This is a genomic window from Pseudidiomarina taiwanensis (assembly GCF_003987435.1).
Taxonomy (GTDB): domain Bacteria; phylum Pseudomonadota; class Gammaproteobacteria; order Enterobacterales; family Alteromonadaceae; genus Pseudidiomarina; species Pseudidiomarina taiwanensis.
On sequence record NZ_PIQG01000001.1, the window covers coordinates 57,672 to 173,014 of the forward strand.

104 protein-coding genes and 6 tRNA genes (2 of these 110 cut by a window edge) are annotated in these 115,343 nt (G+C 48.9%); 85 read left to right on the top strand and 25 right to left on the bottom strand.

Annotated elements, in window-relative coordinates:
- The 3 genes in view from CWI83_RS00255 to pepA are tightly spaced (at most 17 nt apart) and all read right to left on the bottom strand, a layout consistent with a single transcriptional unit that may run on beyond the window.
- Positions 1 to 2,675, bottom strand: partial view of a valine--tRNA ligase gene (locus tag CWI83_RS00255; RefSeq protein WP_126824140.1) — the 5' portion only. 178 nt of this gene lie to the left of the window's left edge; 2,675 of the gene's 2,853 nt are visible here — the first part of the coding sequence; it begins with the start codon at positions 2,673 to 2,675; the stop codon falls past the left edge of the window.
- Between the two features lie 17 nt (positions 2,676 to 2,692).
- Positions 2,693 to 3,145 carry a DNA polymerase III subunit chi gene (locus tag CWI83_RS00260; protein WP_126824143.1) on the bottom strand — a complete coding sequence of 151 codons (453 nt, stop codon included), beginning with the start codon at positions 3,143 to 3,145 and terminating at the stop codon, positions 2,693 to 2,695.
- Positions 3,146 to 4,654 (bottom strand): leucyl aminopeptidase, encoded by a 1,509-nt coding sequence (gene pepA / locus CWI83_RS00265; RefSeq protein ID WP_126824145.1) that lies wholly within the window; start codon positions 4,652 to 4,654, stop codon positions 3,146 to 3,148. It lies immediately after the preceding gene.
- Positions 4,655 to 4,777: 123 nt separating this feature from the next.
- Between pepA and lptF the strand changes: the two genes are divergently transcribed.
- Both lptF and lptG read left to right on the top strand, forming a co-directional pair.
- Positions 4,778 to 5,887 carry an LPS export ABC transporter permease LptF gene (lptF, locus tag CWI83_RS00270; RefSeq protein ID WP_206750104.1) on the top strand — a complete coding sequence of 370 codons (1,110 nt, stop codon included), beginning with the start codon at positions 4,778 to 4,780 and terminating at the stop codon, positions 5,885 to 5,887.
- On the top strand, positions 5,884 to 6,951 hold the full coding sequence (lptG, locus tag CWI83_RS00275; protein WP_126824148.1) for an LPS export ABC transporter permease LptG: 1,068 nt from the start codon (positions 5,884 to 5,886) through the stop codon (positions 6,949 to 6,951). The genes lptF and lptG overlap by 4 nt, the downstream gene beginning before the upstream one ends.
- 8 nt (positions 6,952 to 6,959) lie before the next feature.
- Here the strand turns inward: lptG and CWI83_RS00280 are convergent, their stop codons facing one another.
- On the bottom strand, positions 6,960 to 7,502 hold the full coding sequence (locus CWI83_RS00280; protein WP_126824151.1) for an RDD family protein: 543 nt from the start codon (positions 7,500 to 7,502) through the stop codon (positions 6,960 to 6,962).
- A 170-nt stretch (positions 7,503 to 7,672) separates the two neighbouring features.
- On the opposite strand from CWI83_RS00280, the gene CWI83_RS00285 reads away from it, so the two are divergent.
- The 10 genes from CWI83_RS00285 (at position 7,673) to dnaB (ending at position 15,698) form a co-directional block, all read left to right on the top strand.
- Positions 7,673 to 7,759, top strand: a tRNA-Leu gene (locus CWI83_RS00285).
- A gap of 171 nt (positions 7,760 to 7,930) precedes the next feature.
- Positions 7,931 to 10,273 (top strand): ribonuclease R, encoded by a 2,343-nt coding sequence (rnr, locus tag CWI83_RS00290; RefSeq protein ID WP_126824153.1) that lies wholly within the window; start codon positions 7,931 to 7,933, stop codon positions 10,271 to 10,273.
- A complete protein-coding gene (gene rlmB / locus CWI83_RS00295) occupies positions 10,270 to 11,031 on the top strand; it encodes a 23S rRNA (guanosine(2251)-2'-O)-methyltransferase RlmB (RefSeq protein WP_126824156.1) in 762 nt (253 codons plus the stop codon). The genes rnr and rlmB overlap by 4 nt, the downstream gene beginning before the upstream one ends.
- A 5-nt stretch (positions 11,032 to 11,036) precedes the next feature.
- Positions 11,037 to 11,489, top strand: a complete 453-nt coding sequence (locus tag CWI83_RS00300) for a hypothetical protein (protein WP_126824159.1) — start codon at positions 11,037 to 11,039, stop codon at positions 11,487 to 11,489.
- A gap of 138 nt (positions 11,490 to 11,627) precedes the next feature.
- Positions 11,628 to 12,002, top strand: a complete 375-nt coding sequence (rpsF, locus tag CWI83_RS00305) for a 30S ribosomal protein S6 (RefSeq protein WP_126824162.1) — start codon at positions 11,628 to 11,630, stop codon at positions 12,000 to 12,002.
- 5 nt (positions 12,003 to 12,007) lie between these two features.
- On the top strand, positions 12,008 to 12,340 hold the full coding sequence (gene priB, locus CWI83_RS00310; RefSeq protein WP_126824165.1) for a primosomal replication protein N: 333 nt from the start codon (positions 12,008 to 12,010) through the stop codon (positions 12,338 to 12,340).
- 10 nt (positions 12,341 to 12,350) lie between these two features.
- The gene (gene rpsR, locus CWI83_RS00315) at positions 12,351 to 12,578 is read left to right on the top strand and encodes a 30S ribosomal protein S18 (protein ID WP_006956988.1); all 228 of its coding nucleotides are present in this window, start codon (positions 12,351 to 12,353) and stop codon (positions 12,576 to 12,578) included.
- Between the two features lie 43 nt (positions 12,579 to 12,621).
- Positions 12,622 to 13,074: a 50S ribosomal protein L9 gene (rplI, locus tag CWI83_RS00320; RefSeq protein ID WP_126824168.1), complete on the top strand. Its 453-nt coding sequence runs from the start codon at positions 12,622 to 12,624 to the stop codon at positions 13,072 to 13,074.
- A gap of 132 nt (positions 13,075 to 13,206) precedes the next feature.
- Positions 13,207 to 14,193 carry a DUF4097 family beta strand repeat-containing protein gene (locus CWI83_RS00325; RefSeq protein WP_126824170.1) on the top strand — a complete coding sequence of 329 codons (987 nt, stop codon included), beginning with the start codon at positions 13,207 to 13,209 and terminating at the stop codon, positions 14,191 to 14,193.
- A gap of 71 nt (positions 14,194 to 14,264) precedes the next feature.
- A complete protein-coding gene (gene dnaB, locus CWI83_RS00330; protein ID WP_126824173.1) occupies positions 14,265 to 15,698 on the top strand; it encodes a replicative DNA helicase in 1,434 nt (477 codons plus the stop codon).
- An 18-nt stretch (positions 15,699 to 15,716) separates the two neighbouring features.
- Here the strand turns inward: dnaB and zur are convergent, their stop codons facing one another.
- Positions 15,717 to 16,160: a zinc uptake transcriptional repressor Zur gene (gene zur, locus CWI83_RS00335; RefSeq protein ID WP_126824174.1), complete on the bottom strand. Its 444-nt coding sequence runs from the start codon at positions 16,158 to 16,160 to the stop codon at positions 15,717 to 15,719.
- Between the two features lie 72 nt (positions 16,161 to 16,232).
- On the opposite strand from zur, the gene CWI83_RS00340 reads away from it, so the two are divergent.
- The 23 genes from CWI83_RS00340 to CWI83_RS00450 all read left to right on the top strand — a co-directional run bounded on the left by CWI83_RS00340 (position 16,233) and on the right by CWI83_RS00450 (position 34,906).
- Positions 16,233 to 17,789, top strand: coding sequence for an amidase (locus CWI83_RS00340; protein ID WP_126824177.1), 1,557 nt, complete (start codon positions 16,233 to 16,235; stop codon positions 17,787 to 17,789).
- Positions 17,790 to 17,876: 87 nt separating this feature from the next.
- A complete protein-coding gene (gene dusA, locus CWI83_RS00345; RefSeq protein WP_126824179.1) occupies positions 17,877 to 18,911 on the top strand; it encodes a tRNA dihydrouridine(20/20a) synthase DusA in 1,035 nt (344 codons plus the stop codon).
- A 147-nt stretch (positions 18,912 to 19,058) separates the two neighbouring features.
- Positions 19,059 to 19,325, top strand: coding sequence for a hypothetical protein (locus CWI83_RS00350; RefSeq protein WP_126824182.1), 267 nt, complete (start codon positions 19,059 to 19,061; stop codon positions 19,323 to 19,325).
- Positions 19,326 to 19,519: 194 nt separating this feature from the next.
- Positions 19,520 to 20,722, top strand: coding sequence for a dipeptidase (locus tag CWI83_RS00355; RefSeq protein WP_198677223.1), 1,203 nt, complete (start codon positions 19,520 to 19,522; stop codon positions 20,720 to 20,722).
- A 194-nt stretch (positions 20,723 to 20,916) separates the two neighbouring features.
- Complete coding sequence (gene rpsJ / locus CWI83_RS00360) at positions 20,917 to 21,228, top strand: 30S ribosomal protein S10 (RefSeq protein ID WP_008488677.1); 312 nt, start codon at positions 20,917 to 20,919, stop codon at positions 21,226 to 21,228.
- A gap of 38 nt (positions 21,229 to 21,266) precedes the next feature.
- Complete coding sequence (gene rplC, locus CWI83_RS00365) at positions 21,267 to 21,911, top strand: 50S ribosomal protein L3 (RefSeq protein WP_126824185.1); 645 nt, start codon at positions 21,267 to 21,269, stop codon at positions 21,909 to 21,911.
- An 18-nt stretch (positions 21,912 to 21,929) separates the two neighbouring features.
- A complete protein-coding gene (rplD, locus tag CWI83_RS00370) occupies positions 21,930 to 22,535 on the top strand; it encodes a 50S ribosomal protein L4 (protein WP_126824188.1) in 606 nt (201 codons plus the stop codon).
- Positions 22,532 to 22,834 (top strand): 50S ribosomal protein L23, encoded by a 303-nt coding sequence (gene rplW / locus CWI83_RS00375; RefSeq protein WP_126824191.1) that lies wholly within the window; start codon positions 22,532 to 22,534, stop codon positions 22,832 to 22,834. Before rplD ends, rplW begins: the two co-directional genes overlap by 4 nt.
- Positions 22,835 to 22,848: 14 nt before the next feature.
- Positions 22,849 to 23,673 (top strand): 50S ribosomal protein L2, encoded by an 825-nt coding sequence (gene rplB, locus CWI83_RS00380; protein ID WP_126824195.1) that lies wholly within the window; start codon positions 22,849 to 22,851, stop codon positions 23,671 to 23,673.
- A 16-nt stretch (positions 23,674 to 23,689) separates the two neighbouring features.
- Complete coding sequence (gene rpsS, locus CWI83_RS00385) at positions 23,690 to 23,968, top strand: 30S ribosomal protein S19 (protein WP_126824200.1); 279 nt, start codon at positions 23,690 to 23,692, stop codon at positions 23,966 to 23,968.
- Between the two features lie 11 nt (positions 23,969 to 23,979).
- Positions 23,980 to 24,312, top strand: coding sequence for a 50S ribosomal protein L22 (gene rplV / locus CWI83_RS00390; RefSeq protein ID WP_126824203.1), 333 nt, complete (start codon positions 23,980 to 23,982; stop codon positions 24,310 to 24,312).
- Positions 24,313 to 24,322: 10 nt separating this feature from the next.
- Positions 24,323 to 25,012 (top strand): 30S ribosomal protein S3, encoded by a 690-nt coding sequence (gene rpsC, locus CWI83_RS00395; RefSeq protein WP_126824207.1) that lies wholly within the window; start codon positions 24,323 to 24,325, stop codon positions 25,010 to 25,012.
- 11 nt (positions 25,013 to 25,023) lie between these two features.
- Positions 25,024 to 25,437, top strand: coding sequence for a 50S ribosomal protein L16 (gene rplP / locus CWI83_RS00400; RefSeq protein WP_126824210.1), 414 nt, complete (start codon positions 25,024 to 25,026; stop codon positions 25,435 to 25,437).
- The gene (rpmC, locus tag CWI83_RS00405; protein WP_126824213.1) at positions 25,437 to 25,628 is read left to right on the top strand and encodes a 50S ribosomal protein L29; all 192 of its coding nucleotides are present in this window, start codon (positions 25,437 to 25,439) and stop codon (positions 25,626 to 25,628) included. The genes rplP and rpmC overlap by 1 nt, the downstream gene beginning before the upstream one ends.
- Positions 25,628 to 25,891 (top strand): 30S ribosomal protein S17, encoded by a 264-nt coding sequence (gene rpsQ, locus CWI83_RS00410; RefSeq protein ID WP_126824216.1) that lies wholly within the window; start codon positions 25,628 to 25,630, stop codon positions 25,889 to 25,891. Before rpmC ends, rpsQ begins: the two co-directional genes overlap by 1 nt.
- Positions 25,892 to 26,020: 129 nt before the next feature.
- Entirely contained in the window at positions 26,021 to 27,991 is a 1,971-nt protein-coding gene (locus CWI83_RS00415; RefSeq protein WP_126824220.1) for a BCCT family transporter, read from the top strand.
- Positions 27,992 to 28,087: 96 nt separating this feature from the next.
- Positions 28,088 to 30,109, top strand: coding sequence for an NADPH-dependent 2,4-dienoyl-CoA reductase (locus tag CWI83_RS00420; RefSeq protein WP_126824223.1), 2,022 nt, complete (start codon positions 28,088 to 28,090; stop codon positions 30,107 to 30,109).
- Positions 30,093 to 30,935, top strand: a complete 843-nt coding sequence (locus CWI83_RS00425; RefSeq protein WP_126824226.1) for a PHP domain-containing protein — start codon at positions 30,093 to 30,095, stop codon at positions 30,933 to 30,935. Before CWI83_RS00420 ends, CWI83_RS00425 begins: the two co-directional genes overlap by 17 nt.
- A 30-nt stretch (positions 30,936 to 30,965) precedes the next feature.
- Positions 30,966 to 31,589: an L-threonylcarbamoyladenylate synthase gene (locus tag CWI83_RS00430; RefSeq protein WP_126824229.1), complete on the top strand. Its 624-nt coding sequence runs from the start codon at positions 30,966 to 30,968 to the stop codon at positions 31,587 to 31,589.
- Positions 31,567 to 32,418, top strand: coding sequence for a segregation and condensation protein A (locus CWI83_RS00435; RefSeq protein ID WP_126824232.1), 852 nt, complete (start codon positions 31,567 to 31,569; stop codon positions 32,416 to 32,418). Before CWI83_RS00430 ends, CWI83_RS00435 begins: the two co-directional genes overlap by 23 nt.
- Positions 32,399 to 32,995 carry an SMC-Scp complex subunit ScpB gene (gene scpB, locus CWI83_RS00440; RefSeq protein WP_126824235.1) on the top strand — a complete coding sequence of 199 codons (597 nt, stop codon included), beginning with the start codon at positions 32,399 to 32,401 and terminating at the stop codon, positions 32,993 to 32,995. Before CWI83_RS00435 ends, scpB begins: the two co-directional genes overlap by 20 nt.
- Entirely contained in the window at positions 32,988 to 33,869 is an 882-nt protein-coding gene (rluB, locus tag CWI83_RS00445) for a 23S rRNA pseudouridine(2605) synthase RluB (protein WP_126824238.1), read from the top strand. The genes scpB and rluB overlap by 8 nt, the downstream gene beginning before the upstream one ends.
- A 2-nt stretch (positions 33,870 to 33,871) precedes the next feature.
- Positions 33,872 to 34,906 (top strand): agmatine deiminase family protein, encoded by a 1,035-nt coding sequence (locus tag CWI83_RS00450; protein ID WP_126824241.1) that lies wholly within the window; start codon positions 33,872 to 33,874, stop codon positions 34,904 to 34,906.
- On the opposite strand, the gene CWI83_RS00455 is transcribed toward CWI83_RS00450, so the two are convergent.
- Positions 34,881 to 35,627 (bottom strand): SIMPL domain-containing protein, encoded by a 747-nt coding sequence (locus CWI83_RS00455; protein ID WP_157980344.1) that lies wholly within the window; start codon positions 35,625 to 35,627, stop codon positions 34,881 to 34,883. The genes CWI83_RS00450 and CWI83_RS00455 overlap by 26 nt on opposite strands.
- A gap of 84 nt (positions 35,628 to 35,711) precedes the next feature.
- On the opposite strand from CWI83_RS00455, the gene CWI83_RS00460 reads away from it, so the two are divergent.
- The 9 genes from CWI83_RS00460 (at position 35,712) to CWI83_RS00500 (ending at position 42,959) form a co-directional block, all read left to right on the top strand.
- Positions 35,712 to 36,179 (top strand): regulatory protein RecX, encoded by a 468-nt coding sequence (locus CWI83_RS00460; protein WP_126824247.1) that lies wholly within the window; start codon positions 35,712 to 35,714, stop codon positions 36,177 to 36,179.
- A gap of 79 nt (positions 36,180 to 36,258) precedes the next feature.
- A complete protein-coding gene (alaS, locus tag CWI83_RS00465; protein WP_126824249.1) occupies positions 36,259 to 38,856 on the top strand; it encodes an alanine--tRNA ligase in 2,598 nt (865 codons plus the stop codon).
- A gap of 157 nt (positions 38,857 to 39,013) precedes the next feature.
- Positions 39,014 to 39,205 carry a carbon storage regulator CsrA gene (gene csrA, locus CWI83_RS00470; RefSeq protein WP_126824252.1) on the top strand — a complete coding sequence of 64 codons (192 nt, stop codon included), beginning with the start codon at positions 39,014 to 39,016 and terminating at the stop codon, positions 39,203 to 39,205.
- Positions 39,206 to 39,391: 186 nt separating this feature from the next.
- Positions 39,392 to 39,484 (top strand) — tRNA-Ser (locus CWI83_RS00475).
- Between the two features lie 23 nt (positions 39,485 to 39,507).
- Positions 39,508 to 39,584: transfer RNA gene (locus tag CWI83_RS00480), tRNA-Arg, on the top strand.
- A 22-nt stretch (positions 39,585 to 39,606) separates the two neighbouring features.
- Positions 39,607 to 39,683 (top strand) — tRNA-Arg (locus tag CWI83_RS00485).
- Between the two features lie 108 nt (positions 39,684 to 39,791).
- Positions 39,792 to 40,034 (top strand): OadG family transporter subunit, encoded by a 243-nt coding sequence (locus CWI83_RS00490; RefSeq protein WP_126824255.1) that lies wholly within the window; start codon positions 39,792 to 39,794, stop codon positions 40,032 to 40,034.
- A gap of 12 nt (positions 40,035 to 40,046) precedes the next feature.
- Positions 40,047 to 41,825 carry a sodium-extruding oxaloacetate decarboxylase subunit alpha gene (gene oadA, locus CWI83_RS00495; RefSeq protein ID WP_126824258.1) on the top strand — a complete coding sequence of 593 codons (1,779 nt, stop codon included), beginning with the start codon at positions 40,047 to 40,049 and terminating at the stop codon, positions 41,823 to 41,825.
- The gene (locus tag CWI83_RS00500; RefSeq protein WP_126824261.1) at positions 41,826 to 42,959 is read left to right on the top strand and encodes a sodium ion-translocating decarboxylase subunit beta; all 1,134 of its coding nucleotides are present in this window, start codon (positions 41,826 to 41,828) and stop codon (positions 42,957 to 42,959) included.
- A gap of 6 nt (positions 42,960 to 42,965) precedes the next feature.
- Here CWI83_RS00500 and CWI83_RS10580 read toward each other — a convergent pair whose 3' ends face one another.
- Together CWI83_RS10580 and CWI83_RS00505 are read right to left on the bottom strand one after the other, a co-directional pair.
- On the bottom strand, positions 42,966 to 43,139 hold the full coding sequence (locus tag CWI83_RS10580) for a hypothetical protein (RefSeq protein ID WP_198677224.1): 174 nt from the start codon (positions 43,137 to 43,139) through the stop codon (positions 42,966 to 42,968).
- A gap of 13 nt (positions 43,140 to 43,152) precedes the next feature.
- Entirely contained in the window at positions 43,153 to 45,162 is a 2,010-nt protein-coding gene (locus CWI83_RS00505; protein WP_126824264.1) for a response regulator, read from the bottom strand.
- A 181-nt stretch (positions 45,163 to 45,343) separates the two neighbouring features.
- Between CWI83_RS00505 and gshA the strand changes: the two genes are divergently transcribed.
- Both gshA and CWI83_RS00515 read left to right on the top strand, forming a co-directional pair.
- On the top strand, positions 45,344 to 46,945 hold the full coding sequence (gene gshA / locus CWI83_RS00510; RefSeq protein WP_126824267.1) for a glutamate--cysteine ligase: 1,602 nt from the start codon (positions 45,344 to 45,346) through the stop codon (positions 46,943 to 46,945).
- Entirely contained in the window at positions 46,932 to 47,573 is a 642-nt protein-coding gene (locus CWI83_RS00515) for a transglycosylase SLT domain-containing protein (RefSeq protein WP_126824270.1), read from the top strand. Before gshA ends, CWI83_RS00515 begins: the two co-directional genes overlap by 14 nt.
- A 1-nt stretch (position 47,574) precedes the next feature.
- Here the strand turns inward: CWI83_RS00515 and CWI83_RS00520 are convergent, their stop codons facing one another.
- Positions 47,575 to 48,867 (bottom strand): HlyC/CorC family transporter, encoded by a 1,293-nt coding sequence (locus CWI83_RS00520; RefSeq protein ID WP_126824273.1) that lies wholly within the window; start codon positions 48,865 to 48,867, stop codon positions 47,575 to 47,577.
- A gap of 56 nt (positions 48,868 to 48,923) precedes the next feature.
- Positions 48,924 to 49,721, bottom strand: a complete 798-nt coding sequence (locus tag CWI83_RS00525) for a cytochrome C assembly family protein (RefSeq protein WP_126824276.1) — start codon at positions 49,719 to 49,721, stop codon at positions 48,924 to 48,926.
- 160 nt (positions 49,722 to 49,881) lie between these two features.
- On the opposite strand from CWI83_RS00525, the gene ffh reads away from it, so the two are divergent.
- From ffh to tyrA, 6 genes are all read left to right on the top strand, one after another.
- Entirely contained in the window at positions 49,882 to 51,255 is a 1,374-nt protein-coding gene (ffh, locus tag CWI83_RS00530; protein WP_126824279.1) for a signal recognition particle protein, read from the top strand.
- A gap of 107 nt (positions 51,256 to 51,362) precedes the next feature.
- Positions 51,363 to 51,611: a 30S ribosomal protein S16 gene (gene rpsP, locus CWI83_RS00535; protein ID WP_126824282.1), complete on the top strand. Its 249-nt coding sequence runs from the start codon at positions 51,363 to 51,365 to the stop codon at positions 51,609 to 51,611.
- A gap of 26 nt (positions 51,612 to 51,637) precedes the next feature.
- Positions 51,638 to 52,168, top strand: coding sequence for a ribosome maturation factor RimM (rimM, locus tag CWI83_RS00540; RefSeq protein WP_126824285.1), 531 nt, complete (start codon positions 51,638 to 51,640; stop codon positions 52,166 to 52,168).
- Complete coding sequence (trmD, locus tag CWI83_RS00545; protein ID WP_126824288.1) at positions 52,168 to 52,938, top strand: tRNA (guanosine(37)-N1)-methyltransferase TrmD; 771 nt, start codon at positions 52,168 to 52,170, stop codon at positions 52,936 to 52,938. Before rimM ends, trmD begins: the two co-directional genes overlap by 1 nt.
- Before the next feature lie 20 nt (positions 52,939 to 52,958).
- Complete coding sequence (gene rplS, locus CWI83_RS00550; protein WP_126824291.1) at positions 52,959 to 53,318, top strand: 50S ribosomal protein L19; 360 nt, start codon at positions 52,959 to 52,961, stop codon at positions 53,316 to 53,318.
- 101 nt (positions 53,319 to 53,419) lie between these two features.
- Positions 53,420 to 54,538 carry a bifunctional chorismate mutase/prephenate dehydrogenase gene (gene tyrA / locus CWI83_RS00555; protein ID WP_126824294.1) on the top strand — a complete coding sequence of 373 codons (1,119 nt, stop codon included), beginning with the start codon at positions 53,420 to 53,422 and terminating at the stop codon, positions 54,536 to 54,538.
- Here tyrA and CWI83_RS00560 read toward each other — a convergent pair.
- Positions 54,500 to 54,862: a response regulator gene (locus tag CWI83_RS00560; protein ID WP_126824297.1), complete on the bottom strand. Its 363-nt coding sequence runs from the start codon at positions 54,860 to 54,862 to the stop codon at positions 54,500 to 54,502. The two genes, tyrA and CWI83_RS00560, sit on opposite strands and share 39 nt — an antisense overlap.
- A 112-nt stretch (positions 54,863 to 54,974) precedes the next feature.
- Here CWI83_RS00560 and CWI83_RS00565 point away from each other — a divergent pair, with 112 nt between their 5' ends.
- Positions 54,975 to 55,619: a cytochrome b/b6 domain-containing protein gene (locus CWI83_RS00565; RefSeq protein WP_126824300.1), complete on the top strand. Its 645-nt coding sequence runs from the start codon at positions 54,975 to 54,977 to the stop codon at positions 55,617 to 55,619.
- Here the strand turns inward: CWI83_RS00565 and CWI83_RS00570 are convergent.
- Positions 55,616 to 56,083, bottom strand: coding sequence for a c-type cytochrome (locus CWI83_RS00570; protein WP_126824303.1), 468 nt, complete (start codon positions 56,081 to 56,083; stop codon positions 55,616 to 55,618). The genes CWI83_RS00565 and CWI83_RS00570 overlap by 4 nt on opposite strands.
- 125 nt (positions 56,084 to 56,208) lie before the next feature.
- Here CWI83_RS00570 and CWI83_RS00575 point away from each other — a divergent pair, with 125 nt between their 5' ends.
- The 4 genes from CWI83_RS00575 (at position 56,209) to CWI83_RS00590 (ending at position 62,737) form a co-directional block, all read left to right on the top strand.
- The gene (locus tag CWI83_RS00575) at positions 56,209 to 59,286 is read left to right on the top strand and encodes an amidohydrolase family protein (RefSeq protein WP_126824306.1); all 3,078 of its coding nucleotides are present in this window, start codon (positions 56,209 to 56,211) and stop codon (positions 59,284 to 59,286) included.
- A gap of 14 nt (positions 59,287 to 59,300) precedes the next feature.
- Positions 59,301 to 60,593: an amidohydrolase family protein gene (locus CWI83_RS00580; RefSeq protein WP_126824309.1), complete on the top strand. Its 1,293-nt coding sequence runs from the start codon at positions 59,301 to 59,303 to the stop codon at positions 60,591 to 60,593.
- Positions 60,594 to 60,747: 154 nt separating this feature from the next.
- The gene (locus CWI83_RS00585; protein ID WP_126824312.1) at positions 60,748 to 61,053 is read left to right on the top strand and encodes an STAS domain-containing protein; all 306 of its coding nucleotides are present in this window, start codon (positions 60,748 to 60,750) and stop codon (positions 61,051 to 61,053) included.
- A 28-nt stretch (positions 61,054 to 61,081) separates the two neighbouring features.
- Positions 61,082 to 62,737 (top strand): ATP-binding SpoIIE family protein phosphatase, encoded by a 1,656-nt coding sequence (locus tag CWI83_RS00590; protein ID WP_126824314.1) that lies wholly within the window; start codon positions 61,082 to 61,084, stop codon positions 62,735 to 62,737.
- Here the strand turns inward: CWI83_RS00590 and CWI83_RS00595 are convergent.
- Complete coding sequence (locus CWI83_RS00595) at positions 62,734 to 63,072, bottom strand: translation initiation factor (protein WP_126824317.1); 339 nt, start codon at positions 63,070 to 63,072, stop codon at positions 62,734 to 62,736. The genes CWI83_RS00590 and CWI83_RS00595 overlap by 4 nt on opposite strands.
- Positions 63,073 to 63,149: 77 nt before the next feature.
- Between CWI83_RS00595 and cysB the strand changes: the two genes are divergently transcribed.
- Positions 63,150 to 64,124 (top strand): HTH-type transcriptional regulator CysB, encoded by a 975-nt coding sequence (cysB, locus tag CWI83_RS00600; protein ID WP_126824319.1) that lies wholly within the window; start codon positions 63,150 to 63,152, stop codon positions 64,122 to 64,124.
- Positions 64,125 to 64,136: 12 nt separating this feature from the next.
- On the opposite strand, the gene CWI83_RS00605 is transcribed toward cysB, so the two are convergent.
- Genes CWI83_RS00605 through pabB form a run of 3 tightly spaced genes read right to left on the bottom strand, consistent with a single transcriptional unit; the run spans position 64,137 to position 67,418 of the window.
- Entirely contained in the window at positions 64,137 to 65,510 is a 1,374-nt protein-coding gene (locus CWI83_RS00605; RefSeq protein ID WP_126824322.1) for an L-serine ammonia-lyase, read from the bottom strand.
- Positions 65,507 to 66,100 carry a CoA pyrophosphatase gene (locus CWI83_RS00610; protein ID WP_126824325.1) on the bottom strand — a complete coding sequence of 198 codons (594 nt, stop codon included), beginning with the start codon at positions 66,098 to 66,100 and terminating at the stop codon, positions 65,507 to 65,509. The genes CWI83_RS00605 and CWI83_RS00610 overlap by 4 nt, the downstream gene beginning before the upstream one ends.
- Complete coding sequence (pabB, locus tag CWI83_RS00615; protein WP_241969842.1) at positions 66,093 to 67,418, bottom strand: aminodeoxychorismate synthase component I; 1,326 nt, start codon at positions 67,416 to 67,418, stop codon at positions 66,093 to 66,095. The genes CWI83_RS00610 and pabB overlap by 8 nt, the downstream gene beginning before the upstream one ends.
- 128 nt (positions 67,419 to 67,546) lie before the next feature.
- Here pabB and CWI83_RS00620 point away from each other — a divergent pair, with 128 nt between their 5' ends.
- Both CWI83_RS00620 and rmuC read left to right on the top strand, forming a co-directional pair.
- Positions 67,547 to 69,058, top strand: coding sequence for a fumarate hydratase (locus CWI83_RS00620; protein ID WP_126824328.1), 1,512 nt, complete (start codon positions 67,547 to 67,549; stop codon positions 69,056 to 69,058).
- A complete protein-coding gene (gene rmuC, locus CWI83_RS00625; protein WP_126824331.1) occupies positions 69,051 to 70,397 on the top strand; it encodes a DNA recombination protein RmuC in 1,347 nt (448 codons plus the stop codon). Before CWI83_RS00620 ends, rmuC begins: the two co-directional genes overlap by 8 nt.
- On the opposite strand, the gene rimO is transcribed toward rmuC, so the two are convergent.
- From rimO to cysZ, 3 genes are all read right to left on the bottom strand, one after another.
- On the bottom strand, positions 70,394 to 71,743 hold the full coding sequence (rimO, locus tag CWI83_RS00630) for a 30S ribosomal protein S12 methylthiotransferase RimO (RefSeq protein ID WP_126824334.1): 1,350 nt from the start codon (positions 71,741 to 71,743) through the stop codon (positions 70,394 to 70,396). The genes rmuC and rimO overlap by 4 nt on opposite strands.
- A 31-nt stretch (positions 71,744 to 71,774) precedes the next feature.
- Positions 71,775 to 72,620, bottom strand: coding sequence for a hypothetical protein (locus tag CWI83_RS00635; RefSeq protein ID WP_126824337.1), 846 nt, complete (start codon positions 72,618 to 72,620; stop codon positions 71,775 to 71,777).
- A gap of 109 nt (positions 72,621 to 72,729) precedes the next feature.
- Positions 72,730 to 73,464, bottom strand: coding sequence for a sulfate transporter CysZ (cysZ, locus tag CWI83_RS00640; RefSeq protein ID WP_126824340.1), 735 nt, complete (start codon positions 73,462 to 73,464; stop codon positions 72,730 to 72,732).
- 189 nt (positions 73,465 to 73,653) lie between these two features.
- Here cysZ and smc point away from each other — a divergent pair, with 189 nt between their 5' ends.
- The 3 genes from smc to ligA are packed head-to-tail and all read left to right on the top strand — an operon-like array spanning position 73,654 to position 80,091.
- Positions 73,654 to 77,118, top strand: coding sequence for a chromosome segregation protein SMC (gene smc / locus CWI83_RS00645; RefSeq protein ID WP_126824343.1), 3,465 nt, complete (start codon positions 73,654 to 73,656; stop codon positions 77,116 to 77,118).
- Positions 77,119 to 77,134: 16 nt separating this feature from the next.
- Positions 77,135 to 78,046, top strand: coding sequence for a cell division protein ZipA (zipA, locus tag CWI83_RS00650; protein WP_157980345.1), 912 nt, complete (start codon positions 77,135 to 77,137; stop codon positions 78,044 to 78,046).
- 20 nt (positions 78,047 to 78,066) lie between these two features.
- Positions 78,067 to 80,091: an NAD-dependent DNA ligase LigA gene (gene ligA / locus CWI83_RS00655; RefSeq protein WP_126824349.1), complete on the top strand. Its 2,025-nt coding sequence runs from the start codon at positions 78,067 to 78,069 to the stop codon at positions 80,089 to 80,091.
- Here the strand turns inward: ligA and CWI83_RS00660 are convergent.
- Together CWI83_RS00660 and gloB are read right to left on the bottom strand one after the other, a co-directional pair.
- Positions 80,068 to 81,669 carry a LysM peptidoglycan-binding domain-containing protein gene (locus CWI83_RS00660; RefSeq protein WP_126824351.1) on the bottom strand — a complete coding sequence of 534 codons (1,602 nt, stop codon included), beginning with the start codon at positions 81,667 to 81,669 and terminating at the stop codon, positions 80,068 to 80,070. The genes ligA and CWI83_RS00660 overlap by 24 nt on opposite strands.
- A gap of 14 nt (positions 81,670 to 81,683) precedes the next feature.
- Positions 81,684 to 82,397, bottom strand: coding sequence for a hydroxyacylglutathione hydrolase (gloB, locus tag CWI83_RS00665; protein WP_126824354.1), 714 nt, complete (start codon positions 82,395 to 82,397; stop codon positions 81,684 to 81,686).
- A gap of 66 nt (positions 82,398 to 82,463) precedes the next feature.
- On the opposite strand from gloB, the gene CWI83_RS00670 reads away from it, so the two are divergent.
- The 3 genes from CWI83_RS00670 to CWI83_RS00680 are packed head-to-tail and all read left to right on the top strand — an operon-like array spanning position 82,464 to position 84,345.
- Entirely contained in the window at positions 82,464 to 83,189 is a 726-nt protein-coding gene (locus CWI83_RS00670) for a class I SAM-dependent methyltransferase (RefSeq protein WP_126824357.1), read from the top strand.
- A 1-nt stretch (position 83,190) separates the two neighbouring features.
- Positions 83,191 to 83,940, top strand: coding sequence for a sulfite exporter TauE/SafE family protein (locus CWI83_RS00675; RefSeq protein WP_126824360.1), 750 nt, complete (start codon positions 83,191 to 83,193; stop codon positions 83,938 to 83,940).
- 9 nt (positions 83,941 to 83,949) lie between these two features.
- Positions 83,950 to 84,345 (top strand): rhodanese-like domain-containing protein, encoded by a 396-nt coding sequence (locus tag CWI83_RS00680; RefSeq protein WP_126824362.1) that lies wholly within the window; start codon positions 83,950 to 83,952, stop codon positions 84,343 to 84,345.
- Here CWI83_RS00680 and rnhA read toward each other — a convergent pair.
- On the bottom strand, positions 84,342 to 84,821 hold the full coding sequence (gene rnhA, locus CWI83_RS00685) for a ribonuclease HI (RefSeq protein WP_198677238.1): 480 nt from the start codon (positions 84,819 to 84,821) through the stop codon (positions 84,342 to 84,344). The two genes, CWI83_RS00680 and rnhA, sit on opposite strands and share 4 nt — an antisense overlap.
- Positions 84,822 to 84,913: 92 nt before the next feature.
- Here rnhA and dnaQ point away from each other — a divergent pair, with 92 nt between their 5' ends.
- The 16 genes from dnaQ to CWI83_RS00765 all read left to right on the top strand — a co-directional run bounded on the left by dnaQ (position 84,914) and on the right by CWI83_RS00765 (position 108,522).
- Positions 84,914 to 85,597 carry a DNA polymerase III subunit epsilon gene (dnaQ, locus tag CWI83_RS00690; RefSeq protein ID WP_126824367.1) on the top strand — a complete coding sequence of 228 codons (684 nt, stop codon included), beginning with the start codon at positions 84,914 to 84,916 and terminating at the stop codon, positions 85,595 to 85,597.
- Between the two features lie 116 nt (positions 85,598 to 85,713).
- Positions 85,714 to 85,790, top strand: a tRNA-Asp gene (locus tag CWI83_RS00695).
- 23 nt (positions 85,791 to 85,813) lie between these two features.
- Positions 85,814 to 85,890, top strand: a tRNA-Asp gene (locus CWI83_RS00700).
- A gap of 197 nt (positions 85,891 to 86,087) precedes the next feature.
- Positions 86,088 to 88,262 carry a M3 family metallopeptidase gene (locus CWI83_RS00705; RefSeq protein WP_126824370.1) on the top strand — a complete coding sequence of 725 codons (2,175 nt, stop codon included), beginning with the start codon at positions 86,088 to 86,090 and terminating at the stop codon, positions 88,260 to 88,262.
- A 142-nt stretch (positions 88,263 to 88,404) separates the two neighbouring features.
- A complete protein-coding gene (locus tag CWI83_RS00710; protein WP_126824373.1) occupies positions 88,405 to 90,633 on the top strand; it encodes an NADP-dependent isocitrate dehydrogenase in 2,229 nt (742 codons plus the stop codon).
- A 123-nt stretch (positions 90,634 to 90,756) separates the two neighbouring features.
- The gene (dnaE, locus tag CWI83_RS00715; RefSeq protein WP_126824376.1) at positions 90,757 to 94,263 is read left to right on the top strand and encodes a DNA polymerase III subunit alpha; all 3,507 of its coding nucleotides are present in this window, start codon (positions 90,757 to 90,759) and stop codon (positions 94,261 to 94,263) included.
- Positions 94,264 to 95,220 (top strand): acetyl-CoA carboxylase carboxyl transferase subunit alpha, encoded by a 957-nt coding sequence (gene accA, locus CWI83_RS00720; protein WP_126824378.1) that lies wholly within the window; start codon positions 94,264 to 94,266, stop codon positions 95,218 to 95,220.
- A gap of 10 nt (positions 95,221 to 95,230) precedes the next feature.
- Positions 95,231 to 96,298, top strand: coding sequence for a tRNA lysidine(34) synthetase TilS (gene tilS, locus CWI83_RS00725; RefSeq protein WP_126824381.1), 1,068 nt, complete (start codon positions 95,231 to 95,233; stop codon positions 96,296 to 96,298).
- 9 nt (positions 96,299 to 96,307) lie between these two features.
- Positions 96,308 to 98,269, top strand: a complete 1,962-nt coding sequence (locus CWI83_RS00730) for a monovalent cation:proton antiporter family protein (protein ID WP_126824384.1) — start codon at positions 96,308 to 96,310, stop codon at positions 98,267 to 98,269.
- Between the two features lie 146 nt (positions 98,270 to 98,415).
- Positions 98,416 to 99,615: an efflux RND transporter periplasmic adaptor subunit gene (locus CWI83_RS00735; RefSeq protein WP_126824387.1), complete on the top strand. Its 1,200-nt coding sequence runs from the start codon at positions 98,416 to 98,418 to the stop codon at positions 99,613 to 99,615.
- An 11-nt stretch (positions 99,616 to 99,626) separates the two neighbouring features.
- Positions 99,627 to 102,788 carry an efflux RND transporter permease subunit gene (locus CWI83_RS00740; protein ID WP_126824390.1) on the top strand — a complete coding sequence of 1,054 codons (3,162 nt, stop codon included), beginning with the start codon at positions 99,627 to 99,629 and terminating at the stop codon, positions 102,786 to 102,788.
- A gap of 80 nt (positions 102,789 to 102,868) precedes the next feature.
- The gene (locus CWI83_RS00745; RefSeq protein ID WP_241969843.1) at positions 102,869 to 103,651 is read left to right on the top strand and encodes a DUF599 domain-containing protein; all 783 of its coding nucleotides are present in this window, start codon (positions 102,869 to 102,871) and stop codon (positions 103,649 to 103,651) included.
- A complete protein-coding gene (astE, locus tag CWI83_RS00750) occupies positions 103,644 to 104,666 on the top strand; it encodes a succinylglutamate desuccinylase (RefSeq protein WP_126824393.1) in 1,023 nt (340 codons plus the stop codon). Before CWI83_RS00745 ends, astE begins: the two co-directional genes overlap by 8 nt.
- A gap of 114 nt (positions 104,667 to 104,780) precedes the next feature.
- A complete protein-coding gene (locus tag CWI83_RS00755) occupies positions 104,781 to 105,980 on the top strand; it encodes a thiamine pyrophosphate-dependent dehydrogenase E1 component subunit alpha (RefSeq protein WP_126824396.1) in 1,200 nt (399 codons plus the stop codon).
- Complete coding sequence (locus CWI83_RS00760; RefSeq protein WP_126824398.1) at positions 105,980 to 106,957, top strand: alpha-ketoacid dehydrogenase subunit beta; 978 nt, start codon at positions 105,980 to 105,982, stop codon at positions 106,955 to 106,957. The genes CWI83_RS00755 and CWI83_RS00760 overlap by 1 nt, the downstream gene beginning before the upstream one ends.
- A gap of 11 nt (positions 106,958 to 106,968) precedes the next feature.
- Entirely contained in the window at positions 106,969 to 108,522 is a 1,554-nt protein-coding gene (locus tag CWI83_RS00765) for a dihydrolipoyllysine-residue acetyltransferase (RefSeq protein WP_126824401.1), read from the top strand.
- Between the two features lie 62 nt (positions 108,523 to 108,584).
- Here CWI83_RS00765 and CWI83_RS00770 read toward each other — a convergent pair whose 3' ends face one another.
- Positions 108,585 to 109,388 (bottom strand): SDR family oxidoreductase, encoded by an 804-nt coding sequence (locus CWI83_RS00770; protein ID WP_126824403.1) that lies wholly within the window; start codon positions 109,386 to 109,388, stop codon positions 108,585 to 108,587.
- 28 nt (positions 109,389 to 109,416) lie between these two features.
- Complete coding sequence (locus CWI83_RS00775; RefSeq protein ID WP_126824406.1) at positions 109,417 to 110,964, bottom strand: AbgT family transporter; 1,548 nt, start codon at positions 110,962 to 110,964, stop codon at positions 109,417 to 109,419.
- Positions 110,965 to 111,058: 94 nt separating this feature from the next.
- Between CWI83_RS00775 and rnhB the strand changes: the two genes are divergently transcribed.
- Positions 111,059 to 111,643: a ribonuclease HII gene (rnhB, locus tag CWI83_RS00780; protein ID WP_126824408.1), complete on the top strand. Its 585-nt coding sequence runs from the start codon at positions 111,059 to 111,061 to the stop codon at positions 111,641 to 111,643.
- On the opposite strand, the gene argE is transcribed toward rnhB, so the two are convergent.
- Entirely contained in the window at positions 111,597 to 112,769 is a 1,173-nt protein-coding gene (argE, locus tag CWI83_RS00785) for an acetylornithine deacetylase (RefSeq protein WP_126824411.1), read from the bottom strand. The two genes, rnhB and argE, sit on opposite strands and share 47 nt — an antisense overlap.
- A gap of 149 nt (positions 112,770 to 112,918) precedes the next feature.
- Between argE and CWI83_RS00790 the strand changes: the two genes are divergently transcribed.
- Together CWI83_RS00790 and CWI83_RS00795 are read left to right on the top strand one after the other, a co-directional pair.
- On the top strand, positions 112,919 to 113,851 hold the full coding sequence (locus tag CWI83_RS00790) for an isopenicillin N synthase family dioxygenase (protein ID WP_126824414.1): 933 nt from the start codon (positions 112,919 to 112,921) through the stop codon (positions 113,849 to 113,851).
- On the top strand, positions 113,851 to 115,343 hold the 5' portion of the coding sequence (locus CWI83_RS00795; protein WP_126824417.1) for a bifunctional metallophosphatase/5'-nucleotidase. Its footprint extends 244 nt past the window's final position; 1,493 of the gene's 1,737 nt are visible here — the first part of the coding sequence; its start codon is at positions 113,851 to 113,853; its stop codon lies off the right edge, out of view. The genes CWI83_RS00790 and CWI83_RS00795 overlap by 1 nt, the downstream gene beginning before the upstream one ends.

Consider the following 115,343-nt stretch of genomic DNA (forward strand, 5'->3'; position numbering starts at 1 on the left):
TGTAAGCGCGCTAACTCAGCATCTTTATCAATCAAACCAGCCATTGGAATGTGCAGTTCTACTCGACCGACCAATGCGGTGGCACTGGCTGGTGGCTCATCTTGCAGGCTAATAAAGTCGACGGATTCGAGCTTCGCTAAGGCCGTTAGTAACGATTGATGTTGGGTCAAACGCTGCTGCGCTAGCTCATCTGCATTGCGAATGATCAGTGGCAATGGCTTGCTCGGAGAAATATTCATTTCACCGCGAATATTACGAATAGCGACGATGACTTGTTTTAACCATTCCATATCATCGCGAGCATGACTGAACTGCGCCGCCTTAGCTTGTGGGTAAGGCTGCAGCATAATGGTTTGACCCGAAACATCTGCAAGCGGGGCAACACGCTGCCAAATTTCCTCAGTGATAAACGGCATCAGAGGGTGCAATAATCGTAACAGTTGCTCAAGAATCTGTACTAGAGTTTTTCGAGTCCCACGTTTTTGCTCATCTGTCCCATTAAAGAGAACCGGCTTGGTCAGTTCTAAATACCAGTCACAGAATTGATTCCAGGTGAACTCATAGGCAATCGTCGCGGCTTGATCAAAACGATAGTGATCAAGCGCATGACGGAAATCAGCCACGGTTGTATTGAATTGCTCAATAATCCATTGGTCTGCCAAAGATAGTTCAATTACTGCGCCGGTTTGACCACAATCTTCATTTTCCGTGTTCATTAACACGTAGCGACTCGCGTTCCAGAGCTTATTGCAGAAATTTCGATAGCCTTCAAGGCGCTTCATATCCCAATTAATATCGCGGCCCGTTGATGCGAGTGCGGCGAGGGTGAACCGCAAAGCATCGGTACCATGACTGGCGATACCTTCTGGGAATTGCTGCTGGGTTCGCTTAGCTATTTTTGCCTCAAGTTGCGGCTGCATCATATTGGCAGTGCGCTTTTCAATCAGGTTTTGTAGTTCAATACCATCGATCATATCGAGTGGATCGAGCACGTTACCTTTTGATTTGGACATTTTTTGGCCTTCCTCGTCACGAATTAGGCCAGTCACGTATACGGTTTTAAACGGCACCTGAGGTTTACCGTTTTCATCTTTAAGGAAGTGCATGGTCATCATGATCATGCGTGCGACCCAGAAGAAAATAATGTCAAAACCGGTGACGAGTACATCGGTCGGATGAAAAGTTTTTAAATCGTCAGTTGATTCTGGCCAACCCAAGGTCGAGAAGGTCCAGAGTGCAGATGAAAACCAAGTGTCGAGGACATCATCGTCTTGACTGAGTGCAATACTAGAATCCAATTGATACTGCTGACGGACTTCATCTTCGTCACGGCCAACGTACACATTACCTTGCTCATCATACCAAGCAGGGATCCGATGTCCCCACCAAAGCTGTCTGGAGATACACCAGTCTTGGATATCACGCATCCAAGCGAAATACATGTTTTCGTATTGCTTAGGAACGAATTCAATTTCACCATCTTCAACTGCTTTAGTTGCGACCTCTGCAAGCGGAGCGACACGGACATACCATTGATCAGTTAGGTGTGGCTCGATTGGCACCCCACCGCGATCACCGTAAGGTACTTTGTTCGTGTGTTTTTCAACTTTATCCAGTAGTCCAAGCGCTTCGAAATCAGCGACAATTTGCTTGCGCGCAGCAAAGCGCTCGAGCCCCGCGTACTGATCCGGAAGCTTGCCATCAAACCCATCGATGTCGTCGCGGGCTTCACCGGTTGTGGTATACAGCCCGGCGCGAGCGCGGACATGTGCATCGTCATCCAGTACAGCAATCATCGGCAAGTGATGACGACGCCCAATGTCGTAGTCGTTGAAGTCGTGCGCAGGGGTGATTTTTACGCAACCGGTTCCAAATTCTTGGTCAACATAATGGTCAGCAATAATTGGAATGCGGCGGTTTACTAAAGGTAATTCAATGAACTTACCCACTAAATGAGTATAGCGCTCATCATCTGGATGAACCGCAACACACACATCACCCAGCATAGTTTCTGGTCGGGTGGTCGCAACCACTAAGTAATCTTTACCGTCAGCGGTCTTAATACCATCAGCAAGCGGGTAGCGCAGGTGCCAAATAGAACCTTGTTGTTCCTTATTCTCGACTTCGAGATCAGAAATTGCGGTTTTTAATTTAGGATCCCAATTGACCAAGCGTTTACCGCGATAAATAAGGTCTTCTTGATACAGCCGGACGAACACTTCTTTCACTGCAGCCGAGAGGCCCTCGTCCATTGTGAAGCGCTCTCTATCCCAGTCGACAGAATCCCCTAAGCGGCGCATTTGCGAAGTGATCGTACCGCCTGAATGGGCTTTCCAGTCCCAAACCTTTTCGATAAATGCATCACGCCCAAGCTCTTGTCGAGTTTTTCCCTGTGCCGCGAGTTGGCGTTCAACGACCATTTGCGTCGCGATACCGGCATGGTCAGAGCCGACTTGCCAGAGCGTATTAAAACCATCCATCCGCTTGTAGCGGGTTAGGGTATCCATGATGGTATGCTGAAAAGCATGCCCCATATGTAAGCTACCGGTGACATTCGGCGGCGGAATCATAATGCAATAACTGTCGCCAGAACCACTTGGTTTAAAGTAGCCTGCCTGTTCCCAATGCTCGTACCAACTTTGTTCAATGGCTTGGGGAGAGTAGGTTTTATCCATAGATAGAATCACCCATACTAATCTGATAAATCATTAATCGACGCAGCTTGTTTGGTTTCTAATTGCACCCCTTCACTGCGATACACTTTATATCTTTGGCGCGCTAGTTCACGTCCAGCCTCATCACTCGGAACCCAGTCGATGAGTTTCTTGAGTCCCCGCGTCGCAATTGCTTCGCGTTGCAGATTTACCGCTGCGGCAGGGCGTCGTTTAGGGGCTTGGCAGTTCGGCCAGCACAACTCGACCGGAGCTCCATGTGGTGGACCCTCACCACTCAAATTATGCGGAACAAAAGCCTCGGTAGGCTGTTGCCAGAGCGCTTCATCGAGTTGCTCAGCTTGGCTTTGATCGACACAGTACACTCTGACGCTACGAAACTCGCGCCAGAGTTCGGTAATCTGCTGACAGATAAGTCGCTGCAATTGCTCAGCATCGACGTTATCAGTGACGATAAAAAGCCCCTGGGTCATTTAGTTTTGTCCGCTAGTGGTCTGAATTTTATTGAGTAAAAATTGACTCAAGAGCGGTACGGGGCGACCTGTTGAACCTTTTTTGCTGCCACCACGCCAGGCGGTGCCGGCAATATCCAAATGCGCCCAATTATATTTTTTGGTAAACCGCGCAAGGAAGCACGCTGCGGTAATGGTGCCTGCTTCGCGTCCGCCAAGGTTCGAGAAATCCGCAAATGGGCTCTCTAATTGTTCTTGATACTCATCCCACAAAGGCAGTCGCCATGCTTTATCACCGCTTTGCTCCGAGGCATTGAGGAGTTCGTGGGCAAGTGGGTTGTGGCTACTCATGAGACCACTCGCGTGCGCTCCAAGAGCAATAACACAAGCCCCAGTTAAAGTGGCAACATCGATGACTGTGTCAGGCTCGAAACGCTCGACATAGGTGAGGGTATCGCACAACACGAGACGTCCTTCTGCATCAGTATTCAACACTTCAACAGTTTGGCCGCTCATGGTTGTTAGGATATCTCCAGGGCGGTAGGCATTGCCTCCTGGCATATTCTCACAGCCAGCAATAGCGCCGATCACATTGATGGGTAGATCAAGTTCAGCCAATGTTTGCATTGCGCCGAGGACCGAGGCGGCTCCGCCCATGTCATATTTCATTTCATCCATATTGGCGGATGGCTTGATTGAAATACCACCACTATCGAAGGTGAGCCCCTTGCCGACCAAAACGATAGGAGCTTGGTCAGGCTCGCCGCCTTGATAGTTCATCAGAGTAAGGATGGATTCGTGCGCAGAGCCACGGCCCACTGCTAAGTAGGCATTCATACCAAGCTCAGCCATATCAGCTTCACCCACGGTTGAAACCGTTAGCTTGTCATACTCGTTTGCTATTTCGCGAGCTTGCTGAGCTAAGTAGCTGGGAGTACAAATGTTCGGTGGCATATTGGCGACGTCGCGACAAACTTTCACCCCCTTGGCAACCGCCAGGCCGTGTGTAATCGCCGTCTCGCCTATAGATAATTCACGTCGCGTTTGCACATTGAAAACCAGTTTGCGTAACGGGCGGCGCGGCTCTTCTTTGCGCGACTTTAATTGGTTGAAAGTATATAAACCACCTTGTGCAGCCTCGACTGCCATGCGGATCTTCCAGTAGGTATCACGACCTTTCACATGAAGTTCGCTGAGAAAACAGACCGCTTCCATCGAGCCAGTTTCGTTGAGCGTATGGATGGTTTTTTCGATAATTTGTTTGTATTGGCGCTCGTCAAGCTCACGCTCTTTACCGCAACCAACTAACAGGACCCGCTCACTGAGCACATTTGGGACGTGATGAAGGAGTAGAGTTTGTCCAGCTTTACCTTCTAAATCACCGCGTCGTAACAGGCTGCTTAAATATCCTTCGCTTACTTTGTCGAGTTGCTCAGCGACCCCAGATAAGCGGCGAGGTTCAAAAACGCCAACAACGATACATGCCGAACGTTGCTTTTCTGGGCTTCCACTTTTGACATTAAACTCCATAAGTGCTCCTGTAGTTGGCGGTTGACTTAAGTTAGCCACCGTAGAATAATTCTTGTGAAAACGCCAAGTTTACTTAAAAACGCGCGTTTTTCCAGTAAAAATCAAGGTTAAGAGTGGCATCCTGTGCGTATATTCCGCTATTTAATGCGAGAAACATTTAAATCTCAAGTCGCTATATTAGCGGTATTGATGACTATTTTTGTCAGTCAGAAGTTTGTTCGAGTACTGGCAGACGCATCAGTGGGTGAAATTCCAAGTGAAGTGGTATTACAACTACTCAGTTTAAACCTTCCCTCGTTGCTCACTTTAATCCTTCCGTTAAGCTTATTTCTCGGTATTTTGCTCGCTCATGGTCGAATTTATGCCGATAACGAAATGACAGTGTTGCAAGCCTGTGGCGTCAGCGAGTGGTATGTTACTCGAGTCACCTTGGTACTGGCCGCGGTGCTCGCACTTCTCACCGCATTTATGACAACCACTCTAGTGCCATGGTCACTCGAACAAGAACAACAAGTTGAAGAGCGGGCACGGAGTGAATCTGGATTGAGTGTCATTATGCCTGGTCGCTTTCAACAGGCCGCCAACCAAAAGGCCGTGATTTTCGTGCAGGGCTTAACCGATGCGGGTGAACTTGATGAGGTATTTGTTGCTCAGTCGATTCGCGATGAGGCAAATCGATTAGTCGGTGGTGCGGTCGTGATGGCTGATATCGGCGCGGTTGAAGCGACCGAATCTGGTGCGCAAACCCTCGTGTTGAAAAATGGCATGCGTTACACCAACAATATTTCTGCCGCTGAGTATCAGGTGATGCAGTTTGACCAGTACCAACTGCAAATCAGAGAACAAGAGGCCGCCGTTGATGCGCGTAAACTCGAAGCCTTTAGTATGGCAGAGTTGTGGCAACTTGGGACACCGGACGCCAGTGCCGAGTGGCAATGGCGAATCGCGATCCCGCTGTCGATTCCGTTACTCACCTTAATCGCTGTGCCACTTAGTCGGGTCAATCCACGCCAAGGGAAATTCGCCCGCATGGCACCGGCTTTACTGATATATTTGGCGTACTTCTTAATTTTGATGGCGGCCAGGTCTGCCGTTGCAGATGGTGCGATACCGGCTGTTATTGGTTTATGGTGGATCCATCTATTGCTGCTCGTGTTCGGCGTTGCCTTGATCGCTAAAGGGCGTTCGTCAGGTTTAAAAGCCCTCGCACATTTGAAAGGGTTACGGCGATGATATCTATTCTTGATCGGTATATAGCCAAGACAGTTCTGCTTACTTCCGCGTTAAGTCTGACTATCCTTACCGGCTTGTCTAGCCTTATCCGATTTGTCGAGCAACTGCGCAGCGTAGGGCGTGGCAACTACGAAATTGCTGATGCGGGCTTGTTTGTTCTGTTTAGTATTCCTCGAGACATTGAAGTGTTTTTCCCGATGTCAGCACTACTCGGTGGCTTAATTGGAATGGGCATGCTAGCCAGTAACTCAGAATTGGTGGTGATGTTAGCGGCAGGACGCTCACGGCTTAATATCATTGGTTCAGTGATGAAAGCAGCGATTGTGATGATGCTAGCGGTGATGGCCTTAGGTGAGTTTGTGACGCCGCAACTCGAAGCTGAGGCAAGGGAGTTGCGGGCAAGGGCGATTTCTGGTGGCAGCCTAATATCAGCTCAGCAAGGGATTTGGGCTAAAGACGGCAGCCATTTTGTTAATATTGGTGAAGTTGAGAGTACCGGGCGATTACGAGATATCACGATATATGCTTTTGACGGGGAACGTAATTTAGAGCGTGTCATAGCAGGACGTAACGCAGTGTATCAAGATCAGACTTGGAAGATGAATCAAGTCGAGATCACAACCCATGGCTTGGAACGTATTGAACGCCTGCAGCAAGATTATTACCTGTGGCAGTCGTCTTTGACGCCCGACAAACTCGGCGTGGTCACGGTCAAACCTGAGTCACTGTCCTTGCGTGGTTTGACTGAATACTTAGATTACCTTAGTGCGAACAAGCAGGATGCGGCGCGCTACCAGTTGGCGTTTTGGCGGAAATTGCTCGCTCCAGTAACCGTCGCTGTGATGCTTCTGGTTGCGCTATCGTTTATTTTCGGTCCGTTGCGCTCAACCACCATGGGAGCGCGGATTTTGCTTGGTGTCATGACTGGTTTCGGCTTTCATGTGAGTAATGAAATTTTTGGCCCGTTGGCGCAGGTATACCAACTTCCTGCATTTTTTGGTGCGGTCTTACCTAGCTTGATATTCGCCGTTGCAGCGATTTGGGTTCTGCAGAAGCATCGCTAGTTGTTGCTTTAGAGTTCCCGCCAATAATAAAGTTGGTTGGCCTCTTTCGAGAGCACAACTAACTCGGTACCTGCGGCATAATCGTGCCAGGCGCGACGATGTTTAAAATCAACTAAGACCCAAAGGTTACCAAGGCCAAAACAGCATGTCAGCAAACGAATAATGACTTGCTTTTTGGTGAGCCGGCGACCATCACGCTGTTGAACTTTTAAACGCCAGGCTCGCATGCCAACTGTTTGGCCACTGCGCCACCAGAACCACCCGAAAAACAAGCCCAATACCGCGATAAGATAGATCCCGTACCATGGTCCCTGACTTAGCCAAGCTGCATGATCTTGGTTAGGTGCCAGTTGAATTATTCCTAAACTTGAGAGTGCAGCAGCAAACCCCAGTGCAACCCCTGCGGCCAACATGATAATAGCGACGGCAACTAAAAGGTCATAAATCATTGCGCCGAGACGCCGTAAGAACCCTGCACTCGGTGAGTTCGCATGGAGTTCTTGACTGGTTAAAGTCGGCTTTTCGCTGGTCGCTGAGGAAATTTCTGGCATATCTTTAATCCGAGCACAAAAGAGAAAAGCGAATAGTACAGGATTTAAATTATCGCCGCATCTGCATCGCTGTTTATTAAATCAGCAAACAAAACCCGAGACTGATAAATTTGCTTGCGTGAAGTCTTAGCTTGAGTATAATGCGCCGCACACCAAGAATTTCTGTACTTGCCGAAGTGGCGGAATTGGTAGACGCAGCGGATTCAAAATCCGCCGCTGGTAACAGCGTGGGGGTTCAAGTCCCCCCTTCGGCACCATCTAAAGTAATAAATAAACGACTTCCCCAAGTAATGCATTGCAATCTTCAAATGATACATCTCGCCCCTTGAAGTTGTTTGCGACCCAGCTCGGGTTTGTATTTATAGGTTCGAAAGTTTGCTAAACTGAGGGTAAGTTTGTAATCGGGCGTATTGCCCAAACGGAGATTTATGCAAAAAAATTCAACCTCTCAGGAACAGAACCCTGAGTACGAAGTTGAAATCCCCTCACGTGACGAATTACTTGATGCGGTAAAAAACCGACTCAAACCACTTTCTTTCGAAGAGATTATTCAATTTTTCAAATTAACTGATGTGCGTCAGCACGTTGGTGTTAAGCGACGCTTACGGGCGATGGAGCGCGATGGCCAGCTCATATACACCAAAGCGAATGCTTACGGCCTGCCAGAGCGGATGAGCCTAATCAAGGGACGCGTCATTGGGCACAAAGATGGTTTTGGGTTTTGCCGGCCAGAAGCAGGTGGTGATGACCTCTATCTTTCCCAGCAGCAAATGTATAGCGTTTTGCATGGTGACCGCGTTTTAGTGCAGGAATTAAAACGCGATAGTAAGGGGCGCCGAGAAGGGCGGATCGTTCGGGTGATTGAAGAGCGAGCGAGTGCCATCGTCGGACGGTTCTTTGTTGAACATAATATGGGCGTGGTGGTACCGGATGATCATAGAATCCAGCAAGACATTCTGATTCCGGATGAACACCGTAACGGTGCCCGCCAAGGACAAATTGTGGTTGTCGAACTCATTCATCGTCCTAATCGCCGCACTAGCCCGATTGGTCGGGTGGCTGAGATTTTGGGTGAGCATATGGCGCCCGGCATGGAGATCGAGATTGCAATTCGCGAGCACGATATTCCAACAGACTGGGATAATGAGACCACTCGCTACGTTGAAGCGCTCGCTGAAGAAGTGCCAACTGAGGCTTACGAGGGGCGAGTCGATCTCAGGCAGCTTAACCTCGTTACTATCGACGGCGAGGACTCCCGTGATTTTGATGATGCGGTCTATGCTGAAAGCAATGACTCCGGTTGGACCTTGTGGGTCGCGATAGCGGACGTGAGTTATTATGTTCGCCCGAATACGAGTCTGGATAAAGATGCGCTCGCCCGCGGTAATTCGGTTTACTTTCCAAATTATGTTGTACCTATGCTTCCTGAGAAGCTCTCCAATGGGCTTTGCTCACTCAACCCAAACGTCGATCGTTTGTGCATGGTGGCGCAAATGGAAATCGACCAAGGTGGTAAGCTAATCGGTAGCAAATTCTATCCTGCCGTCATGTGCTCCAAAGCTCGCTTAACGTATGCTCAGGTGGCGAAATTTCTAGATGGAGATGTGAAGACTCGGCAACAGCTCGAGGGTGTCAGCTCTAATTTATTGACCTTACAACAGCTATACAAAGCACTCAAAAAGTCTCGCCAGCAGCGTCATGCGATTGAGTTTGAAACGACTGAGACACGCTTTGTTTTCAATGCGCAACGTAAAATTGAACAAATCGAACCTGTCTACCGCAATCAAGCGCACATGATCATTGAAGAATGTATGATCATGGCTAACGTCGCGACGGCAAAACTCATCGAGCAAGATGAGCAGTGGGGTGCATTGTTTCGCATACATGAAGCGCCAAGCGAAGAGCGCCTACAAGGGTTTCGAACTTTCCTGAAGGACTTCGGGTTAACGCTGGCTGGAGCCGATGCTCCAAGTCCTGCAGATTATTCCGCGGTATTGCAGCAAATTGCAGGTCGCGACGATGCAGAGTTAATTCAAACAATGCTCCTACGCTCAATGCAACAGGCCGTTTATAGCCCTGATAACCAGGGACATTTTGGCCTTGCTCTTGAGAGTTATGCGCACTTTACTTCGCCGATCAGACGTTATCCTGACTTAATTTTGCATCGCGCCATCAAAGCCATCTTAAAGCAACAAGAGGGGGTATCCCCAGCCTTAGAGGGTGCTTGGATGTATCCTCATGAGCAACTCGAGCAACTCGGTGAACATTGCTCCATGACTGAGCGTCGAGCTGATGATGCGACTCGACAGGTGGACGAGTGGCTTAAATGCGAATATATGCAAGACCATGTGGGGAGTGAATTTTCGGGAGTCATTTCAGCGGTGACGAGTTTTGGTCTATTCGTCCGTATCGATGGTATGCAAATTGATGGACTGGTGCACATTAGTCGATTGGATAATGACTATTATCAATACGATAACGAACGCCATATGTTGCGCGGTGAATCAACAGGGCGGGTTTATCGACTTGGCGATAAGGCGATGATTCGCGTCTGCGGGGTCAATTTAGATGAGCGTAAAATCGACCTAGAACTCTTATCAGCAGAATCGCCAAGTGGTGAAAAGCGACTTGCGGAGCGCGGTGCCAATAAGAGCGATCCAAGTAAAAGAAAAAATAGCAAAGCAAAGAAAGGGAAAGGGAAAGGGAAAGCAAAATCGGGTAAAATAAAGTCCAAACAAACCAAGTCAAAGCAGCGAAGTAAACGCGGATGAGTAAAAAAGTAGCACTCTATGGTCTGCATGCAGTCCAAACCATCATTGGCCGGAATCCTGAGCGTATTGTTGAGGTTTTTGTCGCCCGTGAGCGCCAAGATAAAGTTTTGACGGAGTTAGTGCAAAACTTGCAAAGGCTTGGAGTAAGGCCTCAATTTGTTCCTAAGGCCAGTCTCGATAAACGCGCTGAAGGCGGCAATCACCAGGGGATCATCATGATCGTTAATGATATTCCCCAGCAACACGAGGACGATCTTTACAAGTTACTTGATAATGCGACTAAGCCGCTATTACTGCTAATTTTGGATGGTGTCACCGACCCTCATAATCTCGGGGCGTGTTTGCGCACCGCTGATGCTGCTGGAGTAGCTGCGGTGATTGTGCCAAAAGATAAATCGGCCTCGCTGAATCCTACAGTTCGCAAAGTAGCTTGTGGTGCCGCAGAGACAGTACCATTGGTGCAAGTCACAAACCTCGCCAGAACCATGCGCGAAATGCAACAACGTCAAGTTTGGATTGTGGGCACTGCGGGTGAAGCAGAGCAGAGCTTGTATGATTTCAAAGTTGATGGTCATTTAGCGCTGGTGATGGGTGCTGAGGGGTCAGGTATGCGTCGTCTTACGCGTGAAACCTGCGATGAACTGGTGAAAATCCCTATGGCAGGCTCCGTGAGTAGTTTAAATGTGTCCGTTGCGACCGGTGTATGCCTGTTCGAAGTGGTCCGCCAACGCTATCAAAGCGTACAGACTAAAGGATAATCTTTATGCAATGGTCGCAGCTTTCGTTTAAGCCATTAGTGCTTATCGCTTTGGCATTATTGATGCTAGCGTTAGCTTGGTTACCAACAGGCAGCTATAGTCCTGCTGAACGAAATGACAAACCAAAACTTTATTTCACCATAGCCAGTGCGAGTCATGTTGCAGAGCTCTTGCCTGAAGCTTCGCAAGCATATGACAACTTAGCGTTCGACTTGCGTGACAGAATTACTGCCCGACACGAATGGAAAGTAGTCGAACATCCTGAGTCTTATGCGTGGCGATTGGATATCCAGATAGACACCGCTGCGGATCTTTATCTGGTTGCGGTTGCACTTACTCCGCCGCAATTACAAGCGGCTGAAGCTCGGTTGTTTCGCTTTGAAGCTGAAAAATCCGCTGCTGCGGTCATTCCTACTCAACTGATGAAAGTTATCATCGCCAAAGTGGAAACCCAATAAAGCTTGTCTCATGGGCTAAGTTTGGGTAGAATTCGCCCCCTTAAATCAGTCAGTTTTAATTTTAATTGTTACTACAGCGTTCCTTGCTGCTGCGGGTGTGACTGAGCCAGCAGAAGCTATGAACCATAAGGAGCAGAAATGCGTCATTATGAAATCGTATTCATGGTCCATCCAGACCAGAGCGAGCAAGTACCTGGTATGATCGAGCGTTACAGCGAGACCATCAAAGCAGGTAACGGTACGATCCATCGTCTAGAAGACTGGGGTCGTCGCCAATTAGCATACCCGATCAACAAGCTGCACAAAGCCCATTACGTGTTGATGAATATTGAAGCAAGCGCCGAGACTGTGGAAGAGTTGGAAACAGCATTCCGCTACAACGATGCGGTATTGCGCAATATGATCATGCGTAAAAAAGAAGCGGTAACTGAAGTATCTCCGCTGGCTGCGAAGAAAGAAGATCGTAAAGCTGAAAGCCGCCAAGAAGAGCAAAGCGACACCGAAGCGGCGTAAGCCTGATGTCGAGTTCGCAAGCAAGCTTGGCCGGGCAGTGGAATCAATTGAGGTTGTCTGGGATCATTATCAAACCACCTCGACTATTTCGAAGCCCAAGTGGAGTGAGCCATTTAAAATTTGTTTTGGAACATAAATCAGAACAAGTTGAGGCGAATCTTCCACGTCGCAGTTACGTAAGAATAAATATCGTATTCAGCGGCCAGCAAGCTGACTTCTGGAGTGAAAAGTTAAAACAGAGTGATGCAGTAACCGTAGAAGGTTTCTTGAACCGCGAGGAAGATTCTTCCGGACAAGGCAAATTAGTTCTGCACGCTCAGCAACTTGTTAAGATTTGAGGAGAGCAAAATGGCTCGTTTTTTCCGTCGCCGTAAATTCTGCCGTTTTAAGGCTGAAGGCGTAAAAGAAATTGATTACAAAGATATCGCAACTCTTAAAAATTACATCACTGAGAGTGGCAAAATTGTTCCTAGCCGCATCACCGGTACTTCTGCGAAGTATCAGCGTCAGTTGGCTCGTGCAATTAAGCGCGCTCGTTATTTGTCATTGCTGCCATATACTGATTCACATCAGTAAGCTGGTTTGGCGAACGACCTGAAATTTTTAGAGGTAGCGAATCATGGAAATCATCTTATTAGATAAAGTAGCCAACCTTGGCGGCTTGGGTGACCAAGTGACTGTTAAGTCTGGTTACGCACGTAACTTCCTTTTCCCACAGGGTAAGGCAGTTCCGGCAACAGCTGCAAACGTTGAGATTTTTGAACAACGTCGCGCTGAACTCGAAGCAAAAATTGCTGCAAATTTAGCCGCTGCTGAAGAGCGCGCGAGCAAACTGAATGAATTAGACGCAATCGTTATCACCTCAAAAGCGGGTGATGAAGGGAAGTTGTTTGGTTCAATCGGAACTCGCGACATCGCTGATGCAGTGACTGCTGCGGGCGTCGAGCTACAGAAAAGCGAAGTATTATTACCAAACGGCACCTTGCGTGATGTAGGTGAGTATCAAATCGAACTGCAATTACATGCAGACGTATTTGCGACCATCACATTACAAGTCGTTGCTGCTGAGTAATTGTTCTGATGCTGAAGAAAAGCTACCCACTTGGGTAGCTTTTTTTTTTGACATAAACCTGTACTGGCATTAGTTTAGAAAATTCAAAATTAATCACTCCTTATAATGCATGGATTAGCGAGGACGTACTGATTGCAATTTCCTAAATCTGCCTATCTTTTGCTATTTCTTATCTGCTTATTGCTTAAGCCCTCTCTGACATACAGCGGGCAAGTTTTTTCGCGTACCTATGAGAGTGAACCTACACAATCAGTACAGTTGAACTTGGCTATTTTGGTCGGAACCATAACGATAAAAGAGTGGAGTTCAGATTATGTAAAGATAAATTCGGTCATACCACGAGAATTGAATGGAGAGACGTTTACGCAGCGCGGAAATCTAATATCTTTTGCTGATGCGCGCCTCACTCCGAAAATTAAACGTGAGTTTTATCCCATAAAATTAGAGGTTTTTGTTCCCTCCGGAACCAACTTAATCATTTCTGGCTACGATATTGATCTGCATATCACTGGCGGTGTCGATACATTAATTGCTGATGTCTTGGATTTGAATTTATCTGCTGATGGTGGATTAACCTCCATAGACATTGATACAACAACTTTTGCAGGACACGTGAAAGGTGCGACAGGAGTATTAGGATTAAAATCTGAAACCCTAAGTATCATGATTTCTAATTCGACATTTAAAGATATCTCATTGAGGGCTGACTCAGTCGAGGTAGATGTAGATTCTATTTCAGCTAATAAGTTTTTGCTAAAAGCAGGTACGGGAAGGGCGAAGATGTTATTCGACGACATTGATTCGGCATTTGTCGATATCGATCGAGGTACCATAGCAGTCACTTTAACTGACAGTTTGGTGGAGAATTTTAGAATAGAATCTAAGCTAGCCAATATTTATGTTTCTCTTACAGAACATATATTTGAGTCAATAGAACTATCGGCAGAATCGTTCAATATCATTAATATATTGGGCGATGCTGAGCTGCTTGAGTTGATTGATTTCAATAGAGATCGGAGTCATGCATTTAAAGAGTCTCCCGGTCTGAATAGCCCCAAGATTAACGCTCAAACGGTCAAAGGTCGCATTGATCTCCAATTAACAAAACAAGCTGACTAAAATCCCACTTCCATAACGTAGTGGCTTTTTGTATAGTCTAAAGCCTTCCACAGAATTCCAGTTGAGAGCAAATGACCAGCACTAATTCGAGCACAGCATCCCGCCGTAAAGCAGAAAATAAGACTTCTGATGCTAAACTCGACTCAATCAAACAGCCCCCTCATTCAATCGAGGCCGAGCAATCGGTTCTGGGCGGGCTCATGCTGGATAATGAAGCGTGGGATAGTATTGCCGGTGAAATCATTGCTGACGATTTTTATCATCGCTCTCATCGACTCATATTCTTGGCGATGCATCGGGTTGCAGAACGTGGACACCCGATCGATCCCGTCACTGTAGCTGAGGCTCTTGAGCGAACACAGGAGCTCGAGCAGGTCGGAGGATTCGCCTATATCGGGCAAATTGCAAACGACACGCCAAGCGCTGCAAATATTCGTGTGTACGCACAGATCGTCCGCGAGCGTGCTGTTCTTCGGGAGATGATTGCAGCGGCAAACGAGATCGCAGAGTCGGGTTTCGATACCCAAAATCGCAGCAGTAGCGAGCTACTGGATCTTGCCGAGAGCAAGGTTTTCCAAATTGCTCAGAAACGTATTCAAGCATCGGAAGGTCCGCAAGCAATTGCACCTATTTTGCAACGAACCGTTGATCGCATCGACCAATTAAGCCGCTTAAAGAACCATAATGGTGTCACCGGGGCATCGACTGGTTTTTATGACTTAGATACCATGACCGCCGGTTTACAACCCTCTGACTTGATTATTGTCGCAGCGCGTCCGTCTATGGGTAAAACCACCTTTGCGATGAACCTGTGCGAAAATATTGCGATGCGCAGTGATAAGCCGGTTTTAGTGTTTAGTTTGGAAATGCCAGCTGAGCAAATCATGATGCGGATGCTAGCGTCATTGAGCCATGTTGATCAAACTCGGATCCGTACCGGTCGCTTGCAAGATGAAGAGTGGTCTCGTATTGCTTCAACCATCAATATCCTCAAAGAGAAAAATAATATTTTTATTGATGATGCATCTGGATTGACGCCAACAGAAGTTCGCTCGCGAGCGCGTCGTGTTTATCGAGAGTCAGGCGGTTTATCGATGATCATGGTGGATTATCTGCAACTTATGACTGTGCCTGGAATGGCAGACAATCGGACCCTCGAGATCGCTGAAATTTCACGTTCCTTGAAAGCACTTGCGAAAGAGCTCGAGGTTCCAGTTGTTGCCTTGTCTCAGTTGAACCGGTCGTTGGAGCAACGAGCAGACAAACGACCTGTTAACTCTGACTTGCGTGAATCTGGCTCAATTGAGCAGGATGCTGATGTCATCATGTTTATTTATCGTGACGAGGTCTATCATCCAGAAACGGAGCAGAAAGGAATTGCGGAAGTCATTATCGGGAAACAGCGGAATGGTCCAATCGGCCGCATCAACTTGAAATTCCAAGGCCATCTATCGCGGTTTGATAATTTGGCGAAAAGCGAGCCAGGAGATGGGCCTGATTACTAAAGCAGGCGGACTAAGGCTCTAGCTCGCGCAGTTCTTGCATAGGCCATGGGCTTCGATGGTCTGCGACTCAACGATGAAGCCTTGTGCTTCAGCTTGCTTCTTCAGCGCCTCATAAACCCCATCTGACTGAATCTCTTGGACGTCACCACATTGCTGACAAATCAACATCTGCACCGGGTGTTGGTGATCAAAATGACTACAAAGAACATAACTATTCGAAGAGGTTATTTTGTGGACAAACCCCTGCTCCTGCAGAAAGTCGAGAGCACGGTAAATAGTCGGTGGTTTTGCATTAGGGACCGCACCTTTCAGCTTATCAAGCAATTCATACGCACCGATTGCGCCTGTTTCTGAAGCGAGTAACTCGAATACCTCGCGCCGTGCAGGGGTCATTCGTGCTCCCCGCTTGGCACAAAGTTGCTCGGCTTTATGAATTAATCGATTAATTTCTTTTGTCGTCATGAGGCAAAGTTTAGCATGTGCTGAATGAATGGGATAGAGTACATAAAGTGTCTTATTTTGAGGTGAAATACAATGAAACATTACATCGCAATGGTGATATTTGTCTTGCTCATCATGCCCGTTAGAGCTTCGGCACAAACACCGCCTGACCTGACCGAGGTAAGTATGACCGAAATGCGAGAAATGATGTCGACCGGGTCGCTTACCAGCTTGGAGGTTGTAAATTATTACCTGGGTAGAATTCATATGCATAACCAACAGGGAGCAGATTTACGCGCGGTCATTTCACTGCTTGATATTGATCAAGCTCGCGCGCTCGCGGTTGAGTTGGATAAAGAGCGGGCCGCAGGCATCAGTCGTGGTCCTTTGCATGGGATCCCAGTTCTCATTAAGGACAATATTGATACTGCTGACGGACTTGCTAATACTGCGGGTTCGTGGTTGTTACGTGACAACTACCCGAGTGATGATGCTTTTATCATCAAACAATTGCGTGCGGCTGGTGCGATTATTCTTGGCAAAGCTAATTTAAGTGAGTGGGCAAACTTTCGCTCAACGGAATCATCCTCGGGCTGGAGTAGCATGGGTGGACAAACCAAGAACCCTTATGACACGACTCGCAGTCCGTGTGGCTCAAGTTCAGGGTCGGCGGTCGCAGTCAGTGCGAACTTTATTGCCGGAGCGGTAGGAACTGAAACTGATGGCTCACTTATTTGTCCTGCGCATATTAATGGCATCGTTTCAATCAAGCCAACTGTAGGTCTGCTCAGTCGCGACGGCATTATTCCGATCTCACATAGCCAAGATACCGCAGGGCCGATGACGCGAACGGTAGCCGATGCAGCGTTAATGCTTACTGTGATGGCAGGTTATGACGAGCGTGACGAGCAGAGCTTCGCCAGCTCAATTGATTATACTCAGGCTCTTAAAGAGGACAGCCTTAAAGGCAAAAGGTTAGGTGTGGTGCGTGACTTGAGCGGCTACCATAGTGGCGTTGATGAACTATTCAATACGCGCTTGGAGCAGCTCCGGGCAGCAGGCGCCATCATAGTTGATGATTTAACCTGGCCCAATGGACGTCATTGGGATAATGCCGAATTCGAGGTGTTATTGCATGAATTCAAATTTGGACTTGCTGACTATCTTGCTACAACTGATCTGCCGTATCGATCTCTTGCTGATTTAATTAGCACCAATCAAACCTATCAAAGTCGAGTTATGCCATGGTTTGGCCAAGAATTATTCCAAATGTCTGAGCAACGTACTGAAGCAAATGTTGAGCAGTATCTAGCGGCTAAAGAACGTGCGGCAACTGAGGCGGGTGAGAAAAGTATCGATGCACTGCTTGCTGAACATAATTTAGATGCGATTGTGGCGCCAAGCGGAGGTCCGGCTTGGAAAATTGACCCTATTACCGGCGATCATTTTCTCGGCTCGTCGAGTGGGGCGCCTGCTGTTGCGGGTTATCCGCATATAACTGTACCTATGGGGCTAGTCCAGCACTTGCCTGTTGGAATGAGCTTTTTTGCCAGTGCCAAGCAAGAAGCTTTATTGTTCGAGATTGCCTATGGCTTTGAGCAACTAACTCAGGCTCGAACAGTGCCCAGCCTGCAACCATTTGGACATTAAATCGGCAAAGATCAACTTGCAAAGTAGCGGCTAGTCGTTAGACTAGCCGACCTCTAATAACCGCAAGTGGCCAAAACGAGGAACGCTATGCAGGGCGCATCGCCATATCAGAATAAGCCGTATCTGGCAGTGGCTCCAATGCTCGATTGGACGGACCGCCATTGTCGGTATTTCCATCGCTGCTTTACCAAGCAAACGGTGCTTTATACTGAAATGGTCACGACCGGCGCTATTCTATTCGGCAAGCAGGACTTCCTCGAGTACAACCCTGAAGAGCAGCCAGTGATATTGCAGTTAGGTGGCTCGGATCCGGGGGCTATGGCTGAATGCACCGCAATTGCCGCTGAACGCGGTTACAACGAAGTCAATATCAATGTCGGTTGTCCCTCTGATCGGGTTCAAAATGGCTCGTTCGGTGCTTGCTTGATGGCCGAACCAGAGACCGTTGCAGCCTGCGTGAAGGCAATGCGCGCAGCGGCCGATATTCGGGTGTCTGTGAAGACGCGGCTGGGCATTGACGAGCATGACTCAGATGAATTTTTGCAAGCGTTTATTGAGCCTGTCATGGCTGCTGGGTGCGAGTATTTCACTTTGCACGCCAGAACAGCTTGGCTTAAAGGGCTGAGCCCAAAACAGAACCGTGAAGTCCCACCGCTACAGTATGATCGCGTCTACCGCATGAAGGAACGCTATCCTAACCTGCATATCACCATCAATGGTGGGATCAAGACTATGGCTGACATTGAGCATCACCTGCAGTTTGTTGATGGCGTGATGATTGGGCGAGAGGCTTATCAAAATCCTGAGTTACTCGGCCAGTTTGATGGCCTGTTTGATCCCAATCATCAGCCTGTTGCATCTGAGCAAGTTATCGCTCAGATGATTCCCTATATCGAACAGCACATCAAGAAAGGTGGTAGGGCATGGCATGTGCTGCGGCATATGTTGGGCTTGTTTAACGGGCAGCCGGGCGCGAAACGTTGGCGACAAATATTGAGTCAACGTGGTCCTCAGGCAGTTTCTGTTAATGATTTATTCGCCGAGGCGCTTGCGGAAGTCCAAGTTGCGCGTGATAAATTTCACCAATTTATGCGTGAACAGACGACTTACGGCGCTGAATAACTCTCTCACGAAAACTTCAGCTAAATAATAAACATCATTTAAATCAGTGTTTTATATTTATTTTTAAAAGTTGGCACAACCTTTGCTTATTTCATAACGACTCCAGCAAGCAGTACGGAGTAAACAATCGTAAATAGGAGATTCGTTATGAAAGCGTCAATTGTTATCGTTACTGCATTCGTTGCCTCGGTTGCCTCTGCACCAAGTTTAGCGAGCAAAGCAGATATTGAAAAAACTATGAGTTCAGCCATTGCTGCGCAAGTTCAAGTTATTCAGACTGAAATTGTTGCAGCGACCAAAAATGCTTTGGATGAGACGGTTGAGTCTTGGAAGCAAGCATTTGTGGATACAGATGAAGACATGATCGAGGTCGCAGCAGTAGCTGAAGCTAATGCAAATGCCGATATCGATTAAGTGGGGGCTGCACAAATGTTCTCGATGTTTCCACTAATATTAATGGTCATTGCACCTGTGGTAGGAATTGCAGTCGCAGGTGCTTTTTTTGCGCTTCCGCTAATGTTTGGAAGTAACAATAGCTGATGCCTGAAGCGAGACGCTGTGATACGCTATGAGTTCAAGAATAACAACTCAAGTTAGCGAGGAGCAGTTTGGTGAAAAAGCAATTTTTAATCGGTCTCGTGAGTGCACTCTGTGTGACTCAGACTATCGCAAACGAGCCGTATCAGGCGAGTGAGAGAGCGATCCGTATCGCCCAAGAAAACCTGCTAATTGATACCCATATTGATGTCCCTTATCGACTCAACGACGACTGGGAAGATGTCACGGTTGCAACCGAGCGTGGCGATTTTGATTACCCAAGAGCCGTTGCCGGTGGTCTTAATGTCCCCTTTATGTCGATTTATATTCCTGCGCAATTAGAGCAAACTCCGGGAGCGAGTAAGCAACTTGCGCATCAATTGATTGATGGCATGGAAGCACTTGCCTATCGTGCTCCGCATAAATTTGCGCTAGCGGCAAGTCCAGATCAGGTTGTGCAGCAACAACAGCGTGGAGTGATCTCGATTGCTCTGGGGATGGAAAATGGCTCACCTATTGAGGGTGATCTCAATAACCTTTACACCTTCTATAATCGTGGTATCCGGTATATTACCCTCGCGCACTCCCTATCAAACCATATTTCAGATTCATCTTACGATATTCGTAAGCAATGGGGTGGGCTAAGCCCATTTGGTAAAACCCTCGTTGCTGAAATGAATAAGCTTGGCGTGATGGTTGATATTTCCCATGTTTCTGATGATGCGTTTTGGCAAGTTCTCGAAATCTCAAAAGTTCCAGTGATTGCTTCGCATTCATCTTTACGCCGATATACCCCAGGCTTTGAGCGCAACATGAGCGATGAGATGATCAAAGGGCTAGCCGACAATGGCGGTATCATCATGATTAACTTTGGGTCATCGTTCGTCACTCAGCAAGCCAATCGCTACCGCGCGATGCTTAAGCGTAAAGCGGATGCCATTATTGAACAATATGGTGAAGAGTCTGCCGAAGCGAAGCAGGCCCTAGCTGAAATGGAAGCGAAAAACCCATACCCATTCGCGACCCTAGATCAAGTCCTCGATCATATTGACCATGTTGTTGACTTGGTCGGTATCGACTATGTTGGGATTGGCTCTGACTATGATGGTGTAGGTGATTCACTACCCGTTGGCTTGAAAGATGTATCGACCTATCCCAATTTGGTAGAAGGTTTACTGCAGCGAAATTATTCAGAAGCCGATATTAAAAAGATCTTAGGTCAAAACTTTATGCGAGTGTGGCGAGAAGTTGAAGAGTACGCAGCAAAGCACTAAGGCTGTTGCTTTTCTTCAATTTCCGTGTATAATTCGCGGCCACGATTGGGTTAATGCAATCGTGATTAGGTAACCACAGCAGTCCCGATAGGGGATTGAATGGATTTCGTTGAAAAAACCTCGCCCGGTATGTGCCAGGGTGACGGTTTTTTTCTGTGCTCTTTTTTAAATGCTCTTTAATTGAGGCTATGTATATGGCTAATCAAAGAATTCGGATTCGCTTGAAAGCGTTCGATCACCGTCTGATTGACCAGTCGACTGCAGAAATCGTAGAAACTGCAAAGCGTACTGGTGCTCAGGTACGTGGTCCAATCCCACTGCCTACGCGCAAAGAACGTTTCACCGTGTTGATTTCTCCACACGTGAACAAAGATGCGCGTGACCAGTACGAGATTCGTACTCACAAGCGTTTGATTGACATCATGGACCCAACTGACAAAACCGTTGACGCATTGATGCGTTTGGATTTGGCTGCGGGTGTAGATGTACAAATCAGCCTAGGTTAAGCGGGCAGTAATAGGATTACACACGAGAGGTTTTAACAATGGCTATTGGTCTAGTCGGTCGTAAAGTAGGAATGACGCGTGTCTTCCAAGAAGACGGCGCTTCTGTACCTGTTACTGTGATCGAAGTGACAGCAAACCGTGTGACTCAGGTAAAAACTGAGGACACCGACGGCTATCGTGCGCTTCAAGTAACAACAGGTGAGAAGAAAGCGAACCGTGTAACAAAACCACTTGCTGGTCACTTTGCGAAAGCAGGTGTTGAAGCAGGTCGTGGTCTCTGGGAATTCCGCCTAGAAGACGGCGAAGGTGAAGAGTTTACAGTTGGTTCTGAAATCACTGTCGATATTTTCGCAGACACCAAGAAAGTAGACGTTACTGGCACTTCGAAAGGTAAAGGTTTCCAAGGTGCTGTTAAGCGTTGGAATTTCCGCACCCAAGACGCAACCCATGGTAACTCGTTGTCGCATCGTGCGCCGGGTTCTATCGGTCAGAACCAGTCTCCGGGTCGGGTATTCAAAGGCAAGAAAATGGCAGGCCAGATGGGTAACAAACAAGTCACAGTGCAAACACTTGACATCGTTCGCGTTGACGCAGAGCGCGGTTTGTTGCTAGTTCGCGGCGCTGTCCCTGGTGCTACTGGTGGCGATGTAATCGTCAAGCCAGCAGTCAAGGCTAAGGCGTAACGTCCGAGGAGAATGGTGATGGAATTAACATTAAAAGACGCAAAAGGCGCTCTTGAAGTTTCCGAAGCTACTTTTGGACGTGAGTTCAACGAAGCTTTGGTTCATCAGGTCGTCGTTGCTTATGCAGCGGGCGCACGTCAGGGCACCAAAGCGCAGAAGACGCGCTCAGAAGTGTCAGGTGGTGGTAAGAAGCCATGGCGTCAAAAAGGTACAGGTCGCGCGCGTGCGGGTACAATTCGTAGCCCAATCTGGCGTAGCGGTGGTACCACTTTCGCAGCGAAGCCGCGTAGCTTCGAGCAGAAAGTAAACAAAAAAATGTATCGTGGCGCACTCAAGAGCATTCTCTCTGAGTTAGTTCGCCAAGATCGCCTCGTAGTTGTTGAAAAGTTTGCGGTTGAATCACCAAAAACTAAACAACTTGCTGCGAAGCTCAAAGAAATGGAGTTGAACGATGTTTTGATCGTCACTTCAGAAGTGGATGAGAACTTGTTCTTAGCGGCTCGCAACTTGCACAAAGTTGACGTTCGTGACGTGCAAGGTATCGACCCTGTGAGCCTCGTTGCATTCGAGAAGGTGTTGATGACTGCTGATGCAGTTAAGCAGCTTGAGGAGAAATTATCATGATGCGCGAAGAACGTTTGCTGCAAGTAATCTTGGCTCCTCACGTTTCTGAAAAGTCGACTATGACTGCAGAAACGTCAAACACGATTGTCTTCAAAGTTGCAAAAGACGCAGCTAAAGCTGAAATCAAAGCAGCAGTTGAAAAACTGTTCGAAGTTGAAGTTGAAGCTGTGCGCACGGTTAACGTGAAAGGCAAAACGAAACGTACTGGTCTGCGCTTTGGTAAGCGTAGTGACTGGAAGAAAGCGTATGTCACCCTTAAAGAAGGTGCTGACATCGACTTCGTCGGCGGCGCTGAGTAATAGGAGGAATTCACATGGCATTAGTTAAGTGTAAGCCTACATCTCCAGGTCGTCGCCACGTCGTTAAAGTGGTTAACGAAGACCTGTACAAAGGCAAGCCTTACGCCCCGTTGTTGGATAAAAACAACAAGAAAGGTGGCCGTAATAACAATGGTCGCATTACAGTTCGTCATATCGGTGGTGGGCATAAGCATCACTACCGTATCGTCGACTTTAAGCGCGATAAAGATGGTATCCCTGCAAAGGTTGAGCGTTTGGAATATGATCCAAACCGTTCGGCGAACATCGCTCTTGTGCTTTATGCCGATGGTGAGCGTCGTTACATCCTTGCTCCGAAAGGTTTGAAAGTAGGTGATCCAATTCAATCAGGTTCAGATGCACCGATCAAAGCAGGTAATACCTTGCCATTGCGCAATATTCCTGTTGGTTCTGTGGTTCACGCGATTGAAATGAAGCCGGGTAAAGGCGCACAGCTAGCACGTTCAGCTGGTGCTTATGTCCAGCTATTGGCTCGCGATGGCGCGTACGCAACAGTCCGTCTACGTTCTGGCGAAGTTCGTCGGATCTTAGCTGATTGTCGTGCAACTATCGGTGAAGTCGGTAACGCTGAGCACATGCTCCGTCAATTGGGTAAAGCTGGTGCAACGCGCTGGCGTGGTGTTCGCCCGACCGTTCGCGGTGTGGCAATGAACCCAGTTGATCACCCGCATGGTGGTGGTGAAGGCCGTACCTCTGGTGGTCGTCATCCGGTTACTCCATGGGGTACACCGACTAAGGGTTATAAGACCCGTAAAAACAAGCGTACTGATAAGTTCATCGTACGTCGTCGCAACAAATAAGAGTTGAGGATTTAACATGCCACGTTCTCTTAAAAAAGGTCCATTTATCGACCTTCACCTATTGAATAAGGTGGAGAAAGCGTTGGAAGCCGGGGACAAGAAGCCTATTAAAACTTGGTCTCGTCGTTCAATGATTATCCCTGATATGATCGGCTTAACTATCGCTGTTCATAACGGTCGCCAGCACGTACCAGTTTTCGTTACTGACGAAATGATTGGTCACAAGCTTGGTGAATTCGCACCAACCCGTACTTATCGCGGCCACGCTGCTGATAAGAAAGCTAAGAAGCGCTAAGGAGAGTTAAGATGGAAGCTATTGCTATTCACAAGTTTGCTCGTCTTTCTGCGCAAAAAGGCCGGTTGGTTGCGGATCAGATTCGCGGTCTTCCAGTAGCGAAAGCATTGGATATTTTGGCTTACAGCCCGAAAGATGCAGCAGTGCTGTTGAAGAAGGTGCTTGAGTCAGCTATCGCGAATGCTGAACACAACGAAGGTGCCGACATCGACGAACTTAAAGTCGCTAAAGTCATGGTAGACGAAGGTCCAACCATGAAGCGTATTAAGCCTCGTGCGAAAGGTCGTGCTGATCGTATCTTTAAGCGTACCAGCCACATTACTGTGGTTGTTTCAGATAGCTAGGAGATAAGTTATGGGTCAGAAAGTACATCCTAATGGTATTCGCCTAGGTATCACCAAACCATGGAATGCAACCTGGTTCGCGAATACAAAAGATTTCGCTGATAACCTACACAGTGATCACGAAGTACGTAAGATGTTGACGAAAGAATTGGCCAATGCGTCAGTTTCTCGCATCGTCATCGAGCGTCCTGCAAAAAGTATCCGGGTTACCATTCACACTGCTCGTCCAGGTGTTGTGATTGGTCGCAAAGGTGAAGATGTTGAGAAACTCCGTAAGGCTGTTTCTAAATTGACTGGCGTACCAGCTCAAATCAACATCTCAGAAGTGCGTAAGCCAGAACTTGATGCACAATTGGTTGCTGAGAACATCACTGGTCAGCTAGAGCGTCGTGTTATGTTCCGTCGTGCGATGAAGCGCGCAGTTCAAAACGCTATGCGTCTTGGTGCTAAAGGTATCAAAGTTGAAGTCAGTGGTCGTTTAGGTGGAGCTGAAATTGCTCGTACAGAATGGTATCGCGAAGGTCGTGTACCACTTCACACATTGCGTGCTGATATCGATTACGCAACTGCTGAAGCAAGTACAACCTACGGTATCATCGGTGTTAAAGTTTGGATCTTCAAAGGTGAAGTACTCGGCGGCATGCCAGTAGAGGAAAAACCTGCAGCAGCTCCAGCGAAACGCCCTAAAGGCCGTAAGTAAGGAGAGACTAAATGTTACAACCTAAGCGTACGAAATTCCGTAAGGTGCACAAGGGCCGCAACCGCGGTGCAGCGCAGTCTGGTAACAAGGTCAGCTTCGGTACTTTCGGTTTGAAAGCGGTTGACCGTGGTCGTATGACTGCACGTCAAATCGAAGCGGCTCGTCGTGCTATGACGCGTCACGTGAAGCGTCAGGGTAAAATTTGGATCCGCGTATTCCCTGATAAGCCAATTACTCAGAAGCCTCTTGAAGTGCGGATGGGTAAAGGTAAAGGTAGCGTGGAATACTGGGTAGCTCAAATCCAGCCAGGTCGTGTGTTATACGAAATGGATGGTGTATCAGAAGAGTTGGCGCGTGAAGCCTTTACTCTTGCTGCACGTAAGCTGCCATTCAAAACCATCTTTGTAACTCGGACGGTGATGTAATGAAAGCAAGCGAACTGAATGATAAAACCGTTGAGCAGCTGCAAGAAGAATTGCTAGGTTTGCGTCGCGAGCAGTTTAATCTGCGCATGCAAGCAGCGACTGGTCAGCTGAATCAAACCCACATGTTGAAGCAAGTGCGTCGTGATATCGCACGTGTGAAAACAATTTTGAATCAGAAGGCAGGTGCGTAATGGCTGAAGAAAAACGTGTTCGTACTGTGCAAGGCCGTGTAACTAGCGACAAGATGGACAAGTCTATCACTGTTGCTATCACTCGCCGGGTGAAACACCCTGTGTATGGTAAGTACATTACTCGTACCACCAAGTTACACGCACACGACGAAAACAACGAGTGTAAAGCTGGCGATACCGTGATTATTCGCGAAACTCGTCCAGTATCTAAGACGAAGTCTTGGGCTCTTGTTGAAATCGTAGAGCGCGCAGAAGTCATTTAATTTGTTTTAAATGAATCGCTAACGAAAAAGCCACCTCCGGGTGGCTTTTTTATTGGAACATTGGTTGGGTGGTAATTTTTATCTGACTCGGTACACTAACAACTCACATTTGTTAAAGGAGTTGTTCGCATGCCCTCTGTTGAGAGAGCTCGATTAAATCCCCCCGTTTTTTTCTCGGCCGCCGGCCTGATTCTCTTCATTCTTATCGCGACTGCGATATTTCCGGAACGCGCTGATACCGTCTTTACTCAGCTGCAAGCGAAAATCATCGAGACCACGAGTTGGTTCTACGTGACTGCAGTGGCAATAATTTTAGTGAGTGTATTGTATCTGGGGCTGTCCCAATACGGCACCATTAAGTTAGGTCCGGATCATTCTCAGCCCGATTACAGTAGGCTGACCTGGTTCTCAATGCTGTTCTCAGCGGGGATGGGGATTGGTCTCATGTTTTTTGGTGTCGCTGAGCCAGTGATGCATTTTTTGGCGCCTCCAGTTGCCGAGGCAGGCTCAGTTGAGGCCGCTCGCGAAGCGATGAAGTTGACCTTCTTCCATTGGGGGTTGCACGCGTGGGCGATATACGCGATTGTCGCGCTTATTTTGGGCTTTTTTGCCTATCGTCACGGTTTGCCATTAACGCTCCGGTCAGCACTCTACCCACTTATTGGTGAACGAATTTATGGACCGATAGGGCATGCTGTCGATGCATTCGCTGTCATTGGTACTGTCTTCGGTGTGGCGACATCACTTGGGTTTGGGGTGACTCAGATTAACTCAGGGATTCATTATTTATTTGACGTCCCGGTCAGTACCCAAGTGCAAATCAGCCTAATTATCGGGGTCACCCTGCTTGCTGTGATCTCGGTCAGTACAGGCTTAGATAAGGGAATTCGACGACTCTCAGAGCTTAATATGAGCTTAGCCGTATTGCTGCTAGGCTTTGTCCTAATCGTTGGGCCGACGATCTTTTTATTACAGGCTTTTGTGCAAAACACTGGGGCTTATTTAGCTGATATCGTTGGCAATACCTTTAACTTGTTTGCCTATGAAAAAACCGACTGGATTGGTGGTTGGACGGTGTTCTATTGGGGCTGGTGGTTAAGTTGGGCACCATTCGTTGGGCTCTTTATCGCGCGTGTTTCTCGCGGGCGGACAATACGAGAATTTGTGCTTGGTGTGTTATTTGTTCCAGCTGGTTTTACCCTGATGTGGATGACCTTCTTTGGTAATTCAGCGATTGACCTGATTCTTAATCAGGGGATCACCAAATTAGCCACCATGGTAGAGGCAGATGTTTCGGTTGCCTTATTCGGCTTTCTTGAGCAGTTTCCATTCAGTCGCATACTCTCCATTATTGCAACTGTGATGGTGGTGGTCTTTTTTGTCACGTCTTGTGATTCGGGTGCCATGGTGGTCGATATGCTGTGCTCAAACGGCCAAGATAACACCCCACTGTGGCAACGTGTTTTTTGGGCGAGTAGTGAAGGGGTTGTTGCAACCGTCTTAATCGTTGCGGGTGGTATGGGTGCGTTGCAAACAATGACGATCGCCTCAGCACTCCCTTTTACGATTATTTTATTGCTGACTATCTATGGACTGTTTAAAGCACTTAGAATTGATGTACAAAAACGTGCGGCGTTACAAAACAATTATGTGACCGCCTCAGCTGTGGGGACCGAGGATTGGCGCGAGCGATTGGCGAATATTGTTGATTTACCCAGCCATGATTCTGCTCGAGGTTACTTACAAAAGGTTGTCACTCCAGCTTTGCAGGATGTTGCTGAAGAGTTCCGCAAACGTAATCTAGAATGCCAAGTCGAAGCGCAGTCAGAGGAGCTATCGGTAGCGTTATCAGTGATGCATGGCGACGAGATCGACTTTTTGTATAAAGTCATTTTGGTGGAGCATACTGCCCCGTCGTTTGTGAATGGCGAAGCGCAAACGTCGGAACCAGAAGCGTCGGAGCAATACTTTCGAGCTGAAGTCCATTTGCGCGAAGGTGGGCAGGATTACGACATTCTTGGCTGGTCGCGAAAGGCTGTGATCACAGATGTGCTTGATCATTATCAAAAGCACCTTCATTTCTTACATGTGTTGCGCTGATTGAAGGGCTCTCCCGTGGTCGGGAGAGCTTGCTGTCTCCCCCTGAAATGAGTAAAGTGAAGGCATATTCAAACGACTGTTTAAGTTGAGGTGACCGTGTCTTCACTTTATCCACATTTATTACAACCTCTCGATTTGGGTTTTACTCAGATCAAAAACCGCGTTCTTATGGGCTCCATGCATACAGGCTTAGAGGAGGAGCGAGGTGGTTTTGCAAAGTTGGCTGCGTTTTATGAAGCTCGCGCAAAAGGGGGAGTTGGACTAATTGTCACGGGTGGTATTAGCCCCAACTTTCGTGGTCGAGTCGCACCGTTTGGCAGTGAGCTGAGTAAGCCTTGGCATGTCGGGAAGCACCGCCAAGTCACCGAAGCTGTGCACCGTCATGGCAGTAAGATTTGTCTGCAAATCCTGCACACAGGTCGCTACGCTTACCATCCTTTTAATGTCGCCCCAAGCGCAATTAAGGCACCGATTAACCCATTTAAACCAAGCGCCATGTCTGAGCGCCAGATTCTGAAGACGATCAAGCAGTTCGCAACCACCGCGAAACTGGCACAAAAAGCCGGCTATGACGGGGTTGAAGTGATGGGTTCTGAGGGCTATTTAATCAATCAGTTCCTATGTCCACGCACGAACAAACGCACCGACCGATGGGGTGGTTCGTTTGAGAATCGTGCGCGACTTGCCATTGAAGTTGTGAGTGCCGTTCGCAAAGCGGTTGGTCCTGAATTTATTCTTATTTATCGGTTATCCATGCTTGATTTAGTCCCGGAAGGGAACAATTTTGAAGAAGTTATTGAGCTTGGTAAGGCTATTGAAAAAGCCGGAGCGACGATTATTAATAGTGGGATTGGTTGGCATGAAGCAAGAGTTCCAACGATTGTCACTTCTGTACCACGCGCCGCATTCAGCTGGATTACCCAGCGGGTTCGTGAGCAATTATCGATCCCTGTGGTGGCGGTCAACCGAATCAACACGCCCGAAGTGGGAGAGAAAATACTCGCCGATGGTGAGGCGGATATGGTGTCCATGGCACGTCCATTGCTAGCGGATGCTGATTTTGTCAATAAAGCTGCAGCGGGGGCTGCAGACCGGATTAATACCTGTATCGCTTGTAACCAGGCTTGTCTTGACCATGTTTTCGAGAATAAACGGGCAAGTTGCTTGGTGAACCCGCAAGCATGCTATGAAACTGAATTGACTTTTACTCCAACAACGCAAGCGAAGAAGCTCGCCGTTGTGGGTGCTGGTCCAGCGGGCCTTGCGTTTGCATGTAATGCTGCAGAGCGGGGGCATGAGGTGCATTTGTTCGATGCGGCGAGCGAAATCGGTGGGCAATTCAATTATGCCAAGCAAATCCCGGGCAAAGAGGAATTTCATGAGACCATTCGATATTTTAGCAATCGTCTCAAAGACGCTGGGGTGCATGTGCATCTGGGCGAACGTCAGGATGCCGACTCACTTCGCAAACACGAGTTTGATGAAATTGTACTGGCAACGGGGATCTTACCTCGTGAGGTCAACTTCGAAGGCACCGATTCGACTAAGGTATTGAGCTATCTAGATGTACTCCGTGACAAAAAAGAAGTTGGACAACGCGTCGCCATTATTGGTGCAGGCGGGATTGGTTTCGATGTCGCTGAGTATTTAACTACAGAATCGTCACCGAGCTTATCGGTTGATGAATGGTCAGCTGTTTGGGGCGTCGATAAGGACTATCAAGAGCGGGGTGCACTGAAACCAGCACAAGCTGAGCACAGCCCAAGAGAAGTCTTTTTGCTGCAGCGGAAAACCAGTAAGGTTGGTGCCGGCCTCGGTAAAACATCGGGTTGGGTCCATCGAGCGACCCTAGCCAAGAAAGGGGTCAAGATGTTGCCAGGCTGTAGTTATAAGGCAGTGACTGACAGCGGCTTACTGATCGAGCGAGATGGGCAAGAGCAGTTGCTAGAAGTGGATCACATTATTGTGTGTGCGGGTCAAGTTCCGTTCCGCTCCTTGTATGATGAGCTGCAAGCACAAGGTGTCAAAGTTCATCTTATAGGTGGTGCTGATGTGGCGGCGGAACTAGACGCGAAACGCGCAATTCGACAAGGAGCTGAGCTTGCCGCGGCAATCTGAGCACCAAGGCTATGATTTACATTGTCACTCGGTGTATTCTGATGGTGTGTTGACACCGCAGCAACTGGTTTATCGTGCGGTGGAGCGTGAGCTTAATTATTTGGCAATTACCGACCACGACAGCATTGCGGGAGTCGCCGAGGCTGAGCAGGTGATTCGCTCAGAACAACCTCAGCTAACGCTAATCACCGGAGTCGAATTAACCTGCCAATGGCAGGGATTCGAAATTCATCTGGTAGGTCTAAACTTCGATCCGTCGAGTCTCGAGCTGCAGCAACTCCTTGCACTACAGCAGCAGCGTCGACGCGAACGGTTTGCCGCGATGCTAGCGAAACTAAAACACATAGGTTTTGTGCTCGAGCTTGACGCTATGCTTGAGTCCGCCACTATGCCAACTCGTAAACATATTGCCGATGCTTTGGTTGAATCCGGTCAAGTGAGCAGCTTTGATGGGGTTTTCCGGCGCTACCTTGGCAAGGGACAGCAAGCCTACATCAAACCAGAGTGGTGTGATTTAGAGACCGCTATCAGCGCCGTACAGCGAGCAGGTGGCAAGACTGCGATTGCTCATCCGCATGCATATAAATTCAGTAACAAATGGCTGCGTCGGCTTTTTAGTGAAGCCAAGGAGTTTGGCTTAGACGCAATTGAAGTGGCCTTAAGTCAACAGGCGCCCGGGCAGCGCGATGCGCTGGCAGGGTTTGCTAAAGACTTAGAGTTAGCGTGTTCGGTTGGTTCTGATTTTCATGCGCCACGGCCATGGCGCGATCTGGGTAAAAACCTTTGTCTACCTGCAGGCTGTATGCCAATATGGGATCTGTTTTAAGACATCAATAATAAGTAATTAACGAGTAGCATGAGCCAATACTTTGCGGTCCATCCAGAAAATCCCCAAGCGCGGCTAATACAACAGGCCGTGCAGATTCTTCGTCAAGGCGGAGTCATGGTTTATCCAACCGACTCTGGCTATGCGCTCGCCTGTCGTATTGGTGATAAAAATGCGATGGAGCGTATTTGCCAAATTCGTGAAGTCGATAAAGACCACCATTTTACCTTGATGTGCCGAGACTTATCTGAGCTTGCTACTTATGCACGCGTGAATAATCAAGCATTTCGCTTACTCAAAAACAATACCCCAGGTCACTACACTTTTATCTTAGTTGCGACCAAAGAAGTGCCTAAACGTCTGCTTAATGCGCGGCGCAAAACGATCGGGATCCGCGTATCTGACGATCCGATCACGATGGCATTGACTGAGAGCCTTGGGGAGCCATTGATGTCGACTAGTTTAGTTATGAAAGGTGAAGAGTTTGCGGAGTCGGATCCATACGAAATTCGTTGGCGTCTCGAACATGCTGTTGATGTCATCATTGACGGCGGACACCGTGGTGAGGAACCGACAACAGTCGTAGATATGTCCGGTGACGAGATAGAAATCCTCCGCGCAGGAGCAGGTGATGTCGGACCCTTCGCAGGCTGAACCACAGCAACAATCCTTGCCCCTTGGCTTTGTCCGCGGCGAACCCTTGCTGGACAAACCTGAAGATCTTTATATTCCGCCTGATGCGTTGGAATTGATTCTCGAGAGTTTCTCGGGACCGATGGACTTATTACTCTATCTTATTCGTCGGCAAAAGCTTGATATCGTTGAACTACCTATTCTTCCGATCACGACGCAGTACATGGAGTACGTCGAGATGATGAAGGAGTTAAAACTCGAGTTAGCGGCAGATTACCTGGTTATGGCTGCGATGCTTGCGGAAATAAAAAGTCGCATGTTATTGCCTAAGCCCAAAACTGAGGAGGACGAAGAAGTCGATCCGCGCGCGGAATTAATTCGGCGCTTACAGGAGTATGAGGCGATCCGCCTTGGTGCCCAGCATATTGATGAGCGTCCACAAATGGGGCGTGATCAATTCGAGGTAAGTGTTGAGACGAACGCACATGAGCGGATTGAACAGTTGTTACCTGAGGTAACGGCACATGAGCTTGCGCTCGCCTTTGCCGCAGCGTTACAGCAGGCCGACCTTAAACTTCATCATCATATTCATCGAGAGCGTTTATCAACGCGCGAGCGCATGAGTCAAATTTTAGATGTATTGCAGCGCCAAACTAGGGTGAGTTTATCTGAGCTTTTTCGTCCAGAGGAAGGCCGTGCGGGCGTCGTCGTAAGCTTTTTAGCAATTCTCGAACTGGTCAAAGAAACCTTGATTGAAATAACCCAAATTGATCCGTTTAGTGAAATTCATGTGGTTGCCAAAGCTCAATCGCAGAACGAGGGTGAAGTGTATGCAAACGCATCAACTTAAACAAACTATTGAGGCCTTGCTATTTGCCGCGGGCACCCCGCTTAACTTGAATCAACTGATGGAAGTTTTAGAGCCTGAGCAAATCAGTCGACAGCAACTGAAGCAAGTTCTCAGTGAGTTACAGCAAGATTACGCCGAGCGTGGCATAACTTTAGTTGAGGTTGCATCGGGTTATAGATTTCAGACACGAGCCGAATTGGGTGATATAATCGCGCGCCTGTGGCAGGAGAAGCCGCCGAAGTACTCACAAGCACTATTGGAGACTTTGGCATTAATTGCTTATCGACAACCGATCACCCGCGGTGATATTGAAGAAGTTCGTGGTGTAAGTGTCAGTTCACAGATTATGAAAACCCTTCAAGAGCGTGGTTGGATCAAAGTCGTCGGGCATCGCGAAGTGCCTGGACGACCGCAATTATATGCGACCACAGCGACGTTTCTTGATGATTTAAGTTTGCAGGATTTATCTGAGTTGCCTGAAATTCCCGCGGTTGCAACAGCCGCTGACGATTCAGCTCAATCGGCTCACGTAACCGCTGCGACAGCGACAACAGAAGAGTCTCAAGTACATGAGTGAAAAATTACAGAAAGTTCTAGCCCGCTCAGGGCATGGTTCTAGACGCGAACTCGAGGCGAAAATTGCAGCCGGACGGGTCAGCGTCGACGGTAAAGTTGCAGCCCTTGGCGACCGTATTGATGGCAACGAGAAGGTCCGTATTGATGGACACGAGGTCTCGATTAAGCCTGCGGCGGATATGATTTGTCGGGTATTGATGTATCACAAGCCCGAAGGTGAGCTTTGTACTCGCAGTGACCCTGAAGGGCGGCCAACCGTTTATGACAACTTACCTCGTATCCAAGGAGCACGATGGGTTGCGGTTGGGCGCTTGGATATCAACACCTCCGGCTTGCTGTTATTTACCACCGATGGCGAACTTGCCAATCGTCTTATGCATCCTGCCAATCAGATTGAGCGCGAATATGCAGTGCGTGTTTTTGGCGAAGTCGATGATGCGATGCTCAAGCGACTGCAAAGTGGTGTGCAACTCGAAGATGGTCCTGCTGCCTTCAAACAAATTAGACGTGGAGGCGGTGAGGGCATCAATCAATGGTTCAATGTGATGTTAACTGAGGGCCGCAACCGTGAAGTACGTCGACTGTGGGAATCTCAGGGAGTTCAGGTTAGTCGCTTGATTCGTGTCCGGTATGGCAATATCAAGCTAGAGCAGGGCTTACCACAAAGTGGCTGGGGGGAATTAGACTTAGAGCAAATTAACTATTTGCGTAGTCTTGTTCAACTTCCGCCTGAGCAACAAAGTTTTACCAATCCGCGCCAAAAAGACAATCGCCAAAAGCGCTACGCTCGAGCTCGAAGAACCCAAAACCAGCGTCTCCAGCAAGCGCGTAAAATCTCATCGCGTGAGCCACAAAAGGCCGCGAAGAAGCGCTAGAGATGCTTCTCGCGGACTGGCAACTAGAGGGGCCACTATTAGCACTGTGGCCCTGTCGACGTGATGTCTGGCGCGGGGTTGATCGACAACCTGAATTCGCTCCAGCGCAACAGCAGCTGCTGCAATTATTGCGTGCAGTGCAGCACTATCATCCCGTTTATCTTGCAGTGCATCCGCTTTGGTATGGACGAGTTGCGCGGACCGTTTCAGACCTTCCATTAATTCCATTGAGTTATGATGATGCTTGGGCTCGAGATATTGCGCCTTTGTGGATGAGCAAGCACAACCAGTTGCGCGCCCGTGCGTTTCGGTTTGATGCATGGCACGGCTTATATCCAGAAGTATCTCGCGACAATGCCTTTGCCCTAAGACTTGCTTTGCAGCTTGGCCTGCGTTGTGACTCTGATGGGTTAGTCATTGAGGGCGGAATGATCGTAACCAATGGCCGTGGACTTGGCTTGATTCATCGCCGCAGCTTATTGCGCAATAATCCAAAGCTGAGTTGGGGGCAACTAAGTGTGCGCCTCAAGCGGCAGTTGGGGTTGCATACTCTGATTGGATTAGATTGGGCGCATTGGGCTGACGAAACCGGCGGGCATATGGATAATTATGCTCAGTTTATCGACTCCAACACCCTCGCTTATGTGCAAGATTTGGCTGAGCAAGAGCTCGGTGTGATTTTCTTGGCCGCAATACAACAGGCCTTTCAAGCGCAGCAGCAACCACTTAACTTAGTTAAACTGCCGAAGCTAGAACTGCTGTCCGCTGCCAGCTATCCACTTGTTGATGTGCAGCGTCGCAAGGGCGTATTAGCGCGGCAGCACAAAGCGATTCTGGCCAGTTATGCTAATTTTATTCGTTATAAAGATTTACTGGTGGTGCCGCAATTTGGTCTACCAGCTGATGCCACCGCATCTTCATGTTTTTTGCAAAGTAATGCAGAATTGTTGCAATTAACCACCCCTGCTCGCGAATTTATCGCAGCAGGCGGTGGTCCTCACTGCCTCACCGTTAATCTCCCGCAGCAGCCTCTGTAAGACGATAGGTTGCCGTTACTTGTGCATTAATTTCCTGTTCTCCCGGCTGGGTCGGACTCGCATCAGCTGCGCGCATGCGCATCGCCTCGATGGGATACGGTTGACCAGCACTTACTTCGTCAAGGCGAATAAGTTCCCCTAACTGTGCCTGGTTGTGCACAGCTAATAACTTGGCTCGGTGTTGGGCAACCGAAGTCGCACGTCGTAACGCTTCGTTGTAGAGAGCTTCTTGTTCAGTGACTTGAAATTGAATCGAACTAATCTGTTCAACCCCAGCTTGCACGAGTTGTTCAACAAGTTGGTCAACCTGCTCGATTTGGGCTAACTGCAAAGTGACTTGTCGAGTGACGTTATAACCTTTAAAGACGCGTTCCTCGTCGACCCAACGGTATTCTGGATAAATCGAAAATTGCGGAGTAATGACTTGTTCTGGCGGCAAACCAAAGGCAACAGCGACTTCTTGAATTTGCCGTGTTTGCTGGTCAACTTGAGCCTTTAATAGGTTAAGATCTTGGCCCATTCGGCGAATGAGCATATGTACCTGCGCTTGATCAGGCGTTGCGCGCACGCTAGCAGCGCCTTGAACAGTAATCGTTCTGCTCTCATTGGCCGTGTCATTGATCCGATAGACCTTTGAATTATCGATAGATTGAGGTTGGCACCCAGTTAAAAATAATAGCCCTAAAATCGCTGTGCTGAGCGAAATGGCATGTGCTTTCATGAGCCGCTCCATTTTGAGTTTTCCCGGTGTTAATGTAATCATGATACCTATGCTATAGACGCCAACTTGGGCAATTAATTCAATATGAGTGACACAACCGAACAACAAGCGCGTGAGACCGTGCTGCGTTTGCTGGCAAGACGCGAGCATTCACAACTGGAATTGCGCCAAAAATTGCGCCAGCGTGGATTCACTCAGACTCAGATCGAAGCGGCATTAAATTATGTTGGCGAGCGAGGCTATCAAAGCGATCGCCGTTTTGCCGAGAGTTGGTTACGGCAATCAATCGCTAAGGGCGATGGACCGACTAAAATTGCTGCCGCAGCCCAACATAAAGGTATTCGCAGTGAATTACTGAACGAACTGCTAGATGAGCTTGAGCCTGATTGGTTTCAGCTATGTGCGGAACGACTCTTTCGTAAATTTGGTGAACAGCCTCCCACTGACCGCAAGCAACGGGATAAAATAATCCGCCATTTGCTGCAACGCGGGTTTAGGTATGAACAAGTGCAACACGCACTCCAATTGCAATCAGAGTGTTCAACAGACTAGGCTTGCAACCTGTTTCATGCTAGGCTTTGCGGCTAAAATTTAGTCCTTTAATTGACCCAGATTTTGTAGGAAAAATTTCATGAGTATGACCAGTGCTGAAATCCGCGAGGCGTTTCTCTCATTTTTTGAAGAACGTGGTCATCAGCGCGTTGCATCCGCTTCGCTTATTCCAAGTAATGACCCCACGCTGTTATTCACAAATGCCGGTATGGTGCCGTTTAAAGATGTATTTCTTGGCGATGAAAAGCGTGATTATGTCCGAGCGACGTCATCACAGCGCTGCTTGCGCGCGGGTGGTAAGCACAATGACTTGGAAAATGTGGGGTATACCGCACGGCATCATACCTTTTTCGAAATGCTCGGTAACTTTAGCTTCGGTGATTATTTCAAGCGCGAAGCGATTCAATATGCGTGGGAGTTTCTCACCGAAGTACTGAGAATTCCTGCCGATAAACTGTGGGTCACAGTATTTACTGAGGATGATGAAGCATACGATATTTGGGCCAGAGAAATAGGCGTGCCGGAAGCGCGTATAGCTCGCATCGGCGCTAAAGATAATTTTTGGTCTATGGGGGATACTGGACCTTGTGGCCCATGCTCTGAGATCTTCTACGATCATGGCGATGAGGTATGGGGTGGTCCTCCTGGCTCAGCGGAAGAAGATGGTGATCGTTATATCGAAATCTGGAACCTCGTATTCATGCAATTTAACCGTCAAGCTGACGGAACTATGGAGCCGTTACCCAAACCTTCGGTCGATACGGGGATGGGGCTGGAGCGAATTGCGGCGGTACTCCAGCATGTTCATAGCAACTACGAAATCGATTTGTTCACTGCGCTCATCAAGGCTGCCGCCGAGTGTGTTGGCACCACTGACCTTGATAATAAATCACTACGCGTTATTGCCGATCATATCCGCTCATGTAGCTTCCTTATCGCTGACGGTGTGCAACCATCAAACGAAGGCAGAGGCTATGTGATGAGACGGATCATCCGGCGCGCTATTCGGCACGGGAACATGCTCGGTGCGCAAACTGGCTTCTTCCATAAATTAGTGAAGGCGCTCGTCGTGCAGATGGGCGCAGCTTACCCTGAGCTGGTTGAAAAGCAGCAAGTGATTACTGATGCGCTGGCGCGTGAAGAAGATCAGTTCGGCAAAACCCTCGAGCGAGGATTAGCAATTCTGCAGGATTCACTCAATCAGTTAGAGGGTGATGTGATTCCGGGTGAAGTCGTCTTTAAGCTTTATGACACTTATGGCTTCCCGATGGATTTAACCGCTGATATCGCGCGTGAGAAGCAACTTCGCATTGACGAAGAAGGTTTCCATGCCGCAATGGCTCAGCAGCGTCAGCGTGCGCAAGAGGCATCCCAGTTCGGGGTCGATTACAACCAACGGCTGAAGTCCGACGTTAAAACTCAGTTTGTTGGCTATACCGAGGTGAAAGACACGGCTGACATCGTTGAAATCTTTGTCGAGGGTGAATCGGTACAGCAACTAGAGGCTGGTCAGCAAGGGATTATCGTACTTGCGAAAACGCCATTTTATGCAGAGAGCGGTGGTCAAATTGGTGATACCGGGAAATTAGTCGCAAATGGCGGCTGTTTTACTGTTGCAGATACCCAATATATTGGTAAAGCAATCGGCCATCATGGTGTAGCAGAGAGCACTTTAAAGATTGGTGATAGTGTATACGCTGAAATTGATGCTGAGCGACGCGCCCAAATAAAGCGTAATCACTCGGCGACTCATTTACTTCACGCCGCACTCCGCAACTTGCTTGGCGAGCATGTGACGCAAAAAGGCTCGCTCGTCACTGCAGATCGACTCCGTTTTGACTTTTCTCACTATGAAGCAGTGAGTGCGGAGCAGCTTGATCAAATCGAGTTGCAAGTGAACCGTGAAATCATGGCAAACCATGAACTCACCGCGCAACACATGGCAATTGACGAGGCTAAAAAAGCGGGTGCAATGGCGCTGTTTGGCGAAAAGTACGATGACCAAGTGCGAGTCGTCAGCATGGGTGATTTCTCGATGGAGCTCTGCGGCGGAACTCACGTAGCCCGCACGGGCGATATTGCCGGCTTTAGAATTGTCAGCGAGTCAGGAATTGCCTCAGGGGTGCGCCGGCTTGAAGCAGTCACCGGACATCATGCCGCTAGCTTTACTTTGCGTCAGCAAAATGAATTGCGCACAGCCGCTAATCTATTAAAAGCTGAGCCTTTGGCATTGAGTCAACGTTTACAGGCTCAACTTGACCGGAGCCGCAATCTGGAAAAGCAAATTGATCAACTACAGCAACAGCTTGCAAGTGCAGCTGGTGGTGATTTAGTTGCTCAAGCAGAGGATATTAATGGTCGCAAAGTGATCATTGCACAGTTACAAAACGTAGAATCTAAGGCACTTCGTGAAATGGTCGATGACCTGAAGAATCAACTGCAGTCAGGGATCATCATGCTGGCGGTGGAAAGCAAAGGAAAAGTTGCTTTAATCGCTGGTGTAACGAAAGACCTAACAAGCCAAGTGAAAGCGGGTGATATTGTCAATACGGCTGCAGTTGAAGTGGGTGGCAAAGGCGGAGGGCGCCCAGACCTTGCTCAAGCAGGTGGTTCTGATCCAAGTAAAATCGAGGATGCATTGTCTGCCGTGCGTGCTATGCTTAAGCAGGTCTTATAAATCTTTGCGATTAATTGTTTTCAGGGTTGTATAAGCCTAAAATTAGGGCTAATATAACAATCGTAATAAATTGGATGTCGCGCGTTAGCATGGTCTGATAGCGCACAAGCAAAGAGTTTTTGGCGTTCTGGGATGCTGTAGGGAAAGGAGCTTAATTATGTTGATCTTAACCCGCCGAGTCGGTGAGACCCTAATGATTGGTGACGAGGTAACAGTCACTGTCTTGGGTGTAAAAGGAAACCAAGTTCGCATTGGTGTTAATGCTCCAAAAGATGTGTCAGTGCATCGCGAGGAGATATACATGCGCATCCAAGCGGAACAAGATAATAAAGAAAACTCTGGCGAGTAATTATCAGAGTTGCAGAGAAAGCTGCTCCGCTTTGGTGGGACAGCTTTTTTATTTTGGCTTTAGCGGCTAGCAAGAATGGTTGAATTTCAAACCAAGTGTTCAAAATTCCCACAAACGCACAGCGAACTGGAAAAAATCAATTGACTTTACAGTCAGTGCCGCTAGAATTCATCGCCACAAGATTACGGAGAGGTGGGTGAGTGGCTGAAACCAGTCCCCTGCTAAGGGACCATACAGTTTGTAGCTGTATCGAGGGTTCGAATCCCTCCCTCTCCGCCATCTTCTGTAGATAAGATAACAACGCACTCGTAGCTCAACTGGATAGAGTACCTGGCTACGAACCAGGCGGTTGGAGGTTCGAGTCCTCCCGAGTGCGCCATCTTATCGACACCCCAAATTGCGCACTCGTAGCTCAACTGGATAGAGTACCTGGCTACGAACCAGGCGGTTGGAGGTTCGAGTCCTCCCGAGTGCGCCATTTCTTTAATGAATCTCCCTTATTTTTGCTCACTACTTAAACCCGTCCGGGTTTGTGATATGGTGTTAATATTCTATTACAGCCGATAACTTGGTTGGGGTATTGAGCGTGAATCAGTTATTCAACGATGCACTCATTATTATGGTGACCGGCATGACCGTCGTGTTCGCCTTTTTGTCGATCGTGATCGTAGCGATGCGCCTGTTGCGGCTCTGCTTCGCTGAGCAATCGACGAGTCCAGTTGAGCCTGCGCAGCAGAGCGCTGGGTCAGTTGCCTCACAGCAACAGGTGGCTATCGCAGCCGCATTGCATCATTATCGCCAACGCCACCGTCGCCACGATTCGAAATAGGGAGATCTAAAGATGGGCAAGCCGCTCCTTTTAACTGAACTCGCACTCCGCGATGCACATCAATCACTACTCGCCACGCGGATGCGTCTTGATGATATGCTGCCAATCGCTGAGAAACTTGACCAAGTGGGCTACTGGTCGATGGAGTCATGGGGCGGTGCAACCTTTGATGCATGCATCCGTTACTTGGGTGAAGACCCTTGGGAGCGGATTCGCGAGTTGAAACGGGCGATGCCGAACACTCCGCAACAGATGCTGTTGCGCGGGCAAAACTTACTTGGCTATCGGCATTATGCAGATGATGTGGTGAAGCGGTTCGTTGAGCGATCACGGGAAAATGGAGTGGATGTCTTTCGTATCTTTGATGCGATGAACGATGTTCGCAATTTAACGGCTGCAATTGCTGCAACCAAAGCGGTCGATGGACATGCACAAGGGACGTTATCGTATACGGTAAGTCCGGTTCATAGCTTGGAAAAATGGGTGCAAATGGCAGAAGAACTCGCCGACCTTGGGTGTGATAGTCTCTGTATTAAAGATATGGCTGGCTTACTTCGACCAGCTGCCGCATTCGAGTTGATTAGTGCGTTAAAACAAGCCGTAGATATTCCCATCGCGATGCAATGTCATGCGACCACCGGACTGAGTACTGCAACCTATCAGAAAGCCATAGATGCGGGTATTGATATGCTTGATACCGCCATCTCACCTTTGAGTATGACCTATGGTCACTCCGCAACCGAAACCTTGGTGGCGATGACAGAAGGCACCGATCGAGATACTGGAATTGAATTAGAGCAATTCACACCGATTGCAGATTATTTTCGTGAGGTACGAAAAAAATACGCACAATTTGAGGGTTCGCTGAAAGGCGTGGATGCGCGCATCCTAACCGCACAGGTCCCAGGTGGGATGCTCACCAATATGGAGAACCAGCTGCGCGAGCAAGGAGCGAGTGACAAATTTGATGCCGTTTTAGCAGAAATTCCAAAGGTGCGAGAAGATCTCGGTTTTATTCCTTTGGTGACACCGACTTCACAAATTGTCGGAACGCAAGCCGTGTTGAATGTTTTAACAGGTGAGCGTTACAAATCGATTTCCAAAGAAACTCGAGGCGTGCTCAGAGGTGAATATGGCGCGACTGCCGCTCCGGTTAATGCGGAGTTACAACAACGCGTACTCGAGGGGGATGAGCCCATAACAGTTCGTCCTGCAGATTTACTCAGCGATGAATTTGAGCGACTCCAACAAGAGTTACGTGAGCACGCGCAAAAGGATGCTATCTGCCTCGCAGAGTGTGAGGACGATGATGTGTTGACCTATGCCTTATTTCCGCAAATCGGCTTGAAATTCCTCCGTAACCGAGACAATCCAGACGCTTTTGAACCTCAACCGACAGCCGCACCAGCCACGGAAGCAGAAGCGGTCAAACCTACTACTACGGTTGCCGATGTGGAAACCTATGATGTGGTAGTCGAAGGGAAGTGCTTTACCGTGACCGTTGGACCGAGCGGCGCGGCGAAACTAGAACAACCGCAAGTCGCTTCGACTGAGGCAAAACCAGCACCGACGGCAGAGGCGCAAAAAATTTCAGCACCACTGGCGGGCAATGTCTTCAAGATCTTGGTGAAACCAGGGGATAAGGTCGCTGTTGGGGATGTTGTGATGATCCTAGAAGCGATGAAAATGGAAACCGATATTACCGCTGACTGCGCAGGGACCGTCACTGAGATAGCGGTGAAGGAAGGCGATAGCGTAACGGTTGGCGCAACTTTGATCGGGATGAACTAAATGTTTGAACGATTTCTAACATTATGGCAAAGCACCGCACTTTCTGCCTTTACTTGGGGGCAGGCAGTGATGATGCTTGTCGGTGCTGGCCTGCTATATCTCGCCATTGCGAAAAAGTTTGAGCCACTGTTGCTGCTGCCGATAGGTTTCGGGGCTGTTCTTGCAAATATTCCTCTAGCCGGTTTTACTGAACCGGGCGGATTACTTTACCTGATATATGAAGTGGGCATCGCCTCGGGAGTTTTCCCGTTGCTGATTTTTATGGGCGTTGGCGCCATGACCGACTTCGGTCCGCTCCTTGCAAACCCCCGAACCTTACTGTTAGGCGCGGCTGCCCAATTTGGTATTTTTGCAACGCTGCTCGGTGCCATCGCTTTGAATATGATTCCCGGCTTTGATTTTACGCTCGCTGATGCTGCTGCAATTGCGATAATCGGCGGAGCCGACGGTCCGACTGCTATCTTTTTGGCGTCACGGCTTGCTCCCGAGCTGTTGGGAGCGATTGCGGTTGCCGCATATTCCTATATGGCGTTGGTACCCATTATCCAACCCCCCATTATGCGAGCTTTGACCACTGCCAAGGAACGTTCGATTCAAATGCGGCAACTACGTGAAGTCAGTCGCCGAGAAAAAATTCTCTTTCCCCTTGCCGTGCTGTTGTTGACCTTACTTGTATTGCCAACCGCAACACCTTTGGTGGGAATGTTTTGCCTTGGCAACCTAATGCGCGAGGCGGGTGTTGTCGAGCGCTTAAGTAAGACGGCACAAAATGAATTAATTAATATCGTGACCATCTTTCTTGGTCTGGGAGTGGGCTCAAAATTATCTGCAGATCAGTTTTTAGCCGTGGAAACGCTCGGTATTTTGGCACTTGGAGCGGTTGCGTTTGGTTTAGGAACCGCCGCAGGTGTGTTGATGGCGAAACTGCTCGCTAAATTCAGTAAAGAGCCACTCAACCCCTTGATTGGCGCTGCCGGAGTCTCAGCGGTGCCAATGGCTGCTCGAGTGGTGAATAAGGTTGGCCTTGAAGCGAATCCTCAGAATTTCTTGTTGATGCATGCGATGGGGCCGAATGTCGCCGGGGTACTTGGCTCTGCGGTCGCAGCCGGTATTTTACTTGCGCTTGTTGGGTGAGTTTAGCTAGCGGCCGGTAAGAAAAAGCAGCAGACTGTATGCAACGGCAACCACGACACTAAAGACAATGATGTAAACAAACCCTTGTTTACCTTGCTTGAGGCTCCAGCCGTTCATACGCAAATATAAAAACCAGATCACTGAGAGCACTACCGGCACGAGAAATAAAAAACGCGTCATATCGATATTTCTCCTATAGCTGACGTTGTTGTTTTAAGTTGAGGTCACTCGCCACTTGTTGCGCTTGGCTTAGTAAGGGGGCAAGCAGGACGATATCATCTGCGACTTTATCAAGCTCGCCATTTTGCATGTTTGTTTCCAAGCTTCCTGCGACTTCATGTAAGCGGAGTAAGCCAAGGTTTATCGCAGCCCCTTTCAATGAGTGAAAAAACCGCTGAGCTTCGCGATGCTGACCTTTTGCGATGAGGTCGACGACGCGCTCTGGCGCATGGTCATAGTCTTGCCGTAAGCGTTCGATAAGTTGCTGGTACAGTTCTGTATTATGTTGTAAACGACCCAGCGCCGCGGGCAGATCAATACCGCGGTAGGTTGGGTAATCCGGAGCCCTTGTAGGGGCGGCATCAGTATCGGCTGCTTCGGTCTTGACCTGTGCTGGAGTGTCACTCCGGCACCATTTGTTGATGGCCGCAATTAGTTTAGCTTCATCGATTGGCTTGGTTAAGTGATCCTGCATTCCGGCGCGGCGTGAGTTCTCAACATCTTCATCGGATGCATTGGCGGTCATGGCAACAATCGGGAGTTCCGCCGCAGAATAACGCGTTCGTAATTGCTGAGCGGCCGCAAGACCATCCATTTCTGGCATCTGCACATCCATCAAGATCAGGCCGTAGCGGTTTTGTTCGACTTTATCGAGCGCGATCCGCCCATTGCTAGCGGAATCTGTTTGTACACCCGCGTGTTCAAGCATTTCTTTTGCAATATGGCGGTTGATATCATTGTCCTCGACAATCAGTACCCGCGCCCCTAGCAGTTGCTCAGCAAGTTGAAAACCAGGAAGTTCGGTGGTGGCGCCCGGTAAGGTCAGGGCCGAGCAGAGCGCTCGGATGAGACTGCGGCTGGTATAAGGTTTCACCACAAAAGCATCGACGCCATGTTGCTTTGCCGTTGCCTGTAGTTCAGTTGCAAAGTAACTGGTTGTCATAATCAGTGCCGGGGTTTCTGCATGGTGCTGTAACCTTTGGCAGAATTCCAAGCCACTTAACCCGGGCAATTGCCAATCAACGATGGCGACATCAAATTTTTGTTCTAACGCAAGTGGCAAGGCTTCTTCAGCGGTGCGGCAGCTCACCACCTTAGCTTGGTAGCTACGCAATAGTTCGGTCACCATGTCACGGGTCGTGAGGTTATCTTCAACCACCAAAATAGAGCGCTCGGAAAGACGCTCGCGCAACATTTCCTCCGCACTATTATCAATATCTTGTTGCAGTGGGAAGCGTAATTCGAGGAAAAAAGTTGAGCCTTGCCCCAAACTACTCGTGACCCCTAAACCGTGATCGTTCATTAATTTAACGATCCGTTGTGAAATAGCGAGCCCTAAACCGGTCCCGCCATATTTCCGCGTGGTTGAGCTATCCGCTTGGGTAAATGACTGGAATAAGCGCGCGCGTTGATGTTCATCCATTCCGATACCGGTATCAGTAACAGATAAACGTAAATGAACATCTTCAGTGGATTGGTCTAACAGTGTTACCGCAACCACGATTTCACCGGCATCGGTGAATTTAATGGCGTTGCTGACAAGGTTGACCAAAACCTGATTCAGTCTCAGCGGATCGCCAATGAGTTGAGTTGGAATGTTGCCGGGGAGCTTGATAACGAATTCCAAATTTTTATCGTAGGCACGGTAGGCAAACATATCCGCCAAACTTTCAAGCACTTCAGCTAAGTCGAAAGGAATCGCTTCAATAATTAATTTGTCGGCGTCGAGCTTAGCGAGGTCGAGAATATCGTTGATAATAGCTAGCAATACTTTCGATGAGTTCTCAATCGATTTTAAATAGTTACGCTGCTCGTCATCGAGTTCCGTTTTGAGGCACAGCTGAGTCATCCCCAAAATGGCGTTAATCGGCGTGCGGATCTCGTGACTGATATTTGCGAGAAAGTCACTCTTTGCTTTAATCGCTGCTTCAGCGGCTTCAATTGTCGCTTGCAACTCTTTTAGATTTGCTTTCCCGTCACTCAAAATTACGACCTTGGTTGCTCTCGAATCACTTCATCATGATGCCACGCAGTGGCCGTTGCGCCAAGTCTGTTGTGTTGATATTCAAGCCCAGTTGACGGTGGTTAGCATAGACTCTAGTGCGATTACCTATTAAGCTTGTAGGATAATTCGAACAGCTCCCTGAGCTGAATGAGGAGACCCTGTGCAAAAATCTTTTCAGCAGTTGCTTGTGCATCTTGAGAGCAAATTAGCACAAGTTGGATTACGCCAGTTTCAACGTGGTGTAGAGCGTGAATGTTTACGTATCGATGGAACCGGGAAGTTAGCTCTTACACCCCATCCACCGGCACTTGGTTCAGCGCTTAAACATGACTACATCACGACTGATTACTCCGAGTCATTACTCGAGTTTATTACGCCCGTAGCGCGTGATATCGATACCACTATGATGCAGTTGAGCGATATCCATAAATTTACTTATGCCCATATTGGGGAGGAATATTTGTGGCCGATGAGTATGCCATGCTTTATTGCATCGCCTGAACATATCCCAATTGCAAACTATGGTGCATCTCATGTTGGGCGGATGAAGAGCTTATATCGCACCGGTCTGACTTGGCGCTACGGTGCGGAGATGCAAATCATTGCCGGAGTTCATTATAATTTCTCATTAGCAGATGAAATGTGGCAGGTCTTAGCTGATGCGGATGGGGTCAAATTAACCCAAAACTACATTTCAAAACGCTACTTTGATTTGATCCGCAATTACAAACGTATCAGTTGGGTCATTCCTTATTTATTTGGCGCATCTCCCGCTATTTGTAAATCGTTTTTACGCCCTGACCGAGCAGCAGAGCTTGAGTTTGAACAAATGGGCAAAGGTACCATCTATCGGCCCTTTGGAACGGCCCTGAGAATGAGCGATTTGGGGTATACCAGCAAGGAGCAAGCAAGTTTAGGAATCAGCTATAACTCCCTTGATGAGTATGTTTCAGGATTGCGCCGAGCGATTTCTCAACCCTCTGCAGAGTTTGCCAAGCTTGGGGTCAAAGTTGCAGGCGAATATCGCCAGTTAAATGACAATATTCTGCAAATCGAAAATGAATTTTATGCTTCGATTCGGCCGAAACGTGTTGCTCGTTCTGGTGAGACGCCAACCCAAGCGCTCGAACGCGGGGGAGTGCAATATATTGAGGTGCGCGCTTTAGATGTGAATCCATTTAGTGCAGTGGGCATAACAGCTGACCAAATGCGTATGCTCGACACCTTATTACTGGCCTGTTTATTGTCGCCAAGTGCCCCCCTTGATGCCGCTGAACAAAAGGCTTGTGACGATAATTTTAATCGCGTTGTACTCGATGGCCGGAATCCTCGCTTAACACTGATTGATAAAGGCCATGAACGGCCGATAGCAGACTGGCTTGAAGACTTATTTAGTGACTTTTACAGCGTTGCACAACGCATCGACCAAGCGCATAGTTGCCGTAGTTACGAAGATACGGTGACTGAGCAATATAAGGCTGTATTGAACCCTGAGCTGACCCTGTCTGGCCAAATGCTGGCCATTATGAAGGCACAGAACCTTGATAACAGCGAGCTTGGGATGCGTCTCGCAAAACACTATCGCAAAGAAATGCAAAGCCCAATGCAGTATTACTCAGAACAACAATTTGAACGTTGGGCTGAGCAGTCTCTTGCTGCGCAGAAGGCTGCTGAAGAGCAGGACGCGGGGCAATCATTTGACCAATTTTTAGAAACTTATTTTGCGCACGCAGCCACCTCTGCGCGCTATGAGGGAGAATAAAACGTTGAAGGTGAGAGGGCTTACTGCAAGTTTAACAGGTGTAATCCTACTGAGCTTAGCCGGTTGCGCCACGGCGCCGCCGCGAGAGCCTGAAAACCTTTGTGAAATCTTCCGAGAGAAAGATGATTGGTACGACGCTGCGGCTGATATGCGGGAAAAATGGGGCGTGCCGATTCAAGTGCCGATGGCGATAATGTACCAAGAAAGCTCCTTTAAACATGACGCCAAGCCACCTAAGGACTACATTCTTTGGGTGATTCCTTGGGGCCGTGTTAGCTCGGCTTATGGCTACTCCCAAGCAAAGACACTGACCTGGGAAGATTATCAACGTGAGACCGGAAACTCATGGGCATCGCGCGATGATTTTGAAGATGCGATTGATTTTATGGGCTGGTTCATAAGCAAAACCCATCAAGTTAACGGTGTGTCAAAGTGGGATGCTTATGCCCAGTACTTAAATTACCATGAAGGTTGGGGCGGTTATCGGCGTCAAACCTATCGTGACAAGCAGTGGCTAATGACCACTGCGGGGCGAGTGAAGGAGCGCGCCAGTCGCTATGGTAGTCAATTGCGCAGCTGTGAAGAAGAACTCCAGCGTGGCTGGCTGTCGCGCTTATTGTTTGGTTAATTTAGCGCGACTTGTTTTTGCGCTTTTTCGGTGCTGGAACAAAACGAACGGTTTTGATGAGGTTATCCGCAACTTCAATGATCTCCATTGCGTAACCGCTTATACGCAGGCACAGTGGGGTATCTGGGATATCACCCAAGGCCTCAATAATCAGGCCACTCACAGTTTTAGGGCCGTCAGTCGGTAAACTCCAATTCAGCTCTTTGTTCAATTCGCGTAAATTAGCGATCCCTTCAACGATGACACTACCATCGGCTTGAATTTGGATGCTTTCACTGGTTTGTGGAGCGATATTAGTGGTGAAGTCACCGACAATTTCTTCGAGAATATCTTCAAGTGTGACTAAGCCTTGAATGTCGCCATATTCATCAACCACGAGCCCAATACGTTCTTTGTTGCGCTGAAATTTTAATAGCTGTACGTTCAACGGAGTCCCTTCTGGGATATAGTATATTTCGCGCGCGGCGCGGACGATCTCGGCTTTGTCGATATCTTGCTGGTTCTTTGCAACCATTTGCATGATGTCGCGTGCATGCAAAAAGCCAATCGCATCATCCACATCATTTCGATACAGTAAAATTCGCGTGAACTGAGCTTGTGAAAGCTGACGGATAATAGAGCGGACGTCAGCTTGAACATCAATACCAGAGATATCCGAGCGTGGGATCATAACGTCTTCTACGGTGACTTTTTCTAAGTCAAGAATACTCAGCAGCATCTCTTGGTGGCGGCTAGGAATCATATTTGCCGCTTCATTCACCACAGTCCGAAGTTCCTCTGAACTGAGTGCATCAGCGCCGACCTTCGCTTTCGGATTCACTCCGAGTAAGCGCATGAAACCGTTGGTAATAAAATTAAGACCTGCCACCACAGGGTATAACACCATCAGCATCGGTTTTAGCAGCATCGAGCTTGGAAAAGCGATACGTTCGGGATAAAGCGCCGCGATTGTTTTTGGTGTCACTTCGGAGAAAATAAGCATGATAAAGGTCAATGCGAAGGTGGCGACAAGTACACCAGCATCTCCGAACCAGCGAATACAAATAATGGTTGCCACAGCAGAGGCCGCGATATTGACCAGATTATTCCCGATTAAAATCAGGCCGATTAACCGATCGGGGCGGTCGAGCAAATATTGGACGCGTTTCGCACCGCTATGCTTTTCTTGCGCAAGGTGACGCAGTCGGTATCGATTCACCGACATCATGCCCGTTTCAGAACCTGAGAAATATGCAGAACAAATCAGTAGGATGCCAAGCGTTATCAGCAGGGCGGAGGTGGATATGTCGTCCAAAAAGGTTACCTATGGTTACAATCGAACTTCATAATTTAATCTGCTCGAGGATGAAGTCAAGCACCGAGCAAAATATCTTTTACAAAGCGGCTGCCGAAATAGGCCAATGTAAGAATAACACTGGCAATTACAGAGGCGATAACAAGCCCCTTACCACGCGCTCTAGCGACGCCGTGGAAAAGACTTATCGCGATATACATAACTGCAGCAACACTACTTAAGATGGTTTTATGTGCTTGTCCCTGAGCGAACATATCCTCGAGAAACAAAAAACCGGTTAATAGCGCGAGGACCAACAGTGCCGCGCCACTCGTGACTAGGCGGAAGAAGTATTGCTCGATGGTTAATAAGGGCGGCAAATGGCGACTGACGGCTGCAGATTTGTGATGTTTGAGTAGATGCGATAGGTACAAAAGCTGAACTGCGTATAAGGTCGCAAGCATTAATACCGCGTAGGCTAGCAGCGAAATGACAACGTGTGCGACAAGCGCTGCTCTCGCATCGATTGCGGCGCCCCAATCGGTCGGGCTGGCAACCATTAAGGTGACGGCGACAGCAGCAAAAACCATGATCACTGGACGTAACAATAAACCGGTTTTGCGCTTCGCAGCGACAACCACGAGTGCTGCCAAAAAGACTGCAACAGAACTCAAACTGGTGGTGATGGTAATATGTTCAAAATGATCGAGCGCTAAGTGTTGCCAGATCAGATAAATATTGCCAATGATAGCTACGACGGCAAGCGCTACATTGCCTTTGACTTGATTTGAGGTGTGCGTTAATGCTCGCCACATTAAACCTGCAGCTAAAAGATAAGCAAAAACTGTCAGACTAAAAGGAATCACTGTCGCCATCGGCTGTCATCCTAGCTCCATATCGACTGGTCATTAAAGTATATGCATAGTTGTCACTAAACCCAAGTAAATAAGCAACGCCAAGCAAGAATAATCACTTGAATTCGGGTATACTCGGCCTCATTGCTTGGGGTAATGCTAAGAATTATGGATCTAACCTATGTTCGAAAATTTAAGTGAACGACTGTCCCAGTCGCTAAAGTCAATTACAGGGCGTGGTCGACTAACTGAAGACAATATTAAAGATACTCTGCGCGAAGTTCGGATGGCCCTGCTTGAAGCTGATGTCGCCTTACCAGTGGTGCGCGAATTCGTCGCAGCGGTTAAAGCGGATGCCGTTGGTGCTGAGGTCAATAAAAGCCTCACCCCTGGACAAGAGTTTCTCAAAATCGTTCAGCGTCAACTTGAAGCTGCCATGGGGGAAGGGAATGTCCCACTGAATCTCGCAACTCAACCTCCGGCAGTGCTGTTGATGGCAGGTCTGCAAGGGGCGGGTAAAACCACCAGCGTCGCTAAACTTGCGAAATACTTAAAAGATCGCGAGAAGAAAAAAGTTTTGGTGGTGAGCGCGGACGTATATCGTCCTGCGGCGATTAAACAGTTAGAAACGCTTGCGGCTGAAGTCGATGTAGAGTTTTTCCCCTCCAGCACAGATCAGAGTCCAGTGGCCATCGCTGAAGGTGCGATTCAACATGCGAAAAAGAAATTTATTGATGTAGTCATTGTCGATACGGCAGGACGCACCGCCATTGATGACGAGATGATGGCAGAAATTAAAGCGCTGCATGGTGCAATTAAGCCTATTGAGACTTTGTTTGTGGTTGACTCGATGACAGGTCAAGATGCAGCAAATACTGCTCAAGCTTTCAATGAGGCGTTGCCACTAACGGGTGTGATCCTGACTAAAACAGACGGTGATGCGCGAGGTGGTGCTGCGCTGTCAATTCGTCATATTACCGGTAAGCCAATCAAATTCCTTGGGGTAGGCGAAAAGACCAGTGCCCTTGAGCCATTTCATCCTGAGCGAGTCGCATCTAGAATTCTAGGAATGGGCGATGTCCTCTCGCTTATTGATGAACTCGAACAAAAAGTTGATAAAGAAAAAGCCGCTAAAGTTGCTCAAAAAGTAATGAAAGAAGGAAAGTTTTCATTAGAAGACTTTCGTGAACAACTGGTTCAAATGCGCAGTATGGGCGGCATGATGGGCTTGATGGACAAGCTTCCGGGGATGGGCAAAGTCAGTGCTCAAGTGAAAGATCAAATGGATGATAAGGTGACCCTTAGAATGGAAGCGATTATCAATTCCATGACCCCCAAAGAACGCCAGTATCCAGACTTAATTAAAGGCTCGCGCAAGCGCCGCATCGCAGCGGGTTCAGGGACTCAGGTACAAGATGTAAACCGCCTGCTGAAACAATTCATGCAAATGCAGAAGATGATGAAAAAGATGAAAGGCGGTGGCATGGCGAAAATGCTCAGAGGAATGGGCGGAATGGGCGGTAAGCTACCACCGGGCATGTTCCCGAAACGCTAGAGAATACTTGCATTGCAAGAAAAAATCGGTAGAATTAGCGCGCTCTTCGACCCAGGTCGGAGGCGTACGCATTTATTTAACATTAGAAAACTGTATCGAGGAACGTAATGGTAACCATTCGTTTAGCACGTCACGGCGCTAAAAAGCGCCCATTCTACCAAATGGTAGTGACCGACAGTCGTAATGCTCGCGACGGTCGTTTTATTGAAAATGTTGGTTTCTTCAACCCGCTTGCGCGTGGTCAAGAAGAAACATTGCGCGTTGACTTAGATCGTATTGACCACTGGGTTGGTCATGGTGCGACCTTGTCTGAGCGTGTTGCAAAATTGGTGAAAGACGCGCGTCGCGCAGCTTAAGCCGAACACAGTAGCTGCGGGTAGCAATGAACGAAAACACTCAACAAGTTGTTGTTGGTCGCCTTGGCGCCGTTTACGGGGTCAAAGGATGGCTTAAAGTTCAAAGTTACACCGATGATGCTGAAGCCATTTTTGAATATAGCCCTTGGGCAATTATTCACGGGAAACAAGCGCAACAGGTAGAGGTCGCGGAATGGCGGCGACACAATAAAGGCCTGATTGTGAAATTGAGTGGAATAGATGATCGCGACGCGGCACACAGTTTAACTGGTGCGGAAATCGTGATTGATGCCGCCCAATTACCTGAGTTACCCGAAGATGAGTTTTATTGGCGAGACCTAATTGGTATGGCTGTGGTAAATACCGATGGTTATAACATGGGTGTCGTCGAGCAGATAATGGCCACCGCATCAAATGATGTGATGGTCGTGAAAGCAAACCATAACGATGCGTTTGGACGGTCGGAACGATTGATTCCATTCATTCAGAGTCAGTATGTGAATGAAGTCGATCGTGACCAGAAGAAAATAGTTGTGGATTGGCCTGCGGATTTTTGATGTCAGCAAAGTTAAAGGTCAACGTCATTACGTTGTTCCCTGAAATGTTGCAGGCTATCACCGAAGTGGGCGTTACCGGTCGAGCGGTGCGGGACGGGTTAATCGAGATTGATGCGATCAATCCTCGCGACTTCACTCACGACAAACACCGAACAGTGGACGATCGTCCATATGGAGGTGGGCCGGGAATGCTGATGATGGTGCAGCCATTGACGGATGCGATTGCAGCGGCCAAGCAGCAGCTTGGACCACAGGCCAAGGTGATATATATGTCACCGCAAGGGCGTAAATTGGATCAGCAAGGTGTCGCGGAGCTTGCGCAAAGCGAAAACTTGATTATCCTCGCCGGTCGTTACGAAGGTATCGATGAACGGGTGATTAATGCCCATGTCGATGCAGAGTGGTCGATTGGTGATTATGTTCTGAGTGGGGGAGAGCTCCCTGCCATGGTATTACTCGATGCGGTTGCACGGTTAATACCTGGGGTGCTTGGTCATAGTGAATCTGCAGCAGAAGACTCTTTTGCGAACGGATTACTTGATTGCCCGCACTATACACGACCAGAAGTGCTTGATGGTGAGGTGGTGCCGGCTGTTTTACTCAGCGGCAATCATGCAAAAATTAAACGTTGGCGGATGAAGCAAGCGCTCGGAAGAACCTGGCTTCGCCGACCAGATATGTTAAATAATCTAGCTCTGACTGACGAGCAGCAGCAGTTACTCGATGAATATATAAACGAGTATCAGCAAGCACAAAGCTCGGGTAGTTAATCTAGGTAAGTGAGGCAAGTATGGCTAAAGTAAATCAAAATTTGATCAAAGCGATCGAAGATGAGCAAATGAAAAGCGACCTTCCGGATTATGCGCCGGGCGATACAGTGGTCGTTAATGTTAAAGTAAAAGAAGGCAACCGTGAGCGGATCCAGGCATTCGAAGGGGTTGTCATCGCGAAGCGTAACCGTGGTTTGCACTCAGCATTTACCGTGCGTAAGATTTCAAACGGTGAAGGTGTTGAGCGTACTTTCCAAGTCCACAGCCCGCTTATCGATAGCATCGTAGTTAAGCGTAAAGGTGCGGTTCGTCGTGCTAAGCTGTACTACTTGCGTGAGCGTTCAGGTAAGTCTGCACGTATTCGCGAGAAGTTGTCTTAAGTATTCTGAGCACATCAGAATCTCAAAAAACCCGCTTTATGCGGGTTTTTTTGTGGCCAAAATAAGGCACAATAAAAAAGGCTAAGAAAAAGGGGACTCGGGTGGAAGAACAAGAGTTAGCGCGTCTGCGTGCAGAGATTGATGCAACGGATCACCAATTACTGAAAACCTTAAAGCGGCGACAAGAACTCGCAGCTGAAATCGGTCGGGTGAAGCGTAAGCTCGGACAGCCCCTTTATGTGCCCGCTCGGGAACGTCAACTGATTGCAGCTCGACGCCAAGAAGCTCGGGCTCAAGGGCTCTCTGAGCAACTGATTGAAGACGTGCTTCGTCGTGCAATGCGCGAGAGTTATCAGCAGCAACAAGCCAGTGATGAGCACTTAAGTGGTCGAGTGATCGCTATTATTGGCGGTGCTGGCGCGCTTGGGTCGCTGTTTCATCGGCTGTTCACTGGTGCTGGCGCACGCGTCATGATTATTGAGAAAGATGACTGGGCTCAACTCAGTGAAGCTGAACAACTTGATCTCGTTCTCTTTGCCACGCCGATCGCGCAGACCCCTGAGCTCATCACGCAGTTACCTGAGCTTCCCGACTCCTGTGTGCTCGCTGATTTAACCAGTATCAAAGAGCAGCCATTGCAACAGATGCTCGCTCAGCATCAAGGTCCGGTGGTGGGTTTACATCCGATGTTTGGACCACAACTGAACCATTTAGCCAAACAGCTTATAGTGGTCTGTCATGGTCGTCAGCAACCGGCCTATCAGTGGTTACTCGACGCTTTTCAGCGCTGGGGAGCACATTTGCAAGAGGTCTCCGCGAAGCAACATGATGCGGCAATGGCTTTTGTGCAAATGCTTCGGCACTTATCAACCTTCGTTTACGGACGTCATCTGGCTCAGGAGCAAGTTGATATCGCACAGCTTATTGCCTTGAGTTCGCCGATCTATCGTTTAGAAATGATGATGGTTGGGCGCTTATTTGCGCAAAACCCAGAGCTGTATGCAGATATTATTCTTGCTAATAAATCACACTTCGTGATGATTAAGCGCTATCTCGAAACCTTTACAGAAGTGCTCGACCAGCTTGAACGCGGCGAACGCTCAGACTTTATCGAAGCGTTCGAGCAAGTACATCAATTCTTTGGGGATTATGCTGAACAGTTTTTAGCAGAGAGTCAGCATTTACTCGATGCCGCCGGTGATGCCCATCAGGTCGGCTAGTTGCTTCGGATTTACGGGTTTGGTGAGACAATGGCTGATGCCAACTTGCTGACAGCGTTCAATAAGTTCACTCGCGTCCGTGCTGCTCACCATTGCAAAGCTGCAGCGCTCTGCACAATAAGGTGCGAGCGCCTCTTTCAATTCGGTTCCAATGGCATCGGGTAATTCTTGATCGAGGAAAATGTAATCATATCGGTGCACCTGCACTAAGCGAAAAGCCTCAGCAGCCGAGTCAGCAGTGTGTACCTCAACTTTGAGTTGCGCTAGCATACTCTTCATAATTTCTTTTGAGATAAAATCATCATCGACAATTAAAGCACGCATACCTTTCTCGCCATTGAACAATAGGATTAAGCCAAAAGAATGAATCTCGATATCGAGACATCTTAGCAAAAGGAAAGGGTGAGTGCGATAGCATCACGATAGGAGAGTCTCGATGTCAGGGGCACAGCAAAAAGTTAAAGTGTGGGATGGGTTTGTTCGTATTTTTCACTGGTTGCTCGTACTTTTGTTTGCCGGACTTTGGTGGACAGCAGAAAACCATGAAATGGAGCGCCATGGCCAGCTTGGTTATATTTTAGTGGGGCTGCTTGTCGCGCGCATTTTATGGGGGCTATGGGGCAGTGAAACCGCGCGCTTTAGTCAGTTCGTCCGCTCCCCTAAGGCAGTGATAGGTTATCTTAAAGACACTGAAGCAAAGCCGTCAGTTGGTCATAATCCTCTCGGTGGTTGGTCAGTCATCGTTTTACTGTTGTTGCTGCTAGCGCAAGTTGTTACTGGACTCTTTAATAGCGATGATATTTTGTTTAGTGGTCCACTAGCTCATTTGGTCAAGGGCGATCTAGCCGAAGCGATCGGCGAAATACACGAAATTGTGTTCGAGGTTTTGCTGGTGCTTATCGCAGTCCATATCATTGCGATTGTGGTGTATCGTTTACGCGGTAAGAATCTACTGATAGCGATGCTGACTGGATGGCAAAGAGCGGATGCAAAAATCACAGCGCCGCGGATTCGTTCTGGGCTTTGGGGGATGGTGCTAGCGGCAGTATGTATTGCCGCTAGCTGGTGGTATTTCGCTTAGTCTTTATATTGGTCGTGGCAAGCTTTACAGTTTTTTGCTGCGGCCATAAAGGCTGATTTGGATGCCCCCATGTCGCCTCCAGCGGCTGCTTCTGCAAGCGCTGCTGCATCACTTTGGAATTGAGTTGCCCGCGCTTGGAAGTCGTCCCAGTTATCCCAAATCTCTGGAAGCGCATCAGAACCCGCTCCCGGCTGAGCACCTTGGGTATTGAATGCTGGCCATGGAATAGTTGCGAGTTTAGCGAAGTCAGCGGCCCGCTCAGCGAATAGCTGCTGGTCCCACGCCACATCACCTTTGACCATATCACCTAAATAGGCGAAGTTTTGGCGCATAATTGAGAACGCTTTCTGGCGATATTCGACGGCTTTTTCAGCATCACCGAAGGCAGTTTGAGCGGTTGTTACTGCGGATAGTGTAACGGCGGCGAGTGCGGCACTAATAAGACCTAATTTGCGTGAAATCATGAATCTCTCCTCAATAATTGTCGTTTTAACGACTTCAATACGCTATTCGTCCATATTTAGATTGCGCTGAGGCGCAGTTGGCATTTACTGTAAGCCAATACCATAACACGAACAAGGGGAAGTGAATGTCTAGCAAATACCACTTGAGTGGAATTGCAGCTGCTTTGTTGGCGACCATGTCAGGCGCTGTTGGTGCGTCCCAGACCACCACAGTCCAGGGGCTGCATGACAATAGTTCGCAATTCTTCGCATTACAAAACGCAACTATTGTGACCGAGCCGGGGCAACGCATCGAAAATGCTACCTTGGTGATCCGCAACGGCAAAATAGAGCGGATTAATCGGAACAACCAAGCACCCGCTGGGGCGCGCGTACTTGATCTCACGGGGCATATCATTTATCCCGGCTTTATTGACCCATATAGCAACTACGGCGTTGCTGAACCGGGTGAGCGGCAACGGGGCGGTTGGCGCAGCCAACCACCGGTTTACAATAATAAACGTGAGGGGGGGAATGCGGGTAATGATGCGATTCACTCTCAATATGATTGGGTTGATTCGGTCAAAACCGATGCTAAAGCGGCACGAGCCTATGTAGAGCAGGGCTTTACCGCAGTACAAAGTGCTCGCCTTGATGGTATTTTCCAGGGCCAAGCTGTGACCCTGTCACTGGCAGATAAAATTCCCAACAATATTATCTACAACCCGTACGGGCGTCATTTTGGCTCGTTTGATAAAGGCAGTTCAGAGCAGCAATATCCATCGAGCTTGATGGGATCGATTGCTCTTGTTCGGCAAACTTTGTCAGATGCGAACTGGTATGAACAAGCATTTGGTAAGCAAGCTCATAATGGTCCAGTTGAGTACAATGCTGCGCTACAAGAGCTGATTGAGATTGAGCGCGAAGGCTTGGTGTTTAAAGTCAGCGATGACAAATCACTCTTGCGCGCTCATGATGTTCTTTCACGTTTCAATGTTCCGGCTACCTATGTGGGCTCGAACTTCGAATATGCGCGAGTCGATGCGATTAAGTCGACTAACTCTACTTTGATTTTACCACTGAACTTCCCTGCGGCACCTGAAGTTAATGGCGTCAATGATCATCTCGACGTATCGTTGGCAGATTTACGCCATTGGGAGCGAGCACCGAGTAATGCAGCCGTGATGGCTCAGGCAGGAATTGATTTTGCTTTCACTTTAAGTGACCTGCAAAAGCAATCTGATTTCTGGCCAAATCTTCGTAAGGCTGTCGCCCATGGGTTAAGTCAGGAAGATGCGTTAGCCGCCCTAACAACAATTCCGGCGCGAATTGCGGGCGTTGCGGATAAAGCGGGTAAATTGGCGCCAGGCTATATGGCTGACTTCGTCGTCGCCGATGGCGATTTATTCCAGCAAGGTGAAATTCAATCGGTCTGGTTGCAGGGGCAACAGGTCGAAATGAAGCCCTTACGCCAGGCAGTCCTTGCAGGTGATTTCTCAGTTGAGCTTGCAAATCAAACTCTGCCACTGACTATTAAGGCCGGTAAACGCATGAGTGGTGAGTTAACCCTTGCGGGTGAGACGATTGCGCTGCGTAACCTTGAGCGTGATGATGCGCAAGTCCAATTTGTCTTTGATGCGGAGTTAGCCGGAATGAATGGCGCTTGGCGAGTGCGGATGGGACAAACCTCAGCAACGGGGTATAGCGGTATTGCGGTCTCACCAAGCGGACGCGAACTGCCACTTCGAGCAGAGCGCGTTGCAGATGCAGCGTCAGCTCCTGAGAAAACCGAAACCTCCGTAAATTATGCCAGTCGGGTGACCTTCCCAAATGTCGCGTTTGGACTTGATGGGCTGCCGCCACGACAGAATTTGCATATCAAAAACGCAACCGTATGGACTGCGGATGAGCAGGGCGTGTTGGAGAATGCGGATATTCTCATCCGTGACGGTAAGTTTGAGCGCATTGGCACAGATTTGCGGACTCCGCGCGGCTTCACTGTGATTGATGCAGAAGGGAAACATGTCACTCCGGGTATCATCGATGAACACTCGCATATCGCCATTGATCGTGGAGTGAATGAGGGCTCAGAGGCGATCACTGCGGAAGTGCGAATTGGTGATGTGGTTAACCCTGATGACATTCATATTTATCGCTCACTTGCCGGTGGTACCACTATGGCTCAGCTGTTACACGGTTCAGCCAACCCAATCGGTGGTCAGGCGCAAGTGATTAAGCTGCGTTGGGGTGGCACTGCTGAGCAACTTAAATTCGACGCTGCGCCGCCGAGTATTAAATTCGCCCTCGGTGAAAATGTTAAACAGAGCAACTGGGGCAGTAATTATACCGTGCGTTATCCGCAAACGCGGATGGGTGTCGAGACCATCATGCGTGATGGCTTCACAGCTGCGCTCGAATATCGTCAGCGCTTGCGCGAGTACGACAAATTGAGTCGGCGCGAAAAAGAGCAAACCGCACCGCCAAGACCGGACTATCGTTTAAATACCTTGTTGGAGATCTTGGATAGCGAGCGATTTGTTCACGCCCACTCATACGTGCAGTCAGAAATTTTAATGTTGATTCGACTGGCTGAGGAGTTTGACTTCACCCTGACCACCTTCACGCATATTCTTGAGGGCTATAAAGTCGCTAGCGAAATGGCGAAGCACGGAGCTGGCGGCTCAACCTTTGCTGATTGGTGGGCCTACAAGTTCGAAGTGTATGATGCGATTCCGCAAAATGCCTGTTTAATGCAAGATAAAGGCGTTTTAACCAGCGTCAATTCAGATAGTAACGATCTGCAGCGTCGACTGAACACTGAGGCAGCCAAGTCAGTGACTTACTGTGGAATGTCAGAACATGAAGCACTGCAATTGGTGACTTTAAATCCAGCGAAGCAATTGAAGGTTGATGAGTACGTGGGCAGTATTACCGAAGGTAAACACGCCGATTTTGTGATTTGGAACGACCATCCGTTGTCTGCGTATGCAAGCCCTGATTCAACTTGGATCAATGCTCGTAAATTCTTTGACCGTGACGCCGACCTAGCCATGCGTGACGCAGTTGCTGCAGAAAAACAAGCTTTGATTCAAAAGCTTCTTGCAAGCCCAGCTGCCGCTCGTCAAGGCGATAACGGTGGGTATAAAAAACCACAACCGACGTGGGAATGTAACACCGAACATGACGTATGGTTGGATGCATTTACCGTTCATAGCCACGATTAAGGGAGGCAACACTGATGAAAGCATTTGTAAAAGCGGTGTTGGCCGCCACATTATTCACCACCACTACAGCAGCGACAGCGCATGATATGGTGCCTGCGGGGCCACAAACTGAGCCTGTTCTGCTGCAAAATGGGACTGTGTACACCATTACCAATGGCGTCCTTGAGAACGCCGACGTCTTGTTTGACGACGGTAAGATTGTTGCAGTTGGCACTAACCTTGAGGTACCGGCGCAAGCACAGGTTATCGATATCACGGGTAAGCACGTTTATCCGGGTTTGATTGCGCTTGATACCACCCTCGGCTTGGTCGAAATCGGTGCAGTGAGAGCCAGTGATGACCAAAATGAAGTCGGAGCGATTACCCCAGAGGTAAGCGGACACATTGCCTATAATCCAGACTCTGAGATTATTCCAACGGTGCGTTACAACGGTGTAACCCATGCTGAAGTGGTACCGCAAGGTGAATTAATCATGGGGCGCTCGAGCCTGCTGAAAACCGATGGCTGGACCTACGAGGATTCGGCTGAGTCACTGAATGTCGCCTTACATGTGAACTGGCCACGGGCAGGTCTAAATACCGCTTGGTGGGAACGTCGTTCGCCAGCGGAGCAGCGTAAAGCCAATGCTGAAGCGCTCCAACGGTTGAAAGATGCCTTTACCGAAGCACGCGCGTACTATGATGCCAAATTAGCTGGCGAAACCAATGGTACCGATTTGCGCTGGGAAGCCATGAGCGATCTCTTTACTGGAACCATTCAGCTCTTTGTGCACGCTGATGACAAACGTCAGATCGAACAAGCGGTTGAATTTAGTAAAGAGTATGGTTTTGACTTGGTCATCGTTGGTGGCCGTGACGCTTGGCGCGTCACGGAGTTACTCGCGACCGAGCAAGTCCCGGTTATTTATGGTGCGATGTATGGCCTACCGACGCGTGATGATGAGCCATATGATCAGGCCTATCGTACACCTGCACTGCTAGCCCAAGCAGGAGTTGATTTTGCACTGGCTTATCCAGGTTATTGGGATGTTCGTAATCTTGCCTTTGGTGCCGGTAATAGTGTTGCTTACGGCCTTGATCGAGAAGCTGCACTTGCCGCCATCACTTTGAAGCCAGCGCAGCTAATGGGTGTTGATGCTGAGCTGGGCTCAATTGAGGTAGGTAAGAATGCAAGCTTAATCGTGTCTGATGGCGATATTCTTGATCATCGCGAGCATGGGGTAGAGCTTATGTTTATCGACGGTGGTCGGGTTGATCTCAACAATCGACACTTGCAGCTGTATAACAAATACAAGCAAAAGCCCTAAGGTTTTGCGAAGTTGGTCAAAAGCCGAGCATATTGCTCGGCTTTTTGTTAACAAGTGTGAATCAGACGCGGAAAAGCTTGTCATCTGACCTCGCAATTGGCAGTATCCTTGTTAGGACATCGGATAACGATTTGTTGAATTAGGATCAACCGCTATGGCATTACATCGTCAGTTTTCCAATGATGGGAAAGAGCTTATCATCGCGATAAAAGGGAAGTTTGATTTCAACTTGGTGCAAGAGTTTCGCCAAGCATATAGTGACGTTGGCGATCAAAGACCCACAGTGTTCATCGATTTGCGTGAAACCGAGTACCTTGACAGTTCGGCGCTTGGAATGCTGTTGAACATGCGCAAGTCTTTGGGGAAATCAGTCCGCGCCATCCACATTATTAACTGTCGTCCAGAAGTGCGCAGTATTCTTGATATTTCTCGATTCGATAAACTGTTTACGATTGAGTAATGGCCGCTTATCGAGAGTGTAGTCAACCATGCTAGCGGTTCATGATAACTCGCCTCTAGCGCAAACAGTGCTTGCGCAACTCAAGCTCGACTACCCCTCGCTTAAAATCGTCAATTTTTCTCCGCAAGATGTCAATCAGTTGCTCTCCGAGGGAAATGTCTTACTGGTTATATTGGAGTATCAAAGTACTCAGTATGAGCAGTTCAAGATGCTCGTAAAACAGCATCGCAAGGCCGTCGAAACGGACTATCCGAGCGATGTGCTGTTAATCACAGATACTGAAGCGGGGTTTGTCGGACTGCTTGATGAATCTGAAAAGCTGTTCGTCGATGGTTTGATTTGGCCAGAGCCGAGCGGACTTCTTAAGACTCGCCTTGCAATGTTGAGTCAGTTACAACTCCTCCGTATCGAGCTGGCTCAGACACGCCACTCGTTGGCTTGGCACGCGACTCGAATCGACCGCGAGCACCAACTCGTTGAGCACATTTTTCGCAATGCTTTAAGCCGTAACTTTCTAGATTATAACCACATTCGCACTTATCTTACCCCAGTCTCGAAGTTTAACGGCGATTTGTGTTTGGTTGCGCCAGGTCCGATTGGAAACGTCTACGTATTCATGGCTGACTTTACGGGTCATGGGCTAGCTCCGGCAACAGGAGCCTTACCCTTATCACAGGCTTTTTTCGCCATGGCCGACCGCGGTGTATCAGTTGCTGAGATGGTGACTGAGTTCAATTTTCGTCTCAATCGACTGTTACCTGATGACATGTTCTGTGCCGGATTCTTACTCGAGATTTCGGCGAACGGCGAGCGCGTTACCTATTGGAATGGTGGGATGCCGCCTGCCATCTTATTTAATGATAAAGGTGAGGTTATCGAGCGACTTTCAGCTCAGCATATGGCTCTGGGCGTGTTAGACGAAGATGATTTTGATAGCCGAGTCACCACTTTTCGCGCTAGCCATGATCAACACATCGCCTTATACACCGATGGTGTGATCGAGTTACTGGGACATCAACTCGAATTCCTCGGCATCGATTCGCTTGAACAACTGCTGCGACGCTTTCCAAAATCAGACGACTTTCAGCGCCTCGTTGCCGAGCTGGAGCATTTTCGGGGAACGCAGCCATTACATGACGATTTGTCGCTGGCAATTTTAGCCTGTCAACCCACTGGGCTTGATGACATTCCGGTGCCGACTGAAGACGGCGCAATGCCATTTCAACTGTTAGTTGACCTAGAGGTGGAGCATATTCGCGAGCTTGATCCAGTCAATCATGTTTTGACTGCGATTGGTTCATTACCGGGCCTAAGGCGTCACCGAACAACACTCTATTTGTTGCTCGCTGAAGCCTATAATAATGCCTTAGAACACGGTTTACTGGCGCTCGATTCGAGTCTAAAAGATAGCTCGGATGGTTTTGCCGAGTATTACCAACAACGCTCTTTACGCTTACGCGAATTAAGTAAGGGTAAGATTTCAATCGCAGTTCGTTTTGACGCGACGTCTCGACAACTTGAGTTTACCGTGACGGATAGCGGCAAAGGTTGGGCGGCAGAAGATTATGAGCAGCGTTCGAACAAGGCGAGTCACGGTCGAGGCCTTGATTTGCTGCGCCAATTAACGACCCAATTGCGTTGGACCCAATCCGGTCGTCAAGTCTCGTTTACTTATTCTCTTTAACCCCCGGTAAATTTCACCTTATAACCTTGCTGTTCGAACCATGCTTTCACAGTTTGGCGTTGATCGCCTTGTAATTCGATTGTTTCAGCTTTAACCGAACCGCCAACGCCACAGCTTTTGCGAAGAGTAGATGCGATTTGAGCCCGCGTTGCAGCTGTGACCTGCAAGTTATCAATGACAGTGACCCCTTTACCTTTACGACCTTTCGTTTGGCGCTGAATAGTGACCGCAGTGTCTTGTTTAGGCGTTACCGAAGGCTCTATGGATTGCTCGGAGGTGTCGGACTCGGTCTCTTTAAAGCCCAAATTTTTTAATTGATCGGCAAGTGAAGACATAAAATTAAACCCGATTATTGGAATAAACAGCTATTCTCATATATATTTTTTGCATAAGTAAAGCATATGGGCAAACTATGAAATTACAACAACTTCGCTATATCGTTGAGGTATTAAATCATAACCTCAATGTTTCAGCGACAGCTGAGAGCTTATTTACCTCGCAGCCGGGGATCAGTAAGCAGATCCGCATGCTCGAAGACGAGCTCGGCGTGCAAATCTTTGGGCGCAGCGGCAAGCATCTGACTCACGTTACCCCAGCAGGCGAAGAGGTCATTAAGATTGCTCTCAATATTTTGGCAGAGGTTGACGCCATTAAGGCGGTTGCTTCGGAATACACTTTACCTGACCAGGGTAAGTTGAATATTGCCACCACCCATACTCAAGCACGATATGCCTTACCGCCAGTCATTAAGCAGTTTATGCAGCGCTATCCGAAAGTATCTTTGCATATGCATCAAGGCTCTCCAGAGCAAATTAGTGAGGCTGCAGCCGATGGTACGGCTGATTTCGCAATCGCGACAGAAGCATTACATCTTTATCAGGACTTAGTGATGTTGCCATGTTATCAGTGGAATCGCAGTGTGATTGCACCTGCAGGGCATCCGCTGGGTCAGCTTGACAAGGTTTCTTTGACGGATATTGGTAGCTATCCAATCGTCACTTATGTGCATGGTTTTACCGGTCGTTCTGAGCTCGACCAAGCCTTCAGCGAAGCGGGAATAAAGCCAAATGTCGTTTTTACTGCGACCGATGCAGATGTCATTAAAGCCTACGTTAGAATGGGGCTTGGTGTCGGTGTGGTGGCCTCGATGGCAGTTGATAAGCAACAAGACAACGACTTAGTGGTGTTACCCGCAGAACATCTATTTCGTGCCAGTACCACTAAGATAGGTTTTCGTAAGGGGACGTTCTTGCGTAATTATATGTACGACTTTCTTGAGCTGTTCGCTCCGCATTTGCATAAAACGGCAGTCGAGGATGCGATTCGAGCCAAGTCTCAAGAAGAGGTTGACCTACTGTTCCGCGCTATCGAACTGCCGTTTTACTAGGTTGTTACCGTTTTAGCATTCAATAATATTGACCGCCAGACCGCCCCGAGCGGTCTCTTTGTATTTGGTCCGCATATCATTGCCCGTTTCCCACATGGTTTTGATGACCTTGTCTAAGGATACTTTATGGTCACCACTACCACGCAGGGCCAGACGCGCTGCGTTGATAGCTTTGATAGAACCCATTGCATTGCGCTCTATACAAGGAACTTGAACCAGCCCTCCAACAGGGTCGCAAGTTAAGCCGAGGTTATGTTCCATGCCAATTTCTGCAGCGTTCTCAACATTACTGACGTTACCGCCCATTAGCTCGGCGAGTGCTCCCGCCGCCATTGAACAGGCGACACCGACTTCGCCTTGGCAGCCAACTTCAGCACCTGAAATCGAGGCATTTTTCTTGTACAAAATGCCGATCGCTGCGCTGGTCAGCAGAAAACGTACCACGGTCTCTTCATCTAGCGGGGCGATAAATTTATCGGCATATTTCATTACTGCTGGAATGATTCCTGCCGCACCATTGGTGGGCGCTGTGACGACTCTGCCGCCTGCGGCATTTTCTTCGTTTACTGCCAGTGCGAACAAGTCGACCCAGTCCATGGCCTGCATCGGGTCAGCTGACTTTTCATTGCGCAGGCGCTGATACAATGCTGGCGCACGACGTCTTACTTTTAAACCCCCGGGCAAAATACCTTCGGTCCGAATCCCGCGATCGATACAGGCATCCATAGTGCGCCAAATATCCATCAAACCGGCGCGAATCTCAGCTTCACTGCGGAAGACCTTCTCATTTGCCAGCATCAGCGAGCTGATCCGCAAGCCGTGCTCATTACAATGAGCAAGTAGCTCGGCACAGCTATCAAAAGGGTACGGAATCGGTTTGGATGATTGCTCGATGGCCTCTTCTAAGGTTTCTTCAAAGTCCTGATCACGAACAATGAAACCGCCACCGATTGAATAGTAAATATCCCGATAAATGGTTTTACCTTTTGCTAACAGTCGCAGTTCCATCGCATTAGCATGGCGCGATAGCGTTTTACGACGATGGAAAATAATTGCGCCGGTCCGTGGGAAGCCTACTTGGTGCTGACTCAGCAGGTTGATTTGTTCGCTCGCCTCGACGCTAGCAAGCATCTCATCGACCTGCTCAGTATCAACCGTTTCGGGCTGTTCACCCAGTAGACCTAAGATGACGGCTTTGCCCGTACCATGTCCTTTACCGGTTTGTCCAAGCGAGCCAAATAATTCAACTTCTACCGCATCGGCCTGAGTCAGTAGCTCAGCCGCTTGTGCTGCTTGTAGAAAAGCGTATGCCGCCCGCATTGGCCCAACCGTGTGTGAGCTTGATGGACCAATCCCAACTTTATAGATATCAAATACGCTGATCATAGAATCTCTTTATGTAATCGCTGTTGATCAGGATAAATATGGTCAGCGAGCTCGCGTAACATACCAGCGGTCGCTCCCCAAATTGTCCGTTCCTGATACGGAATAAAATAAACCCGATCGTACAAGAATCTTGGTAAACGATAAACAAAATGCTGCTGTTGTTGCAGTACTTCGTTAATGGGAACTGTGAAAATTTCACTGACTTCAGCAGGGTTTGCCCGCAGTTTAAAGCCTGGTTGGACCAGCGCCACAAAAGGTCTGACGATGAAATTTGAGATCACCGGGTAGTCACTTAAGCAGCCGACGAGTTCAATCGCCTGAGGGGGTAAGCCAATTTCCTCTTGGGCTTCGCGGACAGCGGTTTGAAATAAACTGTGATCGGTTTCATCATAACGACCGCCTGGGAAGCTGATTTGACCGGCATGATGACGTAAATTCTGCGAGCGTCGAGTGAGAATAATATGCAGTCCATCCGCTTGTTCTAGAATCGGCACGAGGACCGCTGCTTGGCGCATATTAGCCCATTGCGGACGCTTAACTTGAGGCCGACACTGCAACTGAAAGCGACGCAGAAACTCATCTTTAGTCATGCCCAAGTTGCTCCAGAATCGGTAAGATCTTGGCGACTTTATCGAGGGTCTCTTGATATTCGTTCGCGGCTTGCGAATCCGCAACAATACCGCCACCTGCCCAGCAGTGAGCTGTATTCACGTCGAGCACTAAGGTGCGAATAGCTATATTGGTATCGCTTTGACCATGTTGCGAGAAGTAACCAAAACTCCCGCAATAAAAGCTGCGTCGGTGCGGTTCAAGCTCTTCAATGATCTCCATTGCCCGAATCTTGGGGGCACCAGTAATTGAGCCGCCAGGGAAACAGGCGCCCAATAATTCGATAGCTTGTTGTGCGCTTTGTAACTCACCGACCACTGTGCTGACTAAATGGTGCACAGCAGGATAGCTTTCAATAGCAAATAATTTGGGTACATGAACAGTGTGTGGGCGGCACAAACGGCTTAAATCGTTGCGGAGTAAATCGACGATCATGACGTTTTCGGCGCGGTCTTTACTCGAGTTTTGTAATTGTTCAGCAAGTTGAGCATCGCGCTGTGGGTCAGGGTCGCGGGGTAAAGTACCTTTAATTGGCTTGGTTTCAACCTGACCATTGGCATCAACTTTTAAAAACCGCTCGGGTGATAGCGAGAGCAACGCGCCGTCAGCAAGCTTCATATAAACGGAGAAAGGCGCCTTGTTGCTTGCGCGCAAGTGGCGATAGGCATCCCAAGGATGACCGGTAAATTCTGCACTAAAACGCTGTGCCAAATTAATTTGATAGCAATCACCGGCGTTTAGGTAAGCAATAATTTGCTTAAATCGCTGTTGATATTCATCCGCACTGAGATTGCTCTGCCAACCGCTGGTCAGGCGAAACTGCGGCTGGAGTGCCGGGCCGATATCACAAGCCTGCCAAAATTCTGCTTGCAGCTGCCATTCATCCTCTTGTGCTAACAGCCAATATTGTGCACTTTGCTTATCAAAGATGAGTGCATTGCTGTAATAGCCCACCGCCAGATCAGGTAAATCGATATCTGCCAACGCTTGCTCGGGAAGCTGTTCGAGCACTCTTCCAGCATCGTAACTGAAAGCACCCGCAAGGCCACCTTGAAAGGGCAAATGGCTCGGACCGGAGTAGTCGCACTGAGTTTGTAATTGCTGCTGTAAGTACTGAGGCCAAGGCTGCTCTTGACGCAGTTCAATAAACTTCTTCAGCGGCTGGCGAAAGAGCATATCGTAACGCCCTTGCGGATGCTCACAGCTGTCTAAAAATAAAAACCACGGCTCGTCAGCGCAATGCGAAGCAAGCTGCGCTGGGGATGATTTAAGAGCTATTGGTTGAGCAACTAAGCGCACGTTAATTCCGTTCAATATTCCGCTAAATAAAGAGCTTGAAGCATACCATAACTGGTCAGGGTATCCGCAAAATAGTATGATAACGAAATCGTGTTTAACTCACTTTATTTCTGTCAACAGAGGTTCACATGGCCATTATTCGTCAGGCTGATTTCATCGAAAGCATCGCTGATGCCCTGCAGTACATTTCGTATTATCACCCGTTAGACTTTGTCCAAGCACTTGAGCAAGCCTATCATCGTGAGCAAAGTGAGGCGGCAAAGAATGCTATCGCGCAAGTTCTCACCAATTCACGCATGTCAGCAACAGGAAAGCGTCCCATTTGCCAAGATACCGGCATCGTAACCTGTTTTGTTAAAGTTGGTATGGCAGTGCAGTGGGATAAAACGGACCTGACGATTCAGCAAATGGTCGATGAAGGCACGCGGCGAGCCTACACTAACCCAGATAATCCGTTGCGGGCATCAATTGTTGCTGACCCAGCAGGGGCGCGCAAAAACACAGGTGACAACACCCCAGCCGTCGTTCATATCGATATGGTTGCGGGTGATAAAGTCGAGGTTATGATTGCAGCCAAAGGGGGCGGCTCTGAGAACAAATCGAAGATGGTGATGTTAAATCCGAGCGATAACATCGCTGACTGGGTGGTTGAGACTATGCCAAAACTTGGTGCTGGCTGGTGTCCGCCGGGAATGATCGGATTGGGTATCGGCGGTACTGCAGAGAAATCAGCTGTGTTGGCGAAAGAAGCTTTAATGGATCCGGTTGATATCCAAGAGTTGCTCGAGCGCGGACCTGAAACTGCTGAAGAAGAGTTACGTTTAGAAATCTATCATCGCGTCAATAAGCTGGGTATCGGAGCGCAAGGCCTAGGTGGCGTCACGACCGTAATGGACGTTAAAATTAAGTCGGCGCCAACTCATGCGGCTTCAAAACCTGTGACATTAATCCCGAACTGTGCGGCGACTCGCCATGCACATTTCACCCTCGATGGTTCAGGCCCTGCAGATTTGCAGCCACCACGATTAGAAGATTGGCCAGATATCACTTTTGAATTGGGTGATGATGCGCGCCGCGTTAATTTAGATGAAGTCACCCAAGCAGATGTTGAGAGCTGGAAAACCGGCGAGACAGTGTTGTTGTCTGGGAAAATGTTAACGGGTCGTGACGCTGCGCATAAGCGCATTAAAGACATGCTTGATCGCGGTGAACCGCTTCCGGTTGATTTCACCAACAAGTTTATTTACTACGTCGGCCCAGTTGACCCTGTTGGCGATGAGGTGGTCGGTCCGGCAGGACCAACTACAGCAACGCGGATGGATAAGTTTACCGACATGATGTTGGATCAAACCGGCATCCTCGGAATGATCGGTAAAGCAGAGCGCGGTCCTGCCACCGTTGAAAGTATCAAACAGCACAAAGCGGTGTATTTGATGGCCGTTGGTGGCGCAGCTTATCTCGTCGCCAAGGCAATCAAGAAAGCACGAGTGGTTGCCTTTGAAGACTTAGGAATGGAAGCGATTTATGAATTCGAGGTCGAGGACATGCCGGTCACTGTCGCGGTGGATAGCCGTGGTGATAATGCCCATGAAACCGGTCCTGCAATTTGGCGCCTAAAATTGGAAGCTGAAGATGCTTAGTTTGGTGCTATGGCAATGGCTAGCAGCAGGCATTGGTTTGCTTGCTGTCGGCGGTTTGCTTGGGTTGTGGTTTGGGCGGATGCAGCAAAATCAGTTACGCCAGCAACTTGAACATCAAGCGCTACTTGCGAGTGAACGCCAGCAAGCATCAGCCCAACAACTGACTCAAGTTGAACAGCGCTTGTTAAATACTGAGCAGCAACTTCGCGAGACGATGCACGAGCGCAGTCAATTCCAAACTGAAGCAGCGAGCCTGCAATCAAAACTTGAGAGTGCGCTCAAACATGCAGAAGAAAAGCAGAAGATCCTCGAGGCAAGTGAAGAGCGCTTGAAGCAGGACTTTGAGCGCCTCGCACAGAAAATATTTGAGCAAAAGTCAGAGCGCTTACAGCAGTCGAGTAAGCAGACCCTAGAAGTCACCTTAGCGCCATTTAAACAACAACTTGAAGCCTTTAAAAAGCAAGTTGAGACACAGTACACCGAAGAGCTGAAGCAGCGCGCCTCGCTCACCACTGAAATCTCCTCGCTGAAAGAGCTGAATAAACAAATGGCGGCTGAGGCAGATGCACTCACCAAAGCACTTAAAGGGGATACCAAGGCGCAAGGCAACTGGGGCGAGGTAGTGCTCGACCGAATCTTGCAACAATCGGGGCTGCGCGAAGGGCATGAGTATGAGACCCAAAGCCATCATCGAGATGAGGATGGTAAGTCCTTCAAACCCGATGTGGTCGTGCATTTGCCCAACGATAAAGACGTGGTGATTGATTCAAAAGTTTCGTTGGTGGCATACGAGCGCTATTTTAACAGCGATGACGATGGTCAGCGCGAGGCGGCATTGAATGACCATGTCAACTCATTACGAGCCCATATTAAGGGGCTCTCGAAGAAGAACTATCAGCAACTCGAAAGCGTTCGCACTTTGGATTACGTGTTGATGTTTATTCCAATCGAACCTGCCTTTTTGCTGGCAGTTGATCGCGAGCCGGAATTGATTCGCTTGGCGCTAGACCACAACATCATGCTGGTCAGCCCAACCAACCTGCTGGTTGCGTTACGGACGGTGAATAATATTTGGCAGTATGAGCACCAAAATCAGAATGCTCAGCGTATCGCCAATGATGCGGCTAAGTTATACGATAAGTTTGTCGGCTTTATTGAAGATATGCAGAAAATCGGTAATAGCCTCGAAACAGTTCGTAAGCATTATGACGGTGCCATGAATAAACTTTCTAGCGGCCGTGGGAATCTTGTTGGCCGCGTAGAAAAGTTTAAAGAAATGGGGGTGCAGACCTCGAAGAAGCTTGATAACAAGCTGCTCGATGAGGGCAGTGACGACTAGTCGACTTTACTGCCCCAGAGATCGTACTCATCGGCATGCTCAATGCTGACCTTGACCAGATCACCCGGCTGCACGTCTTGTTCGCCGTTTAGATAGACCAAACCATCAATTTCTGGCGCATCGGCATAACTACGTCCGATCGCGCCTTCTTCATCGACTTCATCGATAAGCACAGTCAGAGTTTTGCCGACTTTTTGCTGCAAGCGCTGAGCGCTGATTTGCTGTTGCACTTCCATAAACCGAGCATAGCGTTCTTGTTTGACGTGCTCTGGAACTGGATCAGGAAGCTCATTTGCTTTGGCCCCTTCAACTTCCGAATAGGTAAAGCATCCCACTCGATCAAGCTGTGCTTGTTTTAAGAACTCGAGCAGTTCCTCAAATTCTTCTTCTGTCTCACCTGGAAAACCAACAATAAAGGTACTGCGAATGGTTAATTCTGGGCAGATTTTACGCCAGTTCTGAATCCGCTCGAGGGTCCGTTCTGCTGAGCCCGGACGCTTCATGAGTCGCAAGATGCGCTTATTGGCGTGCTGCAGCGGAATATCCAAATAAGGTAGAATTTTGCCCTCGGCCATCAGCGGAATAACATCATCAACTGATGGGTAGGGGTAGACGTAGTGTAAACGCACCCAAATACCCAGCTTGCCGAGTGCTTCGCACAGTTCGAGCATGCGCGTTTTCACCGGCTGGCCATCCCAAAATCCGGTTTTGTGTTTTACATCAACCCCGTAGGCACTGGTATCCTGTGAAATTACCAGCAACTCTTTGACGCCTGCATTTGCCAGCCGTTGCGCTTCAGCAAGAACATCTCCAACGGGGCGGCTGACTAAGTCACCACGCATAGATGGAATGATACAAAAGGTACAACGATGGTTGCAGCCTTCAGATATTTTCAAATAAGCATAGTGTCGCGGGGTCAACTTGATCCCAGTTTCTGGTACCAGTGTCTCAAATGGAATTTGCTGCGGCTTAGGCACGTGGTTATGGACGTGGCGCATCACTTCTTCATAGGAGTGTGGTCCAGTGATAGCCAGAACATTAGGATGCACTTCTCGAATATCATCGTCTTTCGCTCCGAGACAGCCGGTAACGATCACTTTGCCGTTTTCGGCGAGGGCCTCGCCAATTGCATCCAATGATTCTTGCACTGCGCTATCGATAAAACCACAGGTATTAACGATCACCATATCAGCATTATCGTAACTGTTGGTGATTTGATAGCCCTCAGTGCGTAATTGAGTCAAGATCCGTTCAGAATCGACTAAGTTTTTGGGGCAACCGAGACTGACAAAGCCAATATTGTGTCCCGTTACTTCACTATTCGGGGAGAAGTTTTCTACGCTCATCTAAATCGCCTAATGATTATGAATGAGCCTATTATAGCGAGTCCGGCAGTAGCTCGATAGTATTGGCAGGCGAACTCAGCCAAAATTGCTGGGTTTGAATTAAATTCGGGTCGTTTCGGATCGCTTCAATGTTGGCATCAACCGCGTCGATCACTTGTTTTCCCCATTCATTATTTGGACAGGCAATTGCTCCAAACAATTGTTGGTTATAATTTTCTTGGATCGGAATAAAGGCGAGGTGGCGAGGAGTTTGTTCAAGCCAATACTCCATCACCATTTGATAATCAATGGTGTAATCCACGCGCTCGCTGCGCAGCATTGCCAGCACATTATCGCTGGCGGTTTCCCCGGCGACCGTAACATAGCGGCGGCTATCGACAAGATAGTCATCAATAATAGGCTGTAACACGCCGAACCGCCGTCCAAGTGGCTGGGCAAAGGTAAAATCGAGGTCTTGGGCAAGGGCCGTAAGGCTGATAGGTTGCCCGTGGCGTCTCACCAAACGAGCTGCTAAATCGCTGCGTGTGATGACGCCATGAGGAGCATATTGGTGGGTCGCTTTACTGTAGATAATTTCACTATCGTTCGCTTGTTGGATTGCACAGGGAAAGCATAACTTAGCCTGTTGTTCCCGCATCATGATCGTCGCGCGCAAACCCGGCAGGGTGGTTTTAGTATGCGTAAAGTCAGTGAGAGAGGTCATCACTGCGTTAATCACTGCGTCGCACACGCCACGCCCTCGGTAGGGACCAGTGCCGATATGAAAGGGGGGTATTTCATTTATCGCCCAATGCACTTCTTCGCTGTAGGCAGGCTTGCTGAAGCAATGGAACGTCAGCAATAGCAACCACAGTGTAATAGCGCATTGTTTTATCATTCGAAACACAGGATTCAACTCGATTAAAAGTGAACCCTGAGTCTAACCCTGAGAAATGTTAATTTCTAGTGCGAAGGTTAAAATTGTTTTGTTAATATTGGAATGAAGGTTAACCCAATGTGTTGTTCCGCATATGATCAACCCACATGGCCGTTGCTGCGGCGACCGCAACCGGGATCATGACCAAATTAATCAACGGAATACTGGATAAGATGGCGATGCTACAGCCAAAGCTGAGACTCTTGCCTTTATGCCGCCACAATTCACGACGCATCTGTGCAAATGGAACCTTGTGGTTATCAAAAGGATAATCAGCATACTGTATTGTCATCATCCAGCCCCCAAAAAGAAACCATAAAACCTGTCCGATAAGGGGCACAAAGAGCAGTAACGCAAAGCCAATTAAGCGCGGAATAAAGTAGAGGATTTTTTGTAATTCGCGCATCAAAATCCGCGGGATATCACGAATCATCCCCTTCACGCCTCCATCCGCAGCAGCCACACCTGTCAGTTGCTGTTCAACTTTTTCCGCTAACAAACTATTGAAAGGAGCCGCGATGATGTTGGCGACACTGGTGAATGTCAGGGCAAATACGAGCAATACGGAAATCACTAAAAGTGGCCAAATAAGAACTTCTAGCCAGTGTAACCAGCTCGGCAGGTAACTTAATAAAGCGCTGACCCAATCCGGTGCGTATTGAATGATCAGCCCAATGGCAGCGCCAAATAACAATACATTGATGGTCAGAGGAATCATGACATAGCGCCGCACACCTTTGCGAAAGGCTAAGTCAAAACCTGTTGCAATGTAGGCGATACCGTTGTGGTGTAAGTCACGTGCCATTTCTATCCTCCTGCCGACAATAGAGTGACTGAGTATATCGTGTCTGCCGAACTGAATCGGGACCAATTTGTAAATTTCCGTTGCAAGCTTGACGAGCTGCACAAAAGGGTTGCGACCACTAGGGCAAATACTGCATCATCAAAGGATAAACTAACACTGCCAAATGCGACCATAACAATAGAATAAAGCATGCGCCTCAAACATATAAAGTTAGTGGGCTTTAAATCGTTCGTCGATGCCACCAAGGTTCCATTTCCGCACCAGATGACTTGTGTTGTCGGGCCGAATGGTTGTGGCAAATCGAATGTGATTGACGCAGTGCGCTGGGTGCTCGGCGAGAGTTCAGCTAAGAACCTGCGTGGCGATGCCATGACAGATGTCATTTTTAACGGCTCAAATGCGCGTAAACCAGTATCTCAGGCAAGTGTTGAACTGGTGTTTGATAACAGCAGCGGCCGAATCCAAGGTGAGTTCGCGAGTTTTGCGGAGATTTCAGTCAAACGCTTGGTGACCCGTGATGGCCGCTCTGACTATTTCCTTAATGGCGGTAAATGCCGTCGGCGTGACATCACCGACTTATTTTTAGGCACCGGATTAGGTCCGCGTAGCTATGCCATTATCGAGCAGGGAATGATCTCGCGCTTAATCGAATCAAAGCCTCAAGAACTGCGCATATTTATCGAAGAAGCAGCTGGCATCTCAAAGTATAAAGAACGGCGCCGAGAAACTGAAAATAGGATGCAGCATACGCGCGATAACCTTGAGCGTTTGACCGATGTGAGAGAAGAACTTGGTACTCAGTTAAACAAATTGCAGCGCCAGGCAGCCGCCGCGAAACGCTACAAAGAGTTAAAACAGAGTGAACGTCGTTATAAGGGTGAATTGCAGGCCTTGCGTTGGTTAAACCTCGAGCAGCAAGCAGAACAACTCAGGCAGCAGCAGCAACAGCAACAAACTGAACTGGAAAAGTGGATTGCCGAGCAACGTGGAAGTGAGCGCGGTAGTGATGAGCTACGCCAGCAAATTGCCGATGCCAAACAGCAATTAGAGTTGATTCAACAGGCATTTTATCAAGCTGGGAATGACATTACTCGACTTGAGGCAGAACTTCAAAATGCGCGCATTCAGACCCAACAACAGCAGCAGCGCCGGACTGAATTGCAGCATCAACTTACCGAGCTGAATCGTCGCACTGAGCTCGACTTAGCACAACAACAAGAATACCAAAGCCGCCTCGCCGAACTCGAACCTGAATTGGAATTGAGCACCGAAGAATTGACCGCAGCGCAGGAACAAGTTGAGTTGCATGAAGCCCAGTGGTTGCAGTTACAAGAGCAGCAACAGCAACAGCTTGAGCAACAACAGCAACATCGTGAAGAAATTCAGCGAGCGCAACTAAAACTTGAACGCGATCGGGCGCAACTGCAGCGCGCACAAGATGATTTAACGCGAGTAAATGAGCAACGCCAACAGCTGGATCAAACGCAATTTGCCGAACAGCTGACTGAGCTTGACGATCAGCTCGAACAGCAAACCACACAACTTGAGCAGCTGTTGGCAAACTTACAACAGCTACAACAGGCTCAGCAGGCCTGTGCCGACGAAACCAGTGCAATCACTGAGCAACTAGAGCAGTGGCAAGATCAGTTGCACCAAAAGCAAGGTCGGCAGAGTTCAATTAAGACCTTGCTCGAGGCAGAGCAAGCTCAAGATTGGCCTGCGGCGACGCGTGCGTGGCTTACTCAACAGCAGCTGCAACCGCTCGGCCAAGTTCGTGATCTGATTGATCTGCCAAGTCACTGGCAATTGCCGTTCGAGCAACTGGTGGGTGATTGGCTTGATGCTTGGGTCATTACTGAGTTGCCAAAGGAGTGGCCGAACCTTCAGGGGGCTCGACTCGTGGTGCTCAATGAGAGCGCCGCGGCACCTGAGCACTCCCTCGCGGCCTTAGTATCTGGTCCACTTAAGCGTTGGCGCTGGTTGCAGCAGATTCAAGTGAAAACTCCGACAGCCAGTGAGTTAGCTGCCGATACGTCGATTGCTTATCTCAACGAACATGGCGAGATTTGGTCCTCGTATGGCTATCAAGCGCCACAACTAGAGTTAGCAGAAAGTCAGTTACATCGGCAGCAAGAATTGCAACAGCTCGATCAAGAACTTGCTGAGTTAGCGACAAAAATTGCGACGGCCAAAGCTTCGTTGGCGGAATATCGGCAACAACAAGTGGCACTGCAAGAACAGCGTGAGCAAGAGCAGCAAAAGGTTGCGAATCAACGAGCCCAAGTTGATGCGCTGAAAGAGAAGCGCACGTGGTTGCAACAGCAGCAACAACAGCATATCGAGCAGCAGCACCAGCTGGAGTTACGCGAAGCAGAGCTAGCCGAATTGATCAATGGTTTTGAACTGAGCCTGGAGGAAGCTGAATTAGAGCTTGTCCATGCTGAAACCGCACTTGAAAGCCTACCCCTGCATGATTTTCAAATGCAAAAAGAGCAGTTGCAACAGCAGCGCCAGCACTTGCGCGAACAACTGCAAGTTAAACAACAGGCGCAGCAACAAACTCAATTACAACAACAGCAGTTACAACATCAAATCGCGCAAGCTGAGGTATTGCTCGAACGTAATCGCAGCCAACAACAGCAGGCAGAGCAGCAGCTTGCCGAGCTTGCTTTGCCGGATGATACCAGCGCAGAACAAATTGAGATGTTGGCGCTGCAACTTGAAGAGCGTCTCGCGCAGCGTGAGCAGATTGAGTCCGAACGGCGGGAAGCAAGCAATGTAGTGGCCGCTTTAGAAGAGCAACTGCGCGAGTTGAGCTCGGGATCGCAGGGGGTAGAAGCGCAAATCGAACGGGCCCGCCAAGCCCTGCAAAGCACTCAACTCGAACTCGCTGCGCTGCAAGAACGAAGTCGTAACGTGCTGAGTGTACTGGCTGATATGAACCAGCAGTTAAAGCCGATTCTTGAGCAGCTAAGCGATGATGCTGAGGAACAAAAATGGCAAGCGGAAGTCGAACGACTACAGCAAGCAATTAACCGTTTAGGAGCGATCAATTTAGCGGCGATCGAAGAGGCTGAAACGCTCGCGGAGCGCAAAACCTACCTTGATCAACAGCATCAGGATTTAAGCGAATCGTTAGAGACGCTCGAAACGGCAATTAAGAAAATAGATCGGGAAACACGGCAACGTTTCAGAACCACATTCGAGGCCGTCAATAGCGGCCTGCAAGAGTTGTTCCCCAAGGTCTTTGGTGGCGGCAGTGCATATCTTGACCTAACCGACGACGATTTGTTGGAGACTGGGGTCACTATTATGGCGCGACCGCCAGGTAAGAAAAATAGTACGATTCATTTGCTTTCGGGTGGTGAAAAAGCTTTGACCGCATTATCATTGGTGTTTGCGATTTTCCGATTAAATCCGGCGCCATTTTGTTTGTTAGATGAAGTGGATGCACCATTGGATGATGCGAACGTTGGACGTTTCTGTCGTTTGGTTTCAGAGATGTCGCAGTCGGTTCAATTTATCTATATTAGCCATAATAAAATTGCGATGGAGATGGCTTCTCACCTAGCTGGTGTGACGATGCAAGAGCCGGGTGTTTCCCGCCTTGTTGCGGTCGATATTGAAGAAGCTATTGCGATGTCCGACGCATAATAAGAGCAGCATGACTATGAGTAATATGCAGATTGTTTTCAGTGTTATTGGGTTGATTTTAATCGTCGCGATTATCGGCCATGGCATGTGGACTATTCGCAAAAATGAACGTCAGCAGCGCGAGCAAGCTGCGGCAGTTGAACGGAAACGGAGCGATCTTGATCGTGAGGGTTTTGATCAAGATGGCATTGGTTCAGTGAGAGTTGTTCGCAAGGCTGAAAGCAATGCGCCAGTCGCATCGCCAGCACCAGCTGAGCCTGTCGAAGCAACTTCAGAACCAGTCATCGAGAAGCAAGAAACGAGTGCGGAGATTCCTGTAGCAGAAGTTCCAGCCACAGAACCGCAAAGTGAAGCTGAAACCGCGCCTGAGACAGCACCTGAACCGATTCGTGCGTCGCGTGAAGAGCCAGAACCCGTCGCTATGCCGACGGTTACGGCAGAGCCTGAGCAAGCGGCGATGGAGCTTACGGTAGCAGCTGAGCCTGACGAACAAGTGCCAACGCAAGAGCCAGACGAAGTGATCGTGTTGCATGTTATGGGGCAGATCGAGGGCCCTGTATTGTTACAACAAATGACTGAGCTTGGCTTTAAGTTTGGCGAGTTTAGTATTTTCCATCGCCATGTTGATACCGCTGGAAATGGCCCCGTGCTGTTTAGCCTGGCGAATATGTTCAACCCTGGAACTTTTGACATCGACCAGATCGAAACCTTTGAAACCCAAGGTGTTGCATTGTTTTTGGCATTACCCATTAAAGGTGACTCGAAGCAAGCCTTTACTATGATGCATAATGCTGCGGTGAAACTTGCTAAAGCGATTGGTAAAGGGCAGGTGTTAGATGAGCACCGCAATCCACTGACGCGTCAGGCCGTCCAGCATATCCACCAACGGATCCGAGAATACGAACGCCAGCGTCTGATCCGTCAATAACCTGATAAAAGTGATGTACCATGACTGAAGCCTCTATCCCACAAAGGATGCAAGAGTTAGCGCAATTATTGCAGCGCTATAATCAGGAATACTACGAACTTGATCAACCGTCGGTACCCGACGCCGAGTATGATCGCCTATTTCGTCAGTTACAGCAACTTGAGGCTGATTATCCACAGTATGCTGATAGCAATTCACCTACCCAAAAAGTTGGTGGTAAAGCACTCTCAGCGTTTCAGCAGGTGACCCATGAAACCCCGATGTTGTCGCTGGATAATGCTTTTGAAGAAGACGAGTTTAGCGCTTTTTATCAGCGTATCAGAGAGCGTTTAGACCTAACCTCAGAGCTTGAATTTTGTTGCGAACCCAAGTTGGACGGGGCTGCGGTAAGTATTCTCTATGAGCAAGGGAAATTAATCCGAGCCGCAACCCGAGGTGATGGGCAGACCGGTGAAGATATTACCGAAAATGTTAAAACCATCCGTAATGTGCCACTTCAATTGAGCGGCGATTATCCGCAACGGCTCGAGGTGCGTGGTGAGGTTTTCATGCCGATTAAAGCATTCGAAAGCTATAACCAGCATGCGCTGGAGCGCGGCGACAAGGTCTTTGCCAATCCCCGTAATGCAGCCGCGGGGAGTTTGCGCCAACTTGATTCGAAAGTGACTGCGCAACGGCCGCTCCATTTTTACGCGTATAGCATGGGTGTAGTCAGCACCGAGGTAAACCTTGCAGATAGCCACGCTGGGCGCTTGCAGCAACTGCAAAGCTGGGGCTTGCCGATAAGCGATGAAATTAAAGTCGTCGAGGGTGCATCAGCTGTGACCGCCTATTACCAGGACATTTTGAGCCGTCGCCCGCAATTGCGGTACGAGATTGACGGTGTCGTTTTAAAAGTTAACAGTATCGCTTTACAGGATAATCTTGGCTTTGTCTCGCGCGCACCGCGTTGGGCAATTGCATGGAAGTTTCCTGCGCAAGAAGAAATGACGACCATCCATGGAGTCGATTTCCAAGTCGGACGGACCGGTGCGATTACCCCGGTGGCTCGACTTAACCCCGTTGCAGTCGGTGGGGTGACCGTCTCAAATGCAACCCTTCACAATGCTGATGAAATCGAACGACTCGATATTCGTATTGGTGATGTGGTGATTATTCGCCGCGCTGGAGATGTTATTCCTCAGGTTGTTCAGGTGGTTATGGATAGGCGCCCGGCAGATACAACTCCGATCGAGTTCCCAAGCGCGTGTCCAGAGTGTGGCTCGCACATCGAACGTGCGCAGGGAGAAGCCGTAGCGCGCTGTACTGGGGGGCTCATTTGTCCGGCCCAACGGCGCGAGTCGTTAAAGCATTTTGCGTCACGTAAAGCAATGGATATTGATGGGCTCGGCGATAAGTTAATCGAGCAACTGGTCGAGCTCGATTGGCTTCATTCACCGGCAGACTTATACCGTCTAAAGGCTCATAAATTGGCACTTTTGCCCCGCATGGGTGCCAAATCAGCAGATAAAATTGTGCAAGCAATTGATAAAAGTAAACAAACCACGTTACCGCGGTTTCTCTATGCGCTTGGGATTAGAGAGGTAGGTGAAGCGACTGCACTGAACTTAAGCCATCATTTCGGTGACTTGCCAGCGATTCAAGCGGCCGAACTAGAACAACTCGAGCAAGTCCAGGATGTCGGTGCGGTGGTTGCGAGCCATATTTATCAGTTTTTTCGTGAGCCCCACAATCAGACTGTGATTGAAGAGTTAGAAGAGCTCGGAATCGCTTGGCCAGCACTTGAGAAGCCTTCGGCGGCGACCGCAACTCTTGCGGGTCATACTTATGTGTTGACCGGAACCTTGACGACTATGACCCGTGATCAAGCGAAGCAAGCTTTGCAAGCGCTTGGGGCGAAAGTGAGTGGGAGTGTGTCAAAGAAAACCACTGCGGTGATAGCCGGTGACAACGCTGGCTCCAAGCTCAGCAAAGCTGAGCAGCTTGGAGTTCCTGTTTTGTCCGAGCAAGAGCTCGAGCAATTACTGAGTGACGTCGACGAATAGTTTTAGAACTTGTCCGGGTTGCAAGTAGTTTGAGCGGCTGATTTGATTCCATTTTTCAATATCAGCAATACTGACTCTGAACCGACTTGCGATCCGCGCCAAGGAGTCGCCCGAGCGAACTCGGTAGCTTACTGTTCGCACCACACCGGTACTGGCGGTTTCATTCTCTTGCCAAATCACTAGGCGCTTGCCCGGGCGCAGTGGGTCCGTCGGGGCCATCCCATTCCAACTTGCCAAGGCGCGCAAATTCACTTTAAATTCGCGACTGATATCCCATAAAGTGTCACCAGGCACCACTTCATAATCAACTTTGTATTTTCCGCGAGGACGACTTTGTTTTTCCGCTAAGCGTTGTTCTGCGGAAAGTGAATAATCATCCAGGTCACGGGTCGCAACCGGAATCAACAAATAATCTCCGGCGCGGATAATGTGACTATCAATATCATTGGCGAGCTGAATTGCGCTTGCGGTGGTATGGTAATGCTTAGCAATACTCAACAAACTCTCGCCGCGGCGCACTTTATGTCGGGTCCATTGCACCCAATCTTGCGGATTACTTTGCTGCAACCACTGGTTAAGTTTTTCAGCGTTGGCGATAGGGAGGAGCAGGCGATGTGGACCATCTGGATCCGTTGCCCAACGATTGTAGGCTGAGTTGTAATGATGGAGAGTTTCAAGGTCGAGCTCAGCATGTTCAGCGGCCAAAGCAAGATCCAGTTGGGCATCGGCTTCGACTATGGCCAAGAATGGCTGATTAGCGATAAAGCGAAAACTAAACTCATATTCATCACGGCGCTTCAAAATATCACTGAGGGCCAGTAATTTGGGGACGTAAGCACGCGTTTCCTTGGGCAGATCAAGGGACCAAAAATCGGTCGGTTTACCTGCTCTGGCGTTGCGGCGAATGGCATTGCGAACACGTCCTTCGCCAGAGTTGTAGGCCGCAAGTGCATGGAGCCAATCGCCATCGAAGAAGTCATGCAAATATTCGAGGTAGTCGAGAGCGGCGATGGTTGCTGCTTTAACATCACGGCGACCGTCGTACCACCAATTAATATCTAGCCCATAATGCCGAGCCGTGCCCGGAATAAATTGCCAGATACCTGAGGCGCGGCCGTGGGAGTAGGCAAAGGGATCAAAGGCGCTTTCAACGATGGGGAGTAAGGCTAATTCGAGCGGTAATTCGCGCTTTTCAATTTCATCTACAATCAAATACATAAAGGGTTCTGCGCGTTTCGCCACCCGTTCCATATACGCTGGGTGTTTTAAGTACCAATCACGCTGGCTGATTAAGCGCGGATGCTCTGGTGTCTCTAGGGTAAGCTGGCGCCGAATCCGTTGCCAAATATCGGCTTCTTGCTGTGGCGTAAGCTCAGCGACTTGGCTCGCTGTCTCGGCGATCATCTGCTCTTCAGCTACCGGTTCGTTCGGCTCTTCTTGCGCAGCGACTGGTGGTGAGAGTTCAGTGGTCAATTCCACTTGTGGTGCGTTTTGCTCTGGTACGTTGGGTTGAGCAGGAAGCAGTTGGCAGCCACTTAGAAGAAGCGCGCCAAGAACAGAAATAGGCCAGTACCGCATGCGTATATTTCTCATTAAAAGTTATCTTTTGCTGCTCTTAAGCGGGCGAATTCGGCCACATTTTGAGCGCGTAAAAAAGGGTTAATTTGTTTTTCCAAACCAATTGTCGAAGGCAGAGTGCAAGCATCTTCTGCCCGTAACTTTGCGACCTTCGCGGCATAATTTACCAATGCCTCGCTGGTGGGCAGGGCGGTGATTGCGAAGTTTAAATTGGCTTGCGTGTATTCATGTGTGCAATAGACGAGGGTTTCGTCAGCAAGTTCCGCAAGCTGTTGTAAAGATTTATGAAAGACTTCCGGAGTGCCTTCGAACATCCGTCCACAGCCAGCCGAAAATAGGGTGTCACCACAGAATAATTTACCGTCACCGTAGTAGCCAATATGATCGAGCGTATGTCCAGGTGTGGCAATCACTTTAAACTCGACATCTAATCCAGGCGGCGATAATACCTCTGAGTCGTTCAATGGCTGGGTGATTCCTGCAAATGGAGAGTTTGCTGGACCGAAAACCGCTACTTGGTAGGCGGCGACTAATTCGGCAATCCCATTGGTATGGTCCCAATGATGATGAGTGACCAAAATGGCACTGAGTTGAGCATTTTTGCGCTGCAAAAAATCTTTTACCGGCTGCGCAGCGCCAGGATCGACAACGACGACTTGGTCCCTGTCTGGTTCGCTTAACGCCCAAATATAATTGTCGGTAAACGCTCGAATTGCCTCAACCTGCATGCTATAACCCTTAGCTATGAAATGTGGCGAACTTAACTTGCTCGAGTATACAGGTGAATCAAGCGAATGTTAAAACCTGCATTAAGTCAACGGCGTTTTGAAGCGCTGCAAGCATGGTCTGAAATCCCTACTGGCGAGTGGTTACAAGCTGAGGTGGCGGCACAACTCGATGGCTTAAGTGAGCGTATTTTTGGCTATTATTTCGCCCGAGTTGGGGCGCTTTCGGCGAGTATTCCACTCCCGCATTTGCGGGTAAGGCGCGATATCTCGATTGCCCCAAGTGGGACCGCTGCAGTGATTGCCCAGCCGACTGCGTGGCCTTTTGGTGAGCATAGCTTAGATGGCTTATTGAGTGTCTTGCAGCTGGAATTTCAGCATGATCCGCACTTATACCTGCGCGAGTTGAGTCGCAGTCTCGTCGCTAATGGTTACTTTATTCATGTGGGGATGAACCCGTTCGCGCTGGCTCAATTGCGGCGTTTAGCCTGGTGGCAGCAGCAGCCAAGTATTTTTGCTGGGCGTTGGTTTAGTCAAGCGCGGGTGAAGGACTGGTTACACCTGCTTAATTTTGAGGTGGTCGACTCGGGTTACTTCGCGCCAACCATGCTTATCGAAAGTCTCGATTCCCGCAATCGAGTGCAAAAAGGTGTATTTAAGCTTTTACCGAAATTATCAGCCATGTATTATATTGTTGGACGTAAGCGAGAATATCCGCTTACTTGGATTAAGTTGCGGCCGCAAGTAAAGCAAAGATTGCAAACGATGCCGCTAGCAAACCGACTGGAGCAGTGACATGGCAGCAATTATAGGCGCACTCATTATTGGCATCAGCTTGGGGCTGTTTGGCTCAGGTGGGTCAATTCTTACTGTTCCGGTGTTGCTCTATTTACTGACCTTCCCGGCCGATGTGGCAATCGCAGCTTCATTATTAATCGTTGGCTTTATCGCACTTGGCGCGACCACACCTAAACTTCGCTCAGGTTTGATTAGTTGGAAGCACGTCGCCTTCTTTGGTATCCCAGGCATGGTTGGTACCTATGCTGGCGCATGGCTTGGTGGGATTCTTGGCGCGACGGTGCAGCTGATTACCTTTGCGGTCCTGATGTTAGTGGCTGCAGTGAGTATGTGGCGCAAGCGTCCGGTTAGTTCGAGTGGCCCAATCGCTATCCAGCCCTTAAAAATTATTCTCGAAGGAACCGTGGTTGGGGTCATTACCGGCTTTGTTGGGGTCGGCGGCGGTTTCTTAATTGTACCGGCCTTGGTGTTATTAGGTGGGTTGGCTATCCAGCAAGCGGTCGCCACCTCGCTGGTGATTATTGCCTTAAAATCTTTTGTCGGCTTCTATAAGTATTATGAGATCCTCGCTGCGCAAGGCGCGGTGTTCGACTGGAATGCCATCTTGATTGTGATTGTTGGCGGCATTGTCGGTAGCTTTGCGGGGAATTCGATTGGCAAACGGATCGCGACGCAAGGTTTGCAGAAAGGGTTTGCAGTGTTTTTAGTATTAATGGCAGTTTTTGTTCTTTGGCAACAACTTAGTTAAGGAGTATCCATGTTAACTTCACAAGAATATTGTGCTCAGGCACGCGCTCAGGTCGAGGAAATCGACGTCCATCAATTACAACAACTTATCGCCACTGGCGTGCGGGTGATCGATGTGCGTGAGCCAGGTGAATACGCAGCGGGCCATATTGCGCAAGCGGTGAGCATTCCGCGTGGCGTATTAGAAATGAAATTAGACCAACACCCAGATGTAGCGGGACAGAGTGATGCGATGCAACAGCTTGCAGCCGAGCCATTGTATTTGATTTGCCGCACCGGCGGTCGCAGTGCGCTTGCTGCCGAGTCATTGCAACGGATGGGTTTTGATAAAGCGAAAGTTATCTCAGTTGCAGGCGGAATGCAGGCTTGGGAAGAAGCCAAATATCCAATGGTTTCAGGCTGCTAAACTGAGCCTTCAAAGCCCGAATCGTCGATTAGATCGTTCCCACTGGCGGCGTTTCGGGCTAATTCATCACAGCGTTCATTTTGCGGATGGCCAGAGTGTCCTTTGACCCACTCCCAAACGACTTCGTGATGACGCGCTTGGGCTTGATCAAGCCGTTGCCATAAATCGACGTTTTTCACAGGTTTTCGATTGGCCGTGCGCCAGCCGTTTACTTTCCATTTTTTGATCCAGCTCTGGATACCTTGACGCATGTAGTCGCTATCTGAAGTTAAGATAATTCGGCAGGGGCGAGTAAGCGTTTCGAGGGCGACAATAGCGGCAAGCATTTCCATCCGATTATTGGTCGTGCAGCGGTAGCCTTGTGCGAGTTCTTTGTGATGCGCACCGTACTCAATCACGACACCATAACCGCCTGGCCCTGGATTTCCCAAGCACGAGCCATCGGTGTAGATGTGAACAGTCTTCTGCTGCATAATACCCTCAAATAACAAACCCTGATTAACGCTTCGCAACGATAAACTAATTCGCTTTAGATTGCGACAGTGGCTGGTTTATGAGGAATAAATTTATGCGTCAAATCGTACTCGATACAGAAACGACTGGATTAGACCCTGCGCAGGGACATCGCATCATTGAAATTGGTGCGGTCGAGGTGATTGGACGCAAATTAACGGGTAACACCTTTCACGTATACATCAATCCCTTGCGAGTGGTTGAGCAAGAGGCCATCGATGTACACGGTATCACCAACGAATTTCTGCAAGATAAGCCGGTCTTCGATGCAATAGTAGATGATTTTATTGCCTTTATTGAAGGGGCCGAGTTGGTCATTCACAATGCCCCATTCGACGTCGGTTTTATGGACCATGAATTTCAGCGCGCAACGCCCAAGCGGGGGCTCACGCGTGATTATTGTACCGTGCTCGACACCTTGCAGTTAGCGCGGGAACAACGCCCCGGGCAGAAGAACAACTTGGATGCCTTGTGTCGAGCTTTTGGCATCGACAACTCTAATCGTCACTTCCATGGCGCTTTGCTCGATGCGGAGCTGCTTGCCGATGTTTATCTGGCCATGACGGGTGGCCAAACTAAGCTCGAATTGGCTGGTGAACAAGCCAAAAACAATACCGAGCAGCGCGGTTGGACAGCGCTTAAGAATAAACCTGCATTGCGAGTGATTCGCGCATCTGCTGAAGAAGAACAAGCTCATGAAGCGCGTTTACAGCAGTTAAAAGAACCGCTTTGGCGCTAAGATTGATTGTTTTTGCGGCAAACGATTCGAAATTCAAAAAAAAAGGTTGACGACAATCGGCTCCGCTCTTAATATGCGCTCCGCAATCGCAGGCAGCAGCCTGCATTGAGAAAGCTGGAACGGTAGTTCAGTTGGTTAGAATACCGGCCTGTCACGCCGGGGGTCGCGGGTTCGAGTCCCGTCCGTTCCGCCACTTTCTCAGCATCGTAAAAATGCGGAACGGTAGTTCAGTTGGTTAGAATACCGGCCTGTCACGCCGGGGGTCGCGGGTTCGAGTCCCGTCCGTTCCGCCATTTCTCTCAAGTTTTAAGCACTCAAGCATACTCCAAACGATAACACCCAAGCGACGCACAAATCAGGCAAACTGCTCGCTTTACGCTGTAAGTTACACTTGAGCCGAGTGTTACCTGCGGTTACATTATCCCACGTACAATTATTTCCGCTATCTGCTATGGTAGTGGGCCAACTAATAGTCATGGAGAACCATCTCATGCGTAAGAGTCTTATCGCAATTGCGATTGGTGCAGCAGTAACAATGACTGCTTGCTCTGATCAACCGGCAACTGAACAAACTCCAGTTGCTGCGCAGCAAGAGGTTGCTGCAACTGAATTTAATCAAAGTAACCCCTTCTATGCTGAGAGCAGCTTACCTTTCCATGCTCCTGATTTTAATACGATCAAGTTTGAACACTACGAGCCAGCAATGCTGGCAGGCCTGGAGCAACACAGTGAAGAAATCGCGGCAATTGCTAACAACCCAGAAGCGCCAACATTAGAGAATACTATTGTTGCAATGGAAAAAAGTGGTGCTTTACTCGGTCGCGTAACCTCAGTGTTTTACAACGTTGCAGGTTCTGCCGGTAACGACCAGACCCGTGCTTTGCAAGGCAAAATGGCGCCATTGTTAGCGCAGCATCGGGACAACATCATGCTCAATCCTGACTTGTTTGCACGAGTTAAAGCAGTGTATGAAGCACGCGATGGTTTGACTGGTGAAGATCTCCGCTTAGTTGAAGAGACCTACACTGATTTCGTTCGCGCTGGTGCTGAACTAGATGAAGCGGCACAAGCTAAAATTCGTGAAGTGAACTCTGAAATTGCCTCACTGACGACTGAATTTCAGCGTAACTTAATGGCTTTAGCCGATGAAAACATGATCGTTGTAGATGATGTTGCTGAGTTGGCTGGTCTGAGTGATGCGCAAATCCAATCATTAGCAAAAGCCGCGACCGCAGCAGGGCACGATGGTAAATATGTGATCAAAATCACCAATACTACGCGTCAACCCATTCTCCAATCACTTGAAAATCGTGAGCTACGTGAAAAAGTTTGGCGTGCATCTGCGTTCCGTGGCACCGGGAACACGGCAACAGATAACCGTCCACTGGTCGCACGTCTTGCTCAACTTCGTGCACAAAAAGCTGATCTCCTTGGTTACCGTAACTGGGGTGACTATGTATTAGAAACCAGCATGGCAGGTGAGCCAGAAGCTGCGCAACAAATGCTGCGTGACTTAGTCCCGGCAGTGGTGAGCAACGTTGAAGCGGAAAAAGCTGCGATTCAAGAGATGATTATCGCTGAAGGCGGTGATTTTGAAGTTCAACCTTGGGACTGGGCTTACTACGCAGAGAAAGTGCGTGCCGACAAATACGCACTTGATTCAAGTGAAGTGAAACAGTATTTCGAATTTAACCGTGTCGTTGAAGATGGTGTGTTCTACGCAATGAACCAGCTCTTTGGTATCACCTTCGAGAAGCGTGACGACATTCCGACCTACGGTGACGACATCTTAGTCTATGAAGTGATGGATGTTGACGGCGAAAGCCTTGGTTTGTTCTACGGTGACTGGTTTAACCGTCCTGGCAAGCGCGGTGGTGCATGGATGAGTTCATTTGTGTCTCAATCACACCTGCTTGGTAATAAGCCGGTTATTTTGAACAACATGAACATCACCAAAGCGCCTGAAGGCGAGCCAACCTTATTGAGCTTTGATGAAGTAAGTACTATGTTCCATGAAATTGGTCACGCCTTGCATGGTCAGTTCTCGGATGTGTACTACCCGTCACTTGCCGGTACTTCGGTATCGCGTGACTACGTGGAGTTCCCATCAACTTTCCAAGAAGATTGGACGTTGAACCCACAAGTCATCGCCAACATGGCGAAACATTACGAGACCGGCGAGCAAATTCCACAAGAGCTCCTTGATAAAGTAATGGCAGCGAAAAACTTCAATATGGGTTACGACACCCTTGAGTATATCGCCTCTGCTTTGTTGGACTTTGAATATCACACGCTGAGCGCTGATGCACCTTTGATCGAAGACGTTGCAGCATTCGAGCAGGCAGCACTTGAGCGTAATGGCGTTGCGGTTGATGCCGTGCCACCACGCTACAAGTCAACCTTCTTTGCTCATGTCTTTGCGGGTGGCTACTCAGCAGGCTATTACGCTTACATGTGGTCTGAAGTATTGGCGGCAGATGCCTTTAAATACGTACAAGATCAAGGTGGCTTAACCCTAGAAAACGGGCAAGCATTCCGGGAAGAAATCTTGTCAAAAGGTAACAGCATTGACACCATGCAGCAGTACATCAACTTCCGCGGCCAAAAGCCGACTGTTGATGCATTACTCGAGCGTCGTGGTTTAACTACGCCAACGATTGACTAAGCGTTAGCGCTGAACTGCAAAAGCCCACCGCATGGTGGGCTTTTTTATACCAATGGGTGACTGGTCTCAGCGCCCCAATCTTGCTATAATTTGCGCACTTTTTTAGCCGTCATTTGAACGAATTTCACCAATAGGAAAGACTATGTCGAACGATTCTTCAAAGATTATTTATACTGAAACAGACGAAGCACCGCGTTTAGCGACGTATTCGTTGTTGCCTATCATCAAAGCCTTTACTGCCGCTGCAGACGTTGCTGTAGAGACACGTGATATCTCACTTGCGGGACGCGTAATTGCAAACTTCCCTGAGTACTTGAAAGAAGAACAGCGCATTGGTGATGCCCTAGCTGAGCTAGGCGAGATGGCCAAAACACCTGAAGCGAATATCATCAAGTTGCCAAACATTTCGGCTTCGATCCCGCAGCTTACTGCATGTATCAAAGAATTGCAGCAGCAGGGTTACGCATTGCCAGATTATCCATTTGAGCCGAAAACTGACGAAGAAAAAGAAATCAAAGCGCGTTATGACAAGATCAAAGGTTCTGCAGTGAACCCTGTCTTGCGTGAGGGGAACTCAGATCGTCGGGCTCCGAGTTCAGTTAAAAATTATGCGAAAAAGAACCCGCACCGTATGGGAGCTTGGAGCAAAGATTCGCAGACGCGTGTTGCGCATATGGACGATGGTGATTTCTACAGCAGTGAACAGTCAACAACCTTTGCTGCAGCTGATAACCTCAAAGTCGTCTTACGCAGCGCAGCTGGCGAGACCGTATTGAAGCAAGATATCGCGGTACAAGCGGGTGAAGTCGTTGATGCAGCGCGGATGAGCGTAGCGCAATTACAAGCATTCTTTGCACGCGAAACCGAAGCGCTGAAAGACAAGCGTGATGTGTTGCTATCGCTGCACTTGAAAGCAACCATGATGAAGGTTTCTGACCCGATCATGTTTGGTCATGCGGTGAAGGTTTACTTTAAGCCGCTATTTGACAAGTATGCAGACTTATTCAAGCAAGTTGGCGTGGATGCGACCAATGGCTTTGGCGATGTTGTTGCCAAGCTCGATCAATTCCCAGCTGATCAGCGTGATGCTTTCTTAGCAGACCTTGATGCACTTTACGCTGAGCAGCCTGAGTTGGCCATGGTGAACTCAGATAAAGGGATCACTAACTTACATGTTCCAAGCGACGTGATTATTGATGCGTCAATGCCTGCGATGATCCGTGATGGCGGTAAAATGTGGGATCGCGAAGGCGGTCAAAAAGATACCGTCGCCATGATTCCAGACCGTTGTTACGCTGGCGTTTACCAAGCGACAATCGATTTCTGTAAAGAGCATGGTGCATTCGATCCGGCGACCATGGGCACGATTCCAAACGTTGGTTTGATGGCACAGAAAGCTGAAGAGTACGGTTCACACGATAAGACCTTCGAAATTGCTGAAGCAGGGACGGTAGTGGTCCTTAACCAAGCCGGTGAAGAAGTCTTTTCACATCAAGTTGAGCAGGGCGATATTTGGCGTATGTGTCAGGTTAAAGACGCACCAATTCGCGACTGGGTCAAACTTGCAGTGACACGTTCACGTCTCAGTGGCATGCCGGCGGTATTCTGGCTAGATGAGAACCGTGCGCACGATGCTCAATTGATTAAAAAAGTGAATACTTATCTGCAAGACCATGACACCTCAGGTCTTGACCTTCGTATTCTGGCGCCGACCGAAGCAACGACCCACTCATTAGAGCGGATGAAGCAAGGTCTAGACACCATTTCTGTCACTGGAAACGTATTGCGTGATTATTTGACTGACTTGTTCCCAATTTTAGAGCTGGGTACGTCGGCGAAAATGCTGTCAATCGTTCCGTTGATGAATGGCGGTGGTCTGTTTGAGACGGGTGCGGGTGGTTCTGCTCCGAAGCACGTGCAGCAGTTTGTTGCGGAAAACTATTTGCGTTGGGATTCGCTCGGTGAATTCCTCGCTTTAGCCGCATCGCTTGAGCATCTTGCTCAGCGTACTGGTAACCAGCGTGCGCAAGTACTTGCGGATACTTTGGACAAGGCGACTGCTAAATTCTTGGATAACAACAAGTCTCCAGCGCGTAAGTTAGGCCAAATTGATAACCGTGGTAGCCATTTCTATCTCGCCATGTACTGGGCTGAAGCTTTGGCGGCACAGAGCGCTGATGCGGCATTGGCTGAACGCTTTGCACCATTGGCTAAAACTATGGCCGAGCGTGAGCAAGAGATTGTTGCTGAGCTCAATGGCGTGCAGGGACATGCCGTTGAAATCGGCGGGTACTATCAGCCTGATGCTGACTTAGTTGATAAGGCAATGCGTCCTTCAGCTATCTTGAATGCAGCGTTGGCAGCGCTTTAATAGCCAAACATAGCACGCACAAGGCAGCTCATCTGAGCTGCCTTTTTTATACCTAAACTTCGCATGACATCAGCACTGGCATACGGCACAATAGTTGCTATCAGGAATTAATAACCAAACTGCATGAGCGACGCGATTAACACCGATAACCCAAGCTTTATTCACCTGCGTGTGCACAGCGATTTTTCAATGATCGATGGGCTCGCCAAAGTTGGACCTTTGTGCGAGGCTGCCGCAGCTAAGCAGATGCCAGCGCTAGCATTGACCGATCAAATGAATATGTGTGGTCTGGTCCGCTTTTATCGCACCGCAGAAAAACTTGGATTAAAGCCGATTATTGGCGCTGACCTTTGGGTTATCGACGCAGAAGAGCCGGATGAGCCGGTGACTCGCCTTACTGCTTTGGCGATGGATAATGATGGCTACCAAGAGCTCACGCAATTGATTAGTAAGGGCTATTTAGCCGGTCATCGGCAAGGCCGTCCTTGTATTGATAAGCAGTGGTTGGCGCAGCATCATCGCGGCTTAATTCTATTAAGTGGCGGGCGCGAGGGTGAGCTTGGGCGTAAATTATTGCAAGGTAAACAAACCGATGCAGAGCAGGCGTTAGAGTTTTACCAGCAGTACTTTAGCGACCGATTTTATCTAGAACTGGCCCGTACTGGACGCCCGCAAGAGGATGATTATATCCATGCCGCAGTTGCGTTTGCTGCAGAGCATGACCTGCCAGTCGTGGCAACCAATGAAGTGGTGTTCCTCGAAGAGGATAATTTCTATGCACATGAGGTGCGCGTTGCGGTTGCTGATGGCTATACCCTTGATGATAAGCGTCGACCCAAAAAATACGCGGCGCAGCAATACCTGAAAAGCCCTACCGAAATGGCGGAGCTCTTTGCGGATATTCCAGAAGCGCTTGCCAATACCGTCGAAATTGCCAAACGTTGTAACGTAACCGTTCGTCTTGACCACTACGTGTTACCGGAATTCCCCACCGGAGGGATGACGGCTGAAGAGTTTTTGGTGAAGAAATCAGAAGAGGGGCTCGAGCGTCGCCTCATCGACTTATTCCCAGACCCAGTTGAGCGTGCTGAGCGTCGTAAAGAGTATGATGAACGGCTCGCAACTGAACTCGAAGTGATCAATCAAATGGGTTTCCCGGGCTATTTCTTGATCGTCATGGAGTTTATTCAGTGGTCAAAAGACAACGGCATTCCGGTCGGTCCAGGGCGGGGCTCGGGCGCAGGTTCATTGGTGGCCTACGCGCTACAAATCACCGATCTCGATCCACTCGAGTTGGATTTGCTATTTGAGCGATTCCTCAACCCAGAGCGGGTATCAATGCCCGATTTCGATATCGATTTCTGTATGGATCGGCGCGATGAGGTGATTGACCATGTTGCCGAACTTTATGGTCGCGAGGCGGTATCGCAGATTATTACCTTCGGTACCATGGCGGCAAAAGCTGCCATTCGTGATGTGGGGCGTGTGCTCGGGCACCCCTATGGCTTTGTCGATAAAATCACTAAACTCGTCCCTGGCGATCCGGGAATGACCCTAGAGAAAGCCTTCGAAATTGAACCGCGTCTGGTTGAAATGTATGAGCAAGATGAGGATGTGCGAGATCTTATTGATATGGCACGTACCTTGGAAGGCGTCACCCGTAATGCCGGTAAGCATGCGGGTGGGGTGGTCATTGCACCGACGAAAATAACTGATTTCTCGCCCTTGTATTGTGATGATGAAGGCAAACATCCGGTGACCCAATTCGACAAAAATGATGTCGAAGCGGCAGGCTTAGTGAAGTTTGACTTTCTTGGCTTGAGAACCCTGACCATTATCGAGTGGGCGCTCGAAATGGTGAATCAACGACGTCAACGCAATGGCGAAGAGCCGATTGATATCAATCGCATTCCACTGGATGACAAAGCCAGTTTTGAACTGCTCAAAAAGGCCCAAACGACCGCAGTATTTCAGCTTGAATCACGCGGTATGAAAGAGCTGATCAAAAAGCTCTTACCGGATCGTTTTGAAGATATTATTGCACTGGTCGCGCTGTTCCGTCCCGGACCATTGCAGTCGGGGATGGTAGATAACTTTATCGATCGGAAGCATGGTCGCGAAGAGCTGTCTTATCCCGATAAAGATTATCAACATGAGAGTTTGATTCCGATTCTGCAGCCGACTTATGGGGTGATTCTTTACCAAGAGCAGGTGATGCAAATTGCCCAGGTGCTCGCTGGCTACTCACTCGGTGGCGCTGACCTATTGCGGCGTGCGATGGGTAAGAAAAAGCCCGAAGAAATGGCCAAACAACGGGCTGTATTTGAGGCTGGCGCTAAAGAAAATGGAATCGACCCTGAGCTTGCGATTAAAATTTTCGATCTAGTTGAGAAGTTCGCTGGTTATGGTTTTAACAAATCGCACTCAGCAGCTTACGCTTTAGTTTCGTATCAAACCTTATGGATGAAAACGCACTTCCCGGCCGAGTTTATGGCGGCAGTGATGAGTGCCGATATGGACAATACCGACAAGATCGTCACCCTTGTTGATGAATGTGAAAATATGGGGCTGACCCTGTTGCCGCCTGATGTGAATAGTGGCCGCTACAAGTTCACAGTCGATGCGCAAGGCCGGGTGGTTTATGGCATCGGTGCAATCAAGGGTGTGGGTGAGGGTCCGATTGAAGCGATTCTCGCGGCGCGTGAAGAAGGCGGTCCATTCACTGACTTATTTGATTTCTGTTGTCGTGTGGATTTAAAGAAATTAAACCGTCGGGTGATGGAGCGTTTGATCCGTGCCGGGGCGATGGATTCGCTTGGACCACATCGAGCGAGCATGATGGCAACGCTAGAAAAGGCCATGAAGCAGGCAGAGCAGCATGCGCGCGCTGAAGAAATTGGCCAAAGTGATTTATTTGGCGTGTTGGTGACGCCATCTGCTGAGGCGGAATCGATTGAACATGAATTCGTAAACGTCCCCAAATGGTCAGAAGCACACTGGCTTGAAGGTGAACGGGAGACGCTCGGGCTCTATCTGACTGGGCATCCGGTCAATCGTTATCGTAGCGAGCTTAAACATTATGCCGCCGGCACCTTGAGTGAAGTCCAGCCAACGGGGCGCGATCAAGTAACAACTGTTGCTGGTTTGGTCATCGATGTGCGCACCTTGGTGAACAAAAAGGGACAACGTTGGGCCATCGTGACGCTTGATGACAAGACTGCCCGCTTGGATGTGCGGTTTTTTGCGCAAACCTACGAGAACTTCCAGCATTTACTCGAAAAAGACCAAATTCTTTGGATTAAAGGAGAGGTCAGCTTTGATGATTACTCGGGGGGCAATACAATGTCCGCTCGCGAGGTGAAAACTATCATTGAAGCGCGTGAACAGTATGCCAAAGCATTATTACTGAAGGTTCGCCCGGAACAACTTGAGGGAAAGGGTGTTGCGCAGTTACGCAATATCATTGAACCGTACCGTCAGGGGACAACCCCCCTGCATTTATGCTATGTTCACAATGATTATCATGGCACCTTTGCCGCGGGTACAGACTGGTATGTGACCCCGTCGGATGAATTAATTCATGAGTTGGAAGTCCAACTTGGCAAGAATCACGTTGCATTGGAATTTTAAATGAGTCTGCAATTTTTAGATTTTGAACAACCAATCGCTGAACTCCAAGCACAAATTGAAGAGTTAAAAGCGGTTGGGGCAAAAGGTAACTTTGATATTTCGATCGAAGAAGAAATTGCGCGCTTGCAAGAAAAGCGCGAAGAGCTGGTCGAGAAGATTTTTGGTGACCTTGGTGCGTGGCAAGTTGCCCAGTTGGCCCGCCACCCATTGCGCCCGTATACCTTGGATTATATCGAGCATATGTTTACCGATTTTGACGAATTTGCAGGCGATCGTGCCTTTGCAAACGATCACGCGATTGTCGGTGGAACAGCGCGTCTTGATGGTAAGCCAGTGATGATTATTGGTCATCAAAAAGGGCGTGAAACGAAAGAAAAGATCTTACGTAATTTCGGTATGCCAAAACCTGAAGGCTATCGCAAAGCACTGCGCCTGATGGAAATGGCTGAGCGCTTCAAAATGCCAGTGATTACCTTTATTGATACACCTGGTGCATACCCTGGCATCGGTGCCGAAGAACGGGGCCAATCAGAAGCTATCGCGCGTAACTTGAAAGTGATGTCACGTTTGAGCGTCCCTGTAATTTGTACCGTGATTGGAGAAGGTGGCTCAGGTGGCGCGTTAGCTATCGGTGTCGGCAACCGGGTTAATATGCTGCAATATTCGACTTACTCGGTGATTTCACCAGAGGGCTGTGCTTCAATTCTTTGGAAAAGTGCCGAGAAAGCCCCGCTTGCTGCCGAAGCGATGGGGGTGACGGCCGATAAATCACTTGAGCTTGGCCTGATTGATAAAATCATCCCAGAACCTATTGGCGGAGCGCATCGTGCCCACGAACAAATGGCCGCGAGTTTGAAACAACAGTTGCTTGCCGATTTGGCCGAGTTAGAGAGCCTGGACGGCAAAGGTTTAATCGACCAGCGTTATCAAAAACTTATGTCATTTGGGTATTGCTAGGGAGCTTGCGGTGGCCACAGCGCTGTCAACGGAAACCTCTGAGTCAGTCGATTTATATGATGTTTTTGAGCAATCGCTGGCGCAGTTTGCGGCCACCCCGAAACAACTCTTCATTGCCTGTCTAGGTGGCGGGGCTGATTCTCAAACGATTCTTGATTTATTGGATCGCTATCGGCAGGCAAATCCCTGCGCTCGCTTCTTGGCGATTCACTTAGACCATCAGTTCCATCCAGATTCAGGCGCATGGGCAGCCAGCCTCGAGGCTGACTGTGCTAGGCGCCAATTTCCATATTATGGTGAAGTGATTGAGGTTGCTGTGAATGCGCGCGCGAGTAAAGAGGCGCAGGGGCGCGAGCATCGCTATCAACGGCTGCGTGAACTAGCGCTTGAATATAATATGCGTTGGGGCTGTAGCGAACCCCCAGTTCTTCTGCTCGGTCAGCATCGCAACGACCAAATCGAAACCTTTCTGTTACAGCTAAAACGCGGTGCGGGTCCACGCGGTCTGGCCGCCATGGCAAGCCGCAGAGAAGACATTCAAGCAACGACTCCAATTCACTTTGTGAGACCCCTGTTGCAGGTCAGCAAAGCGCAAATCTATGCCTATGCGAAGCAGTTTCAACTGCACTGGGTTGAGGACGAGACCAATTATGATCGCAGTATCGACCGCAACTATTTTCGCCATGAAGTTATTCCTCTGATCGAGCAACGCTGGCCGCATTTCGGTGATGCCGTACTCCGCAGTGCGCGGCTGTGTGCTGAGCAGCAACAGTTACTGGATGAATTGCTGGCTCGCGATGTCGCTGAGCATATTGATGCAAGTGGCGCACTTGCGATTGGTTGGCTGGAGCAAGCCTCTGCCACGATGCAACGAGCCGTGCTGCGATATTGGTTGCAGCAGCTTGGCACAGCAATGCCATCCTATGCGCAACTTGAGCAACTTCGCGAGCAAATGCTCGCCAGCGAAAATGATCGTAAGCCAGTGGTAAGCTGGGGGAACTTTCAAGTGGAGCGAATTAATCAACCACGGAAAAACCGTCGCCTCGTTGTAACTCAGCTGGAAGCGACTAAAGCATAAGGGAAAATTATGAACAGCACCTTTCTTGATGTCCTCTTAATGCTCGCGATTGCGGTGGTGCTGGTGTGGCTATTTCGGCGCGCAAAGTTGCCAGCAATTCTTGCTTATTTAACCGCAGGAATCATCGCCGGTCCGGATGTAACGGGCTGGATAGCTGACCCACAAGAGTATCACTTTATTGCGGAATTAGGGGTGGTACTGCTGCTGTTCGGGCTTGGACTGGAATTCTCTTTACCCAAAATGATTGCCATGCGGCGCTTGGTATTTGGGCTTGGTCTTGGGCAAGTCGTGTTATGCACCGCATTATTTGCCGGTCTAGCTTGGCTCATTTTGCCCAATTGGAGCGCTGCCGTGGTTATCGGTGGCATTTTAGCGCTGAGCTCTACGGCTGTGGTGATCAAGCAGTTAGGTGAGTCGTCGCAGTTAACCTCACGGCGCGGGCAGATGACAGTTGCAGTGCTGCTATTTCAAGATATCGCGGTTGTCCCTATGCTGATTATCATTCCGCTACTCGCAACCAGCGGAGACGTCGCAATTTGGCAATCACTTGGCTACGCGTTGCTCAAGGGCGCTGCAGTTGTGGTGGTCTTGATGGCAATTGGGAAGTGGATTCTGCCCCATCTGTTCCGAGAAATTGCAAAACTACGTACCGACGAGCTGTTTGTCCTCGCAACCTTATTGGTCGCCTTAGTCGCCGGCGGGCTGACGCATGTGTTCGGTTTAAGTATGGCACTCGGTGCATTTTTGGCCGGGATGATGTTAGGCGAGAGCAAGTACAAGCACCAATTGGAAGCAGATATCCGACCATTTCGCGATATTCTGATGGGGCTCTTTTTTATCACGATTGGGATGCAACTCGACCTAACGGTCGTCAGCTCAAACATCCATTGGGTGCTGCTTGGCTTAATCGGTATTGGTTTAATCAAAATGCTGGTCATTCGAACGCTGGCGGTGAGCATGGGCGAGCGTAATAAAGATTCCTGGGTGGCTGGTTTAAATCTCTTTCAAATGGGAGAGTTTGGCTTCGTTTTAGTCAGCTTGGCACTAAGTGTACAGCTATTACCTGCTGACATTGCCTCGATTTTAGTGGGCATTGGCGTGATTGGGATGGCGCTTACTCCGCTGGTTATTCAGCGCAGTGATGAATTAGTGATGCGCTTCATTAAAGCCACCAATGACGCCATACAAGCTCCACAAACAAGTGCCCCAGAGCAGGGTAAACCAATACTAGTGTTGGGTTTTGGCCGGGTTGGGCAAACCATTAGTCGCTTCTTGCAAAACGAAGAGCTCGCGCATCTTGCTATCGATCATGACCCAAAACGCGTGCAAGAAGCGCTCGCGGGTGGCGCTCCGGTGTTTTTTGGTGATGCCGGCCGCCGCGATATTTTAAAAGCCGTCCATGCCGAGCAAGCTGAATTGATTATTATTAGCTTCGCTGATGACCCACGCTCAGTAGAGGTATTACGAGCACTGCGCAGTATCAATGAAAGCGCGACCATTCTGGTGCGGAGTAAAGATGATACTCGACTTGATCAGTTGATGGCTGCTGGTGCCACGCAAGTTATTCCCGACACGCTAGAGGCGAGTCTGATGTTGGTGTCACAAGTATTGAGTCGAACCGGCGTGCCAATTCGGAAAATTTTGGCCCGAATTGATGCGGCTCGGCGCTCACATTACGGTGAAATGCATGGCTTTTTCCCTGGTGAAAGTACCGATATGGCGCCTGAAAAACTGGAACGTTTACAATTCCTCCATGCAGTTGTTATCCACGATAATGCTTTTGCCTGTGGTCAGAAACTCAAAGATATTCGCCTTGATGAACTTGATTGCGTGATTAAATCTGTGCGCCGTGACGATACTGAATTGAAAGAGGTCAGTGGTGATTTTGAGTTAGCTGCAAACGATGTGGTGTTGCTGAGTGGGGGCCCGCGAGCTGTTGAAGCGGCTGAAAGCTATCTGTTAAATGGTTAATCTGCATGCTTTTTGCACATGAGTTTGTAACGCTCTGTTACAACTCATGTGATCTAACTCACAGACTGCAACATATTGGTGCTAACGTTTCGGCGCAACATCATCCATAATATCGTTAACTTAATTTAATTTTGGATCGCTGACTTATGGCTTTGAAAAAACGAGCTCTGCTCCCTCCATTGATTATTCTCTCAGCTATTTTGATTGTCGTAGTGTTGTCGGCATTAAAACCAGAACCACCTAAACGCTCGAATGCGCGACCACCGGCCTTGGTTGATGTATTAGAGGTGTATCCTCAAGACCAACAATATGTGGTCGCTGGCCAAGGTAATGTCATGCCTAAGCGGATGACGACGCTGAATGCGCAAGTTTCAGGGCAAGTGATTGAAGTCTCGGATAAATATGTAAACGGTGGCTTTTTCAAGCAGGGCGAAACCTTGATTCAGATCGATCCATCGGATTATCGGGTTGCCGTGCAAAGTGCCGAGGCATCACTTGCGCAAGCGCGTGCTGCGTTAGCTGAGGAAAGTGCGCGGGCTAAAGTCGCCAAAGAAGAATGGGAATCGTTGCAGTTGGGCGAAATTCCCGCCCTTGGTATTCGTGAGCCACAAGTCGCCAGCGCTTTAGCTGCGGTGAAGTCAGCTGAAGCAGCGTTAGCAAAGGCGAAGCGCGATCTCGAACGAACCGCGATTAAGGCACCATTCGCTGGGATTCTACAAAACAAAAATGCCGAGTTAGGGCAGTTCATCACTATGAACACTCAAGTTGGCCAACTATTAGGAACCGATGTCGCTGAGGTGCGTGTGCCACTGAGTGATCGCGACCTCGCGTATTTATACTTGCCTGAGCAATTTGATCAAATCTCGCAAACTCCAGAGGTCATGCTGTACTCAAATGTGGCAGGTGAAGCGCAGCGTTGGCGCGGTCACTTAACTCGTAGCGAGGGGATTCTCGATAGTAACAGTCGCGTGATTTATGGGGTTGTTGAAGTTATCGATCCATACAACCTTGCAAGTGAGCAACATGCCACACCACTGCGCTTTGGCCGCTTTGTGCAATTAGATATCGAAGGCATTGTTGCGAAGGGTGTTTATGAAGTGCCACGTTATGCGCAATTTTCAAATGGGAACGTTTGGGTGGTCAACGATGCACGTGAACTTGAAGCTCGTGAAGTCGTGATTGATCGAGCTGAAGAGAATACGCTGTATATTAGTGAAGGCTTGCAACCGGGCGACAAAGTGGTGTTGACGCAGCTTGTCAACGCACTTCCAGGTCAAAAAGTTCGACTCGCAACCGACCCGGTCCCAGCACAAGCTGAGCTGCCGAATAACCCGAATGAAGGTTAAGGGAAAGCGCTATGGAACAAGTTCGTGAAAAAGGCTTAATTGCTTGGTGGGCGAATAATCGGGTTGCCGCCAACTTACTTATGCTGATTATTATTGTCAGTGGGATCATGGCGATTTCGCAAGTGCGGAAGCAAATGTTCCCGGAAATTGAATTGAATATGATCAGTATTCAAGTGCCCTTCCCAGGAGCCGCCCCACAAGAGGTTGAGCAGGGCGTTGTTATTCCAATCGAGGATGCCCTCGAAGACGTTGATGGCATAGATAAAATGACCTCGCGGGCAAGCGAGAGTAGTGCTTCGATCACCATCGAGGTCGACCCAGACTATGACCTGCAAGTGGTGATGGATGAGGTGAAAATGTTGGTGGATGCGATCCCGAACCTGCCAGAGCAGATCGAGAATCCTAATATTTATCGAACCCGTCCGCAGCGTGAAGTGATTTGGCTAAGTATCTTCGGGGACGTTGATGAGCGTGCCCAAAAAGAACTCGCGAAAGAAATTCGAGATGATCTTAAAGGGGTCGCTGGAATCACCAAAGTGGAAGTTGTCGGCTCGCGCGACTATGAAATTGCGATCGAAATTTCTGAAGAAGATTTGCAGCGCTATAACCTCACCTTCCAGCAAATTGTTAACGCGGTGCGCGGCACGTCAATTGACGTCGCTGGCGGATCCATTCGTACGCCAAATGGTGACATTCTGCTGCGTGCCAACAACCAAGCTTATGTTGGTGAAGAGTTTGAACAAATCGTGCTGGTCAACCGCCCGGATGGGACGCGTTTGACGCTTGGTGATATCGCCACAGTGCAAGATGGCTTTATCGAGCGTCGTCGCTTCACCCAATTTGATGGCAAGCCGGCAACCTTTGTGCGCGTTAACTCGGTGGGTGATCAGAATGATTTAGCGGTTGCCGCTGCCGTTAAGAGCTATATTGATCGCAAAAATAAAGAACTCCCTGATGCAGTCAAATTGAACTATTGGGGTGACTCATCCTATTACCTGCAAGGTCGTCTTGATTTGATGATCGACAACATGATTTTTGGCGGCATCTTAGTCTTCATCATGCTCAGTTTATTCTTGCAGTTACGCCTCGCGTTTTGGGTCATGATTGGTATTCCGATTTGTTTCCTCGGAACCATCGCGTTGATGCCGCTCCCGATGTTCGACCTATCGATCAATATGATTAGTTTGTTTGGTTTTATATTGGTGCTCGGGATAGTGGTCGATGATGCCATAGTGATAGGAGAAAGTGCTTATTCCGAAATCGAAAAGCATGGCAAGACCGTTGATAACGTAGTGCGTGGGGCGAAGCGCGTGGCGATGCCAGCAACCTTTGGGGTATTGACCACTATGGTGGCCTTCATCCCGATGTTAATGGTCGAAGGCGGCATGAGCGGTATCTGGGAATCGATCGCTTGGGTCGTTATCCTTTGCTTAGCGTTCTCATTGGTTGAGTCGAAATTGATTTTGCCAGCGCACATTGCCGGGATGAAATTCTCCCGTGACGGCGGTGAAAACCTTAATAAGTTCCAGCGTGTACGGAATAAGATTTCCGACAGTCTTAAAGTATTTGTTGATAAGTACTATTCGCCTTTCTTGAAAAAGTGTTTGCACTATCGCTACACCACGTTGGCGAGTTTTATCGCGCTATTCATCTTGATGATTGGTTTGATAACTGGTGGTGTTGTTCGCTCGGTATTCTTCCCGAACATTCCAAGTGACTTTATTCGTGCCAATATTGAAATGCAACCAGGCTCATCAGAAGAGCAAACGATTCGCGTTTTACAGCAAGTCGAAGAAGCTTTAATGCGTGCCGATGCTGAAATTGCTGAGCGCGAAGGTGATGGCGTGGTCCGTCATACTAATGTGTGGATGAGTGGCGCTGCCGGCGGCACCATTTTCTCCGAGCTCAAAAAGGGCGAAGAGCGCGAAATAGACGGTTTTGAAATCATCAATCTGTGGCGTGAGATGACCCCAGAAATCGCTGGCGTGAAGAACATGAACTTCCAAGGCAGCATAGGCCAAGGAGGCGGCTTTGATGTCGAGTTCCAGCTAACCGGTGATAATTTGGATGAATTAGCCGCAGCTGCTCGTGAACTGCGTGGTCGGATGGCTGAATTTGCTGGGGTATTCGATGTTGAAGATACCTTCGGTGAGGGTAATGAAGAAATTGTCCTTGAACTGAAGCCGCTGGCAAATGCCATGGGTATTACCTTGGCGGAACTTGCAACGCAAGTGCGCTATGCGTTTTACGGTGCCGAGGCGCAGCGGATCCAACGCATTGATGAAGAAGTCAAAGTCATGGTGCGCTATCCGTTGGATGAACGCCGTTCAGTCGGTAATCTCGAGGAAATGAAATTGCGTACTGCTGATGGTGCCATGATTCCGTTCACTGAACTGGCTGAGGTGCGCTTTGCTGAAGGCTACAATACTATCACCCGGATCAACCGAGACCGTTCGGTGAATGTTCGTGCCCGTGTTGATAAAGATAATGTTGAGCCATTCGCGATTGTGCGCCAGGTACAGCAAGACATCTTGCCGGATATTCTCAATCAATATCCGTCAGTAGCAGCGCAACTTGAAGGGGCGTCACAAGACCAAGCGGAAGCGGAATCTTCGTTGGCGATTGGCTTTATGCTCGCGTTGTTCGCGATTTATGCCTTGATGGCGATTCCGCTGAAATCGTACAGTCAACCATTGATCATTATGTCAGTGATTCCATTTGGAATTATCGGGGCAGTGGTGGGCCATTGGATTTTAGGTATGCCGATTTCGATTCTATCGCTGTTCGGTATCATTGCTTTGGCTGGGGTTGTGGTGAACGATAGCTTGGTTATGGTTGATTACGTTAACCGGGCGCGAGCTGAAGGAACTGCGCTGCGGGTTGCTGTGGCTGAAGCGGGAGCGCGACGTTTCCGGGCGATTATTTTGACCTCGTTGACAACTTTCTTCGGTCTCCTACCGATCGTGCTTGAGAAATCGCTGCAGGCGAAAATTGTGTTGCCAATGGCTATTTCACTTGCCTTCGGTATTTTGTTCGCAACCGTGATCACCTTAGTGCTGATCCCGTGTCTATATATCATTTTGAATGATTTGCGTCGCGGCGTTCGCACCATGCTGTCATGGTATGGGCTGATGGCACCGCCACCGCCGAAAAATGAGTCAAACCTGTCATAATTTGTTAAACTACTGAGAGTAAACTCGACTTACAGACGCGATCACCTTTGGTCGCGTCTTTGTATCGGCAGGGCTCAGTTATGATGACACTCTCATTGCTCGATATTATTGCGCTGGCATTCTTTGTCATATCATGGTTCAGCTATGCGCAATTTGCTCGCTTACGGGCGCGTACAACGCATAGTTTGTCGAATATCCTCCGCCAGTTGCGGGTGGACTGGATGATGACCCTGACCCGCAAAGAACATCAAATTGCCGATGCTGCACTGCTTGGAAACGTGGAGCGCACGGTGACATTTTTTGCGTCGACCACGATTCTGGTATTAGCCGGTGTGCTCACTTTACTCGCATCGGCTGATAAAGCAGTTGAAGTGCTGCAATCGATTCCATTCACCGCGGATACCGCCACTGAAAAAGTTCAGCTGAAATTGTCGTTGTTGTCGCTGATTTTTGTCTTCGCTTTCTTTAAGTTCACTTGGGCGATTCGCCAGTTTGGCTTTGTATCTGTGCTAATGGGCGCTGCGCCGCAGTATCGTTCAACAGAATACAGTGATGAGGAGCGCGAGCGCTTTGCTCGGCATACTGCAAAAGTTCTTGATCAAGCGGGTCATGAGTACAACAACGGCTTACGCGCATACTATTTCGCTCTCGCTTTCTTGCTCTGGTTTATTCATCCGTATGCTTTTATTGCAGCCACGACCATGGTGATTCTGGTGTTATATCGGCGTGAATATCGTGCCCGAGTATTGCGCGCGTTACTCTCAACTAAGGGCTTGGAGCCGGGACCTATCACCGTTGCTCAGGAGAGCGACGCCGCTGTAGAGAGCGCAGAAGAAGTGAAGGATAGAAAAGCAAATGATTGATTTTGATGTATTGGATTGGACGCTCACCATTGATCAGGAAGATGCTAACCCACAACCCGATATTCAACATCCTTCGTTGAATATCACTTGTCATGATTTTGGGGTGCTCGAGATCAGCCCTAAAGATAAGGATAGTGAGGGGAATAAAGCCATTGTGCTGAGTTGTGCGGTGCATGGGAATGAAACCGCTCCGATTGAGCTTTTGAATCGCATGCTAAGCGATATCTTTAACGATCGCTTGCAGGTGCGCCAACCGACCTTATTTTTGTTCGCTAATCCCTGGTCGATTATGGCTGGCGAGCGCTTTGTCGAAACTAATATGAATCGTTTGTTTAGTGGAGCGCATAAAAAAGGAAGCAGCAAGGAGCATCAGCGCGCAGCCGAGCTTGAAGGCTATGTACGCAAGTTTTTTGAGCAATATCCGCAAAAAGAGCGCATCCATTACGACTTACATACGGCGATTCGCGATTCGCAACATGAAAAATTTGCGGTCTATCCATTTCAACATGGGCGCCCATACAGTAAGGCGCAACTGACGTTTTTGGCGGAATGTGGGATCGAAGCAATTTTGCTTAATCAAGCGCCCACCACAACCTTTAGCTATTTCAGTGTTTCGCAATTTGCCGCACATGGCTTTACCGTTGAACTCGGTAAGGTGCGTCCGTTTGGGCAAAATGATATGAGCCGCTTCAGCGCGGTCGACCGGTGTTTACGCGAGCTGGTCTCGCAAGCGTCACTCGACCTACCTGAATTTAACCCCAAACGGCACAAGGTTTACGACGTCTGCAGGGTAATTAACCGCACCCAGCAGCAATTTCGGCTCAATTTTCCCGATGATGTTGCTAATTTTACCGAGTTTAAAGTTGGTGAGTTGTTAGCCTGTGACGGTGATACTGAGTATCGGGTTGAGCAAGCCGGTGAGCGCATTGTATTCCCTAATGCCAAGGTCGAGATTGGCCAAAGAGCATTACTCATGGTGGCTCCACTTGAGGTGGAGCAGTTGCCATTAGCGTAATTAGAAATGTCCGCAGCACTTTACGTTTATTGAAGGACAATTAAAACTGGTCGGTTTGCATGTCAGTTGACGTAAAGGTAAAGTGTGCCCAATTTTTGTGACAACGAGAAAGTTATGGCAAAAGATAAACAACATCAGCTTGATATTGTGACTGCGCCTGAGTTTATTGACGGCTCAGCACTCACGATTCCTATGCTGCAAATCTTGGCAGAAGACGGCTCGATTCGTAAAGGCGCGAAGGTGCCAGATATCGACCAGGACCTGGCGTTGAAAATGTTCGACACCATGCAATTTATTCGCATCCTTGATGAGCGCATGATTGCTGCACAGCGTCAGGGACGGATTAGTTTCTATTTGTCTTCACTTGGCGAAGAAGCCGCCAGTATTGGTTCTGCGGCAGCACTCGATGCTGGCGATATGATCATGGGCCAATACCGTGAACAAGGCGCATTAGCTTATCGTGGCTTTACCGTTGAGCAATTTATGAGCCAGCTGTTCTCGAACCAAGATGACCTAGGTAAGGGTCGCCAAATGCCAGTTCACTACGGCTGTGCCGAGTTGAACTTTATGACCATTGCTTCACCGCTAGCCACCCAAATTCCGCAGGCCACCGGTTATGCCTATGGTCAGAAGATGGATAAAACAGGTCACTGTACCTTATGTTATTTCGGTGAAGGTGCCGCTTCAGAAGGTGACTTCCATGCCGCGTTAAACATGGCCGCAGTTTACAAAGTTCCGGCAATTTTCTTCTGCCGTAACAATGGCTACGCGATTTCAACGCCTTCACAAGGCGAACAGTACGCGGGTGACGGTATTGCGCCACGTGGTGTCGCTTATGGCATGAAAACCATTCGTATTGATGGTAATGATATTTTTGCGGTGTACCGAGCAACTCAATTAGCACGCAAACTCGCCGTTGAAGAGAACGAGCCAGTGTTGATTGAAGGAATGAGCTATCGAATGTCAGGCCACTCAACTTCTGATGATCCAACCGGATATCGTTCACGGGAAGAAGAAGCCGCATGGCGCGCGAAAGACCCGATGGCACGTTTCCAAACTTGGCTCATTAACAAGGGTTGGTTGACCGAAGCGCAAGCGGAAGAGAATTTCGCCGAGAAGAAAGCTGCCGTACTTGCCGCTTTGAAAGAAGCGGAGAAAGTACCGGTTCCTCACATCGATGAACTCATCAATGATGTTTACGACACGCCGACTCCACAGTTGCAGAAGCAACTAGAGCAGTTGAAAGAGCATATTCGTAAGTATCCAGAGGCTTACCCTAAAACGGCCTCGCGTCTTGATGGAGGGAACGACTAATGGCCAAAATGAACTTACTTCAAGCCATCAATAATGCCCTCGATATCGCCATGACTAAGAGTGATAAGGTCTATAGTTTTGGTGAAGACACGGGTGCCTTTGGTGGTGTATTCCGCGCAACGTCGGGGCTTACTGAGAAGTACGGCCGTGAGCGCAACTTTAATACCCCATTGGTCGAGCAGGGTATCCTAGGTTTTGCCAATGGTTTGGCCTCGCAGGGGAGTTATGCTATCGCTGAAATCCAATTCGGTGATTACATCTTTCCAGCGTTTGATCAAATCGTGAATGAGTCGGCAAAATTCCGCTATCGCTCAGGTAATGAATTCAATGTCGGTGGCTTAACGATTCGTACCCCATATGGCGGTGGTATTGCAGGCGGCCACTATCATTCACAATCACCGGAAGCATATTTTGCCCATACGCCGGGCTTGAAGATCGTTATGCCACGCAACCCATATATGGCGAAGGGCCTATTGCTGAGTGCGATTTTCGACAAGAACCCGGTTCTATTTATGGAGCCGAAGCGTCTCTACCGTGCGTCAGTTGGTGAAGTACCAGAAGAAGAGTACACCCTTGAACTTGGGAAAGCGGATATCGTTCGGGAAGGGACAGATATCACGGTACTGGCCTGGGGTGCACAAGTGGAGATGGCAGAGAAAGCTGCTGATATGGCCGCTGAACAAGGTATTTCATGCGAAGTGATCGACCTTGTCAGCTTGTTGCCGTGGGATATCGATACAGTCGCCGAGTCGGTTCGCAAAACTGGCCGCTTAGTGGTGACTCAAGAAGCGCCATTGACCAATGGTTTTGCCAGTGAAGTTGCGGCGACGATCCAAGACGAATGTTTCTTGTATCTCGAATCTCCGATTGCGCGAGTTTGTGGTTTAGATACCCCATATCCGCTCAGTCATGAGAAGGAATACTTTGTCGATCATTTGAAAGTTTTTGAAGCCATTAAAGCTTCGATGACCTACTAAGAGGCAGGATGATGAGTAAAGATTTTATTTTGCCCGATATTGGTGAAGGGATCGTTGAGTGCGAAATCGTCGAATGGCTCGTTGCTGAAGGCGATAGCATCAAGGAAGACCAACCCGTGGTCGACGTGATGACAGATAAGGCTTTGGTCCAGATCCCAGCGAAAGAAGATGGGGTGGTGGCCAAGTTGTATTATCAAAAAGGTGATATTGCTAAGGTGCATGAACCTTTGTTTGCCATCAGTACGGATGCAGACGCGGCAGCTCCTGTTCAGAACGAGGCTCCTGCAGCGCCGGAAACTGCGGGCGAAGATAGCTCAGACACCAGCGTCACCGACTTTATTTTGCCAGATATTGGCGAGGGTATTGTTGAGTGTGAAATTGTTGAATGGCAGGTCAAAGAAGGCGATCTGATTGAAGAAGATCAGCCTGTTGTCGATGTCATGACCGACAAAGCCTTGGTACAAATCCCAGCGAAAGAGCAGGGTGTGGTGGAGAAACTCTACTACGGTAAAGGTGATATCGCGAAGGTGCACGAGCCATTATTTGCGATTCGTGTCGCTGGCGCGGCAACAAGTTCTGCTGCACCAGCAACAGAAGCGCAGCAAGCGACCAAACCGGCGGCGCAGAGTTCGGCAACGGTTACCAGCGCGGCCCGTCCAGGCAAAGCAATTGCAAGCCCAGCTGTGCGCCGCTTAGCTCGTGAGCACGATGTTGATATTAGCCAAGTACCGGGCTCAGGTGCGAAAGGTCGCGTGTTAAAAGACGACATTCATGCATTCGTCAATGGATCACAAGCCAGCACTAGCGCTCCTGCAACTGCTGCGGCAGCAACAACAACTGCAGCACCGGTAAGCACCGGTGGGACTCGGGTGGAGCCAATTCGTGGCGTAAAAGCTGCGATGGCCAAAGCAATGCAAGAATCGGTGAGCACCATTCCGCATTTTACTTACGCGGATGAGTTCGACTTGACCGATGTCATGGCACTGCAGAAGCAACTGAAAGCGCAATATGCCGAGCAAGGCGTACGCATCACTATGATGCCGTTTTTTATTAAGGCAATGTCGCTGGCGCTGAAAGAATTCCCGATTATGAATGCGCAGGTGAATGCAGACTGTACTGAATTGACCTATTTTGACGACCACAATATTGGTATGGCGGTCGATACTAAAATTGGTTTGCTGGTGCCAAATATTAAGCAGGTGCAGAACAAGAGCTTGCTTGAGATTGCAGAAGAAGTGACCCGCTTAACCAACGCCGCCCGTGATGGTCGTGTTGCCCCAGAAGATATGAAAGGTGGAACCATTTCTATCTCTAACATTGGGGTTATAGGGGGTACGGTGGCAACGCCAATTATTAACAAGCCAGAAGCAGCTATTGTGGCATTGGGTAAGGTGCAACAATTACCTCGCTTTGATGCGAATGGCCAAGTGGTCGCTCGCAGCATCATGAATGTGAGCTGGTCTGGTGACCACCGCATTATTGATGGCGGAACAATTGCTCGCTTTAACAAGCGTTGGCAGGAGTTCCTCGAGAACCCAACCGCCATGTTAGTGCATATGGTCTAAGTTGGACTGAAACAACAAAAAACGGTGCCCAAGGCACCGTTTTTTATGGCTCAAATAAAAGTTTAGCTTTCGTCGAAGGTTTTGCGGTTGGCGACTAATTTACGCACAAGACCTGGGAAAAAGCGCTGCAATCGCGGCGCAAGTTTAGATAAGCCAGAGCCGATTACGACCTCTGCTTTGCCGTTTGCTATGGCTTGCAGAGATTGTCGAGCACACTCTTCAGCGGAAATCCCACCGGCATTGTCAGGGTCTTCATGTCCCAGAGCGCTGCCGTCCCCGGTAAGAGAATTGTGGGCAACCTGGGTGTTGATGAAGCCCGGCAGTATCGATGTGACCTGTAAGCCCGCAGCGCGCGTTTCGGCGCGTAAGCTATCCATGAAGCCAATCACCCCAAATTTCGCACCACAGTAGCCGCTACGAAGCTTAGTGCCGACTTTTCCAGCAACCGATGAGACGGTGACGATATGCCCTGACTTGCGCTCGAGCATTCGCGGCAGAACCAATTTACTGAGTGCGACGACTGCAAAGTAATCAATTTCCATCAATTGCCGGTAGACACTCAAATCTGTATCCACAATCCAAGAACGCTGAGAGACGCCGGCATTGTTGATGAGGATATCGATGACTTGGTGGCCAAGCTGCGCGTGTGCCTGTTCTACCGCTTGTTCAGGTTGACTGAGATCGAGCGCGAGAATTTGATGCGCATCTGGATTAGCCAAGCTTTGGCGCACTTGCTCAAGGGCTTCGCTGCGCCGCGAGGTGAGAATAAGGTGTGCACCAGCTGCGGCCAATTGCTCCGCCATGGCCAAACCGATGCCTGAAGAGGCACCGGTTAACCAGATTGTTTTACCAGAAAAGTAGCTCATAATTCACTCCTATCTACGCTGCGTTTAGTTAGCCAGCAGGGTAGATATAATTCGATTGAATGCCCAATGGAATACCTAAGGTCCAGTAGAGGATTAAGAAGGCAGACCACAGAATGAGCAAGGTCACCGTAAATGGCAACATCAGGGCGACCAGCGAGCCAATCCCGGTATTTTTCACATAGCGCTGACAATAAAGCACCACTAATGGGAAGTACGGCAACAATGGCGTAATGATATTACTCGCTGAATCACCAATTCGGTATGCCGCTTGGGTTAAATCGGGTGAGTAACCGAGTTGCATTAGCATTGGAATGAATATTGGAGAAATCAGCGCCCACTTGGCAGAAGAAGAACCAATAAAGATATTGATAAAGGCGACCAAGAAGATAATTCCGACCATGGTCACGCCGCCTGATAGGGCCAACGAACTCAGGAATTGCGCGCCTTTAATCGACAGCAAGGTACCGATATTCGAGTCACCGAACGCTTTGATAAACAGCGCACAGAAGAATGCCATAACCATGTAATAAGCCATGCCTTCCATGGATTTAGTCATTGCGCCGATAACGTCCTGCGAATTCTTGAAAGTACCGGCAATATAACCATGTACGATACCTGGCAGTGCAAACAGCAAGAAAATAAGCGGGACAATCATCTGCATCAATGGCGCACTAAATGAGGCGAGTTTGCCCGTCGCAGGATCAGCAAGCGGGGTATTGTCGGCAAGGCTTGCCCAAATCAGCACGAGCACACCTAAGCCCATGGTTAAGGTGCCAGCATAGAAGGCCTTACGGTCACGCGGTGTGACATCATCAAGCACTGGCATATCGTCTTGGTCACCATCAATTTTGGTATTCGCGAGCCGCGGCTCAATCACTTTATCCGTGAGGTACCAACCAATTAACACTACGACAATCGATGATGCTGCCGTGAAGAAGTAATTATTCAGTGGGTTGAGCATCACACTTGGGTCATAAATTTGTGCGGCAGATTGGCTAAAACTTTGCAGTAATGGGTCAATCGCTGACGGCACAAAGTTCGCACTAAAACCACCAGACACCCCGGCAAATGCGGCGGCGATACCGGCTAACGGATGCCGACCTGCGGCATAGAAAATCACCCCGCCCAGCGGAATAACCAGGACATACCCGGCATCAACTGCGGTATGCGATACAATCGCAACCAGAATAAGCACAGGTGTCAGCAGCATTTTAGGTGTGACGTTAAGCATTAATTTAATGGCAACGTTAATAAATCCGCTGCGCTCAGCGACACCCACCCCAAGCATGGCTACAAGTACCACACCTAATGGCGCAAAGCCGGTGAAAGTCGTCACCATCTTCGCTAAAAAGTCGGCCATTTCCGGGCCTGACAAGAGATTTTTTACGGTAACCTGGTCTCCGGTTAGGGGATGAATTGCATCAAAGTTAACTCCGGATAAAGCCCAAGAGAGCACCCAAACAATAATGAGTAAGCCGAAGAACATGACCGCAGGGTCAGGCAGTTTATTTCCAACGACTTCAACCTTATCAAGCACACGGTTGAGAAGCGTTGGGGTGGTTGCAGTTTCAGACATGAGTCATTCCTTTATGATTCTTATAATTGGCATAGATCAAAAACAACTATGCTCGTATCATACCCAAGCGTCGTAGCATAACAAGGGAAACCGTATGATCTGTGGGACAGATGAAGCGGGTCGAGGCCCTGTTGCTGGCCCTGTGGTCGCCGCAGCAGTGATTTTGGACCCGAACCAGCCGATTGCGGGTATCAATGATTCAAAGAAATTATCAGAAAAGAAACGTTTGCAATTGAGTGAAGAAATAAAAGCGAAAGCTCTCTATTGGGCGATCGCGCAATGTGACGCAGTCGAAATTGACGAGCTTAATATTTTGCAGGCTTCGTTATTGGCTATGCAGCGCGCAGTTGAAGGGCTTGGTGTTACTCCAAGCAAAGTGTTAGTCGATGGCAATAAACTCCCCAAGCTCGCGGTTCCAGCCGAAGCTATCGTCGGGGGTGATGGCATTGAAGCATGTATTGGTGCGGCATCGATTTTGGCCAAAGTTGAGCGCGATCGACAAATGCTGGAGTGGCACCAACACTACCCGCAATATGATTTCGCCAAGCACAAAGGCTACCCAACCAAGTTTCATCTCGAAGTGCTGGCGCAGCAAGGCCCGTGTCCGATCCACCGGCGCAGCTTTGGGCCCGTTACACGGGCGCTGGCGCAGCGGTCAACTGATGAATTAAGCGGCTAAGCTGAGCGAGCGCTGGCGCAATCTCTTTCACCTCAATATATTCATCGGGTTGATGGGCTTGCGCAATCGAGCCTGGCCCTAAAATAATGGTTTGTGGTGTCACTGCTTGAATAAATGGCGCTTCGGTACAGTAATTAGCAGGTTCTGCAGCATTACCGGTGATCACAGTCGCGATATCAACCAGCTCAGCATCTTCAGCGCACCGATAGCCTGGAATTGGCGCATGTAAGTGAGTCAGTGCCACCGCACCTGGGTACTTTTGCTTTACCTCAGCCAAGCGCTCGTCAATTAACTCATACATCTCATTGAGCTGCATCCCGGGCAGTGGGCGCATATCAATGTGCAACTCACAACATGCACAAATTCGATTAGCCGCATCACCGCCATGAATCGAGCCTAAATTTAGGGTTGGATAAGGCACTGCAAAATGATGATCGCAATAACGCTCAGCGAAACGGGTCTGAATCTGACGTAATTCAGTGATCACATCATGCATGACCTCAATTGCATTGATGCCAGCTGCAGGGTTAGAGCTGTGCCCGCTTTTACCGGTCACCCGAATGCTTTCCGACATGTGACCTTTGTGCATGATGACTGGAGTCATCGAGGTTGGCTCGCCGATAATGGCATAGTCAGGTTTAAGCCCATGGAAGCGATCGATTTCGCGCGCGCCGGCCATGCTGGTTTCTTCGTCGGCGGTAGCTAGAATGTGGAGTGGTTTGCTTAACTTAGTTAAATCTAGGTCTCGCAACACCTCAAGGACAAAGGCAAAAAATCCTTTCATATCAGCACTGCCAAGACCATATAGCCGACCATCGCGTTCGGTTAAGGTGAAGGGATCTTGACTCCAGCGACCCTCATCCCAGGGCACGGTATCGGTGTGTCCACTCAATAGTAGCCCGCCGGAGCTTACGCCATCAGGATAATAACTCGCTAACATGTTGAATTTACCGCGTTGCGCCTCGAGCTCGTTGACTTGAACGGTAAAGCCAAGCAGTTCAAACCAACCGGCGAGCTTGCCAATTACGATTTTGTTAGACGTATCCCAATGAGCATCCAAGCAAGACACCGAGGGGCTTGCGATAAGCTCGCGATAAAGCTCGAGAAATGAGGGAAGTGTTGCCATGCGCGAATCCTTAAAGTTAGTCATCACAGCATACCGTATTTCAGCGTTAAGACGCTATGCTTTAACGTTATAAGCGTTAACGATTGAGTCATAATAATGTTAGAATAACCCCACTAAAGTTATTTCATTTTTAGGAAAGTAGAGCCCTTATGAAGTCTATTCCACATATCGATATGAGCCTGTACGGCCAAGATTTTGACGCCTTTGCCCAACATGTCGGCGAAGGCTATGAGCAAAATGGTTTCGTTGCCCTTACCAACCATGGTATCGAGCAACAACTTATCGACGATGCGCTAGATATTTGCCGCGATTTGTTTGCACTACCGGAAGACGTGAAGAAGCAATACCACATTCCAGGTGGCGGTGGTGCGCGGGGCTATACGCCGTTTGGTACGGAAATTGCCAAAGACGCGAAACATGTAGATTTGAAAGAATTCTGGCACGTTGGCCGAGAGATTGAAGGTGAACCACCTTACCCGCAGCTGACGCCAAACGTATGGCCCCAAGAATTACCAGAGTTTAAACCGAAAATTTTAGCGTTATACCAGGCACTCGATGCCCTTGGAATGCAAGTTCTTGATGCGCTTGCGGTTTATCTGAAGCAGCCGAAGACTTATTTCCGCGATAAAGTGCAACTAGGGAACTCGATTTTACGGCCATTGCATTATCCGCCAATTGTTGATGAAGGGACACCATCAGTCCGCGCCGGTGCCCACGAAGACATTAACGTTCTAACCTTGTTGGTGGGTTCGCGCGAGCCGGGTCTTGAGGTACTTGCTAAAGACGGTAGCTGGATTCCAGTTACAATTATCGAGGGTGCGATCATTTGTAACGTGGGCGATATGCTGCAACGTCTAACCAACGGCGTGTTGCCATCAACGACCCACCGTGTGGTAAACCCACCGGCTCCATATAGTTCGAAATCGCGTTATTCGATTCCGTTTTTCTTGCACTTCAATCCGGACTTTGTGATTGACCCGCTTGAGAGCTGTATTACCGAGAAGAATCCGAAGCGGTTTGAGCCGATCGGCTCACATGACTACCTGTTGGAGCGTCTCCGTGAGATTGGGTTGGTGAAGTAATGAAGTTTTATCAGCCACTTGTCCTAGCCTGTGGGTTAGCTCTTTGGGGCTGCTCGCCATCTCAGCAGGCTGTCGAACCCGCTGATGTGTCGACGTTTGAGCTCACTGTTGCTCATATCAACGACCATCATTCGCACCTGCAACCTACGCAAAACATCGAGTTAATGCTTGATGGTGAAGTGATCACGACTGAAGTAGGGGGCTTTGCGCGAGTGGCTGAAAAAATCGCGGAAATCCGCGCCGCAAATCCAGACACACTGGCATTGCACGCGGGTGATGCGGTCACCGGTACCTTGTTTTATACCTTATACGAAGGCGCTGCTGATGCTGCACTGATGAATCATGTGTGCTTTGATGCGTTTGAATTGGGCAACCATGAGTTCGATAACGGTGATACTGGCTTAGCCAAGTTTCTTGATTACCTAGCAACGGGTCCATGCGAGACCTTGGTGCTCGGCGCGAACGTTGAACCAGAAGTCACGGTTTCACCGTTAACGCCAAAGACGCGTTGGGATAGTTTTAAGCCGTACAGTATTTTTCAGTTTGGGCAACAGCAAGTGGGCTTGATTGGGCTTGATATTGCGGTGAAGACTAAAAATTCCTCGCAACCTGATGCCACCACCATGTTCGCCGATGAACTCGAGACAGCGGCTTATTATATTGCTGAGTTACAAGCGCAAGGCATCGAGAAAATTGGTCTGTTGACGCATATTCAATATGCCAACGATATTCGTCTGGCCAAGGCGTTGCCAGCGGTTGATTTTATCATTGGCGGTGACTCCCATACCTTACTCGGTGACTTCAGCGAATACGGCCTTCCGAGCGAAGGTCCATATCCGACTGAGGTGACCAACGCCGATGGTGAGCGTGTTTGTATTGCTCAAGCTTGGGAATATGCTAAAGTTGTGGGTGAGTTGAAGGTGGAATTTGCCGGTGATGCGGTGCAGCGTTGCGGCGGACAGCCACACTTATTATTGAGTGAAGCCACGCCAGCAGCCTTGTTACAACAAGACGGTTTAGGTGCGGTGGCTGAAGATACCACTGCGAAAAATTTAATTGCTGATTATCAACAACAACTTGATGTGTTAACTCAGCAAGTGATAGCTGAAGTTCCTGAGCGTTTATGTTTGAAGCGGATGGGGCCATCGACTATTGCTGGGTGTGGGCTTGGCCGCCAATCGGATGCTCATAGTGTAGTGGCGCAGGCCTTCTTACAAAGTGCGCCGCAAGCAGACTTTGCCTTGCAAAATGGGGGTGGCGTGCGTGCTGAAATCGCTGCGGGCCAGTTCACTATTGCCGATGCCTACCGACTGTTGCCTTTTGCCAATACCCTGGTGGAAGTCGAGATCACGGGCGCTGAGCTGCAAACTGTTATTAATCAAGCGGTTGATTATGCCCTTTCCGAGAGCGGCTCTGATGGCGCGTTCCCGCATGGCGCCGGGATTCAATTTGATGTGAACCTACAAGCACAGCCAGGTTCACGCATTAGTAA

Coding starts and splice junctions, on each gene's coding strand:
- CWI83_RS00260 (WP_126824143.1), bottom strand. CDS start 3,145: ATGACCCAGGGGCTTTTTATCGTCACTGATAACGTCGATGCTGAGCAA.
- pepA (WP_126824145.1), bottom strand. CDS start 4,654: ATGGAGTTTAATGTCAAAAGTGGAAGCCCAGAAAAGCAACGTTCGGCA.
- lptG (WP_126824148.1), top strand. CDS start 5,884: ATGATATCTATTCTTGATCGGTATATAGCCAAGACAGTTCTGCTTACT.
- CWI83_RS00280 (WP_126824151.1), bottom strand. CDS start 7,502: ATGCCAGAAATTTCCTCAGCGACCAGCGAAAAGCCGACTTTAACCAGT.
- rnr (WP_126824153.1), top strand. CDS start 7,931: ATGCAAAAAAATTCAACCTCTCAGGAACAGAACCCTGAGTACGAAGTT.
- rlmB (WP_126824156.1), top strand. CDS start 10,270: ATGAGTAAAAAAGTAGCACTCTATGGTCTGCATGCAGTCCAAACCATC.
- CWI83_RS00300 (WP_126824159.1), top strand. CDS start 11,037: ATGCAATGGTCGCAGCTTTCGTTTAAGCCATTAGTGCTTATCGCTTTG.
- rpsF (WP_126824162.1), top strand. CDS start 11,628: ATGCGTCATTATGAAATCGTATTCATGGTCCATCCAGACCAGAGCGAG.
- priB (WP_126824165.1), top strand. CDS start 12,008: ATGTCGAGTTCGCAAGCAAGCTTGGCCGGGCAGTGGAATCAATTGAGG.
- rpsR (WP_006956988.1), top strand. CDS start 12,351: ATGGCTCGTTTTTTCCGTCGCCGTAAATTCTGCCGTTTTAAGGCTGAA.
- rplI (WP_126824168.1), top strand. CDS start 12,622: ATGGAAATCATCTTATTAGATAAAGTAGCCAACCTTGGCGGCTTGGGT.
- dnaB (WP_126824173.1), top strand. CDS start 14,265: ATGACCAGCACTAATTCGAGCACAGCATCCCGCCGTAAAGCAGAAAAT.
- zur (WP_126824174.1), bottom strand. CDS start 16,160: ATGACGACAAAAGAAATTAATCGATTAATTCATAAAGCCGAGCAACTT.
- CWI83_RS00340 (WP_126824177.1), top strand. CDS start 16,233: ATGAAACATTACATCGCAATGGTGATATTTGTCTTGCTCATCATGCCC.
- dusA (WP_126824179.1), top strand. CDS start 17,877: ATGCAGGGCGCATCGCCATATCAGAATAAGCCGTATCTGGCAGTGGCT.
- CWI83_RS00350 (WP_126824182.1), top strand. CDS start 19,059: ATGAAAGCGTCAATTGTTATCGTTACTGCATTCGTTGCCTCGGTTGCC.
- rpsJ (WP_008488677.1), top strand. CDS start 20,917: ATGGCTAATCAAAGAATTCGGATTCGCTTGAAAGCGTTCGATCACCGT.
- rplC (WP_126824185.1), top strand. CDS start 21,267: ATGGCTATTGGTCTAGTCGGTCGTAAAGTAGGAATGACGCGTGTCTTC.
- rplD (WP_126824188.1), top strand. CDS start 21,930: ATGGAATTAACATTAAAAGACGCAAAAGGCGCTCTTGAAGTTTCCGAA.
- rplW (WP_126824191.1), top strand. CDS start 22,532: ATGATGCGCGAAGAACGTTTGCTGCAAGTAATCTTGGCTCCTCACGTT.
- rplB (WP_126824195.1), top strand. CDS start 22,849: ATGGCATTAGTTAAGTGTAAGCCTACATCTCCAGGTCGTCGCCACGTC.
- rpsS (WP_126824200.1), top strand. CDS start 23,690: ATGCCACGTTCTCTTAAAAAAGGTCCATTTATCGACCTTCACCTATTG.
- rplV (WP_126824203.1), top strand. CDS start 23,980: ATGGAAGCTATTGCTATTCACAAGTTTGCTCGTCTTTCTGCGCAAAAA.
- rpsC (WP_126824207.1), top strand. CDS start 24,323: ATGGGTCAGAAAGTACATCCTAATGGTATTCGCCTAGGTATCACCAAA.
- rplP (WP_126824210.1), top strand. CDS start 25,024: ATGTTACAACCTAAGCGTACGAAATTCCGTAAGGTGCACAAGGGCCGC.
- rpmC (WP_126824213.1), top strand. CDS start 25,437: ATGAAAGCAAGCGAACTGAATGATAAAACCGTTGAGCAGCTGCAAGAA.
- rpsQ (WP_126824216.1), top strand. CDS start 25,628: ATGGCTGAAGAAAAACGTGTTCGTACTGTGCAAGGCCGTGTAACTAGC.
- CWI83_RS00415 (WP_126824220.1), top strand. CDS start 26,021: ATGCCCTCTGTTGAGAGAGCTCGATTAAATCCCCCCGTTTTTTTCTCG.
- CWI83_RS00430 (WP_126824229.1), top strand. CDS start 30,966: ATGAGCCAATACTTTGCGGTCCATCCAGAAAATCCCCAAGCGCGGCTA.
- CWI83_RS00435 (WP_126824232.1), top strand. CDS start 31,567: ATGTCGGACCCTTCGCAGGCTGAACCACAGCAACAATCCTTGCCCCTT.
- scpB (WP_126824235.1), top strand. CDS start 32,399: ATGCAAACGCATCAACTTAAACAAACTATTGAGGCCTTGCTATTTGCC.
- rluB (WP_126824238.1), top strand. CDS start 32,988: ATGAGTGAAAAATTACAGAAAGTTCTAGCCCGCTCAGGGCATGGTTCT.
- CWI83_RS00450 (WP_126824241.1), top strand. CDS start 33,872: ATGCTTCTCGCGGACTGGCAACTAGAGGGGCCACTATTAGCACTGTGG.
- CWI83_RS00455 (WP_157980344.1), bottom strand. CDS start 35,627: ATGAAAGCACATGCCATTTCGCTCAGCACAGCGATTTTAGGGCTATTA.
- CWI83_RS00460 (WP_126824247.1), top strand. CDS start 35,712: ATGAGTGACACAACCGAACAACAAGCGCGTGAGACCGTGCTGCGTTTG.
- alaS (WP_126824249.1), top strand. CDS start 36,259: ATGAGTATGACCAGTGCTGAAATCCGCGAGGCGTTTCTCTCATTTTTT.
- csrA (WP_126824252.1), top strand. CDS start 39,014: ATGTTGATCTTAACCCGCCGAGTCGGTGAGACCCTAATGATTGGTGAC.
- oadA (WP_126824258.1), top strand. CDS start 40,047: ATGGGCAAGCCGCTCCTTTTAACTGAACTCGCACTCCGCGATGCACAT.
- CWI83_RS00500 (WP_126824261.1), top strand. CDS start 41,826: ATGTTTGAACGATTTCTAACATTATGGCAAAGCACCGCACTTTCTGCC.
- CWI83_RS10580 (WP_198677224.1), bottom strand. CDS start 43,139: ATGACGCGTTTTTTATTTCTCGTGCCGGTAGTGCTCTCAGTGATCTGG.
- CWI83_RS00515 (WP_126824270.1), top strand. CDS start 46,932: ATGAGGGAGAATAAAACGTTGAAGGTGAGAGGGCTTACTGCAAGTTTA.
- CWI83_RS00525 (WP_126824276.1), bottom strand. CDS start 49,721: ATGGCGACAGTGATTCCTTTTAGTCTGACAGTTTTTGCTTATCTTTTA.
- ffh (WP_126824279.1), top strand. CDS start 49,882: ATGTTCGAAAATTTAAGTGAACGACTGTCCCAGTCGCTAAAGTCAATT.
- rpsP (WP_126824282.1), top strand. CDS start 51,363: ATGGTAACCATTCGTTTAGCACGTCACGGCGCTAAAAAGCGCCCATTC.
- rimM (WP_126824285.1), top strand. CDS start 51,638: ATGAACGAAAACACTCAACAAGTTGTTGTTGGTCGCCTTGGCGCCGTT.
- trmD (WP_126824288.1), top strand. CDS start 52,168: ATGTCAGCAAAGTTAAAGGTCAACGTCATTACGTTGTTCCCTGAAATG.
- rplS (WP_126824291.1), top strand. CDS start 52,959: ATGGCTAAAGTAAATCAAAATTTGATCAAAGCGATCGAAGATGAGCAA.
- CWI83_RS00560 (WP_126824297.1), bottom strand. CDS start 54,862: ATGCGTGCTTTAATTGTCGATGATGATTTTATCTCAAAAGAAATTATG.
- CWI83_RS00565 (WP_126824300.1), top strand. CDS start 54,975: ATGTCAGGGGCACAGCAAAAAGTTAAAGTGTGGGATGGGTTTGTTCGT.
- CWI83_RS00570 (WP_126824303.1), bottom strand. CDS start 56,083: ATGATTTCACGCAAATTAGGTCTTATTAGTGCCGCACTCGCCGCCGTT.
- CWI83_RS00575 (WP_126824306.1), top strand. CDS start 56,209: ATGTCTAGCAAATACCACTTGAGTGGAATTGCAGCTGCTTTGTTGGCG.
- CWI83_RS00580 (WP_126824309.1), top strand. CDS start 59,301: ATGAAAGCATTTGTAAAAGCGGTGTTGGCCGCCACATTATTCACCACC.
- CWI83_RS00585 (WP_126824312.1), top strand. CDS start 60,748: ATGGCATTACATCGTCAGTTTTCCAATGATGGGAAAGAGCTTATCATC.
- CWI83_RS00590 (WP_126824314.1), top strand. CDS start 61,082: ATGCTAGCGGTTCATGATAACTCGCCTCTAGCGCAAACAGTGCTTGCG.
- CWI83_RS00595 (WP_126824317.1), bottom strand. CDS start 63,072: ATGTCTTCACTTGCCGATCAATTAAAAAATTTGGGCTTTAAAGAGACC.
- cysB (WP_126824319.1), top strand. CDS start 63,150: ATGAAATTACAACAACTTCGCTATATCGTTGAGGTATTAAATCATAAC.
- CWI83_RS00605 (WP_126824322.1), bottom strand. CDS start 65,510: ATGATCAGCGTATTTGATATCTATAAAGTTGGGATTGGTCCATCAAGC.
- CWI83_RS00610 (WP_126824325.1), bottom strand. CDS start 66,100: ATGACTAAAGATGAGTTTCTGCGTCGCTTTCAGTTGCAGTGTCGGCCT.
- CWI83_RS00620 (WP_126824328.1), top strand. CDS start 67,547: ATGGCCATTATTCGTCAGGCTGATTTCATCGAAAGCATCGCTGATGCC.
- rmuC (WP_126824331.1), top strand. CDS start 69,051: ATGCTTAGTTTGGTGCTATGGCAATGGCTAGCAGCAGGCATTGGTTTG.
- rimO (WP_126824334.1), bottom strand. CDS start 71,743: ATGAGCGTAGAAAACTTCTCCCCGAATAGTGAAGTAACGGGACACAAT.
- CWI83_RS00635 (WP_126824337.1), bottom strand. CDS start 72,620: ATGATAAAACAATGCGCTATTACACTGTGGTTGCTATTGCTGACGTTC.
- cysZ (WP_126824340.1), bottom strand. CDS start 73,464: ATGGCACGTGACTTACACCACAACGGTATCGCCTACATTGCAACAGGT.
- smc (WP_126824343.1), top strand. CDS start 73,654: ATGCGCCTCAAACATATAAAGTTAGTGGGCTTTAAATCGTTCGTCGAT.
- zipA (WP_157980345.1), top strand. CDS start 77,135: ATGAGTAATATGCAGATTGTTTTCAGTGTTATTGGGTTGATTTTAATC.
- ligA (WP_126824349.1), top strand. CDS start 78,067: ATGACTGAAGCCTCTATCCCACAAAGGATGCAAGAGTTAGCGCAATTA.
- CWI83_RS00660 (WP_126824351.1), bottom strand. CDS start 81,669: ATGCGGTACTGGCCTATTTCTGTTCTTGGCGCGCTTCTTCTAAGTGGC.
- gloB (WP_126824354.1), bottom strand. CDS start 82,397: ATGCAGGTTGAGGCAATTCGAGCGTTTACCGACAATTATATTTGGGCG.
- CWI83_RS00670 (WP_126824357.1), top strand. CDS start 82,464: ATGTTAAAACCTGCATTAAGTCAACGGCGTTTTGAAGCGCTGCAAGCA.
- CWI83_RS00675 (WP_126824360.1), top strand. CDS start 83,191: ATGGCAGCAATTATAGGCGCACTCATTATTGGCATCAGCTTGGGGCTG.
- CWI83_RS00680 (WP_126824362.1), top strand. CDS start 83,950: ATGTTAACTTCACAAGAATATTGTGCTCAGGCACGCGCTCAGGTCGAG.
- dnaQ (WP_126824367.1), top strand. CDS start 84,914: ATGCGTCAAATCGTACTCGATACAGAAACGACTGGATTAGACCCTGCG.
- CWI83_RS00705 (WP_126824370.1), top strand. CDS start 86,088: ATGCGTAAGAGTCTTATCGCAATTGCGATTGGTGCAGCAGTAACAATG.
- CWI83_RS00710 (WP_126824373.1), top strand. CDS start 88,405: ATGTCGAACGATTCTTCAAAGATTATTTATACTGAAACAGACGAAGCA.
- dnaE (WP_126824376.1), top strand. CDS start 90,757: ATGAGCGACGCGATTAACACCGATAACCCAAGCTTTATTCACCTGCGT.
- accA (WP_126824378.1), top strand. CDS start 94,264: ATGAGTCTGCAATTTTTAGATTTTGAACAACCAATCGCTGAACTCCAA.
- CWI83_RS00730 (WP_126824384.1), top strand. CDS start 96,308: ATGAACAGCACCTTTCTTGATGTCCTCTTAATGCTCGCGATTGCGGTG.
- CWI83_RS00735 (WP_126824387.1), top strand. CDS start 98,416: ATGGCTTTGAAAAAACGAGCTCTGCTCCCTCCATTGATTATTCTCTCA.
- CWI83_RS00740 (WP_126824390.1), top strand. CDS start 99,627: ATGGAACAAGTTCGTGAAAAAGGCTTAATTGCTTGGTGGGCGAATAAT.
- CWI83_RS00745 (WP_241969843.1), top strand. CDS start 102,869: ATGATGACACTCTCATTGCTCGATATTATTGCGCTGGCATTCTTTGTC.
- astE (WP_126824393.1), top strand. CDS start 103,644: ATGATTGATTTTGATGTATTGGATTGGACGCTCACCATTGATCAGGAA.
- CWI83_RS00755 (WP_126824396.1), top strand. CDS start 104,781: ATGGCAAAAGATAAACAACATCAGCTTGATATTGTGACTGCGCCTGAG.
- CWI83_RS00760 (WP_126824398.1), top strand. CDS start 105,980: ATGGCCAAAATGAACTTACTTCAAGCCATCAATAATGCCCTCGATATC.
- CWI83_RS00765 (WP_126824401.1), top strand. CDS start 106,969: ATGAGTAAAGATTTTATTTTGCCCGATATTGGTGAAGGGATCGTTGAG.
- CWI83_RS00770 (WP_126824403.1), bottom strand. CDS start 109,388: ATGAGCTACTTTTCTGGTAAAACAATCTGGTTAACCGGTGCCTCTTCA.
- CWI83_RS00775 (WP_126824406.1), bottom strand. CDS start 110,964: ATGTCTGAAACTGCAACCACCCCAACGCTTCTCAACCGTGTGCTTGAT.
- rnhB (WP_126824408.1), top strand. CDS start 111,059: ATGATCTGTGGGACAGATGAAGCGGGTCGAGGCCCTGTTGCTGGCCCT.
- argE (WP_126824411.1), bottom strand. CDS start 112,769: ATGGCAACACTTCCCTCATTTCTCGAGCTTTATCGCGAGCTTATCGCA.
- CWI83_RS00790 (WP_126824414.1), top strand. CDS start 112,919: ATGAAGTCTATTCCACATATCGATATGAGCCTGTACGGCCAAGATTTT.